The sequence below is a fragment of the Bacteroidota bacterium genome (genome assembly GCA_020161395.1).
Taxonomy (GTDB): Bacteria; Bacteroidota; Ignavibacteria; order Ignavibacteriales; family Ignavibacteriaceae; genus UTCHB3.
In genome coordinates, this window is record JAIUOE010000002.1 from 173,014 (window position 1) to 288,356 (window position 115,343).

The window sequence follows — 115,343 nt, forward strand, 5'->3', positions numbered from 1 at the left end:
GGGAAATGCGGCTGTATCACTGTTTGCGAATCTGAACAATGCAATCTGCTCGAGCAATGCATCTGTGGTTGGACCACCGGCAAATGCAAGCAGGTCGAGCACTGTTGTTCCTTCAGGTACAAGATATTTACCCGGAAACTTTACATATCCGAGGGCAGAGACTGTAATATTTATTCTATCGGGATCTGAATAATCATAGAACGCACCACCTGTTTGCCTTATGGTTGCATCCCTTCCAACTTTCACATCCTGTGCTTTAATAATAAATGTTGTGCTAAAAACCAGAAGAAAGAACAGTAATTTGGTAAACCTCATGTCTCTACTTTTTATTTATGATGTGCAAATATATTGATTATTTCAAACTTTTTAAAGCGTATTTAGTTTCTTAACTCAATTTTAATTGAAAACGCGGCAAGAAAAGTACCTAAAAAGGCTATTAAAGGTGCAGATACCCACGAGAGCAACACTCCCATGGTATCGGTCGAATTTGAAATGTTTATTTCTAAAAATTCCAAACCTGAATTTACAACAATTTCATGGAATAAATATGTGATAAATGCACACACTATCCCGAGTGAGAAGGTTGAAATGTAGGCAGGAAGCTTTATTTTCATCAGACTCCCTCCAACCAGTCTCATTGTATTAAAATCCTCACTTCTCGCTGCGAACGCTGAGCGAATTGAAGTATAGGCAAGATAAAGGGCAATAAAAAGGAAAACAGCCGAAACCGTTACAGTTATCAATCTGATTCTTTTGGTAAAAACCATCACTTCTTCGAGCAGCCCGGCACGAAATTCAAATCCCGTAATTCCCTTTTTTTGTGCAATCGTTTCAGAAATTTTGCCCAGCCCTGAAATCTCATTCGTTTGGGAGTCAAAAGCAACAATCAGTGATGCCGGTAATGGATTGACACTCAGAATTTTACTAAAATCCTCACCCGTCTGTCTGATAAACTCTTTACGGGCTTCATCCTTGCTTAGAAACTCTACTTTTTTTACCGCGGGTGCTTTTCCAATTTCTGCAACCAAGACATTAATTGCAGACTCTGAAAGTGAATCTTCAAGATAAAACGAAGCTGTAACATTCTTTTTCAGATTTTCCTGCAGTGCCGAGGAAAAATTGGTAAACAGATATGATGCCACAATAAAGTTTGATGCCAGCAGCAGGGAAATAAATGTAATTACCGATGTAATTCCGGCATATTTTAAGTTTCGATAGGCTTCTTTAATGTAAAATGTCATATTCTATAGATTTGATTCGTCGATCCAGCGGGCAATCTGCCACTTGTTTGTAATCGCATTTTTTTCCAGATTAAGATTAACTCTGCCATTTATTCTGACAATATCGTTAGGGTTAAAAGTGATTGTAAGATTAAAACTCCGAACGATATTCAGTTTTAGTGAATCCCCGCTCGACAAAATTATGTTGTTCCAAACGAGATCGAGCCTTTCAGAATTTGAGAAAAGTCCCGAAGTGGTTCTTAGTTCCTCTTCCCTTCCCCATGTAACATCTGCACCAAGGTCGTAATCACGAAATGTAAAAATGAAATCATCCTTTATCAGAGCAGAGTAAATACTCGTGTCTTTAAAAGTATAAGCATAACGAAGGTTAACAAAGATGCCATCAGATGTGGAAAGATCACTCAGCACTCCTCCACCCGAGTCAGGATCAGTGTAGTGTCCGGGTGAAAATGGATTTTCACATCCCGGAATAAAAAGAACTAAAATGAGTATCATTCCTTTCAGGAATTTTCTCAATTGAAGTACCCTTTCAATTCACTCCATGTGGCAACTTCTCCCGATTTTATATCCTGCCACTGATAAATTGTCCACAATTGTTGTTTGTCCCTCAAAAGTTTGAATTGCAACTTTCCGCTGTAGACATTCGCCAGTCCTTGAATGTTGTGAGGCACAGTCATATTATAATTTGCAGAAAGATAGGCACTGTCGCCAAACGATACAAGTTGCTGCTGATCAAGCGTCAAACTGATCGCAGACTCCTTTGGGATTTTATTAATTATATTGTTCAGATATTGTTCTTCATCTTTTACCGACCAGCCCGAAACAAGAACGGCGTACTTCGAAACCGCTTCGGCGTTTGCAATATACTGGAAGGACTTCCCGTTTTTTGTCGAATCGCTGAAAGATTTGAGATAATACTGGGTACTCTTGGTCGTTATGGAATTTATCATGTTCGTAATGACACTGTTCACATCTACAGGTTGAAGATAGTTGAACCTTGGTACATCAGGTGACTCAGGCGGTCTCGTACTAAAAATGTCGCATCCGGCAAAAACGACAGGCAAAAATACAAGAACTAAGAGGCGATGCATATAAATCTAGGCGATTCTTTTACGTTAAAACTGTTTCCATCATAATCACCGTACAATGACAGATTTTCTGCACCAAATTCATCCAATATCGATAAAATTTCTTCTGCATCAAATAATCTTACTGATTCCCGAAAACTGTAGCTGTTCTCCCCTTCCTCAATTTCGATGTCTTTGATAACCCTGTTGTTCTCGATTCTCCGATTCTCCATGTACCGCGTACCTTCTATGACTGAATCGGAATACGGAACGAGATTATCCTTCAGGAATTGTGCATTCAGAAAATCGAATAAAAATCTACCCGACTTTTTTTTGAGTAAAAATGCATTCTTCAGAGCGAGACGGTTTTCTGAATCAGATTCGAAATATCCCCAGCTTGTAAAAATATTCATCACAAGATCGAATTCAGCCTTAAACGGGATCGATCTGATATCACCCCTCACCAAATTCATATCCACCCCGGCTCCTCTAGCCTCAGCTTGAGCAACACTCAATAGCCTGTTACTTAAATCATAACCGGTGACATTGTATCCCCTCCTTGCAAATTCGATGGAATGCCTGCCAGAACCACACCCTACATCCAAAACCTTTCCCTTGCAATGCCCGGGTATCCGATGCTTTACAAGTTCAATCAACTTTAACGCATCATTCCTGTCACGGTGTCTGTAGAGCGAAAGGTAATGTTCAGATTCAAACCAGTTTTTGAACCAGGTTTTACCCGGCTCAACTGTCTTTTCAATAGTCAAAAGCTGCTCCTGCCGGTAACTGCCCGACCGATAGTGGCATCATCTGCAAATTCGATATTACCGCCAATGGGTACCCCTCTGGCAATCCTGCTCACTGAAACCCCGAAAGGCGAAATCAGCCTGTTAAGGTATAATGAAGTTGCCTCCCCTTCGGTATCGGGATTAAGGGCGAGAATCACTTCCTTTACTCCATCATCAAGTCGAATGAGAAGTTCCTTTATCTTGAGATTCTCGGGACCTACACCGTTCAGGGGAGAAAGCACTCCCCCCAGAACATGATAAGTACCATTAAACTCATGAGACCTTTCGACAGCAATAACATCGTTAATATCCTCGACGACACAGATTATCGATTTATCCCTTTTCTCCGAACTGCAAATATCACAAACTTCCTCTTCACCAATGTTGAAGCAAATCCTGCAAAATTTGAGTTTTGTCTTTAGTCCGGTTAGTGATTCTATCAATTTATCTATCTCTTCCGGTTGTTGCCGCAGAAGGAACAAAGCAAGTCTCCTCGCACTCTTGGCTCCAACTCCCGGGAATTTTGAGAATTCTTCCACCACGGCTTGAAGTGGTGCAGCAAGATTCATCGCTTAGAAACCCGGGATGTTCATTCCGGGAGGAATCACACCTTTAGTGAGTTTGCCCATCTCTTCCTCATGCATCTTTTTCGAAGCCGCAATTGCTTTATTCACTGCTGCCACTATCAGATCTTCAAGCACTTCCTTGTCATCCGGCACTATAACTGCAGGATCGAGAACGATCGAAACCAGTTCATTATTTCCGTTCACAGTTGCTTTAATCATTCCACCACCGGCTTCCTCGGTTACAGTTTTCGCACCAAGCTCCTGCTGAAGTTTAGCCATGTCTTCCTGAAGTTTTTGAACCTGACGCATCATCTGTTGCATATTGGGTTTACCACCGAACATTAATCCTCCGGATATTTGAGTATTTTTTTAGAAAATGTTTATTTATGTAACTTGTTAACTTTATATTTGCCATTTATATATTTTTATTGTTGAATTGTAATAAAAAATGCAGATAGAATTAGAGAGTAAGTTCAGTTCAATCTTAAACAGCAAAAAACGCAATGCTAATTTACGAGGAAATTCGTTAATTATTTCCCCACAACTTTCTGACTATCTTAAAGAGTTCAATTTACCTCTCTATTTTTCGGAGAAGGATCCGGGAGTTGAACCGGCTGAAAGTTATGGAGCCGGTTATTCTATAAGTGTATTCAATTTCGCGAATAGTTATATTGCAAAAGCTGCCGGTGTTGAAGTGCTCTGTCCACTCAAATTACCTGCATATCTGGTTTATATTGATGAAAATAGTGATCTCCCGGCGGGTGAATCATTGCTCTTTTCACTCGGGATCACAGTTCCCGAAGATTTTCGTGCAGCACTCAAGTTGTCATTTAAGTTTAATGCAGTCTTAAGATCCTTTTTTGAAAGACGGGGATCGGATTTGGTCTCGATTAAAGTAAAATTTGTGATAAGTAATGACAAGGTACTGATCAATGGTGATTTGACATACTCGGATTTACTTCTTTTACCACCTGAGAGTAACAGAGATTTATTAAAATATGTGACAGCACCGGATGAAAAAAACACTAAAAAACACATAAAATTCATTAACAAAGTTTTGGAATAAATGTTTACTAAATACGGCTATTTTACCATTGGAATTGTTCTCGTTTTATCTTTTTTACTGATTGCCGCCGGCATCTGGTTTATTGAAAAACCGCTGATAAAATATATACTTTTCATCGTAGCTGCTTTCCTGACAATATTTACCCTGAATTTCTTCAGAGATCCCGAACGCACCCCGCCTGCAGGCGATGATATCATTGTCTCCCCTGCTGACGGCAAAGTGCTGTTTATAAAAGAAGTTTATGATGAGGAATACCTTAAGGGCAAAGCACTCCAGGTCTCAATTTTTATGTCCCCCCTCAATGTTCATGTAAACAGAATCCCGATTGATGGAAAAGTGGAGTATCTGAAGTATCATGAGGGGAAATATCTTGTTGCGTGGGATGACAAAGCCTCTTCTGAAAATGAAAGATTTCTTACCGGAATCGATTATGGAAAAGGGAAACTCCTCTTTTCGCAGATTGCAGGATATGTAGCCCGTCGAATCGTTAACGATCTGAAGACGGGTGAATCGGTGAAAAAAGGTGAAAGATTTGGAATGATAAAATTTGGCAGTCGTGTCGATGTTCTTGTCCCCCCCGGATCTGTTCCACAGGTGAAGGAAGGCGATATGGTTACTGCCGGAGAAACCATTTTATTCAAATTACAGCAGGATTCAAAAAAATGATAAATAACAAACGGGCTATCGTGCCCGGATTGCTTACACTGGGCAATCTTACCTGTGGATATCTGTCCATAGTGTTCGCCGCTCAGGGGGAGTTTGTAACCGCGGGATACCTGATTATTGCATCGGCGTTTTTTGACCTCATTGACGGTCTTGCCGCGAGACTCCTGAACGCAGCTTCCAATTTTGGTGTGCAGCTCGATTCCCTCGCCGATATCGTTGGTTTTGGGGCTCCAACAGCGTTTCTGGTCTATAAATTCAAACTTGAGGAATTTGGAACCTGGGGACTGGTAATCAGCCTTCTTTTTCTGGTCAGTGGTGCACTCAGACTTGCAAGATTCAACACTCAGGTAAGTTCCGACCTGAAGAAAAAAGACTATACCGGAATCCCTATCCCTGTTGGTGCATTGATCGTTACACTTCTGATTCTGGCACAAATTGATAAAGATATTATTCCCTGGTCGTGGAAATGGCTCTTCCCCTTTGTTACAATTCTGACAGCAGCCGGGATGGTTTCAAAAATAAAGTTTGCGGCATTTCCCAAATTCAATAAATCACTTATAGAAAAGTCACCCGTGGAGATATTACTGGTGCTGATTCTCCCCTTTGCGATCTATTTTTATGGAATCACAGGTCTCTTTTTCTTATTCATTTTTGGTATTTTATTTAACATAGCCAAAAGCTATGTTACTAGTCAGAAAAAAACAATTAAGCATCGGGCATAATGTGTTCAAAGCCAAAGTTATAGTCAAAAGAAGAAAATCAATTCTCGACCCGCAAGGTAAAGCTGCCGAACAGGGAGCAAAACTTCTTGGATTCAATAATATCCAAAGCGTCAGAATGAATAAAGAAGTCGAGTTTTTCGTGAATCTTGCCTCCAAAGAAGAGGCATTTAGGGAAGTTAGTGAGTTCTCGGAAAAACTGCTGGCAAATCCGATTATGGAAGATTATGAAATACAACTCGAAGAAGTAGATGAAGCCTAAATTTGGTGTGGTTGTTTTTCCCGGTTCAAACTGCGATCACGACGCGTACTATGCTCTAAAGCATGAACTTGGCTATGAAGTCGAGTTTTTGTGGCATAAAGAGCACTCCCTGAAGGATTGTAATGTCATAATTCTCCCCGGAGGCTTTTCCTACGGCGACTACATAAGATGCGGCGCAGTGGCAAAACTCTCCCCCATTATGCGCGAAGTAATCCGTTTTGCCAATGATGGCGGAATTGTGATTGGAATCTGCAACGGTTTTCAAATACTTTGTGAAACGGGACTTCTCCCCGGCGTATTGATCAAAAACCGTGATTTGAAATTTATTTGTGAAGATGTGTATCTAAAAGTAACCGGGAAGTCGAAACTCTTTGCTGATGGAAATCACAACTCTGTATTCAAAATACCGATAGCCCATGGTGAAGGTAATTATTTTATTGAAGAAGAAAAACTTGCAGAACTTGAAAGCAACAATCAGGTTCTTTTCCGTTACTGCACGGCAGTTGGTGAGGTCTCCGATAGTGCAAATCCGAATGGCTCACTAAACAATATCGCAGGAATTACCAATGTTTCAGGTAATGTCCTTGGTATGATGCCACACCCCGAGAGAGCCTGTAGCAAGACCCTGGGGAATGATTCGGGCAAGTTCATTTTTCTTTCAATTGCAGAATTTTTAAAAACTAAAGAGGTAGAAAATGTTTTCTAATCTAGGACCACTCGAGATATTTCTCATAGTTCTTGTTGTACTCCTCCTGTTCGGCGCGAAAAAAATCCCTGAGCTGGCACAAGGTGTTGGTAAAGGAATGAGAGAATTCAAAAGAGCAATAAAAGATGTTGAGCAGGACATCAAAGTTGATGACAACAAGGATCAGCCTAAAAATCCCTGACACCGGTCAATAGTTGCTTACCTACAATACCATTTCTGAAAAACGGGATCTTCTGCTGTCAGGAGAACTCGATCTCATTGCAAATGTCAATTATTTTCTTCAGAAGATTAAGTCCTCTGAAGATATCAATGCATTTCTGCATGTAAACCATACGCTACCCCTTGATGCCGAAAGACTCTTGGAAAAACTGAGGTCCGGGGGCGCTCCGGGTAAACTTTTCGGTGCGGTAATAGCAGTCAAGGATGTCATTTCTGTCGAAGGGATGCCAATGACCTGCGGTTCCCGTATTCTGGAAGATTTTCAGCCTGTTTTCACGGCCACGGCTGTTCAAAAACTAATCGATGAGGATGCCCTTATTATTGGGAAACTCAATTGTGATGAGTTTGCAATGGGTTCGTCAAACGAGAATTCCGCCTTTGGCGCTGTTCTTAATCCTGTTGACAAAACAAGAGTCCCCGGTGGTTCTTCAGGTGGTTCCGCTGCTGCAGTAGCTGCAGGACTTTGCGATGTAGCCCTCGGAAGCGATACTGGAGGTTCCATTAGACAACCGGCTGCCTTTTGTGGAGTGTATGGAATCAAACCATCTTACTCCCGGGTTTCCCGGTATGGTTTGACTGCATTCGCTTCCTCATTCGACTCGATAGGTCCAATCGCACACAATCCTGAAGACTGTGCGCTTGTTTTGCACATCATGGCCGATTATGATCAACTTGACTCCACTTCCACGAAAAACACCTCGACAATCTCTTACCCTGTTCAGAGAGTAACCAAAAAACTCAGGATTGGGATTCCCGTTGAATATATGGGCGAAGGTCTTGATGACGAAATCAAGGAAGCTGTGTTTGGTATAAAGTCAGAACTTGAAAAACTGGGTCATACTGTCGAATCCGTTTCATTACCCTCGACCAAATATACTATCGCTGCCTATTATGTCCTGACAACCGCCGAGGCTGCTTCAAATCTATCGAGGTATGATGGAGTAAGATTCGGGAAGAGGTCGGGCAAAGGTGGGGGTCTGAAAGAGATGTATACTGCAACGAGATCTGAAGGATTTGGTACAGAAGTAAAACGCAGAATAATGCTTGGAAATTATGTACTCTCGGGTGGATATTACGATGCATACTTCAATAAAGCTCAAAAGGTGAGAAGGCTTATCAAGAATGATTTCAGGAAGGTTTTCGAAAACTTTGATCTTATTCTGACGCCCGTGACTCCCGAACTTCCCTTTAAGTTCGGTGAGCGATCAAAAGACCCTCTTGCAATGTATTTAGGTGATATTTATACCACTTCTGTAAACCTTGCCGGTATACCCGGAATCTCGATTCCTGTCGGGACATCCAAAGATGGTCTCCCGCTTGCAGTTCAGTTCATTGCCGCTGAATTCGCAGAGGATACTCTCCTCAGTATCGCAAAAATCCTACAAAAGCTCTGAAATAGAACTCATAATCATGTGTCCCATCTTGTCTCTCTTTGTCTTGAGATACTTGATGTTATTGGGATTCGGTGCAATCTCTAAAGGGACTCTGCTTTCAACAGAAATTCCATACTCGAGCAGATCATCAATCTTCTTTGGATTATTTGTTATAAGTTTCACACTCTTCAGTCCAAGTTCTTTAATTATTTGAGCACCAAGACCGTAATCCCTTGGATCGGCATCAAAACCAAGTTTTTCGTTGGCCTCCACCGTATCGAAACCCATATCCTGAAGTTTGTACGCTTTAAGTTTGTTACTCAATCCTATTCCTCTCCCCTCCTGACGCAAATAAATCACGACTCCCTTGCCGTAACCGTTTATTAAATCAAGCGAGTGGTTTAGCTGGTCGTGGCAGTCACATCTGAGAGAATGAAAAATATCACCTGTCAGACATTCCGAGTGAATCCTCACCATAACATTTTCCTCACCCGACACATCACCTTTAACTACAGCGATATGATCTTTTGAGTCGATATGCGATTTATAAAGATGAAGTTTGAAATCACCATGAGATGTCGGGAAATTAATAGTGGTAATCTTTGATATAAATTTCTCGTTGATCATCCGGTGCTTCAGAATCTGCCTGACTGAGATCATTTTTAGATCGAACCTTGCCGCAATTTCCTGAAGCTCTTTCATCCTTGCCATCTCACCGTCCTCTTTGAGTATTTCACAAAGTGTGCCGGCAGGATTCAAGCCTGAAATACGGCAGAGATCGACAACTGCTTCGGTATGTCCCGCTCTTTTAACTACTCCACCTTCGGTGTATCTGAGAGGGAAAATGTGTCCCGGGATGGCAAAATCTTCTGTTTTTGCTTCGTCCGAAGCAAGGGCAAGGATGGTTTTTGCACGGTCAGAAGCAGAAATACCGGTGGTCGTACCTTCAACTGCATCTACAGAAACGGTAAAATTTGTTCCATGAAGAGCATTATTTGAGCCACTCATTAATGGGATACCCAGGTGATCCAGTTTGCTCCCGTCCATTGCAACACATAACAGACCTCTGCCCTGCGTTATCATGAAGTTAACAATTTCGGGTGTTACAAATTCTGAAGCACAAACAAAGTCACCTTCGTTCTCACGGTTTTCATCATCAGTAATGATGATTACTTTTCCGTTCCGTAATTCAGAAACCGCTTCTTCTACCGTGCAAAACATCACTAATTCCGTTATTTTTTGTCTAAACTTGTGGTTGTACCGTCTGAATTCAATATTGCTGCTATAGCATTTTTATCGAATTTTATTTTTGTTGTGTCACCAACTTTAATCCAGACAACTTTATCTTCAACTGTGGTGACTTCACCATACATGCCACCTGAAGTGACCACTTTGTCCCCTTTTTGAACTTCGGAAAGGAGTTTTTCTCTCTCTTTCTGTCTTTTCTGCTGGGGTCTAATAATCATAAAATAAAAAATGAGGAAAATGGCACCGAACATTATCAGTGTACCCATCATTCCGCCGCCGCCTTCGCCTCCTGCAGGAGCCATTGCAAGCAAAGTTTCCATTTAATTCTCCGTTTCTTTTTTGTCTTGTTCTGTTATCTTATATAAAACTTGTTCTTTCCACTGCTTAAAATCCCCCACTGAGATGTGCTCCCTGGCAGCTCTTGCCAGTTCGAGATAGAAGTGTACATTGTGAACCGAGACGAGTTCAAATCCCAAAAATTCGTTTGCAACCAGAAGATGCCTCAAATAAGCTCTCGTGTGATTCCTGCATGTGTAACAGTTGCAATTTTCGTCCAAAGGTGTAAAATCATTTTTATAGATCGAGTTTTTTATCCTTACCGGACCATTCCATGTAAAAATAAAACCTCTTCTGGCGTTTCTGGTCGGCATTACACAATCAAACATGTCCACACCCCGCTCGATAGCTTCAAGGATGTTTTCTGGTTTGCCTACACCCATGAGGTATCTTGGTCTGTCAACTCGCATAAAATCAGTTGTAAAATCGACAATATCATACATCGATTCTGCAGGCTCACCTACTGCCAGTCCACCTATCGCATAGCCTTCAAAATCGATATCCAACAGCGATTTCACCGATTCTTCCCTTAAATCTTTGTAAGTACTTCCCTGAATTATCCCAAACTGATTTTGTTCAAAACCGTAGAGTCCCGAAGTCTTGAGAAATGCTTCCCTGTTCAGAATTGCCCAGGCTGAAGTCATTTTGGTCGAATGTTTCGCGTATTCATAGGTGCATGGGTATGGAGTACATTCATCCAATACCATCATGATATCAGATCCGATGGACCTTTGGATATTTACAACTTTTTCAGGGGTAAAGAAGTGCTTCGAACCATCAAGATGTGACTTAAACTCAACTCCGTCATGCTTTATTTTACGCAAATCAGAGAGGGAAAAAACCTGAAACCCGCCGCTGTCGGTAAGGATTGGTCTGTCCCAGTTGATGAATTTATGCAACCCTCCGGCTGCCTCAAGTGTCTCAGTCCCCGGTCTCAAGTAGAGATGATAAGTATTTCCAAGTATGATATCTGCATTGATATCATCTTTCAGATAAGAAAAATTTACTGCCTTTACTGTCCCCTGAGTACCTACAGGCATAAAAATTGGCGTTTTAACCACCCCGTGTGCAGTAGTAAATTCGCCTGCTCTCGCCTTGGAATCCTTATTGGTGGTTAGTAACTTAAAATTCAGACTCAATAAATCTCAAAAATTGTGATTTAAAATTTACTTCTTTTAAAACTCTCTAACAAATTAATAAAGCAGTGGTATTATTTATAAAGAAAATCCCGGCAACAAAAAGTCACCGGGATTCTGAAGAATCTGCTTTCTCATCACTCAGTTTCTACGAAATTCCGGGTTCAGAAGTACTGAAGTTCAGAAGTTCCGAAGCTCTATGGTTCCTACTTTACTAGGGTCATCTTTCGGCTGATCTTTACATTCTCGCCTGAAAGTTCGTAGAAATAGACTCCACTCGCAAATCCGGTCGCATTGAAATCAACAGTATAGACACCTGATTGTTTTTGCTCATTAAAAAGCGTAACAACCTCTTTGCCTGTAATGTCATATATCTTCAACGAATAAACTCCCGCCTTTGCGATTGAATAATTGATCACGGTGGATGGATTAAACGGATTTGGATAGTTTTGCTGCAATGAGAATTCTGCCGGAAGGTTATCTCTCTCCCCGGTCGAGCTTGGGAGTGGTATAGTAATTGAACCAAACCCGGCGACAGAATATTCTTTTGCCAGGAGTCGTTCCAGCCATGAACTCTCTCTCGTTTTGTTTACATCAAATGCTCCAAAATAAGCTCCAATTTTTCCGTTCACAGGCAATTTTAGTGCTGAACTTAACAGATCAATCGCTACTTCAAATTGCACTGCACCCGCGGTGGTTTTTGCCGCAGCTTCAAGTCCGGAGGGATTGAGGAATCCCTGGGTAAAACCAACGCCTGCACTGTAAGGGAAATACGCAAGTTCGAGACCCGTTCCGTCCCTTCTTACTCTGAAATAACCCTCCACGGAGTCCTGATAACTGAAATCCCTGTTTTTGTCGAAGGCAAATGTTACGAAATCATCAGTCGAAAGTGTGGAGTCGCCAAAAAGATCGAAACCAAGATACAGTTTCGTTCCGGCAACTTTGGTGTACACACTTCCCCAGTGACCATTTCTGGTAAGAATTATTCTTGTTGCATCACCATATTCGGTATCTGACACCTCTCCGTCGATAACCGGAGCTGACAATGATGCAGGATTTAGAATAATTGAGTCATTTTGTTGATAGGCGATCCCGAAATTTACCGGAGTAATTGATGTTTCATAACTTGAATCATAAACCGCCGAAACTCCGTAATAATAATTTACGAGTGGAGGTACATTCATCGAACTGAATGTAGTTACAAGCTGATCCATTATCAGATTGTTCTGGTTTTGTAAACTGAAAGGAGACTCTGACCTGTACAATCTGAAACTTCTGACAGCCCTTCCTGTTGCAGTTAGTCCGGGTTGTCCTGACATCTTTACATCATCGAGGTAGATGATAATATCCTCTGCTTTTGCCTGAAAAGCAAAATAAACATCCCTGTTTATGTATGAGGAAAGGTCAATTGATACAGGTCTCCAAACGAGATTAGAGTCAGCAAGATACTGCGGATCAAGTGCTCTTATTACAGTTGTAAAAGCAGCCGTATCTGAAGTGGTAGTGGAAAGCTTTACAAAACTCGTATACGGATTACCAAAAGCGTATGCCGTTCTGATATAGAAAGTCAGATTTGGTTTTTCGGGTGAAATGTGTACTTTTTCAGTAATCAGCCAGTCTGTCTTTGGGGCTCCGGGTGAATAGACATCAAATTTAATACATTTGTTTCCACCATGAGGAAGAAAACCGGATTCAACCCAGTAAGTTCCTTCTCCTGTAGGAGGAGTAACTCTCCATCCCTCGGGAATACCGTCTTCAAAATTCTGATCAAACTCACCCGGCATTACCCAGGAGGCATCGATTCTGTCGGCGTATTTCCCTTTTGTAACAGTCAGACCTGTCGGAGGGAGTTTCAAAATAATATTCGTGTCTGCTATTGTGATCGAGGCAAGAGCGGAATCAGAACCATTCGCACTTTTTACGATTATGTTACCACTTCCTGCAGAGTTTGCTCTGAAGGTTGCCGAGTCACCCGTGGTTTCGAAAACACCAAGATTTGCCGGACTCACACTCCATTGATATGGTTTCACACCATAACCGGCTTTGAATTTAATCAAAGAACCCATGGTTGTGTTTACAAATGTGGGAGAGATTGTAACCGGCAAAACAACTGCAGCATCAAGAACTGTATCTATTCCTGAACTGTAGTGACCAATCCATTTTTTATTGTCTGCACTTACCGCAACTGCTGTCATATCAGTACTTAACAGGGGTGAATTTGAAGGAGTGTAGGAAGTTACATTTCCGTTATATATAACTTTAACCCCAAAACTTCCTGTTGTACTCGATGAGGCAATCCAGATTTTCCCGTTTAAATCCTTTGCCATGCTTTTTGAATAGCCATTGAATCCCATCGGAGTAAAAGTATTGTTTTCATATTTGAACACATCGATGTCAGAGGAGGCGTAAACAATATCATTGTTATCAACCGCCACACTGTAAAACAATCCTTTTTTCAAGCCTTGTTTTGTTACGCCATTGTAGACGAAAAGACTGTCGAAAGTTGTGTAGTAAATATGCCCGAGAGAGTTCTCAGCAATGGAACGGCACCATCCGCCCCCTATTCGGGTCCAGTTGTTGTCGGCTATCCGTTTGAAGAGTCCCGTTCCCGAGCCACCGTAGATTACACCATTGCTTGCTTTGTAAAATACATTTATGTCACTGCTGCCCACAATTTCAAAAGTACCAATCCAGGTAATCGTATTTGAAGCAAATTCGTACACATAAAGTCCGCCAAGCAAAGCCGATGATTTTACTGTTATATAAAGTTTTGCATCGATATAAGAAATGGCTGTTATTTCGTAAAAGTTACCGCCTGTTGTCGGTAAACTTGAGTTCTTTGGGAAGGCAATTACTGAAGTGCCGTCGATTCCAAAAACTCCTCTTGTTCTGGTACCTACCCAGACTTTACCGTCAGGTGCAGAAGTTATACACCTTATCTGGTTGTCCGGAATACCGTTTCCTGTTGTTATACTTCCCCAGGTCTGAGCAAAATTAATTTCAAAAAGACCTGAAAATATAACCAATAGTAGAACTAATTGTTTTGTAATGAATTGGTAATTATGTGATAAAATAAATTGTTGAATTAATTGGGAATTACTTCAGCCCTGAAATTTTTATGTTAGAATTGTGTCAGGATTTTATACCTGTAAAACGGTTTGTGCTCTAATTAAAATCCTAATTTGACAGAAAATGTGTGACCCATTCCCAAATTCTGCCCGAACGGTGAAATGGCGTAGTCGAAGACGAATTTATTCCAGTAAATACCAAGCCCTGAGGTGAATCCTTTCGATTCATACAAAGTCTGATAACCCAGCCGCAGAGCAATAAGATTATCATACAACACTTCGGCACCAAGATTTATATGAATGTCATCTGTGGCAAGGTATTTTTGAACTTCAAGTCCGGTGTTGAAGGTGAGCTTGTTCGAGGGCATCTCAAAAATATATCCGCCACCAATTCTCAAATCGGCAGGCAGTTTTGTGGCGGTTGTTTTCAGCTCATTCATTGCGCCGAGATTTCTGAGAGCAACTACGGCAAAAATTTTGTCAGATAAGGAATATTTTGCGCCCAAATCCACTGCAAAACCTGTTGCATCCTCATAAAACATCCCTTCATAGAGGTATTTTACGGCTAATCCGGCATCAATCCTGTCTGATATTTTAAATCCGGTCCCAAGTGAAACCGCATAGAAATCAGCAGTGAATGTTGAAAGCGCTGCTCCCGGTCTTTCTCTCACCTCGATATCACCAATCCTTGTTGAGTTTATACCAAGTCCCATTTTCAGTCCAAACAAGGAAAAGCGGGCTGCCAGCATTTCTGTTTTCACTCCCTGTATCCATTCATTGTGCGTAAAGGATACTTCAGGACCGGAACTGCTGCCAATATTTGCGGGATTATAGAATATGGCAGAGGCATCATTCGCGAAAACTGCTCCATTATCCCCAAGGGAAATATTTCGGGCACCCGAACCGATCTTTAAAAAAGAGAGCCCGGAGTTACCGGCAGTTTGTGAATGAATGTCAAGGATACCAAATAAAATAAAGAGAATTAAAAAAAGTTTTTTCATTGTTGCAGTCTTAAAAAATGAAATTAAGGCCAATTATATGTCTGTCTGAAGACGAGTATTGTTCCACCTGAAAAGCGTAATCAAATCCAACCCTGAAATTTCCAACTTGTCTAGAATAGGAGAAGCCCAATGAGGGCTTGACGGGATCATCTCCATTGCTCAGATACCAGTTATCGATACCCCCTCGCAGAAAGAGCCCTTCATAAATATTGTATTCAGCTCCGAATCTGATTAAATTTGTACCAAAATTGTCTGATGCAAATTCCGCTGCGAGTTGCAAATTATACGGTTTGTAAAGATAACTCACACCAAGCTTCTTGAAAAGAGGAAACTTGTCGTTAGTTGCACCGCCATCGGTACCATAAATCGGGGCAGAGTCCCATTTGTACTGCGAGTTAATGTCGCTCAGGACGAATGAAACCGCAAGTTCAGGTGTAATCGTATATATAAGACCCACATCGAATCCAAGACTTGTGGTTGTCACCTCTTCATACAATTTGTAATAATAAAATCTTGCTGTGACACCGGCTGCAAATTTTTCCGAAAACTTGTTCGCGAGCGAAAGATAAAAAAGATTCTCTGAAGTCGACAGAGTTCCTTTTTTGAAGCCCTGGTTATCCCTCTGATCGATATTGGATACACCGGCGTTAATCAAACCCGCTGAAACACCCGCAGTCGATCTTGGAACCCTCTCCCCCGGTATGGTATCATTCTTTCCGTAGAAATCGAACCTTCTGGTAAAACTGATAAAATTTAATGCACGGTCGAGACCCAGAAATGTATATTGTGCATTAAATGAATTGTCGTTTTGAAATACCGCAAGTGCAGGATTGTAATAGGTAAAGATATTCCCGGTTTTTACCGTACTTAATGCATTACCCATACCGATGCCTCTGGCACCAAAACCAATTCGGCTGAAAGCACCGGGCGCTGAGGAAATGTCGCTCATTTTTCTCTGAGCATCAACTGATGTTACCAAAATGAGAAGTGCAACTAAAAATACTAATTTTCTGATCTTCATATTATTGCAACACCATTATCTTTCCAAACAAAGGTTTTTCACTTCCGGCATCAATACGGTAGAAATAAACTCCATTAGGCACTGTTTTGCCATTATCATCCTTGCCGTCCCAAAAATCGATAACTCCGGGTGTGCCTGAATTGTTTACCGAATGAACCGGATTTCCTCTCGGCGCGTTTTGAATAACTGTTCTCACATAATTCATACCGAAATCAAAAATCCTGATTGTAACATTCAGTTCTTTTCCTCCCGTGGAATATTTGATTTTTACCTGCTCTGTTTTTGGAGAAAACGGATTGGGGAATGCATATGAATCTTCTTTTGATTCAAGTTGCTGTGACGCAAAGTAAAGTTTCCATTTATCTGGCCACACACCTGTAAAACCACTGTTTCTTACCAGTCCGTCAGCAGTACCAATGTATAGCACTATTCCCGATTCCGCCCACGCAGCCGAATAAAAAGTTTTTGATTTGAGCGAGAGTTTCGAGTCACTGTCTACAATGATACCGGGTGAATACCAGTTTTTGCCGTAATCATTTGATTTGTAAAGTCCACCACTCGCTGCTGCAACAACTTTGTCGGTAAATACCGCAAAATTATTCACTCGTTCACCGTCCAGACTCGTAATCCAGTTGGCACCGCCGTCAGGAGAAAAACTTACACCATATGATTCCGATAGGTCTTCAGCTTTCCATGTGGCTGCCCATATTTCGTCGGTTCCGGGCTTGAATGCGAGGCCCACAACGAAGTTCCCGGACATTGCATTGACCTGATTCTGATGATTAAACTTGACCCAGCTAATTCCACCATCGGTTGATTTGTTTATCCCGTTCGCGGTTCCGGCATATATAACAGTATCATTCACAGCCATCACACTGAAAGCACGATAGTTCAGATAACCTTCACTGCAAAATTTCCCGGGAACCGGGGAAACACAAAAGTTTAAATTATCCGAAGGCTTTATTGAATTTAGAAAATCAGGAGGTAAAACAACTCTCTCCCAGGTTACTCCGAGATCGGTTGACTTTCTTAACCCGCCTGCAAAAGATGATATCCAGACAGTACCGGGTGTGATTGCAATGTCGTATGTAATATTCTGAATTGCGACAGTAACAGGAAGTGCTCTCAACCTGTTGTTACCGTAAACTATCACGGTATCGGCATCTTTATCCAGAGGTTGCGATACTGATTGCCATGTCTCTCCTCCATCGGAAGTATATCGCAGTCCGCTTCCCTCAGGGAGTGTCTGTCCGGTTCTTACGACCGAGTGTGCTGTCGCTACCCAAAGTATTCCTCTGTACTTGTCCCACGCAATTGCCGAAACATTTTCTGTTCCAAAAGCTGGATCACCATAATAGTTTCTCCAGGTCGTTCCTTTGTCGGTCGATCTGCTAAGTCCCCTTGAAGTACCAAGCCAGATTGTGTCTCCCTGTACCAGCATGGCACTTATGCTGTTGGAAGCAGGATTTTCGGAGGAAGAATATGCTGTCGCAGATGGCGAATCCTCAAATTTGAAGGAAAATGGACTCTCCTGTGTAAATACTGCATATGTAAAACAAACAAAAATCAGAACAAGAGTTTTCATCAATCTTGTCATCTATTTTATCACAATCTTTTTAATTATGGGTAAACTTTTCTTTTTTCCGCGATCTTCTGCGTTGAAGGTGAAGGTATATTCCCCTTTTTGATTCGTGGAGAATACACTGACGATTATCGAGTAAATGTCGTCATTCGCTACATCATCACCGTGATCCCTGAAATTTCCGTCATCATACATAAGGAGTGCAGCATTGTTCGAAGTGCCGTCAGGACGCGTAACAACAAAATACACGCGGGAAAGATCCTGCTTTCCGTTGGGATCGATCGCTTTCATTGTAAGTCTGAAAACCGTGGTATCCAGAACAACAAGTGTGTCTGGTGCAACAAGATCACTTATAAGCGGCTCCTGATTGGCAGCACCGTTGTCGAAAACGAACTTGTTGACTGATAACCGGTAACCCGTTCCCTCAAGATCTGATGCAAAATACTCGGTACGATACTCACCGGAAAGAAGTTTCGAGCTCATCGGTACCTTGATTGAGAATATCTTGTCTCCTGCTGTTTCATCACCGGCTTCTTTGTTGCCGTTATCAACGAGGTAATAGGGTGTGGAATTCACTTTTATATCACCGGGGCTGTAAAGATTCATATAAACACTTCCCGGTGCTGTATTATAACCAAGATGGATGTAAAACTTCACGAGTGAATCTGTCGAATTATAAATCAATGTGTCGTATCTGGCGACACTCTGAACGGAATATTGAGCGGGAACGGGATCGACCAGGTTATTGAACGATTTCTCGCATCCACTCAACAATAATATCAGCGCAATGGCTGCTATGCTTTTTTTCATCTTGTTTCTGAATTTTTCAGCAAATATCTTAAAAATACTCCTCTAAAAATATGTAATTAGAGTTGCAGGAATTTATAATACACCCGGTCCTATTATAAACGGCATCGGTATAAACGAAAGGATAAATATCAATATTCCAAAATAACCGACTAACAGTCGTCCAATACTGACCGGTGTATTATCATAAACGGGTGGATGCTTAACTTTAATTACGAAATAGAGAAGCAAAGCCCAAAGAAACCAGCCGGTCCAGCCAATCGTAATGCCTGTATCATAAAACTGATTTATCACTCCCATCCCACCTGCCATAAGGAGGAAAAACATCGCCACCCAGGCAATTTTCTCCTGTGCTTTTTCGCCAAACATTGCATAAATTATATGTCCGCCATCAAGCTGACCAACCGGTAGCAGGTTTAGAGCTGTTACAAACAATCCAAACCAGCCGGCACAAAGATAGGGATAATGATAAATCTCGCTCATCGGCGGGATAAATCCATCCGGTGAACTGGCAAAAAGCTCTCTGAATAGTATAAAAAGCAGATTCTCACCAAACGCGAGGGACAAACCACCGTCTCCGTAACTTGGAAGGTCAAAATCGGGATGGATATTCAATAGAAATTCCTTCCCCGGCAGGTTCTGAAATCCATAAATCAATACTATTACCGAAATAACAAAACCGGCGATCGGACCCGCAATTCCTATGTCAAAAAGGGCTTTTTTGCTGTATATCGGACTTTTTGTTTTTATCACGGCACCCATCGTCCCGAAATTGAGCATACCCGCAATGGTGGGGAAAGGAATAAAGTAAGGAAAAGTAGCCTTCACATTGTGATACTTTGACGCAAAGAAATGACCAAATTCATGGAATCCCAAAATTGCGAGGATCGACAGTGAGTAGGGCAACCCCTCGGCTATTTGCGACACTTCCAACCCTGTACTGGGTGATACGACCCAAAATGCCCCGGCTATCGTGGTGGTAACAAAAGTTGCTACAAAAAGGAGCAAGGGTACAACATAAACCCGGAAGGCACTCTCTTCCATGTTGTTAATATTTCCGTTGTCTGTTTCGCTCATTATTAAAAATCTATTGTAACGCCCGTTGAAAAATATTCGTCATTTAAATCATAGTACTCACCGTGTACATTTTTTCCGGAGTAAAGTGTAAAGACGAGACGGAGACCACTCCCCTCGGGCTTACCAAACTTGATTCCAAACTGTGCGGTGTGATTTGAATTGTAAGCAGTTGTAGACGCAAGTTTGTAGTCGTATGAAACGAACGGGTAAAAATTGCCAAATGAAAGAGATTGTATGTAGGAATCGAATCCGGCTTGCAATATCCAAGGTTTTATTTCCGTTGGATCAACATGGAAAAGATATGTAGCTCCTGCATATACACGGAGATCACCAAAACGGTAGTAGCTCATCAACTCAAAAAATTCACGACTATAAACGATGGGGAATCTCTGATCACGCCACTGCCTGGTTGATCCATCGAAATGACCATCAACAAAGTGAGCACTTATGTGGCTCAATCTGAGTCGTACACCTGCCTCATTTCCTGACGGGAATTCCTTTTTCAAACCGATGTTTAAGCCGAAAAGATAATCAACCGCATCGACGGGAAAGTGAAAGTCAGCTTCACCTCTTAGTCTGGTGTAAGTGAAAAAATCGGCTCCTGTCGAAAGCGTAAAGCCTTTGGAAATCTCTTTGTGAAAAATATCTTTTGAAGCACCGATGTCGAGTCTTAAATCATTCTGTCCCGACTGAAAGAAGACACCCATCCTTGGTTCCAGGAAATTGGAAGTAAATGGTTGTATGTTCAGGTCACCGGGAAAAATTTTGTACGATTGTGCAGTTACCAGAGTGGAAAAGAGGGCAACCGCCAGAATTATCCTGTACGATTTCAATATTTGTTACATTTCTTATTTTATAAAATACCAACATCAAATATAAGAAATCATATCTATTAATTTCGGTTAGAACTGACGCCCCTTCCACTCAACCGACTTTGAAAAAAGGAGTATAAAAGGAAATGTAATCACATACACAAAATAGTAAAGCTCAAAAAACGGAAAGTACCTAATCGTGGATAGAAGTTTAAGTCTGTAAACCACTGAGGTGAGGAAAATGAGGTCAACTGATATGATTGAGGCAATTAATGTTAAACCTGTCGAAGTAAAGAACGGTAGAATGGCAACTGCAAGCAGATGGGCCAGAAAAGCAGTAACCAAAACTGCAATTCCATGAAGTGGTACATTCAGCCCGCCAATCGACCACCTCTTTTTTTGTTTGTAAAGTTGCAGGATGCCCTCTACCGGCAAAGATTCAATGAGAGCATCCTTATCGAGAGGGTAAATAATCTTGTATTTTTTTAATGCTGAAATGGCTGCAAGTAACTGCGAATCTTCGGTAACACTAAAAGGCATGCTCTCGTATCCGCCTGTTTCGTCGTATGCAGCGCGGGAATAAGCCATGTTGTTACCTATTACACTAAGGGGAATCCCGGCATTTACAGTACCGGAGCCTGCCCCAAGAAGATACATAAAATCAAGATGTTGCATCCCCTTGAAAGGGTTACCTGTCTCCTGACATGTCATTCCACCACACAAACCTGTATCTTTTGTAAAGTAGGATGCCATTGTTTTAGCCCACAACGGGTTTACTTTACAGTCGGCATCTGTGGTAAGAATTACTTCACCCTTTGCTACCCTTAAGCCCTGTACCAGCGCATTCGATTTTCCACGGAGATGAGCAACCGGCTCCTGTCCCTCCACAAGTTTAAATCTTGGTCTGTTCTTTATAAATTCTTTGACCAGATGTCCCGTGTTGTCAGTGGAATGATCATCAATTATTATAATTTCGAGCTTTCCCTCGGGGTATTCAAGCTTATCGAGTGCATCCAGGCAGCGAACAATCACCCCTTGTTCATCTCTTACGGCAACCACCACGGATGCCGACGGAAGTTCTTCTTCTGACAACCGGGGAAATTTCCTGTATGTAGCGACCACATACAGAAGTGTCTGCAAAACATACAAAGCCACCACAACAAGTGCGATCAGTTCAAACATTCCCGGGGGGCTCCTGTACAATATTTTTTAAGCGCGATAATATCTGTCGTTTCTTTTAATAAATTCAGTAAAAAATTGTGAGTTTTCTCGTTGTCATGAAAAACCACAATAGAGTCCTGCTTCAAATATTTGTTAATTATTTCACCGGAAAAATCCGGATCGCCTTCATAGTCCCCGCTCAGAAGGTCCCACATGACACACTTTTGACCGGAATTATTTATGTATCTCAGCACACGGGGATCGAATGCTCCATACGGGGGTCTGAAATATTCAATTTCAACTCCTGAAAGGTCTTCCAAAATTTTTTTCGATTCAACCACTTCCCTGTTCAATACGGAAAATGGAGCAAAACGCAACTTCCGGTGTGTAAGCGTATGGTTGCCGATCAAATGCCCTCTTCTTACTGTCTCCCGGACAACCGATTCATTTTTCACAGCCTCATCAACGCGCAGGAAAAACAGGGCTTTTATTGACAGGGCATCGAGTTTATCCAGCAATGAATGCGTAAAGTCCGTGGGTCCGTCATCAAAACTTATCAAGACCCCGTTACCGGTCGTTTTCCAAATAATTTCAGGGAAAATTCTCCTTAATCCTGTCGGAGGAACATACCAAAACTTTGGGCGTTTCATCTTTTATACTCCCTGCCCTTCCATTTGAATCCCCCAAATGCACCTGAAATTGCAGCAAAAAGGATATACGGAATTTGCACAAGCTCAGCCTTTATCAAAAAACCGGGGCTAACTTTCGGAAACAATATCCCCTCCCCCTCTTTTAATATTCTGTATTCTGCTACTGATTTCAAGAGCAGTGAGCCCAGAAAATAGACCGCAAAAGGCGCTCCAAAAGGAACCATTAAAGGCAATGCGACCATAAGCGAAAGATAGAAGAAGAAAATTATCATCAGTTGAGCGACAAGCGCAAAATCTTCGTAAAAAAGACTTTTACTCGCCCATCTGCTCCTCTGATCCGCAAAACTTTTTATATCATTCCCCGGTTTGGTCTCAACTGCTGATTCTTTTTCAAGAACAAACCTGACACCATAACCGAGTCTGTGGATTGCACGCATCAAAAATTCATCATCCCCCGATGCGAACCGGATGTTATCGCGGAAACCATCCACTTTGAAAAACAAATTTTTCCTGAAAGCCATACTGGCAGCGCTGCAAATAACAGGGTTCCCAGCACCTGCAAGTCCCGCACCTGCGAGCCATAAACCACCAAACTCCAGCGCCTGAAATCTATCAAAAAAACTGCTCCCTGTCCTGTATCTCACGGTGCCCGCAACAAACCCCGTTTTTTCATCGAATCCTGATACCAATGATCTGACCCAGCCACGATTCAAATGACAATCAGCATCAGTAATTAAAATCAGTTCACCATTCGCCCGGGATACCCCCAGTTCAATCGCCTTCTTCTTCCCTTCAACTCCCGCTTTTTGATCAATAAATTTTATTCGGGAATATTCGGCTGCGATTTCTTTTACCTGAATCCAGTCATCATCGGAGTGGTCGTTCACTAAAATTACTTCAAATTCAATATCTTCAATATCCAACGCCAGAATATCTTTCATCAACCCGGGTAAATTTTCTGTCTCATTTCGAAAAGGAATTATCACTGTTACAGATTTACTGCCGGATGAAAATCCGGTTGGTCTTTTAATCTTCGATATTCCCCTCTTGATTCTTCCCAGGAAAAAAAGATAAAATAAAAGTGTAAAAATGAAAAAGGCGAGCAGGGGTTCCAAGCCCGGTTATTTCTTTTTTCTGAAGATGAAGATGGCTCCCGGTATCGACGGAATCAAAACATTTATCGTGTAAAGCATGAGTGCAGCGTTAAAACAGGCACCCGCTGATACCCCAAACTGTCCGATAAAAAAGACCGCAGCACTCTCTCTTATCCCAATTTCCCCGAAAGTCACCCCAGGTATTATGCTCTTGGTGAAAAAAACCAGTGCAATACCCATTACGGCTCCCGAAACTTCCTCGATGGATGAATAGGAAAGCAAGAGGAGAAAAAACTGAGTCGAGAACACAAAATAATTACCAACAGAGAATGCAAAATTCTTTGCAAATGTCCCCCTGTGAAACAGACCTATCGATCTGAAATTCAGGAAATATTTCTCCACAAGTTTGAATTTACTGATTTGATCTCCAACGAATCCCCGCCAAAATTCGGGCGACAGCATCAAATAGAGAAGCATTAAATAGACCCCTGTTAGCAGAAACAGGAGAGAAACGGTGAGATTGATATCGACGGAATAAACCCGGTTCAAAAAGATGATAGCAGCAAATGACCCCCCTATCAGAATAACAAGCAGCGAGTTTAGTTTGTCAATCGCTGCGCCTGCAGTCACTTCGGAAAGTCTTACTTCCTTTAAAGGAAATGCCCTCCCCGGATATTCACCTAGTCTGCCGGGAGTCAGCAATCCCGTACTGATACCTGTAAGAATCGAGATAAAAACATCACTCTTCTTTTGCGGTTTGTATGAGAAGTCGCAGATTAATTGCCATTTCTTAAATTGCAGATAAAAGTTGAGCGGGACCAAAGAAACAGCAATTATAAACGGCAGAGATGATTCTATACTCAGAAAAGTGGCAAGTGAGATGTCGCTGAAGCGGGCATTCAGGTAGTAAATCAAGCACGCAGTAATAAGAAGTTTCACACCGAGGAGAAGTCTGAATTTCCAGGCATCCATATTTTTAAAGGAGACTGACCTTATCAAACAGCGGATTCCTTATTAAACTTCTATTGTAAATTTACCCTGCTTCATAATCAGTTCTCCATCAAGGTAAACATCAGGATCTTTTACTACGCCGTCGAGGTGGAGTGGTACCTTTACTTTACCGCCAAAACCCATATTGTCACCAACAGCTATGTGGATCGTCCCCATCACCTTCTCATCTTCAAGAATAAGACCCGAAAGCTGTGCTGAATCATTGGTGCCTATACCAAATTCTGCAATATTATAGGCGTCTCCGCCGACCTTCGCAAGTATCCCGGAGAGCTGTTTTGCATTCTCCCCACCTTCAACCGAGGTAACAAATCCACCTTTAACGGTCAGCTTTATATCCATTTCCTGCATGAGTCCGACTCCCGCAAACGAACCATCGACTATGAATACTCCCTCGGCAGTCCCCTCAACGGGGGCAAGGAATGTCTCCCCGGTTGGCAGATTGCCGCTTTCTCCTCTTGCATGAAAGAGACCCTTCGATGCGTAAGCATCCCGTCCATCAATCGAGAATGAGATATCAGTTCCCTTTGCAGAAGTAACTCTGACATGCTTTCCTATATCGAGAACAGCTTTAAGATTCAACGATCTTTCAGCAATTCTGCTATAATCAGCATTCAATCCCCTGATCATCACATCTTTTGTAATTCCGGGAAATGTCGCCACTCTGGCACCGGTTGCGGATGCATCGCGTCTGGCTTGAGTATGTGTAAGTGATCTGAGAGTGGGACATAAAACAACATCGAACTGTTTCATTAAATTAGCAATGGCTGGAGGTGGCTCCTGTCCATTTACTTCGAGGGGTTGCATTTCGGAATAGACAGCCTTGTGTCCAAGTCGAATGGCTGAAAGATAAAGTTCGTACCCGATCTCATGTTTTTCTGTATCGGAAACAACGAGCACGGTCTCCCCCGCCTTTGCACCCATGCAGTCTCTTATTGCAATATCACAAGCTTTTTGTAATTCGGTCATAATCATAGAGGTATTGATAAATTAAATTGGACTCCGTAAAAAAGCCCTCCTTTTTGTATTGGACTTTCCATCACCTCACTGCTGTTTTCACTTAATGTGAGTTTGTTTCCGGATTCGTCTGTCATGGTTCCTATGGAGTATTCGGCATATCCCATCTTCCCCTCCAGACTTATATTCTGTCCGATGAGGTAAAAAATGAATCCCGAAGCAAAATTGAAGCCAAACCTGTACTGGTCCGAAGTGTATTTTATTCTTGAAACGGGATCATTAATGTCCTCCGTTTTTTTAAACAGGACTGCATTTCCATATGTGGCTTCAAGTTCAAGGATTTTCCAGCTTATGAGTTTCGATATTGGGGTTCCGAGTTCAAGACCTGCACCAAAAACTGTCTGTTTTAGTTCAAGACTGTTTTTATAAAGACTGTACTTCCCTTTTATCTGGGCTTCCTTCAGTTCAGTCATAGCCTCATAAAACACTTTCACGGTATATTCAAGCCCCGAAACCCTGTTTCTGACGAGATTCATGCCGAGGCGATATCCTTTCAGCATTCCAAAATCACCCATCGCAGAAAGGAGCGAGTCCTTCCTAGATGCATTGAATGCATTCACATATCCGTTCAACCCGGGAGACTCAAAATATTTTACTTCATAACCGGCAAAACCACCGACAAGCCCAAGGCATCCGAATCCAAATTTATTGGTTTGCCCGAACATCATCACAGGCATAAAAAATGCAACGGCAACGAAAAACCTAATGACTGTCATCCAAACTCATAATTCATAACTAATAACTCATACCTTCTTCTTGTGCATCATCCCAAACTCAAGCCCGTGCCCGGTCGATCTACCTTCAGCCCATTTGAGCATGAAGGCGAAGAAAAGTCCGAAGAATCCGAGAGTTGAGAAGAAATACATACCAAGTTCGTACCCGCCGCTGGAATCATTAGCCCAGCCGATGAGGAAATTGAATCCCGCAAGACCGATATTCTGAATCATCGTCATCAGTCCATATGCAGTTCCGAGTTTTTGTTCCGGAACAATCAGTGCGACCGAGGGCCACATTACAGCAGGAATCAGTGAGAATGCCAGACCCATCATCGCCATTGGAATCCAGGGTGGCAGAGAGGTCTGCAAAAGCATCATATAAACGGGAATAAGTATTACAGAGCCCAGCATCATCAAAAGCGATCGCTTTCCGATGAAATCTGACAGCAGTCCAAAAAGCGGGGTAAGAACCATGGAAGCAAGTATCAGGATGCTGTTATACATTCCGCCGACTTCCCTCTCGAGACCGTGGTACTCCTGGAAGAATTTGATCGCAAATGTTCTGAACGGGAAGATCCCCGAGTAAAAAGTAACGCACAGAAGCACGATAAACCAGTATGATTTGCTGAATGACAACACTTCCCTTAAAACCACCTTGTCCTGTTTAGCTTCAGGCTTCATATGATAGTTGTTTTTAGCAAAGCTGTCAAGATACCAGTAGGCTAATGCCGTAACCACGGAGATAAATGCCATTATCACAGCGATGTAAAGTGGCAGTTCCCATGAACTGAAGTATGACTTAAAGAAAGTCGGTGAATTGTCGGCTGCAAATGAACCCAGCCTCGCGATTGTAAGATTTATTCCGAACGCAAAAGATAACTCCTTGCCAATAAACCACTTCCCGAGTGCCGTTGTAACCGCGACAATAAGGGATTCGGCACCAAGTCCAAATATCAGTCTGCCGAGCGACATTACCACCAGTTCGTTGCTTATATCTGAATTGAAGACGGAACGGAATGCATCACCCACAAAATAGAGTGAGTCCGTCATTACCGTAACAACTGCTCCGGTAAAGCAAAGAATTGAGAAAAGGGTTATCGATTTTACCGTCCCTATTCTGTCAATTATCAAACCACCCAGCAGTACCATCAGAATATTCGGAACGCTGTAAATTCCCTGCAGCAATCCTATATCTGAATCTGTAAATTTGAGTTGTTTGGCTAACAGATCGGCAACGGGCGCTATGGAATCATAGACATAATAGTTGCCAAACATCGAGAGGGATACAAGAACGAGTACCCCCCACCTGACGGCGAAGGGTACCGGATTTGAATTGTTATCTATTGCGTGTCCTGACATTCTTATCTTTCGGGAACAGTTTCTAATACTTTAACAAGGTGAAACCAGAATTTCTCAACGGATGAAATATTTACCTGTTCATCCGGTGAATGTGCTCCGGTGATTGTAGGACCAAAAGAGACCATATCCATGTTTGGATACTTTTCCTTAATGATGCCACATTCGAGGCCTGCATGAATCGCCTTCACTTCAGGAACCTTTCCATACAATGAATGATACGCATTTTTGGTAACCTGAAGAATTTCAGAGTTCACATCAGGCTTCCAGCCGGGATATCCGTCACCTGTTTCAACTTCGGCACCACCAAGTTCGAAAACTGATGAAACCATTGTAACTGCATCCTCGATTTCTGATTCAACAGAACTTCTCTGGCTTGTACCGATTTCAATTTTGCCTTCATGCATTGTGACAGTTGCAAGATTTGTTGAAGTTTCAACGAGACCCGGGATGTCGGCAGACATTTTGAGAACACCGTGAGGAAGTGCATAGAGCATCAGTATCAACTGATCTTCACTTACTTCATCGAGTACTTTTTTCTTCTCTTCAATTTTTCTGATGACAACGCGAAGGTTTGGTTCAACGGAGGCGAGCTCAGCTTTGACGGTCTTTTCGAATTCGATAACTTCCTCAAGAACCACTGTTTCATCTTCAGGATCCACTGCCAAAACTGCCGAAGCCTCTCTTGGAATGGCATTTCTCTTGCTGCCGCCCTGAACCTCAGCCACACTAACGAGATAATATTGCTGAAGTGTATTCAGTATTCTCGCAAGTATCTTGATTGCATTGCCTCTGCCTGTGTTGATATCAAGACCGGAGTGACCCCCTTTTAGCCCGGAAACCAGCACTTCATAAAATGCATAGTTTTCAGGAGCATCTTCCTGTTCAAAATAAATCGTGCCTTTTGTATCTCTTCCGCCGGAGCAGCCGATGTAGAGTTCTCCGATTTCCTCGGAATCAAGATTCAAAAGTATTTCACCTTCAAGAAGGTCAGTACCGAGATTTGTTGCTCCAGTAAGACCTGTCTCTTCATCAAGAGTAAGTAAAATTTCGAGCGGTCCATGTTCAATTGTTGTATCCACGGCAACTGCCAAAGCTGCTGCGGCACCAATTCCGTTGTCAGCACCGAGAGTGGTTCCCTCAGCTTTTACCCAGTCACCATCAACGAATGGTCTGATGCCTTCCGTTTCAAAGTCGAAAACGACATCGCTGTTCTTTTCGCAGACCATATCGAGATGACCCTGCAAAATAACGGTCTTTTTGTCTTCAAAACCCGGTGTTGCTGGCACTCTGATTATGATGTTGCCGGCATCATCTCTCACATAATCGAGAGAGTTTTCTTCACAAAATTCGAGCACATACTCAACTACAGCTTCCTCTTTTTTCGAAGGACGGGGTCTTGCACACATCTCTTCAAAAATGTCCCAAAGCAGTTGCGGCTTAAGTGTTCCTAATCTGTCTCCCATATCCATACCTCAATTTTCAAGTTCTTTAAAAGTAATGATTTTATTGTAATACATCATGGAGAAGAATTTCACCAGTCTTGCGTCAGGTTCCATTTTTTCTCCAAGTTTTTGTTTAAGCTCTTCGCCGATCTCTTTAACTTTTTTCCTTCCGTCAATCGACTTCCAGACTTCACTCCCGGTCTCATCAAGATCGAGCCTGAAGTCAGGATCCCGTCCGTTTTTCACCATGAGATCATGCATCGGCTTCCATTTGAATCTGGGAATAAGAACAGTAATTATACCGTTCTCCCCGGTCTCAAAATTCTGTAACCTTACAGGGGTAAGCTCAAGGGCGTCTATTCCCTTGAGCTTTTTCCTGTCAGAATATTCCTTAAATATGCTCTTCAAACCGTTTATTTCTGCTTTGAAGTTGCTACTTTATACAATCCGAATCCGAGGAGGACGAATACACCAAGAGAAATTAAATCTCCGGCACCACCAAGTCCTTCCACGAGACCGACATGTAAAACATCTATCACATTTTTGCCGGCTTCAACTTCGGTAGCAATCAAAATTGCAAGTAAAATACCTGTGAGTGAACCACCCGCGATAAGTCCTGAACTGAAAAGTGCTCCCGGTCCAATCTCGCCATCATCAGCATTTGCACCATTCTTTTTCTCGACAAACCACTTAACCAGACCGCCAAGAAATATCGGGGCTGTTGTGGAGAGTGGAAGATAGGCACCTACGGCAAAAGGAAGTGACCTCACACCTGCAAGCTCAAGAACTGCTGAAATTCCCATACCGGTCACAACGAGACCCCATGGAAGATCCTGTGAGAGAAGTCCTTTAATTACTGTCGCCATAAGTGTTGCCTGCGGGGCAGGAAGCGGATTCGATGAAACTTTTGAATCGGCACCAATTCCTATTGCATTATTGAGGATCAACATTGTTGCACCGATAACAACCGATGAAGCCACGACGCCTATGATAAGTCCGTACTGCTGTTTAATTGGTGTTGCACCGACAATATAACCCGTTTTCAAATCCTGTGAAGTGGCACCCGCATTCGCAGCGGCTATACACACAATCGATCCGACAACAAGTGCTATCGGCTGATGTGCACTCCCCGTCCAGCCAAGTCCGACAAAAATAAGACTTGTAGCCATCAGAGTTGCAATCGTCATACCTGAAATCGGATTCGATGATGAGCCGATGATTCCCACTATTCGGGAGGATACGGTAACAAAAAAGAAACCAAAAATCACAATCATTACAGCAGAAAGGAAGTTGGTTGGAATTGAAGGGATGATCGCCATGAAAGCAACCAAAACAACCGCACCGATAAGAACGAATACGAGCGGAAGGTCTTTTTCGGTCCTCAAGGTGCTCTTTCCGGCAGAACCGGCTTTAAAATCACCAATGGAATCTTTGAAGGCACTGACTATCGTTGGAAGTGTTTTTATCAGTGTCATGATACCGCCAAAAGTAACAGCTCCGGCACCAATATACCTGATGTAGTTACCCCAGATTTCACGGGCACTCATGTCTCTTATCAATTTTTCCTTTACGGGAGGGAAAGCTGTCTCAAGTCCGCTTCCGATTAGTGTAATCAACGGAATAAGAACGAGCCACGAAAGTACACCACCCGCAACCATTATACCGGCAATCCTTGGCCCTATGATATACCCGACACCGAGCAATTCGGGAGATATTTCCCCCATTATTGTTCCGTTCGGAAGGGCTGATTTCTTGTCAAAGGTATATGCAGGTGCCTCTTTCCAGAGACCAAAAACTGACATCAGCACTTTATAACCAAATGAAATTCCCAAGCCATAATAAACTTTTTGTGCAAGGTTTCCCCCTTTTTCACCCGCAACAAGCACATCCGCACAGGCTGTACCTTCAGGGTAAGGAAGAACTCCATGCTCCTTCACAATCAAAGACCGGCGAAGAGGTACCATGAACAACACTCCCAGAATACCGCCTGCAAGCGCAAGTACAAATATCTGGAAATATTCGAAGTATTCTACTCCTCCATCAAGGAACAGAAGTGCAGGAATTGTAAACACAACGCCCGCTGCAACCGACTCGCCTGCCGAGCCAATGGTCTGTACTATATTGTTCTCGAGGATGGTTGATTTACCAATCTTTTTGAATACTGCTATTGCCAATACTGCGATCGGTATTGATGCACTGACCGTTAATCCGACTTTCAGTCCAAGATATACAGTAGCAGCACCAAAAATAATTCCGAAGATAGCACCAAGTATTATCGCCTTTGGTGTAAATTCGGGCACAAAATCAGCCGCAGAGATATACGGCTTAAATGTTTTCTCATTTTGTTCGCTTTTAGCCATGTTTTTCCAATGTTATGATTACCAAAAAACAGAAACCACAATTTACCTATAATTGACGAAATATCAAGAGGGTTTTTAGGGTTTAAGTCTTGTTGGTGGAAACAATAACCGGGTAAGGAATGAGATACTGAGGATGTATGAAATTTGTGAGGTTTGTGATTTCCCCAATGCAGTCCAAATTGGAATTAAATTAGAAATGCAGATTCTCTTAATTGGATAATGACCAGTTGATCAGATAATTTCACGCTCCATAAACAACTCTGAAATTTGATAGAACTGAGTTTCTTCTTACAGCATTTCTGCTGTTGATTACAGCGCGCTTGGAAACAAGATCCACTTTTCTGTTGAAAAAACGCTCAAAATCCAGTCTTATTCTTTCAAATTTTGAAAGAGTAACTATTGCTTCAGGTTGAAATTCAATCAAAATATCGATGTCACTGCTGGAATTGAAATCGTTTCTGATCACGGAACCAAAAAAAGAAAGCTGTTTGACTTTCCATTTCTGACACAGCAAATCGAGTTCATTCTGATCATATTCAATATTGTGAAACATAATATCTCCAAAATTCATTTGTCAAACTTACAAAAAAATAAAATTAATTGTAATTTACGCATTCTTCAAGGTTCCGAATCTCCGAAACTCCGAAACTCCAAGGTTCCGAATCTCCGAAGTTCCGAATCTCCGAATCTCCGAAACTCTCCCTTATACTTTGAGATATTTCACAGCCTCGACGGGGTCGAGTTCGTTCATACCGAGCATGTTACCGAGATTTGCACCATCGGAGATGGCGAGGACGGTTGCGGTAATCTTTTCCGCTTCCTCTCTGGTTTTGCAGAACGGGAGAATTGCTTCGGTGATAGTTTGCTTCATCTGCTGATAAATTTTGAGAATTTTAAACCCGAGCTTTTTGTTGCCTTGAAGAATTTCCAGATAGATGAAGTGGAGAATCTTGGCATTTTTCCTCTCCACCGTAAGGGCATTTATAGCGATGGAGAGGATATCTTTTCCTTTTTTGGGTGCAATTTTCTCGAGGTCTTCTTTTATTCTGAAGGCAGTTTCCTCGAAGTTTTTGCGGGCAATCTCCTCGATCAGACTGTCTTTCGACCTGAAGTGGTAGTAGAGTGTCCCCTTGCTGATCTTTATGCTCTTCGCCACCTCTGCCAGACTGGTATTCTGTATCCCCTTTTGGAGAATTTGTGCCGAAGCAGTCGCCAGAATCCTGTCCCTTGTCGGTTCCTGTGGTGCAGCGGGTTTCTTTACTGAAATCAATATTTTACCCCGAGTTCATCCAACAACCAGGGAGCTCCACCCACTTTTTGAACATTCCAAAGGACATACCGGATATCGACACCAATCGAACGGCTGTAGTCCTGATTCCAGGCATAATCATTTATGGTGGCACCAAACGCTCTGTCGAAATTAAGTCCGATCAGTCTTCCCCATGCATCAAGTACGGGGCTTCCGGAATTGCCGCCTGTCGTATCCAGATTATAGAGCATTGCAACCGGAAGATCATCAAGGTCGACATCCTTGAATCTGCCGTAATCTCTTTTCTGCCACAAATCTTTGAGTTTTGGAAGGAGTTTATAATCAGGATTTCCCGAAAGACCTTTTTCGATTACTCCACCCAAAGTGGTGAAAGGTTTGTAATATGTAGCATCTGCCGGTGTGTAACCTTTGATGTATCCATAGGTCAGACGGAGTGTTGAGTTGGCATCTGGAATGAAAGATCTGTTCATGTAAAGTTTTTTTACTTCAATGTAATCCGCAAGAAGAGAGTTCAGATTTCCATCCGCATTTTTAGCAATTTCACCGGATCTTGTAAACTCAGCGTCGAACTCTGCGTACATATCCACGAGCGGGTCTTTAAGTTCAGCGAATTCCGCCGGCGTCATCTCCAGCATTTTGGTAAAATTCTCTTTATCCAAAAGGCGTGTTTTCGAGGTTACAGCCCTGTAATATTCCTCTGCCTCCGTTGCTGCGGGTCTGTTTGTAATGAATCTTGCGAGTACGGGATTGTCTTTCAACTCACCTCTCTTGGCAGCATCGGCGATGACAATTTTGAAGTGGTTCAGATCAGCTTCGGGGATGTAATTCGTAAAAAGCTCATTGATTGTAGCATCCAGTTGAGCTTTGTTTTTGGCTTTGAAAATGTTTGGTCTTTTCTCATCAGGGAGCAATTTTGCGGACATGTACTCAGCCATCAATTCACCAAGCTGGTATGCAGTCGAGAATCTCGAAAGAACTGTTCCAAAAAGATTGAGTGAAGTCACTTTGAATAACGGTTCATACTCCTTTTTTATTTTTGCCATCAGACCGCTGTATTTTGCTTTGAGCTGAGGATCGGAAGCTATAAATTTCTCGAGTTCCACTTCCTCCCGTTCCTTCTGACCGATGATATCAACCTTGTTGAATCCGATCAGCTTGCCTCTGAAATTTTTCTCGGTGTTTGCCATTGTTTTAATCTGGGGATCGAGCTTGAGTTTCCAGTCGGGATTCTGTGCACTCAATTCTTCAAATTTGGCAATTACAGATGCGAAAACCTGCTGCATGTAAGGAAGCCGCACATCCCTGTGAAGCTTCAGGAATTCCGATGGCCTGTTTCTGTAAGTAATGCCGGGATAGCCGAGTACAAAAACGAAGTCGTTTTCCTTCACACCGTCAGGATTTACTTTGATGAATTTCTTTGGTTTGTAAGGGATATTTTCCTTCGAGTAAGGCTTTGCGGAACCATCAGGAGCCACATAAGCTCTAAGGAATGAAAAGTCTCCTGTGTGACGGGGCCATACCCAGTTATCAGTTTCACCTCCAAACTCACCGATTGCACGGGCAGGAACATAAACAAGCCGCACATCCTTTAACTCTTTGTAGAGAAACAGGATATAGGTTTTACCTATGAACATTTCGGAAACTTCAGCCTTTATTCCGGGTTCTTTTTGAGCCTCTTCAACCAGTTTGCGGCGGGCTTTATTTATTGCATCAACTCTCTCGGCAGACTCTTTTCCCTCTGCAGCCTGCAAAATAAACTCCGACACATCCTTGTACCCTACTGTGATCTGGCATGTCAAACCCTTTGCGGGTATCTCAAGCTCTTTTTTCCCCGCAATAAATCCGTTCTCAAGGTAATTGTTCTCGACTGTGCTGGCTTCTGCAACATAATCGAAGGAGCAGTGATGGTTTGTAAGAATCAATCCGTCGTCCGACACAAATGATCCTGTACATCCCCCTACCTTCACCAATGCATCAATCAGACTCACACCGTTCGGGTTGTAAATTTCCTCAATTCCAATCTTAAGTCCTGCGTCTTTTAGATTAAGACCGGGTATCTCGCTCAGAGGAAACATCCCTTCATCAGGAATTCTCGATCCTGCAAAAATGAAAAGAAGTGCGACAAGAGTGATTTTAAGTCTGTATTTTTTTAAGAATGTGTGCATTTGTGATCGCCTTGTTTTTGTTGAGTGACTCGAGAGACTTGAGAGACCTGAGAAACTCGAGAGACCTGAGAAACTGTCCTGAAGTTCCGAGGTTCCGAAGTTCCGAAGTTCTTATAAAAAAAGCTGCCCTGTTTTAACGCAAGGCAGCTATATCTCTATTCATTTTAAGTTATGCAGTAACCGAAACGGGTTCCACTTTTGTTGTCCAGCCGAAACGGTCGGGCAATATGCCTTTCTGGATACCGGTCAGTTCTTTGAAAAGGCGTTCGGCAAGTTTTCCGACCTGACGATCGCAGAAAACGAGACTTTTATCCTTATACTTCAATTCACAAACCGATGATATAATGGCCGCAGTACCGGTTCCAAATACTTCGAGTACTTCACCTTTTTCATATCTTGTCAGCAGTTCATCCAAAGAAACCTGTCTCTCACTTACCTTGTATCCCCAGTCTCTCAGAATTTGAATTGCTGATTTTCTGGTGATGCCGGGGAGTATTCCACCGGTAAGCTGAGGTGTAGCCACTTCATCTTTGAACTGCACAAATATGTTCATTGTACCGACTTCTTCAATATACTTCAATTCCACAGCATCAAGCCAAAGAGTCTGGGTGCAACCCTCTTTTTTGGCGATTTCCTGGCCAATGAGGCTTGCGGCATAATTGCCGGCAGTCTTGCACTCGCCAAGACCTTTTCTCACGGTACGAACATATTCGTCCTGAATGAGGATCTTGACCGGTTTAAAACCTTCGGGGTAATACGCTCCGACAGGTGAAAGCAACAGAATAAATTTATATGTATCTGATGGTTTGACCCCTAGAACAGGATCGTCACCATACATGAATGGTCTGACATACAAGGAATCGCTCTCCCCGCGGGGAACCCAATTCCGTTCAATCCATACGAGCTCCTTAAGCGCATCCACACAATAGTCGACATCCACTTCGGGCATGCAAAGCCTTCTTGCAGAATTGTTCATTCTCATGAAGTTCTCCTCCGGTCTGAATAACTGGTACTCACCATCTGGAGTGTAATAAGCTTTTAAGCCTTCGAATATCGTCTGTCCATAGTGCAACACAGAAGTTGCAGGATGCATCTGAAGCGAAGCAAGTGATGTTATTTGTGGATTATGCCACCCTTTTGCAGGTGTGTAATCCATGACGAATACATTGTCAGTAAAGTACTTTCCAAATCCAAGCTGTTCCGGCAGAACTACCGGCTCTGTTCTTTCGAACAGGTTATACTTGATATTTTCCAAATCTCCCGTCCTTTCATTTTTAGGGTGAAAGTTATACGGAAATGTACGAAAATCAGTCAATTATAAAAAGTCAAATCGGACTACAATCTCATCATCATAGCAACTTCCTGAGCTGCCTTCATGTTGAAATCATTGGTAAGGGTCTTGTTGTTCACGAGATCCATAATAGTACCGATAAGACAAAGACCACCGGTGAAAAGATAGAGAATACCCATACCTATCTGACCGAGGTAAAATCTCTGAATACCGCCCGCTACAAAAAAACCGAGAACTGTTAAGATCATAACTGTCTGGGCATCTTTTCTTTTCTGCGAATAGACCATCGCAAATTCTTTAGCCTGATCGTCTGACATTTTTGAAAAATACGACTCGAGAAAGCTCATTTCTTCGAATGATGCTTGTGGTAAAAAGTCTTGAACTCTTGCCATAGGGGACCTCTGTTATTAAATGAATTGGGTTAATTGATTAGTTGAATATTTATCGTAATTGTCTTAAATAAAACCATGGCATTACGTCTATTGCTTTTGCCATAGTGTTTTCCGGTCTTTTTTGAAATTATATTGAGTGTATGATATTTGCACAATCCTGTAAAGAAGCATGGGAAGTGCGAGCAACCCGAGTTTGTGAGTTTCCCAACTCAGTCCGGGCTCTCCGTGCAAAAGATAAGAAACCGACCTGCCCAATCCGCATCCGGGGCAATATTCGAATCCAAGATTGCTATATATGCAAAATGTAAAATCACTCTCTTTGAACGGGTCATAAAAAAAGAGGTAAAAAATGGCTGCCACCCAAATGGTTACTTCAAACCACGGCGATTTCACAAACTTAAAAATAGCTTTTAAGATATGCAGGAAATTCTCTCTTTTTTTAATCTCAAGTTAATAAAGTTTTTCAAATAACTGAAAATAAAACGATGTTTACACACCATTTCATTGCTTTTTCCGCATTAATACAGAAAAAACAAGCCTGCATTCCGTCGCATGATCCTTATCTCCCCCATCGCATGAATAAATTCAGGTTAAATGCTTATTTTTAAATTCATAAAACAACCTGTTTATAGGTATTCAAACCGCAAAGCCAACAAGTAACTGCAAATGGAAACGACCGGATGAAAAAAACAGCTTTGATAATCCTTGTATTGATCTCACTGACAATCGATGCATTTCCGTCTGATCCGTCAAACCCGGTTTTATTATATTCCGGGCATAAAGTCTCTCCACTCGAGAAGGGTTTTGGAGTTGTACTTTTATCAGGTCCCAATCTGGAAGATGCAAAAGCACAGGCGAAGAAATTTGCCGACATGGGTATGACCGTCCGGGTTGTCAAAAATGAAGCTGCTAAAAAGAACCGTTACAGGGTTGTTGCAGGACTCTTTTCCAAAAGAACTGACGCCGAATTCTATAAAAAAGAATTACAGGCTGAACTCAAAATAAAAAAACTCTGGGTTCTGGAGTTTACACCTGAAAACAAAGTGGTTCTCACCCTCAAAGGACAAAATACTCCAAAGAACAACGATAAGAAGGAACCCCAAAAAGAGAAAGACAAACCCGCCGATAAAAATCCGTTACCAAAAAAGGATGGAGAAACCACCGACAAAATGACTGATAAGGAGAAAAAAAATGAACAAAAGGTAAGTGAAGAGATATCCTCTCTCTTGAATACTTACAACACTGTCCTTATTATTTATAATATTGGTGAACTGAAAACATTAAACGACTTTATCCATCCGACTGTCGGATTTACTGTGTTGCAGAATTCAGGGGCTTATATAAAACTCGAATGGTTCAATAAAATCGATTCAATTCTCGACCACCCTTTGATGAAGGTAGTACCAAAATCGTGTCAGCCAAAATTCGAAGAGATTCCTCAATACAGATGTGAATTGGAGAGCTGGTCGAAAACAGGATGTTTTATGGGTAAAATCGATCCTGCAGCAAAAGAGTTTTTGCGTTTCGAGAAAAAATCGGAGAACCAGGAACTGCCTTCTGCAACTCTTGATAAAATCAAAAACAGTGAAAAATACACCCTTTGGACTTTAATTCAGACCGACAATGCCCCCTACTACCATAAATTCCGTCTCTATTTCGGCTTCATCGACGGCAGATGGTATATCACCGGCATTGACCTGACGATACCATGCTCGCTTTAGCTATTAGGTATTAGGTATTAAATTTACAGAAATTAACTATGAATTCCCAATTTCTCTTTGGAAGTGGTTTGATTCGGGTAGAAACTTTTGTCCCCGGCACAAAAGTCTGTATATCGAATTAATACCTAATACCTAATACCTAATAATTATTGTTCATACCTCAGCGCTTCAATCGGGTCAAGATTTGCGGCTTTGTATGCCGGGTAGGTTCCAAAAAGTACACCAACCATTATGCAGAGGCCGATGCCAATAAGAATCCAGTCGTAGGGTACGGCTGCTTTAGCGTTGAGGAATGATCCGGCAAGATTTCCGATACCCACTCCGAGGAAAATGCCCACAAGTCCGCCAAGGAAACAGAGAAGTATCGCTTCAATCATGAACTGGAGCAAGATCTGATAACTCTTCGCCCCGATTGCTTTTCTGATACCAACTTCTCTTGTTCGCTCTGTCACAGAGACCAGCATAATATTCATGATACCAATTCCGGCTGCAAGCAATGCGATGAAGGAAACCACTCCGGCACCGATCTTGGCATAGATAGTCACATCGTTAATTTGACTCAACACAGATTCATTGCTGAAAATCTCGAAATCACTCTCTTCACCGGGTGCGTTTTTCCTGATGGAACGCATCATCCCGATCGCAGTTTCAATAACCTTATCGTAGTCTTCCTTGGAATGTGAAGTGACAGTTATATTCACACTGTTTTTATATTTTCCGTAGTATCCCTGAAAAGTCGTAATAGGAATCGTAACAAAGTTGTCACGGCTCTGACCAAACATCTGTCCCTGACCTTCATACACGCCAATCACTTTCAGAGGTTTGCCGTCCACTCTGATTTCCTTACCTATCGGATCAACATTATCAAAAATTTTCGTGGCAACATCTTTTCCCAGGATGACAACATTATTACTGTTCTGAACATCGAGATCGCGAATTTCCCTCCCAAACTCCACTTTCCAGTCGTTGGTTTTTATGGCAAGAGCTGTAATTCCTGAAATCGACACATTAGGGTTGGTCTCTTTGTTACGGTATTTTATTACTTTACCAAACTGCCACTGCTCGGCACCAACAAACTTTGCAACAGTCAGTCCGTCTTTAAGCCGGTAATACTCCTCAAGGGTGATGTCCCTTCTGTTTCTGTATTTCGCCATCGCCCCAGGACCACCTGAACGGATTGCAGGGAATTTTTGTATCTGGAAGGTATTCTTGGCAAGTGATGCGACACCTTCCTCGATGCTTGTCTGGAGCATCGTGATCACTGTCATAATCACTATGATTGAAAAAATACCGACTACAATTCCAAGAATTGTAAGAGCAGCTCTAAGTTTGTTTGCTCTGAGCGCCCCCAGAGCTAGTATTAATGATTCAAAAAAACTTGTCATTCGTACCTCAATGCCTCCACAGGATCAAGTTTGGATGCCTGCCATGCCGGGGCAAATCCCGCCAGAACTCCGACTATCAGAGAAATAACAATAGCTATTACAACCGCATCATACTGAACTGATGTCGGCAGCCACTGATTGACCAGCATACTAAGCAAAACGGCATTTATGAGACCGACCAATCCTCCCAGCAGACATATTGCCGACGATTCCATCAGAAACTGTAATAAAATGGTCCTTCTTTTCGCTCCGATAGCCTTTCTTACACCAATCTCTCTGGTTCTTTCTTTCACAGACACAAACATGATATTCATGATGCCAATTGCACCCACAAACAGGGAGAGACCTGTGATGAAAAGACCGCCGACTGAGATAACCCCTACAGTGGAGTTGTAGTTTTCCATCAACCCTTCCTGCTGGTTTACAGAGAAATTGTTGTCGTCACCAAGACGCAAGCCTCTTACTTTTCTCATCACCCCGATTGCCTCATCCTTTACCTCATTCACCATGGCATTACTTGGAGCTTTTACATCAATAGTAACACTTCTGAAATTTGAATTCACAAAATGTTTGAACAGAACTCCGATCGGGACAAAAACCTGCTTGTCAGGGTTAAAATTGCCAAGGATGAAGCTCCCCTGTTCATTTAACACACCCACAACCCGGAAGTCGAAACCTCCAATTTTGACTATGTTACCGAGGCTGTTACCCGCAGGGAAGAGATTTTTCTCCACCTCCGAACCGAGTACCGCGACATATCTTGAAGACTTGCTCTCGATGTCGGAATAGAATCTTCCCGACTTAAAAGTAAAATTCGTGGTTTCAAGATACTCGGCAGTGGAACCGGAGACGAAAATATTCTCCATCGCAAGTTCACCGTTCTTAACAGTTTCATTCGACCAGATGGTTGGAGCCACAGCCACGGGAAGTTTTGCGAGTCTTTTATATTTCTCGTAATCTTCCATAGTTATATTGGGTCTTTTTCTGATTTTCCACCAGTCGACATTACTGAACCATTCCCACTTGTCGATATGAAGCACATCTGAACCGAGGGAACTGATCCCCCGCTGGAATGCACCATCAATACCCTTAATGGCAGTCGACATCAATACAACTGAAGTAACACCGATTACTATGCCGAGAGTCGTCAGAAAAGTTCGAATCTTGTTCGCCTTGATAGCTGTGAAAGCTATCAGAAGTCCTTCTTTGATCTCATACAAAAAGGTACTCAAATTGTTTGAACTCCATCTTTATGTTCGCTGACAATCAATCCGGGAATGATCCGGTTAACAACTGATTTATCACTCTCGATCAGTCCGTCTTTTAGTCTGATTATTCTCTGTGCATGACGCGCAACCTCATCCTCGTGTGTGACAAGAATAATGGTGTTCCCTTTTTGATGAATCTCATGGAACAGAGCCATAATCTCTTCACCTGTCTTGGAATCAAGGTTACCTGTCGGTTCATCAGCGAGAATAATTGCAGGATTTGTAGCCAGTGCTCTCGCAATAGCCACTCTCTGTCTCTGGCCGCCGGAAAGTTCGTTTGGTTTGTGATGGATTCTGTCGCCCAGTCCCACACTCTTCAGTGCATTCTCAGCCCTTTCTCTTCTTTCGTGTTTTGGCATACCTGAATAAATCAGGGGCAACTCAACATTATGGAGAGAATTGCTTCGCGACAGGAGGTTGAATGTCTGGAAAACAAAACCAATCTCACGGTTACGGATCTCGGCGAGCTGATTATCCGACATTTGACTCACATTGTTTCCTTTGAACTCGTACCTTCCGCTTGTCGGGGTATCGAGACAACCAAGCATGTTCATCAATGTTGATTTGCCGGAACCCGATGGTCCCATGATGGCGACATACTCATTTGCATCAATTTTCAACGAAACATCCGCAAGCGCACGAACTTCCTGAGTACCGATCTTATAGATCTTCTTTATGTTCTCAATGGTTATTATGTTCATTTAACACTCAATTTCTATTTCTTTTCCTGCTTTGGTCCGCCACCGCCATTGTCGACTTTTACGAGCATATCGTTTTTCAGTTCGCGGGAGATAGCCCTGTAAGGTCCGCTTACGACTTCCTGTCCCTGTTTCAGACCGGACTTAATCTCGATGTAATTATCGTCGCTGATACCACTTTTTACCGGTACTTCCTTGACTTTGCCACCGTCGATCACGAACACTATCTCATCAGGTTTGTCTTTTTTAGCAGGGTTTTTCTTCTTTACGGCAGCATTTTGCTCATCCGGATTGTCTGCCGGTTTCATGTCCTCTATTTTGGCAGTTACAGACTGTATTGGAACTGTAACCACATTCACCATGGTCTCGGTCTCGATGATTGCATTGCACGACATTCCGGGACGAAGCACTGATTCAGCATCCTGAATCTTAATTTTAACTTCGAAATTCACCACCTGTTCCTGTGTGCCCTGACCGGTGGTTTTAGCACTGTTTGATATCTCGGATACAATTCCAAGGAACTGTTTATCACCGTAGGCGTCAACTTTTATTTTAGCCGTATCACCAAGTTTTACATTTACAATATCATTTTCATCAACATCGACGATTGCTTCCATGTTCTTCAGGTCGGAAATCGTCATCACATTGGTACCCTGACTAAATCCGCTTCCCAGCACTCTTTCACCCTTCTCAACATTGAGCTTTGTGACAGTTCCCGTAAGAGGAGAGTTTATCGTGGTTTTTGCAAGTTGCTCGCGTGCCTCACGAACAGCAGCCATGTTTTGAGAAATATTTGCATTTGCGGCGTCAAGACCCGCTTTTGCTGAAAGCCATTGAGCCTTAATCAGATCGAATTCCGCCTGACTTGCCATGCCTTTTTTGAACAGCTCCTCCATCCTGTTGAGATCGAGTTGCAGTCTCATCAGCTCAGCTTCTCTCTGCGCCTTCGATGCCTTGGTGGATTCGAGGCTGGCTTCAGCTCTTTCAAGCTGTGACGCATAGATATCGGATTTTATTTTGAAAAGAAGGTCACCCTGCTTTACATTATCTCCATCCTTTACCGCAAGCTGGGTTATTTCACCTGTAACTTCAGGTGTAATAAGCACTTTAAACTCTGCTTCCACTTTTCCTGTAGCAGTTACGGTCTGGGTAACTGTACGCATTACAGCTTTCTCTGTCTGAACCACAGGAATCTCTTCCTTGGAACCTTTCGCTATGATCAGTCCAATTATTACTGCCAAAAGGACGAAAAGTATACCGAAAACCAATATCTTTTTTGAGCGCTTTTTCTCAGCCATCTCTATCTCCAAAAATAAAATGTCTTATTCAAAATTCTCTGTATTAATCGATCCAAGATCGTACTTTAATTGTTCTTCAAGTTTTAACAGGTCAAAAAGTGAGTTCAAATAGTCAACCTGTACTCTGACGAGGTCGGTATTTGCAAGCTGCAGATTAATTAAAGTGCTTGAACCTACTTTATATCTTGCCTCTTCAAGGTCTCTGTTGGCTTCTGCGGAAATAATGCTTTTGCGTGCAACATCTATCTTCTTTTCAGTAGTCTTGAGTTCAAGATATGACTGCAGCAAATCTCTTTTTATCGCCTTCTGAAGATCTGTCAATTCGATTTGTTTGTTCTTGACCTGAATTTGAGCGAGTTGCTCATTTGCGGTGATTGAGTATCCGCTGAAGATTGGAATGCTCAGATTGAATCCAAAACTGATTGTCCGGTTATCGAGTATGTTCCATGGGGTTGTTCCACCAAGTGAATATGATATTGAATTTGTTATTCTTGGCATATTCGCACTCTGAGCAAGTTCCACACCTGACGCAGCATTTTGAAGATCGACTTCAACCTTTCTAACATCAGATCTCTTTTTCATGGCTTCAGCCACGAGTTCATCCAAAGATCTGTCATACCAGTTATCGCCACTTACGGTGTCCTTTTTCAGTGGGGTGAGCAGCTTTGTTCCATCAACAAACTGGAAATCCTCAGTAACATCAAGTCCGAGATAATAATAAAGCCTCTGCTTGGCATCGTTCAGGCTCTGTTCTGCCTGAAGAAGGTCAAGTTCTGCCTGTCCTACCTTTACTTCCTGTTGCCTGACATCAGTAAGAATGCCTGACCCGACTTTCACTTTTGCCTCGATAATCTTCAGGTTTTCTTTGTTCCAGTCAAGATTTTCCTTTCTCACTTTTACCAGTTCGGTGAAGTTGAGAATATTGTAATATTGAGTAATGGTCTGATAAACTATCTCCTGCTGCAGACGCACAAGATTCAGTTTGGCAGCCTGAATATCTCTGGTTTTCATACCAATTGAGGTGTATTTGGCAAAACCGTCAAAAACTGTATAGCTGGAGCTCACACCCAGCCCCCAGCTTCTTCTTTCATCTTTCAGCGAAAAATCGCCGACCTTAAAGTCGGTTCTCGACCAGTCCCAGGATGCATTACCTGTAACTGTCGGATACAAATCGCTTCTCGATGAAAGCAGATTGCTTTTCGAACTTTCAATCTGGTTTTTTGACTTCAGAACATTTGGATTGTTCCTGAAACCAAGCCGGATCGCTTCGTCGATGGTTAAAATTTTCTTCTCTTGTGCCGCGGCATTGAATAAGAGAATAATAGCAAAAAATGCTGCAAACAATTTATTCATTAGTCACTCCAAAGTGATTTTTGTCTATTTTCTGTAATCACCGTCACAAATTATGTAATCAGCAGTTAACACAGGAAATTAGTTTATAAACGGTTACATTTATTTATGAATGGCGGAACATTTTTGATATCAGGCGGTCTTATTGCCCGGATTCAAAAGATTTGCCGCCTCATCCAGCATATATTTATAAGCTGCATCATATTCGTTGGGAATAATCCCCTCGAGAATTGCCTCCTCGATTGCCTTTTTTACGATTCCCACTTCCCGCCCGGGTTTCAGTTTCAACACTTCCATTATCTCCTCGCCACGAACTGGCGACTGGAATGCACGAAGGGCATCCTTCTCCCTGACCTCGAGTACCCTTTGCATCACCCTGTCGTAATTTGCCAGTATTGTTTTTACTTTATACTCGTTTTTACTTGTAATATCAGCCCGGCAGAGTGTTATCAGGTCGTCAAGATCATCTCCTGCCTCCACAATAAGTCTCCTGATTGCCGAATCGGTCACTGAATCATTTGAAAGAGCTACAGGTCTCAGGTGAAGTCTTACCAGTTTTTTTATATAATTTATCTTCACAAACGGAAATTTCATTCTCTGAAAGATACCCCTCATCATCCGGGCACCCAGTTCTTCATGTCCGTGAAATGTCCATCCCGTTCCTTCAACAAATCTCTTGGTCTGAGGTTTTGCGATATCATGAACGAGTGCTGCGAACCTCAGCCACACATCCCCCGTGGCTTTTGAGATATTGTCCACCACCAGACATGTATGATAAAACACATCTTTGTGGTGATACTCGTTTATCTGATCAACTCCGCCAAGCTTGTCAACCTCGGGAAACACAATCTTCATGACTCCCGATTCGTACATCAATCTCAAGCCGTCTCCCGGTCTCTCGCCACCGAGTATTTTTAAAAATTCATCCGTTACTCTCTCCTGACTTACAATCTCGAGCCTCGATGCCTTTCTTTTCATGGCTTCAAAAACTTCCGGATCAACAGTAAATCCAAACCTTGCTGCGAAACGAATGGCTCGCATAATCCTCAAAGGATCGTCATCGAAAGTTGTGTCAGGCTCAAGGGGTGTTTTCAGAACACCGGCGAAAATGTCCCCAATACCGTTGTAGAGGTCGGAAATCTCACCGAAAGAATCTCTGTTTATTGATACTGCAATGGAATTTATTGTAAAATCCCTTCTGGAAATGTCATCCTCGAAAGTGGAGGGTACTACTTCCGGATTTCGACTTTCTGGCTTGTAACTTTCCTTCCTTGCTCCCACAAATTCCAGATCATAATCTCCATATTTGAAGTTTGCAGTCCCGAAATTACCATAGACTATGATATCCTTTACCCCAAGTTTCCTGCCGAGATCTTCAGCGAATGCAGTCCCGTCTCCCACCACCAGAATATCGATATCCTGTTTTCCTGCTCCAAGAATCAGATCTCTAATATATCCACCAACCACGAATGCCTTCTCGCTCCTCTGTCCGGCAATTTCTGCCGCTGCCTCAATAAAAGGCAGTTTTTGCAGATTTCCAACTACTAAATCTTTAATTTCCAAATCACTCTTGATCAAACGGCTTTCACTTCTCCACTATTTTGCAAACACAGCCTTAAATATACGATATTTTGAAATTTCCTGTTGCGACAACAATTTTTTTTCATCAATTTCCGACAGTACAACTGTAACATTTTCTGGTTTATCCGATCTAACCAAAACAGTACACAGTTTCAACTTTCCGCTGTCTGAAATGTTGCCAAGGCAATCCTTTAGATTGATCCCACCGGGGAAAGGTAACACTCCGTTGTACAAAATATCAACTATTGCCTCGTATATTACACTGTTTTTCTTCTTTATTGAACTGAGAGTTTGCAGTCTCTCTCCGGAACCGAGTGAACTGTAGAGAAACGGGTCCACACCGTTCTCCAACAGCTGTTCCCGAAGCTTAAAAGCGCTCAACATAAAATCAGGGACATCGTGATCATAAAACAATTTTCTGATGTTTCGGACTGCCACGGTGTCTCCCGTGAGATACACAATCGAATACCTGAGCAGTTGAGAATTCAGTCTGTCAGAGTATGACAGGTTGTTTTTTTGATATTCTTCGATCACTGCGAGGGCTTTTGAATTCTCCTTAAGGAGCATCAGACAGTTGATTTTCCCCGCAACTGTTGAGAAACTTCCTGCCGATTCTGAAAGCCGTTGATATATTTCCAAAGCGCCGGTCCAGTCTTTGTTTCTGAAATAATCAGAAGCCTCAGCCATCTGCTCTGCGAAATATCTCGGACAGGTTTTCTGCAGAAGGGGTTTTCTGTCGAAATAAAAATCGAGTGTCCCCTGACTTATATCACTCCGAACCAGAGACATCTTCTTTTTAAATTCACCCGAATACTCCTCCAGCGGTTTCGTGTAAACAGCCTCAAAATCTCCTGTTTCGTAGTACTCTCTGAATTTTTGAATACCTGAGGTCTCAATCAAAAACCTGCTGAACGCTCCGCTGACGAGATAAGCAAGAGTCGGATTTACATTAAAAAAACCAAAACCGGGAAAAACCTGCTCAACCTCCACTCTGTATTTCGAGTTCAGAGCTGCTGCGGCAAATTCATCAATTGCATAACCTCCAACAACACCATCCGCAGTGGTGGCTGCTCCTTCTATCAGACCCGGCTTAAAATTGTGAGCAACCTTAAAAATGCTCCAGCCAAATTCAGCAGTAAAAAGGTGAGCCAGTTCGTGTTTCAAAGATTTCTCCAGATTGGCTCTGGTTGTATATGCCTGCCTCAACCATGGTTTGGCTACATCGGCATTTTCAACTCCGAGATACATCTTTTTGCTTTTTGAGTCCTTGAATATTACCGACTGAAGGTGTTCCGGAGGTTTTATTTTATAGTATTTCACAAGTTCATGGTAATATACTTCGTGGAGATTTGCCACATATTCCAGCTCTGAAGGTGTCAGTTTTTCCTCGGATAAAATCAGGAAGTGAGGTGTAACCACCCCGTCTTTGAAATTTTCGGTGAAATTTTCGCGCAGTGAAATCAAGCCGGCTTCACGGGAAGCGAAATATGAAATCGCCGGAAGCAGGATGATAATTACTACCCCAAAAATCAGCCGTTCCCTGATTTCCTTCGTTCTGAATGCGATTTCCACAATGATAATGACAAGTGAAATAATTGAAATTACACCCCTGTATAGCACCATTTTTTCGGTAACCGGAATGAATTCATCATAAATCACCCCCGGGTAGAAAGTGAAAATGGCATTGTAAAGGTAGAATTGCGGGTACAGGTAGAAGTCAACAATCCAGTTGAAAAGGACGAGCATAAACAGAATAGTGAAAACCGTTTTCCTAAACTTTATTCCGGTAAGGAGAACAACAGCCGATATCGCCCCACCAACAAGAGGAGCTGTCAGACAAAAGACCGTATAATATTTAATCCCGTTCAGGAAACTGCAGTCGCCAAGGAAAAGGTGACCAAAGAAATAAACCACAGGAGGGATCAGAAGATAAATAACCGCTTTAGTAATAAAAGTTTTTAACCCGCCCCCGGGTTTAGATACCTCAAGGGTTGATTTAAAATAAGACAGTCCCGATAAGAATGTTATCAGGACTGCATTTAAAACAGATGCCTCGTAGCTAAAAAACTTCAGTACAGGCAGAAAAAGGAACAGGATATTGACCGCGAGCAGAAATCCGGACGCAATCAGAAAATTTTTGTCTTCCGGGAATTTAATATTCAGTACCCGGAACGCGTTCAATATCAGCCCCCAAATTACGAAGTTTTTCTTCAAGTCGTTGGTAGCCTCTGTCAAGATGGTAAATCCGGAGTACTTCAGTCGTTCCATGCGCTGCAAGACCACCGAGAACAAGACTGGCACTGGCTCGTAAATCAGTCGACATGACCTTTGCACCGCTTAATTTCCGGCTCCCTTTCACAACGGCAGAATTGTCTTTTACCTCAATTTGTGCACCAAGTCTTGCAAGTTCAGGCACATGAGTAAATCTGTCTCTGTAAATTGTGTCGGTGACTGTGGAAACTCCTTTGGCAGTCGCCATGTAGGCAATCCATTGTGCCTGCATATCTGTGGGATAGCCTGGGAAGGGACCTGTAGTGACATTAATCGCTTCGGGTCTCACTCCTTTTGCATCAACAGTTATTGAAGAATCATCGTATGTGAACGAAACACCGCTTTCCTCCATTTTTGCGATCACTGAGTAGATGTGAAGCGGATTCGAAGATTTTACAGTAACTTTTCCACCGGTGATAGCTCCTGCGAGAAGAAGCGTACCTGCTTCAATTCTGTCGGGAATTGTCTCAATATCTGCCGCTTGAAGTGTGTCAACTCCCTGAATGTGGAGAATTGGGGTACCAATTCCACCGATTTTTGCGCCCATCTTCGAGAGGAATTCGGCAAGGTTTGTGATTTCGGGCTCCATGGCAGCATTATTCAGAATGGTCTCCCCTTTTGCCAGCACCGCCGCCATCAAAAGGTTGCCTGTGGCTCCAACTGAAGGGACATCAAAATTGATTCGGTTCCCCTTCAATCTTTTGCTCTTCGCAATTATATAACCATCCACGAGATCGATGTGCGCACCGAGTTTCTTCAATCCTTCAAGATGAAGATTGATCGGACGGGGTCCCCATGCGCATCCGCCGGGAAGTGAAACTTTGGCATATCCGTGTCTCGCGAGCAAGGGTCCCAAAACATAAACAGAAGCACGCATCTTTTTTACATGTTCATACGGTGCCTCGAGAACTGAAACACCGGAAGTGTCAAGTGTTATCAATTCATCTTTAAAGGATGTTTCCACACCAAGATGTCTCACCAATTTCAACATGGTGAAAACATCATTTAATTCCGGAGTATTTGAGAGCAGCATCCTGCCTGAAGCAAGCAAAGCCGCGGGAATCAGGGCAAGAGAGGCATTTTTTGCACCGCCGGCTCTCACTTCGCCTGAAAGAACCCTGCCACCTTTAATTATAAATTTATCCACTAAAAATCCTTAAAAATTCAAATACAAAATCGCACCACCGGAAGCAGCCATGTAAAGCCTCGCTTTTCCGGAGGTTACCGAGTTGAGAAGACTTCCGGCAACAGCCTGCTGATATTTCCAGGTTTCTCCGGCATCTTCACTTCTAAATATATCACCAGTGTTGGATATGATCACTCCGTTTGTTGGTGAGTTGAACCGGACTGCAATAAGAGGTGAAGTGACATTCACATCAATCTTTCTCCAGTCCCTTCCACCGTCAGCGGATCGGAATATCTGACCACCGCCACCGACCAGCATAAACACTCCGTTTCCGATGAACCGGATATCTTTCAGGTATGTGGTTGTTACCGATGGTCCCAGGTTCCAGGTTTTGCCGCCGTCCTCAGTCCTGATCAAGGTTCCGTTGTCACCGACGGCTATTCCGATGCTTCCATCCATGAAATCAGCAGAGTAGAGATCGTTGGTAATGCCGGTCGTTCCTTTGTTCCAGGTAACTCCCTGGTCGTCAGAATAAAGTATCATTCCGCCGGCTCCAAGTAAAACCACTTTCCCGGATGCCATCGTCTCAATCTTCAGGATATCACCGGTGCCGGGAATCGTCATTTTCTTCAACAGCGAATCCTTTGGCACAAAAGCATACAGGGTGCCTTTGGCTCCACCAATCATGAAACCAAGACTTGGGATGTGAGACACAGTGTAGAGTTCGACTCTATCGGGAGACGGAATCGTCCTCCAGTTTGTACCATTATCTGAAGTAAGGATGATCGTGCTGCTGTCTCCCACTGCAACTCCCGTTCCTGACCCGTCAAAAACAGCACTCCGCAGATTGACCGACAATCCCGTATTCATTCTTTCGAACGGATTCGCCCCCTGATACTGGGGGCTGCTCGTGGATGAAAACGAGGTGTCGAGAGAGGTTTGCTTCTTAGCCTTGAGACTGTCACCAAAACCAGAAATCAGTGTATAAAACAGGTAAACCGCCCCGATCAAACCGGCAAATGCCAGAATCGTGAAGATTGTAAATTTTATCGACCGTTTTACTTTTGCAGATTGCTGTTGCTCCATCGGAGAGCGGTCTTTCGAGGGTGCGGGACCCTGTCTGATTACATTCAGGGCATATCCGATTTCCTGAAGAAACTCATCACAACTTGAGAAGCGTTTAGCCTGATCTTTCTCGAGAGCTTTCGCAATTATTTTGTCGATCATCGGCGGTAAACCGGGAATTGTAGCCGAAAGTTTTGGAGCGGGTTTTTTAAGATGCCCCTGCATAATCTCATACTCGGTTCCCGACTCGAACGGCGTCAAACCGGAGAGCATCTCGTAGAAAGTGATACCTATCGAGTAAATATCGCTCTGTCTCGTAGGCTCCTCGGCATTTATTTGCTCCGGACTCATATAGAGAAGTGTGCCGATCTTTGTTCCAGTTTTGGTAATTCCTTTTTCATAAATCGATTTGGAAATCCCAAAATCCATTATTTTGGCTACACCATCGGCATCCATCATCACATTTGAAGGCTTAATATCTCTGTGAATAAAGCCTTTCTGATGAGCATAGCCGACTCCCCTTAAAATCTGTTGCAGAATGTCGAGAGCCTCGCCAAGTTCAAGAGAACCTTTCCTGTCAATTATTTGCTCCAGCGTTTCACCGTCAACACACTCCATCGCAATACCAAGGTAACCCTGTTCATCTATAAAACCGTAAACCGGAATTATATTCGGATGATTAAGTTTAGCCTGATTCCGGGCTTCTCTCTTAAATCTCTCGATAAATTGAGCACTTTGTGCTGTCTGGGCACTCAAAATTTTCAAGGCAACAAATCTCTCAAGTTTCAAGTCAAGAGCTTTGTAAACGGCACCCATGCCGCCCTCTCCCAACTTTGAAATTATCTTATAACTGCCAATTATAGCGCCTACCATAGGAGTACTTCTATTTGTTACTAATTATTATAAATGTGTAATTGTCAGTTGCACCGTTTGCTTCAACAAGATTCGATATTCTCACATCCATCTCAGAAAGATCCTCCATCGATAAAATGTCGATAATATCATTTTTGGAAATCATGCCGCTGACTCCGTCTGTGCAAAGGAGAAATTTGAGTTCGTCGGATGAGTCAAGGTCCATCTTACAGGTCTCAATTTCGATTTCATCCTTCTCACCCACAGCGCGGGTGATAATATTTTTAAAAGGATGTTTTTCAGCGGTCTGTGATGTAATGATACCTTTATCAACCATATTCTGCACCAGCGAATGGTCTTTTGTCAGTTGCTGCAATTCTCCGTTAAAGAAGAAATATATCCTCGAATCGCCTGCGTGTGCCCAATATGCACCGTTTTTGTCGAGATAAAGAACAACGACAGTAGTCGCCATTCCTTTTAGTTCAACATCAAGGGAGGCTGCCTCCGTAATCCTGTAGTTTGCATGCCTTATCCCTGCACTCAAACGATCCAATGGATGCATCCCGGTTGTATCTTTGAATGCTTCAATTATTGAATCAACTGCGATCCGCGATGCCGTCTCGCCACCATTATTTCCACCCACTCCATCACAAACGACGGCAAGAAATCCGTCTTCTGTTTGAAGTGTATCGGCGTGGTCCTGGTTGGTCTCGCGAACAAGTCCACACTTTGACTCACAAATGTAATTTATATTCATAAAGGAAACTTCCGGGTACCTGTATTCAATTTCTAAAAATTGCTAAACTGTAAAATTCCACAAACAAATTAATTAAAATTCAGGGTATTAATCAAATTTGAAGTACTAATATCTTGCCATTATCACATCCGATGAAAAGTAATCCATCAGAATGGAGAATTTCTGTCCTGATTCTCCCCCCGGTCTGTATCTCCTGCAGCGGTTTCATCTTTTCTTTATCGAGAAGTATTATCCTGCCATCTGCTGCAGCGATGATAATTCTTGATTTAGTTGCAAATGCTTTCAGGTCAATCATCCCCCCCGAATCGAATGATCCCCTGATTTCTCCTGTCTTCAGGCTTATCCTGTAAATTCCCCCGGCAAGGTCACCTACTATAACCTCTCCCCCTGAAATCAGGGGAACAGCCTCAATCTTCGCTGTTTTCACACTCCAAAACTCATAACCTTCCCTGCCGGCAAGTTTAATACCACCGCTCTCAAATCCGACAATGTAATTGTCACCCACGGGATAAAATGAAGTCACCACATCTTTGGTACCGCAGTCAAAATAATTAATCTCCTTCGAAGTGGTGCTGATTTCGCATATTTCACCTGTTGTGAGGCCGGCAACAATATTTCCGGGAAACTGTAAAACGGCAGTGGAAATATTCCCCTTTATCTCAAGTTGCTTTATTAAAGTTGCGCTGCTGTCAAGAAAGAAAACACCATTGTCAGCTACTACAACCATCAATCCATCAGCATCAAAAAGTGCCCCGTTTCCAATTGCGGGCAATTTTTTGTCAAATTCCTCTTTCCCTTTCAGCAGATCGTATTTGACAAACTGAAAAGCGGGATTTTGTTTTTTCTTGTACAAATAATACATCTGATTCCCGCGAAAAACAGGTGCCGAAACAATTGTTGTATTTCTTGTCGAGGCGTAACCATTCTCTTCGAAGGTATCTTGTTCGAATGCATAGATTCGCCCGCTGAATTCGGCTGCAAACAGATAACCCTTGTGAAAGTCTAACGAATTCCGGAAAAAATTGCCGTTCGTTTCGAGAATTGTAATCACTCTTAAAGAATCGGGCTCGACGATTGTTCCGGAATTCTCTTCCGGCGAAGTGATTTCCCTCTTCAAAGTAATGGAAGAGTAGCACCCCGTAGTAAGGAATAAAGAACTTACAGCGAAAAAGAGTGACAGTAACTTTTTCAAAAATCCCACCCAAAGAAAAACTGATAAAAAAGACCATCCTGGAAACGGCTGAAATTATTTTCAATCTTCTTGCCGATGTCGTACCGGAACAGAATCAGGTTGAACAGATTGAAACGAAATCCGACGCCTACACTTCCGAGAGTTTCGGTGTAGGTCTTGTCCCAGAGGGAACCCGCATCAAAAAAAAGTGCTCCTCGAATTCCGGAGAAACTCAATCCGACGAACGGGAGTTGCAGGGCAATTCTGTCGATCAAAGGGAATCTGAGTTCGACCGATGTCATCCAAAACTTCTGTCCCCGCAAACCGAATCTCGGATATCCCCGCAAATCCCAACTCCCTCCGGCTATGTACCTGCGTGTGGTTGTCCCTTCGTTCCAGTAAACAGATGCCCGAAAAGCTAGACTTGTGGTGTATAACAGTCGCTGGTAATGCCTGTAATCCACTATCAGACTGTAAAAATTCTCATTTTTATATCTGATATCGTGGGTCATTCCGAGTTGAAATCTGAATCTCATTCCATCGAGCGGACCGGAGGGTCCCCACAATGCATTGTCGAATACATAAGCAACACTGTTGCTAAGGAGAAGTGATTTTGTGTCATTCCCAAAACCGATGATATCCTTGTTTACATTTGCGAGTGATATTGAGGTCTCCAACCGGTCGAAAGAGGAAAGTGGATATTGCAACACAAAGTAAGACCCGAAACTCTTTTCATAATAGTACTCGTCGCTCTCACGAAGGTCATAACGCCTCCCGCGATAATTAAATATCCCGTAACCCCAGTTCGTCCTGTTTTTGGAATTTAACCTGAAGATATCCACATTAAAATTTTCAAGGAAATCGGATTGTGTCTCGGCAGTATTGAAAAGAAGCATGAAGAAACGGTCGTCACCCAAAAGATCACTCAATGAGAAAAGCGCTCCACCCCTTGTACCAAAAACCGGATCAGTCGAAATCTGACTTTGAGCGTAATCGAGAGTGTAATCCTCGGAATAATTTACAACTCCTTTTTTCGATTCTGCCGGAAGGATATCAAAATTACCTAAATTTGCCACATTACGGGAGCTCAAGGAGACTGACGGCAGTTTGAGAGTATCTTTTGTGTCAAGACTGAATTTGTAGATATCAAAACTCAATCTTTCGATTGATGTAAAGAAAATTGAATTCCCGTGGATTGAAAAAGGAGATTCGAGTCCCGTGTACAAGGAAGTGACAGGTTTCAGCGAATCGGTAAACCTGCCCGATATGATATTCAGCGAGTAGAGATTGTAAACTCCGTCAGCATCGTTTGCGGTAAACAGTTTTGCTTTGTCCGAAGTGAGTTTCGGATACGCAAAGTTTGAATTTGACGATGTGAGGCGGGTCAGGTTTTCGCCCGTGTTTTTAATACTGAAAATGTTGGAGAAAACCCTCCCCCCGTCATTTGTTCTGTCGGATACAAATATTATTTCGTCCTCAGCAACCCCTTCTGTTGGATAACGATCATTAAAATGGTCAGCGGTAAGCCGCACCAGATTTCCGTTCGAAGGCAGCCGGTAAATGTCGGTGAAGCCTTTTTTGTCGATACCCCTGAAAAGCAAATCCCCCGAGGTTGTAAAAGTAGGATCGGATATGGAGATGATGGAATCCAGACGGAGTGTCCTGATTTTCTCATTTCCTTTCAGATCAATAAAGTGTATCACATCACTTTCTTTTGATCTTGTAATGAAGGCTGCTGTACCATTTACTGAAACCGCAAGTGACGGCTCGAACAGATGAACAGATTCGAAATCTGCACCTCTTTCGGCAGTCAACAGCCTCTCTCTTTTGATCTCTTTGGAAAAGGAAGAATCCATCTCAGAGATGTATAACGATGAATAGCCGTCTTTGTTCGCGCTATAAACCAGATTATACTTTTGCCTTACTGTATCGATCCAGACAATGGGATCAAAATTGTATCCACCGGAAATTATTTTTTTGGTTACCAGAGAGTTTGAAGAATGGGTATTTACCAGCGGGAAATATTTCTTCCTTTCGGCTTCTGTCCATTCGGCATCAATCTCATCAATCGACTTCCCCAGCGTGATCGACATTACCTCGTCAAAATCTTCGGAGAGATGGAGGTTTTCGAGCATCCTTATGATGTACCATTTGCCATACTTCTCATTTATAAATTCCATGAATGCCTGACCAAACTTGTACATTATAAATGAGCCGTAAACTGCATCAATATTCTTCAGACCTGTGAAGTAGTTGTTTAGGAGTGCGTCCCGCATTGTCATGTTTGCCTGGGCATCAGGTCTGGTGGAGTAAAACTCTGCAAGCCCCTCGACGAACCAGAGCGGAGGCAGGTTCGCCGATGTCCATTTCCGGTCTTTATATAACCTTGTGACTTTCGATGTCATGAATACATGAGTGAGTTCATGATTTATAACATGACGAAACTGTTCCATCGATCCAAGGAACGGAATTACCACCCTTCCTTTCAGAAATTCAAAAAATCCACCCACTCCTTCAGGAATAAACCCAGGCGAAACATTGGTTTGTTGAAACTGAATATGTGTATTGTAAAAAATTAAAGGGATGGGATGAGTAATCGTATGCGAAAATTCAACTTTAAGCCGGGACCATGCATCTTCAGCGATCCTGGCACCAATCTCTGCAACAGGCGCCATTTCGGCATTGTAATAAATATCGAAATGCTCTGTCTTCATTATTCGCCAATCGAAATTTTCGTACTGAACCTTGTTGCGTCCAAAGAAATAGGATTGAGCGGGAATTATCGGAGCTAAAACCCAGAGAAGGAAAAAAACGGAGATGATAACTTTTTTGCTCAGGGAATCTCTCGAGTTCATTATCAAAAAAATGGAGAGTCAATCCATCCGCCTGAATAATCAGTCAGTGAACTGTATTTAAATTAAATGCCGCGTCCTTTGAATATTAAACTCATCAAAGAATACCTGGATTTTTTCAAGAACATCCTCTTCACAAGGACATTTGATACATTCTTCAGCCAGTTCCTTTGCTCTTGCATAGTTGAATGACCGGATTGTTCTCTTGATTGAAGGTGCTGCTGCCGGAGATACCGAGAGTGATTTGATGCCGAGCCCGACAAGAAGTGGCACTGCGAGTGTGTCCGCCGCCATTTCACCACAGATACTGATACTGATATTAAACTCCTTGCAGTCTTCCATTATGTAACCGAGAGTTCTTATGACCGCAGGATGGAACTCCTGATACAGATCAACGACCAGATCATTCCCTCTGTCCACTGCCATCATGTATTGAATAAGATCATTAGTGCCTATGCTGAAAAAGTCGCTCTCAGGCGCAAGTTGTGAGGCAAGAACGGCCGCCGAAGGTACCTCAATCATGATACCGAGCTGAAATGCATCTGAATATCTTTTACCAGCTGCTGTCAGTTCGATCTTGCATTCCTCAATCAACTTTTTGGTCTCTCTTATTTCCTTAATGGTGGAGACCATGGGAAGCATAAACCGGATATTTTTGTTTATTGCTGATCGCAAAATTGCTTTTATCTGCTGTTTGAACAGATCTTTATTATCAAGGAGAAATCGAATGCCTCTAAGTCCCAGGAACGGATTCCTTTCAGAAGGATGGAAAAGTCTGGTCTTGTCCCCGCCCAGGTCGAATGCCCTGATGGTCACCGGTTCGGGATAAATCCTTGCGGAGAGATCCGTATAAATGCGGGTCTGGGTTTCTTCATCAGGAAATTCACCAAGCTCTTCTATCAGTTGTTCTGTACGGTAGAGACCAATACCCTTAGTACCACTCGAAGCCAGCTTCTCTATTTCACCCGACACATCAACATTCGCCTGAAGTTCTATCTCGACTCCATCCAAAGTGACGGAAGGGAGATCGACAAGTTCCTTCATCCCCTCATTAACAGCATTCAAATGGTCGATTTTTGACCGGAAGAAATCTATCTGCTCCTGAGTTGGGTTAATAAAGACATAGCCGTAAAAACCGTCAACAATAAGATCAGTATCTCCCTCGACTATCTCCAACACTTTCGGGACACCGAGTACTGCAGGAATGCTTAAAGATCTGGCGATGATTGCTGCGTGGGATGTCAATCCTCCGTGCTCAGTAATATAGCCTTTCACATCATTTCTCGAAAAGAGAATCGTATCAGCCGGGGTGAGTGATTCGCTGACCACTATCGTTCCGGGTACTATCTGCGACGACCATCTCTCCTTTTTCAGATTCCGGATTATTCTGTCTCTGATATCCTCGATATCATTTGCCCGCTCCTTCATGTAAACATCCTCTGTGTCATACATGATGGCAGTCAGTTTGTTAAACTCTTCTTTTACAATACTCTCAGGCTCCCTTTTTTCTGCCACTATTCGATCCTGAATAACTCCAACAAGATCGGGGTCTTCCAGAATCAGTAACTGAGCCTCAAATATTGCAGCCCTTTGCTCCCCCATCTTTTCTTTTGCCACATTGAAAATTTTGTCGAGCTCTTTTCTCGATCTCTCGAGTGCCTCATTGAAAGCGGCAACAGCTTCATCAATATCCTCAATCTGACCATCCTTGATTACAATCGCCTCTTTTGAGTAGACATACGATTTGCCGATATAGAGCCCGGGTGCAGCCGGAATTCCCTTCAACCAGTTGAACGAGCTGCTCAGCAGCAAATCATATCCTTTCATAGCTCTTCGAATCCTCTCTCGAAAAATGTACAGACTTCTTCCGACATGTTGGTTTCATCCACACCCTCAAAATCAAGATCAAGTTCACTCCCCTGAGCTGCTGCCAGAGTCATTACACCAATGATGCTCTTCCCGTTAATTTTATATCCGTCTTTCGAGATATAAAACTGCGATTTGTATTTTGATGCAATCTTAACAATCATTGCTGCCGGTCTTGTGTGCAAACCGGCTCTGTTAACAATTTTCACTCTTTTTTTTATCATCAGAACAGCCTATTTCGTTCTATTTAGCAATGAATTTGCAAGTGATGTAAACAATTCGATATACTCCTGATTCTTTAAAACCGACAGTTGCCCGAGTGCTTCAAAAGTGAGTTTCTCGACTTCGTTCCGTGCATCATCAAGTACTCCAAGTCTTTCAAAAAGATCGCGATAAAATCCGATTTCATCAGGCTTGGCACCTTTGTTTATTGCTATCTTTTCGAGGGCCATACGATCTTCACCACTGCTTTTCTCGAGCGCTTTCAAAAATAGAAATGTCTTTTTCCCTTCCAGAAGATCGCCACCAACAGGTTTTCCAAGGGCAGATGTGTCGGCTGTAATATCGAGAAGATCATCCTGAATCTGGAATGCGAGTCCAACAAGAAAGCCGTAGTTTGCAAGTGCATCCACTTCAGCATCAGTGCCCCCGCCAAGTATTGCCCCCACAGCACAACACATTCTGGAGAGTGCAGCAGTTTTTTTGCCAATCATCTCAAGGTACTCTTCGAGCGATACAAACTCCCGGACCTCGAAATCCTTGTCGAGACTTTGTCCTTCACAAACCTCTATAAGCCCCCTCGTAAAATGCTCTACCGCTTTCGCATTCCCCTTGAGGTCTTTCTGAAGATATTCGTATGCGGCTGCAAGAAGTACATCTCCTGTCAGAATTGCAGTGCTGAGGTCATACTTGATGTGAAGTGTTGGCATCCCTCTTCTTTTATCGGAGTTATCCATGATATCATCGTGGACCAGAGTGAAATTGTGCAACATCTCAACAGCAAGTGAAGCGTGTAACACTTCATCGAACGAACCGCCGACCGCCCGCGCCGAAAACACCACGAGAACGGGACGAATCCTTTTCCCGGGGCTGTCCATAATATAATCTGCCGGAGCATAGAGAGACAATGGTTCCCTGTTTTTCATCACCAGAGAAAGTTCTTTGTCAATTCTCTCTTTAACTTCTCCATAAAGTTTCTTAAAATCATCCATTTATCAGATCAATTCCTGTTTCTTCTTAATTTTTGACATTCGTAATTCTTCCAGTGTCGGAGAACCTGTAAGGAACATTACCTTTGTAACTGTGTCAAACCAGTCCCTGACCAGATTTACCACACCATACTCTCCGTTCTCCAATAATTCCTTCAGGATTCTTCTCGCCGATGCGGTAAAATCGGCACCGAGAGCAAGAGCTTTTGCCACTTCCATACCGGAGTTAATGCCTCCCGAAGCCGCCAATTTAAAATTATACTGCCATCTTAGTTCGTTAATAACTCTTACACAATAGCTGGTCGGCAACCCCCAGTCCCAAAAATCATGACTGTTGTCGCCGCCGTTTCTCAAAATCTCAACCCCGCTCCATGATGTACCTCCGGCACCCGCAACATCAACCATGTCCACCCCTACCCAAAACAAATCGTCGGCAGCCCGGTCGTCAATCCCCGAACCAACTTCCTTTACAATCAGAGGAATTTCCATCTCTTTTTTGATTGCGGAAAGCGCCGTCAAAAGTCCTTTAAAGTTCGTCTCACCTCCCCTTTGGAACAACTCCTGAGCAGGATTCAGATGCACAGTAAGTGCGTTGATATGAGATATTTTTACAAGTCTCTGAAGTTTTTTGATCATTCCGGGTTCAACAATCTGTGCAGCCCCAATATTTCCAAGCAACGGAATCTCACCTGCAGCTTCCCTTATCCTGTCAAAATGCTCATTGAAGTTGTTGCTCTCAAGTGCATATCTTTGACTGCCAAGCCCGAGAGGAATGTTTAATTTCCCGGCAGCTTTGGCAAGTTTTAAATTTATGTTAACGGTTTCGTCTGTCCCGCCGGTCATGCAGGAGATGTAGAATGGATAATTGGTCTGATATCCAAAGAAGTCACTGTTCAATCGAATCTCATCTGGATCGACCTCGGTAAGAGCATTATGAAGGAAACCGTAATGCTCGAAACCCGCAGTTACATTTCTAAATGTCACTGCATCAGAAGCACACAGTTCAAGATGCTCTTTTTTTCTCTTTAACAGTTCGTTATTGTCAGACATACAATATTAAATTTCATTTGCCAAAATATTAAAATAATCATTTTTCCTTAAAAAATTTAAGGTTTTCTCAGTCGTGGAACCAAAATGATGCACAAAAAGTAAAAAAGACAGAGGGATTGGTAACCGTCATCAACCGGGTACCGGTTCTTCTGTCTAAATAACCTTTTTCAGGTTAGACTCAGGCGTCTTCTAAGGCTGTCTCCCGCAACAGACAGCCTTTTTTTGTGCTGAAAAATTAGACTTAATCCCTTATCTTTGTAGTATAATTAACGATTTAGTCTGATGTTCAAAAAAATTACTCCAAAAGAATCTGAAAATTTTATTTTTTGTACCGAGTGCGGAAGTTCCCTTTCCGACTTTTATCTTTCAAAAGATGTAAAAGACACAATAAAATTGGAAGAACATTACAAAAACTGTAAACAAACCGGAAAGTTTAAGGGCGAGATGTGTGCAAAACTCTTCATTGCCCTCGATTTCGATCTCGATTCCAACGACGACCTTCCTGACTTCCGGTAACCCCGTCTCAAAAAAAAACTGCCTCCCATCTCTGAAAGGCAGTCAAAACTTCTACACACATAAAATCATAACTAATAACTAATAAGTCATAACTACTTCGTTTTATAATTCTCCATAATGTATTTCGCAACAGCCTTCACTTCCTTTGGCTTCAAACCCTGAGCTGGCATTGGCGGGTAAGCAGGATTTACTTTCACAGGATTGCCAATAAACTTGTAAAGCTCATCAAGTTTTCCTTCATATTTGGGGAGAGTTTCCTTGTACGGAGGTCCTACCAGCTTGACATCCCATTTGTGACATGCCTGACATTTCTGTTGGAAAATTGCTTCACCACTGACTTCTGCTGCACCTGTTGCCGCAAGCATCTGCTTCATGGTTGAATCATACTGGGCAGAAAGCGCTATTGAGTTCATTTTTGTGCTCTGTTTGAACGCACTCTGATCACCAAGAATGAGAGCCACTGCAGAGAATACCACGAACAACAATGCCCAGCTTGTTGCATTCATGTTCTTCTTCTTCACAATCTCGTAAATGGAATGGAATAGGCCAAATAGAAGCAAAGCGGCAATCGCAGAATACATCAATGTTGTCTTGCTCAATGATGAGGCAGGAATCTGAACCGTATGAATCAAAATGAGGAGTGGCAATACAAAAGCTGAAAGCATTGCAACTTTCGAGAATTTCTCTCGTGCAAATTCCTTATACTCAGCCGACTCATCCTGTAAACCACCGTCCCAGTAGAAAAATCTGAATAGCAGAACTATCGAAGTGACGGCGAAACCAAATGCAAAAAGATACAACCACTTAATGAAGAAACTTCCTGATGCGAAGATATGAAGCAGATTTTTCGAAGCTTCCCATTCGTTGGAGTAGATACCCAGCGAGATGCCTGCTATCACGAAATATGTTGATGAAATCATCATGAACATACCCCAGGGACCTGCGAAACGGTTCAAATCACTCGCACTCTCGAAATAGGAGTCAACCTCCTTATTCCCTTCCATCGATTTGAACAACCCCTTGAATTCCAGCGAATAACGGTATATGTAAACCAGTATTACCGCAGGAACGCCAAGAAGTGCGCCAAAAAACAGATAGCCGGTTGCGGCTATTTTCAACTGATGAAGTATCTGCGCCCCGATAAATGTCAGAACAAAAGGTGGAAGCATCGCCAGAATAACACCTGCAGTCTTTTTAACTGTTACGGTTCGTATAACTTCCGATGAAAGACGAAGATAAAAAGGATTACCCGTCGATTTTGCCTTCCTCTTAAAAAAGAGAGATAGCGACAGACCGCCCATCAGCATCCCCGTAAACGGGATGTAGAGGAACAGCACCAGCATCATCATATAGTGCAGTAACTGAATGTGCTCCAGCGACTGGGGTAAAACTAATTTGTCGAGAAAATCCATACTAAAATAATCCTTTCGGAATCAATTTATCGATTGAGACAACTAAAACCAGGTACAATACAAAGTAATTTATTCCCATAAATGCCTTCCTGAATGCGGGCCTTCCCGTATCATGTTTCAGAAGTTGAATGGAATAAATTACGAGTGCTCCGGCAGAAAAGACGATCATCAGCAATGCAACCCAACCGCTTACAAGATTGAACAACGGGAAGAGCAGAGCTGAGAGTGCAGTTGCAAATATCCATGCAAAAGTAATCCTTGCAAGTTGTTCCTCACTGAATCTGCTCATAATTGTCGGGAGACCCGAGGAGACATAATCTTTGTTAAGGAACAACAGGAGCAACCAAAAATGGGGTATCTGCCAGATAAAGAAGAAAAACGCCAGAAATACACTCTCGGGAGATGTAAGATCGCCACCTCCGGCAACCCACCCGGCAACAGGTGGAATCGAACCGATAATGGATCCCGGCACAACCGCGAACGGATTCTTCCTCTTCATGGGAGTATAAATTACATTATACCACACAACTGCAAGAAGACCAAGCAACATTTCGACATAACTTGTCATGAACAACAGCAGGAGTGATCCTGAAACAATGAATGCAGATGCGATCAATATTACCTGCAGGCTTGAAAGCGACCCTGCCGGCAGCGGTCTGTTCCGGGTTCTGTTCATTTTTAAGTCTATATCAATCTCCTGAAGATGATTGATGGCAGCAGAACCGCAGGCTGTAAGAAAAATCCCGATTACGGGGTAAATAACACCAAAATCAATCTCTCCTTTGGACAAAAGATATCCAAAACCGGTGGTTATTGACACCAGAACGGTAATTCTTATCTTTACGAGATCGAGCAGTGTTTTCATTTATTTTTTCTTCTCAACTTTTGCCGGAGCCGCTTTTGCGGTATCAACGGGTGCGGCTACAGTATCAGGGGCTCCTGATGTAATCCCGGCAGCCTTTGCCTTCCCTGCAAGCCATGCATCAAAAACATCCTGCTTCACGATATGCACTTTTGTGTACATATTCCAGTGGTTCAGCCCACAGTATTCGGCACAGGCAATATCATACACTCCGGTTTCATCAGACTGAAACCAGACCATGTTGTTCTTGTTGGGAAGTGCATCTTTTTTGAACCGGAAGTGCGGCATGTAAAAACTGTGACTCACATCGGAGGAAGTAACATCCAGTTGAATCGGTTTCCCTGCAGGCACATACAAAGTATCAGTTTTTACACCGTTTACATATTCAAAATTCCACTTCCACATCTGTCCGATAACCTTTATTTTATAGGCATCAGCCGGAGGTGTGGCAAGTGCTTCATATCCGAGGTAACCATACCAGAACATTCCTGCCACGAGGAAAAGCGGGATAATGGTCCATGCAACTTCAAGAGCCATGTTCCCTTCAATATTCACCGCTTTTTTGTTTCTCTTTGCGTTATACTTGTAAACGAAGTATAACATCACAATTGTGATTACAACAAGGAGTACCGCAGAAATGACCACAATAAATGTGAAAGCATGATTTACACTGTCAATGTAATTTGTTTCGTTAAACATTTATAACTATCCTTGCAAAAAACTGTAGTCAGAAAATAAAAGAATTAGTGATATCGCCAGGAAAAAGATGGATGTGTAAACAAAGAGAGTAAACATCCTGTTCTCAACTTCCAGATGCATAAATACTTTCATCACTAAAAATGATTTAACAGCAGCTACTGTGAGCGCCGTTATTATCGTCAGGTTACCAAAATTGATACCTGCAACCGCTACAGTCAATCCGGTAAGTACCAAAAGGGCAAACCATATGATAATATAGTGACCGTAACCGTGTGCGTGATCTTTATGTTCGTGTGAATTATGTTCGCTCATTTAAGACCTCACGATATAAGATAAAATAATGGGAAAAGGAAAATCCAGATCACATCCACCAGATGCCAGTAGAGACCGGCAGACTCGAGGCGAACAAATTGACTCTGATTTATTTTGTCTTTCCAGGTCCACCAGGTCATTACACCGATGAGTACCATTCCGATAATTACATGAAGACCATGAAGTCCCGTCATAACATAATACAAACCAAAAAACAGAATTTCACCACTCTCCTTTTCGAGAAGTTTTTCACTCCCCGGATAAATACCATGTGATATCTTTGCAGACCATTCAAAGTATTTATTGACAAGAAATCCACCCGCCATGGCAAGCGTCATCAGTTGGAAAAAGAGTGATAAATATTTCTGCCCTCTGGAAATTGCTACAATTGCAAGCACAATGGTAAGACTGCTCGTAAGCAGAATTATCGTATTAAGAGCACCAAAAAGGGTATTTAACTCTTTGGCTGCAATATGAAACTGCTCCGTATGGGTAAACTTGTATACGGCATAGACAAGAAACATTCCGCCGAACAAAAGAAGTTCGGTAAACAGGAAAAGCCACATTCCAAGGCGGGAGCCCTCATCATCACGATGAATGTGTTCTACCGTTCCCTGTGCTGAAGTTGTATCGCTCAAACTTTTTCCTCCTCTAATTCAGGTTCAGAAATCTCGTTTCTTTTGTATTCGTATGGACCTCCGTGAACTTCCGGAGTTTTATCAAAATTAAAAACGAATGGTGGAGTTGGAGTATGCCACTCGAGGGTCTCACCACCCCATACATTCTCTTCTGTAACTTTCTTCCCTTTTTTGATGGCGTTGAACAGGTTGATAAACATTATCAAAAGACCTGTTATCAGTACCCAAGATCCAACTGTCGAAAGCATGTGATAAATCTGGAATTCAGGAAGATAATCATAATATCTCCTCGGCATTCCGAGCCATCCCATCACAAACATGGGGAAGTAGAGAAGGTTGAAACCGACAAATAATGTCCAGAATCCGGCTTTTGCTACAACTTTGTTGTACATTCTGCCAAACATCTTGGGCCACCAGTAATGCATGGCTGCAAAAATTCCGAATCCGGTACCGCCAAACATCACATAATGGAAGTGTGCCACAATGAATGAAGTGTCGTGAATATGAAGGTTTACAGAAAGGGCTCCCTGAATCAGTCCTGTGAAACCGCCAATCGAAAAAAGGAATATAAAACCGAGAGCAAACAGAAGTGGCGGTTCGGTTTTTATGGACCCCTTGTAGAGGGTTGAAACCCAGTTGAATACCTTTATTGCCGATGGAATCGAGACAAGGAAAGTAAGAACAGAGAACGCAATCATTGCCACTCCGCTCATTCCGGAAGTAAACATATGGTGTGCCCAAACGAGCGAACCGAGAAATGCGATCGCCACACTCGAAAATGCTATGAATTTATAGCCGAAAATCGTCCTCTGTGCGAAAACAGGGATTATCTCCGAGACCACACCCATTGCAGGTAAAATCATGATGTACACTGCCGGATGAGAATAAATCCAAAACAGGTGCTGATAGAGAACCGGATCTCCACCCAAAGCAGGATCGAAAATTCCAACTCCAAGAGTCCTCTCAAAAACCACCAAAAGAAGTGTTATACCAATAATTGGAGTTGCCAGAACTTGAATCCAGGCAGTGGAATAAAGCGACCAGATAAAAAGAGGCATTCTGAAAAATGTCATTCCCTTGGCTCTTAATCTGTGAACAGTGACTACAAAGTTTATACCCGTAAGAATCGAGGAAAAACCCAAAACAAAAGCAGCCATAAGAGCCGGTATCACATTCGTCGAGGTTCTTACAGAATATGGGATGTAAAAAGTCCAACCGGTATCAGGTGCTCCTCCGGGGAGAAATACAGATGTAACGGCAAGAATTCCACCAATGAGGAACAACCACCATGACATAAGATTAAGCCTCGGAAATGCCACATCCGCTGCTCCCAGCATTATTGGTAAAAAGAAGTTACCGAATACAGCAGGCAGTCCCGGTATAATGAACAGGAAGATCATTATGATACCGTGAAGCGTAAAAAATGAGTTGTAGGTCTGGGGATCCATAATGGTTCTTCCCGGTGCTATCAGTTCGAGCCTCATCAGGAAGCCGAATGTGACACCAACAGCAAAGAACGCCAGCATCGTAACGAGATATAAAATCCCGATCCTCTTGTGATCCACAGAAAGTATCCAACCCAATAAACCGGAATGCTTACCTTTATAATCCAGATAACTTACATTCACATCGTTTGTTGTTGAAGACATATTATGCACCTTCTTTAATATCTTTTGTTTTTGATTTCCTTACTAAAACTACAATTGAGACAACAGCCACAAAAATGATTATTATCCCAAAAATCCTGGTAACATTCAGTACATAGGTCTGACTTTCACCGTCATAATTGAAGCAAAATTTCAATACTTTCGCAACTGTCGGAGCAGTTGTGCCATCCATCGCTTCTATTACTGCCATCTTGATATCGAACGGAAGATACTTCGGTCCAATGATATACCGTGTAATCTTTCCATCCTTTGCCAGAGCCATTACAACTCCGGGATGGATAATCTGATCGCCTGTTCTTTTAAAGGTTATTCCGGCAAGTTCTGTCAGCTTCTTAATTGAAACCGAATCGCCTGTAAGGAAATACCACGAATTTTCGGGTAATCCAACAGCACCTGAACTTAGAACTCCTTTTTTCTTCTCGGCAGCATCCTTCCAGGTCTCGTTGTGATCAATTGAAATGCTTATCAACTGGTACTCTTTGCCCGGTGCAAGATCGACCCTTCTTACCTGCGACGCGATGTCAGCAATCATCGGTGAGCAGAGAGACGGGCACTTATAGTAAACAAACATCAAAATAGTCGGTTTATCTATAAGACTGCTTAGCGCAACCTTCTCCCCTTTTTCATTGGTAAAAACCATGTTGAGAGGAAGTGTTGTGCCCAGCTTGCTGTCGTCGAGACCGGCGGTTTCGTTTCCCTGCCCGGAGAAGGCAGAAACCTGAACCGCAAAAAAGAGTACTAAAATGAAATATCGTTTGATTTTGCTTATCACAATGAACTTTTTAAGAAACTGAATAAATTATCGAGTTCGTCTTCACTGAGAGAGAACAGTTTATATTTGAATCCGTTGAACTCTATGTTTTTCTTCACGAATTTCAAAAGAGCATCCGAGCCATCCTTCCATTCCTGATTTTTACTCAAAGCCGAAAGAGCAAGCTTTTTGTCATGCACCACACTAAGGAACAATGCTGCACCCGGGTCTTTTTTCCCTTTTGCATCGATTGTTTTAATCAGCTCATCAAGTTTTTTTATGGATGCCGAATTATCTTTCGTAATAATGGCGACGGCTCCTTTGACAGGGATTGTTCCCGGCTTGAAAGTGCCTTTCGTCAACTGATATTTATCTTCCATCTGTTTGATATTTGCATCGGTAACAGCCGGAGGATTTGTCATGAAATTGTTGCGGATATAATGTATCAATCCGAGTCTCTGGTCTGCAGGTAACACATCATAAGCAGCCATTCCATTTGCAGTGATACCTTCCTGAAGTGTCTTCCACATGTTGAAGATGTCGTTGCCGTTCGTCCATCCTTTTTCCTGGTGGAAATTTCTCGGTTTCGGATTCAAGGCAGCGCCCGCCACTCCATCACCTTTTCCATCAGCGCCATGACAGGAGGCACAATTCGTTGAATAAATCTCCTTGCCTTTTGCAATCAATTCATCAGACGGTTTTTTTATCATTTCTGCATCGACTGCCTTTAAGATCGCTGCATCTGCCACCGGAAGTTCAGCTACTATGGTTGTGGAATCAAACATACGGGCAGGAAGAGAATTCTCGTTTACCTGACCAAGATTCCTTACATAGTAGATTCCTATTCCGAGGAGCACTATCAGCATATACGGATATGAAGCCGCAAGAAAAGCAAGTGGATTATCAAAAATCGATTTTTTCTGATCACTCATTTTTTATTTTACCTCCTACAGCCTGAAATTCAGTCCTCTGTCGAGCTTTGGATCTCCGACAGGAACTGCATTATACTTTTTGAAATTGAAGTAAAAAACGATGATAAGAATTCCGACTGAGGCAATCGGGAAACCAAACTCGCTTAATACATATATGAAACCACTCTTCTCACCGTGATACTGGGGCATAATCAACCAGTAAAGATCGATCAGGTGAGCAATCAGTATCCAGATAGCAGCAAACTTCAATCTCTTCGGGTCTTTCTTTGCGGGAGCGGGCAGAAGAAGTGCGTATGGTACGAGAAAATGAACCACTATCAGAGTCAGACTGATTGATGCCCACATTCCTTCCCATCTGCGGATGAACCAGAAGGTCTCCTCAGGAAGGTTGGCGTACCAGATGAGCATGAATTGTGAAAACGCAATGTAAGCCCAGAAGTTTATGAATCCGAAGAGCAGTCCTCCAAGACTCGCCAGCGAATCATTTGTCAGTCTCGGGTGCATGTAACCGTTCTCCTTCAAAAGGATTACAGCCAGCGTTGTGGCGGCAAGGCCTGCCAGCATCGTTCCGGAGAAGACATAAACACCATAAATGGTGGAAAACCAGTGCGGTTCGAGACTCATCATCCAGTCAATTGCAGAAAATGTAATTGTAATGGCAAACAGCGGAATAAAAATTGCTGATGCCACAATATTTTTCTTTGTAAGTTTCTGGTCTTTGGTTTCGTCCTGTTTTCTGGAATTTCTCACTACAAAGAAGTAGTAAACCGACCATATTGCGAAAGTAACCACCACTCTGATTATGAAGAACTGAATGTTCAGGTAGGGTTCCTTTCCCTTCAACAGTTTATCACTCTCTACCGCTTCTGTATGTGACCAGTGAAAGAGGTCATGCATAAAGAAGAAAAGCGGTACGGCAATTAGTAAAAACAATGGTACTGTTGACGCAAAAAATTCCGGCACTCTTCTCATCGGTGTGCTCCAGTCTGCGTTAACCACATACTCGAGAGCGATGAGGAACAGCGATCCCATCCCTATTGTAAGAATAAAAAAGAAACCAAGCAGATAGGAGAATTTCGCTCTCACAGGATCGAGCAAAAGCCCGAAAGCACCAACTATCAGTCCAACAGCAAGGATAGCCATGCCGATGTTGAGTACTTTGCTGGGCAAAACTTTTTTCACATATTGCAAATCATTATTTGCCATTTGAAGCGTTCTCCTTTCTGTACTGCTGAATATCAGCTTCTGAAGCATTCTTGGCTTTTTGCAAAGCTCTTATATAAGATACCACAGCCCATTTTTCCTTTACAGTAAGCTGGTGTGAGTAAGAAGGCATCACATTCTGCCCGTTGGAGATTACATGATAAATGTTTCCGTCTTTCCACTGCTGCAATTTAACTGTATGCAGACTCGGTGGATTCGGGAATTGCTGGTTCAATCTGCTGTCACCATCTCCATAATTTCCATGGCAGGGAGAACAGAAAGTCAGATATTTTTTCTGTCCGAGTTTCAAAACTTCCTCGCTGCTAACAAGAGGATTTTCAAGTGGCACTGCAGGTTGAGTGGTCGAGTCCTTATATTCATACGGCATGTGACCTCTCGCTACAGTCCCTGCAACCGGCTCTCTCATCGTTTTTCCATCTGCAAAGAAATCACTTTTCGCCTGAGGCATGGCTCTAAACTGGTATTGCATCCAGTTGAACGGTGTGATATACAGCAGTTTGTTGAGGGCGAAGTAAGTACCTCCTGAAACCAGAACAGCCACGGTGACAAGAATCCCGATGAATTTCGGATTAAATGCATCCTGCCAGGTTTTTTCGATTTCATAGACTTCGTCAACTGTCTTGCTGCCAAGTGAGGCAAACAAGGCTCTAACTTCTGTCTCATTAAACTTCGGATCTGCAGCTCCGATGAAAACACCATATTTGTCCCTTGAGACAGCCTGCATATATGGAGTGTCATGCAAAGGGTGTTTGTTGTCAGGGAACCGGAAAAAGAAGGTTATCATCCCGATTACAGTAGCAAGAGTTGCAAATAAAACGGTCAACTCAAATGTGACCGGAATAAATGCCGGGAGCGAGAAAAACGGTTTTCCACCGATGTTCATCGGGTAATCCACTACCATCGTCCACCACATCAGAAGCAATGCGAATGCAGCTCCTGAAAGTCCGAAGACGAGAGTTACATATCCGAGTTTCGAAGGCTTCAACTTCATTGCATCGTCCATGCCATGAACGGGATATGGAGTGTGGACATCGAAATCTTTATAACCTGAATGAGAAACTTTCTCTGCAGCGTGGATTATTTGATCGGGCGTATCAAACAGGGCTGTAATGCCGTGTAATTTAGTTGTGCGTTCCATTAGTGGTCACCCCCGTGATGTGTTGGTTGTGCACCGTCTGCAACGGCTTTAATTTCAGAAATTGCCACAACAGGCATTGCTTTTACAAACAGGAGGACAAGTGTAAAGAAAAGTCCAAAACTGCCGAGCAACAGACCGAAGTCATAAAGTGTCGGGGTATAATATCCCCAGCTTGATGGAAGAAAATCTCTGTGAAGTGATGTCACTGTGATTACAAATCTTTCGAACCACATTCCCACATTCACGAAAATTACGATAACCATCATAACAGGGATCGATCTTCTGAATTTTTTCACCCAGAAAAACTGAGGGAAAATAACATTACAGCTTACCATAATCCAGTATGCCCAGGCATACGGACCGAAAGCTCTGTTTATGAAAACAAACTGTTCAAACTGAACTCCGCTGTACCATGCAACGAAGAATTCCATGGCATAGGCATAACCAACCATCATTCCTGTCGCAAGAATAACCTTGTTCATCTTTTCGAGGTGATCTATCGTGATAATATTTTCCAGATCAAAAACCTTTCTGACAAACACAAGCACAGTTACCACCATCGCAAAACCGGAGAAAATTGCACCGGCAACGAAGTATGGTGGAAATATCGTTGTGTGCCAGCCGGGCATTATCGATACTGCAAAGTCAAACGATACGATTGTGTGTACCGAGAGAACCAGTGGTGTGGCAAATCCGGCGAGGATAACATACGATTTCTCGTAATGTTGCCAGTTTCTGTGTGAATGTCTCCATCCCAGACTGAAAAGGGAATAGATGAATTTCTTCACTTTTCCGGTTGTCCTGTCTCTCATTACCGCAAAATCGGGAATTAGACCGATGTACCAGAAAACCAGCGAAACTGTAAAATAGGTTGAAACTGCAAACACATCCCAGAGGAGTGGTGATGTGAAGTTTACCCACAACGAGTGCTGATTTGGATGCGGAAGCAACCAGCCATCGAGCCACGGACGACCCGTGTGGACTGCCGGAAAGATACCTGCGCACATTACCGCAAATATCGTCATCGCTTCTGCAAACCGGGCGATAGCCGTTCTCCACTTCTGCCTAAGCAGGAAAAGAATTGCGGAGATAAGTGTACCGGCGTGACCAATACCAACCCAGAAAACGAAATTTACTATATCGAACGCCCAACCAACAGGTTGATTGTTACCCCACAGTCCAATTCCGTAGTAAAAAGTTAATCCAAGCGAAACCGCACCAATCATCAGGAGGGAAAGCGTGATACTAAGAGCGAAAAAATACTTCTTAGTCGGCTTCTCCGACATTGGTTTGGCGATCAGGTCTTCTATCTCACCGAGAGATAGCCTCCCCTGAATTAACGGAAGTTCTTTACTGTAATCTATATTCACTTACGCTTCCTCCGTATTAGTGTTCCACAATCTTGCTATATAAGATACATTTGGCTTGACATTAAGTTCTTCGAGCAAATGGTACGCAAGATTATGGTCGTGAAACTTCTTGAAATCAGTATCTTTTTCTACAAGATCACCAAAAGAAATTGCTTCAGCAGGACATGCTTCCTGACAGGCGGTTTTTACATCGCTGCCTTTAAGCTTCCTTCCATCCACAAGTGCCTTACTTCTTGCATCTTCAATTCTGTGAACACAGAATGTGCATTTTTCCATGACACCTCTTGGACGAACCGATACTTCAGGGTTATTCCCGAGATTCACCGGTTCCTCGTAATAGTAACCATTGGCAAAGTGATCTCTGAAGTCGAAGAAGTTAAATCTTCTTACTTTATAAGGACAGTTGTTCGAGCAATATCTTGTACCGACGCATCTGTTGTAAACCATCTGGTTCAAACCGTCAGGGCTGTGTGTGGTTGCGACAACCGGACAAACATTTTCGCACGGTGCGTTGTCACAGTGCTGACACATCATTGGCTGATAAGCTGCAACAGGCTCTTCAGGTGTTCCTGAATAGTACCTGTCGATTCTCATCCACTGCATTTCTCTGCCGGTGAGTACCTGATCTTTTCCTACAACAGGGATATTGTTCTCGATGCTGCACGCGACAGAGCAGTTTCCACAGCCCGTACATTTGTTCAAATCGATAGTCATGCCCCACTTTACATCAGGGTAGTCGTATGGTTTGTAAAGTGAAATCAGTTCATGCTTCCCTTTATGAAGGAAATCGGGTTCTTTTTCATACTGTTTCACAGTCCCTTCCTGAATGATTTTTCTCTTCAGGTGGGCATCTTTAATAAGCGTTTCATCATATGTATGATGATCCTGAGTTGATGCAAGTTTATACATTCCATCAACTTTGGCGAGCGTGGCTGTTGTAAATACCTTTTCACCAAGCGATTTGAGGAAAACTGAAGCATCCTTGCCAACCTCGAGTGCTACAACGGGACATTTTGTTCTTCCGTATCCCAATTCCACAACCACCGTGTTGTCAGCGAGACCTGGTTGAAGCAGAACAGGAAGTGTGACTTTCTTTCCGTTTACCGAAACTTCAACGAGACTGTTGGTCTTGAGGCCAAGTTCTTTACCGGTCTTCTCGGAAATGGCAGCGTAGTTGTCCCATGTAATTTTTGATACAGGGTGCGGGAGTTCCTGAAGCCAGCCGTTATTCGAATGTCTTCCATCTCCGAGAGCATAGCTTTCAGCGAGGATAACAGAAATCTTTCCTGCCGGGAGCGGATTCGCAGCCGGAACATCTTTTAAGGTCCACTTTGGAGTCTCTGCCTTTACATCGGAATTGATCCAAACACCATCATGGATGACACCCGACCAGAATTTGTCGAATGAGCCTGTACCTTTCCAGGAGGATTTCCAGGACGATTTCAGGTAATCGAGATAAGCAGTCTCTTTGTAACCGTCTGCACTGCCTGAAAGCCACTGCAGCAGGATTGCCTCTTTTTGACGGGTATTATAGAGCGGTGCGATAACAGGCTGCATGGTACTTGTGACATTACTTCTGACCTGTGCGTCACCCCAGCTCTCGAAATTGTGATTAACCGGGAGAACATAGGTCGAAGAGAATGTAGTCTCGTTTTGAAGTGTGGCAAGTGTCACTACTGTACTGACATTTTTGAGTGCCTCTTCAAAACCGAGATCTTTCGGGAAATGGTAAACAGGATTTGATTCCAGGTTTACAACAAGTTTCACTTTACGCGATTTCATTTTCTTGACAAGTTCAGCAATGTCACCTGACGATGAGTAATCGTGAAGATAAACATCCTCTGTCTTCATGCTGTAAAGAGAAGTTCCGCCTGTCATTTCATTAAGGAGATTAACCAGCACATGAACATCCGCAGGAACTGTCTCACCCGCAAAGACTATTGCTTTACCTTTTGATGAAACGAGATCACCGATCAGTGAGTTGAGTGATTTCGCACTCTTTGCCGCAAGACCGGCTTTTTTAACAAATGATTCAGCGGTAAACTCACCAAGTTTGCCGGCGAGCTCCTTCGGAACCAGATCTTTCCCTTTTCCACGCTTGCTCACTTCATTCATCAATGTAAGAACAAAATCGTAGTAGTTTTCCGGTTTTATCCTTAAACGGTAATCAGCACTGGCACCTGTTGTACTGTAATTCGCTTCGGCGGCATACAGTCGGTTAAATTTCTTCGTGTTGTTTACATCGCGGCGTGATCTGATGAGTCTCTGCTGTTCAAGATTGTTACCGTCAGTTCCAAAGAGACTTGCCTCGAGTGCAAGAATTACATCAGCCTCTTCCCAACTGATCACAGCAGGTACAGATTCCTCGCCATAGCATTTCTTCCATGCCGAGATTCTGTTTTCACCGGAGAAAAGGTCGTAGTAGTAATATTTAATCCCTTTATACTTCTCCTGCAATTCCTGCATAAGCTTCATTGCAGTCGGTGAGGTTACTCTGTTTGAAATAAACGCAGCCTCATCTCCTCCGAGAGAGTTGAGTGCATCAATCACTTTTTTATCAACTTCCTGCCAGCTTACTGAATTGTAACTGCCTTGTCTCGAACTCTGTGGTTCTGTAATCCTCTGTGGATCATACAAATCCATTACGGATGCATGTCCCTTGGCACAAATCTTTCCTGCGTTTACAGGATGATCAGGGTTGCCTTCAACTTTTATTGGTCTGCCTTCACGGGTTTTGATCAGAATACCACACGAATGAACACAGCCTGCACAGGTGGAGGCATAGAAATTTGGCTCACCGATTGTTATCTCACCCGGTTTTTTGTTATAGGGCATCAACTCCCCTTTTTCCTTGTAATCCGAGCAACCGGCTGCTGTGAATGCGGCAGATGCACTCAGAAGTGCAAGAAACTTCCTTCTCGAAATTCCGGTCATGCTCTTGTGGGGATCAAATTCCTCTTTTACACCCGGCATGAATTCATTATAATGGCTTTCGTCAAGTTTTCCACCGGCTTTGTACTCTTCAATACTGCGCCACAATGAATCGTTCATCTGATCATTTGATTCTTTATTATGCTCGCTCATTTACACCACCTGTGGTTTTTCTTTTAACTGAATAAGGATTCTCACGAACGGTGATATTCTTCTTAGGCTCTTCCTTTTTACCAAATCCCAAAAAAGAGAAAATATTTCTGAAAGCGAAAAAGCCTGCTCCAAGCAATGCAAGGGAGCCTAAAAATTTCTTTCTGTCCATTTTAAGAGTTTCTTTGTTTTCTGACATATTCTGTTCGCTCCTATCTGTGGCAAGCCCAGCAGTGCTCGGGCCCCTTGTTTACTTGTTTCAGATAAGGAAGTTTTTTCTCAGGATTTCTGTGACAATCGAGGCATGCACCCATATTAAATGGATTAACCTGCGAAACTTTATCCATGTTTGCAACATCTCCGTGGCACGATTTGCAATCGATGCCTTTTGATACATGCACGCTGTGGTTGAAATAGGCATATTCAGCGGTACGGTGAATTCGTTTCCAGGGGATTGGCTTGCCTGCTTTGTAATATTCGGTGAGTTTGATGATCTCGGGTCGGTCCGTCCTTGCCTGCGTATGACAATTCATACAGACAGCAGCCGACGGAATACTTGCAAATCTTGTTTTTTCCACTCCTGTATGGCAATATTGGCAGTCTATCTTCATCGTCCCTGCGTGAAGTTTATGAGAGAAATTGATCGGCTGATCAGGTGCATACCCGACTCCGTCTCTTTCGGCTCGTGAGACATAATAAGTGGTTACAAAAGACGCAAGCGCCACGAATATCACTATCGGTAACCGTATTCGTAATAGATAGTCGATAAAACTGCTCATCGCTTACCTTTGCTTAAATTACTGAAAAAATTACGAGTTAAAATAAAATTTGAGGAAGGTGTGGCAGACCTGATATTCTTCGCTGCATTACCTGAAGAATGAAATTGATATAAGGAAATGATGTAATTGTGTATCAATTTGTCGTTATAAACGCGAATTTCTGAATAAATAATTAGCTAATTGAAAGTTTTTTTTGCGGATTTGTATTAAAGTAACTCCAAAAATTAACAAATTTCCCTTAAAAAAAGAAAAATTTTTCTGATTTTGGAACTAATTTTTGTGCCTTTTGTAAGACCTGTTTAGAAATGTAGCCAAATGAAGCACTTCCACGGCTTGTTCGTGCTTTTTTACACCGTGTTTTATCTGCCCCATACAACCCGGATTTGCCATCACGACCACTTCCGAATCGTTGTTTTTGATATTTTCCATCTTCCTTTCCAGAAAATGGAGTGCATCGTCATATCTCGCCACATTGTATATGCCCGCACTTCCACAACACCAGGATGCTTCCTCGAGTTCTGAAAATTTTATTAATTTTACCGACTTCAAAATCTCGCGGGGTTGTTTTGTAACTTTCTGAGTATGAGCAAGATGACAGGCATCATGATAGGTGACGGTTCCTTCAAATTCATAATTTTCAGATCTGAATCCGGTTTCGTGAAGAAACTCGGAGATATCTTTAACCTTCGACGAAAATTCCGCAGCTTTCCGGGAAATGTCGTCTGAAACTGTGTCGTTTTCTCCTCCGGAAAAAATATGACCATACTCTTTCATATAAGCGCCACAGCCGGCGGAATTGGAGATGAGGAAGTCATATTTGTACCGTCCAAAGAGTTCCATCGTCTTTTGAGCCAGTTCCATCCCCTTTCTTTGTTCACCGTTATGTGCATGGAGAGACCCACAACATCCCTGACCCCTGGGAATGACCACTTCGCAACCATGCTGCAACAGCACCTCGAGTGTATCGGAATTTATGTCAGCGAAAGCAACATCCATCAGGCAGCCAAGCGGAAGCAACACCCGGTATCTTACAGGCTCTGCAGGTGTGTATATCTCATGCATCATGTCGCTGCTGAATCTCTTTGACATTTTTGGGGAGAGACTGTCCACCTGCCCAAGGTTACCGCCCAGTATTTTAAAAAAGCCAATATTGTGGAGAAAATCCTGAATCCCGGTGTTCTGGTAAAAATAGAGAATTTTTGCAACGAACTTTAGCAGGCTTTGATTTGCAACAATAAAGTTAAGTCCGGCCCGTCTGATGAGCCTGACCATGAACGGTTCAAGATTCTGTATCGAGACTTCTTCCCGGGCTGCCTCTACTATTGACCCGTATTTGACTCCTGCCGGACAGGCAGTTTCACATGCCTGACAGTCGAGACAGAAATTGATTTCATTGATGAATGTTTTATTTATCTCCAGTTTCCCCTCTGCAACACTCTTTATAAGGCGTATTCTGCCACGGGGCGATGATGATTCAAGTCTGGTGATGGAATAAGTTGGACATGTAGGAAGACACATGCCACAGTGCATGCACTGAGCAAGAATATCATCGGAGATAATCGCTTTGGAAAGGGTTTGTTGAAGTGGCGATTCGCTCATTTTAGTGATTATGGGAGTGAGTAAAAGAGTCGATATCCTCCCGCCTTACAGGCATTGCCCCTTCACATTTTGGAGACATGGTAAGAATTTTACCCGGATTGAGTACATTGTTCTCATCCAGCGTGCCTTTAATCTTCTTCATAAATTCCACTCCCGTCGAACCTGCGACAGCTTCGAGGAATTGCTTTTTGGCAATGCCAGTACCGTGTTCACCGGTAATCGTTCCGCCAAGTTTGATAGCTTCATTAAATATGTAGTCGAAAGCCCTGTGAGCATTGGAAATTCCCTTTTGGTCCCGTTCGTCTGTCAAACAGGTTGGATGAAGGTTGCCATCTCCGGCATGTCCAAAATTTCCGATAACCACATCAAAACTCTTTGCTGCATCTCTGACCTTTTCAATCATAACGGGCAGTTCACTTCTTGGGACGGTTGCATCCTCAAGAATTGTTGTCGGTTTCACTCTTGCGAGAGAGCTGAAAGCACTTCTGCGTGCTGATTTAAGCACCAGTGCCTCATTTTCATTTGATGCAACTTTAACGAACGACGAATTATTCTTTTTTAATGCTGCCAGAACCAGTGATGCATCTTCGTCAACTTCGGCACCCTTCCCGTCGAGTTCGATAATAAGTATCGCTTCACTGTTTCTTGGGAGACCGATACCTGTATAATCTTCAACGCAGTTTATCGTGGTGTGATCGAGAAATTCCATCATTGCAGGAACAACATGAGCTGCGATGATATCGGACACAGCTTTCCCGCTGTCCAGTAAAGTATCAAAATATGCAGTCATAGTGATCGATTTCTGAGGTTTCGGGATAAGCTTAAGCAACACCTTGGTAAATATTCCGAGTGTCCCCTCGCTCCCGATCATCACATCTTTAAGATTGTAACCCGCAACATCCTTTACATTTTTCCCGCCAACGACAAGTAATTCGCCATTTGGCATGATCGCCTCAAAACCAAGTACGAAGTTTTTTGTAACGCCATACTTCAAACCCCTCAAACCGCCGGCATTTTCAGCAACATTTCCACCAATTGTGCAAATTTTCATGCTCCCGGGGTCTGGTGGATAAAAGAGTCCCATCTTTTCCACTTTATTCTGCAGGGTTTCAGTTATTACCCCTGGTTCAACCCAGGCAGTGAGATTTTCATTGTCGATTTCCATAATTTTATCCCATCGTGTCATAACAAGTACGACGGAATTTTCCACAGGTACAGAGCCTCCGCTCAATCCGGTACCGGATCCACGGGGAACAACTGCAAATTTTTCCTCATTGGCGAGTTTCATGATTGCAGCGATTTGTCCGGCATTTTCCGGAAAAACCACTGCTTCGGGTAATTGTCTTAAAATCGGTGTGCCGTCGTAAGAATAGGCTTCTTTGTGAACAGGATCGAGCAGGAGGTTTTTTTTGGTTACTATCTCTCCCAGTTTGGAGAGAGTTGAATCTTTCATTTGACGAATCTCTGTATTACGAATTTAACCGCATAGCCGGTTGCAAGTGCTATTGCGAGATATGTGACTATTAGTTTTACCCCATCCATTGTTATAACGAATGTCGATTTATATCCCCTCCAGCCACAATTTGTACATCTGTAAATCTTGAACCAGGTCAGATTTTTAATTGCCCCTTCCAACAGACTTCGGGTTTTTGACCTTCTTAATGTATTATACTGCTTGCATGAGGGACATTTTGAAAAGGACGCATCCCTGTGAAAAACTACTTTCTTCGATTTTAATCTTCGTTTTTGAGCCATTTATTTGATTGCCAGTATTTTTCGATAAAGTGGTTTGTTGTTGATTATATCAAGTGCGGTCTTGAATTGCAGGTCATTTATTAGTTTGTATCTGATTCTGAAACCGCTGTTGTGGTATCTGCCCGAAAGTTCGGTGAGAAGCTCTGTCGCAATTTCGTCCTTCTGAAAACGAAGAATATCTTTGGATATGCTGCCAATCTCTTTTGATAATTCATCAAATTTGACTTGCAAATGTACATAATTTTTATCTTGTCCGAAAGTTTTAACAAGCTCTTCGAGCTGGCTGCTCTTCGGATGTCTAAATTTATATTTCTTTAAATCCAAAAACTCCCTGAATTCTGCAAAAAGCTTCTCACTCTTCATTTCGCTAAAATTACTGTTTTTGTGCTTCTCGTAGTATGAATTCACAAATTCAAAAATGAGTCCCTTTGCCAAAAGATCTTTTAACAGATCCGATTTCTCCGGGGAAACAACTATGGAATCAGGTACAATTCCCCCTCCACTGTAGACAAGGCGGTTGTTTTTTGTTCGAAATAGTGCCGTAAGCACGGAATCATGCTTTCCGATAACCTTGTTTTGTGAAGCATAATCAATTTTTTGAATACTTCTGCCCGAGGGTGTGTAGTACCTTGAGGTGGTTATCTTTAATGAAGTGTTAAAACTTAGCGAAGTGATGGTCTGGACAAGCCCCTTGCCGAAAGATTTTTCACCAATCAACACAGCCCGGTCATAGTCCTGTAATGCTCCTGCCACAATTTCAGAGGCAGACGCAGAACCGTCATCTATCAAAACTGCCATTTCCACTTTTCCGAGTAACGGCTCCTGCTCAGCAAAAAATTTCCTGATAGAGACAGAATCGCGCCCTTTTGTGGTGACAATCAGACTGCCTTTCTCAAGGAATTTGTTCGAAACATCGATAGCCATATCAAGCAGTCCACCCGGATTTCCCCGCAAATCAAGAATAACTGATTCAATTTTTCTTACCGAAGCGAGTTTTGCAATTTCACTTCTCAACTCTTCTCCGGCTGTTCGTGTAAATCCTGATAATTTGATATACACATTCGAAGAGTTTTCGGGCACAAATCCGGCGTATGTTACATTCTTTACGACGATTTCTTCCCTCATCAGAGTGAAACTTAGTGTGTCGGCAGGTTCGCCTCTCCTCACTTTCAAATCGACAAAAGTGCCGGGAGTACCTTTCACGAGCTTTGAAATTTCGTCATAGTTGGCGGGTGAAACCCTCGTGCCTGCCACTTCATGAAGCGCATCCCCGGGAAGCAATCCCTGTTTTTGAGCCGAATAGCCATCAAGAATTTCAATTATGAGGACATTCTCTCCCCTTATGCCAACCGTAATCCCGATACCGCCGTACTTCCCTTTTGTCATCAGTTCAATATCGTCCTGCCGCTTCTCGTCGATAAATGTGGTATAAGGATCAAGTTCCTTCAACATTCCCCTGATACCGGCACGAATAAACTCTTCAGCATTGATTTCGTCCACATAATTCAGCGTAATTTCTTTGTAAACCCGGCTGAAAATGTCAATATTTTTGCCAATCTCATAGTAGATGTCACCAAAAGTTGAGTACGCTCCGAGTGACAGGCTGACAGCAAAAAATATTACGAGCCACTCGGCTCTTTTTTTAAAAAAGTTTTTATTCAAAGCAACTCCCGGTTTTTCTTTTCAACACTGAAATTCATCGTCTCATTTAAAATCTTTACAATATCCAGATGTATCTCCGTGGCATCTCTCTCACCGTTCACCGGTTTTATCCTGTCGGGAAATTCCATGGAGATTCTTTCGTAACCGTCAATAACTTTTTTATAAAAATGGTCGTTCGATTTCTCTATTCTGTCAAGTTCGGCAGCGCAGGCATGTTTTCTGCGCGATGATTCTTCAATTGATATTTTCAGGTAAAAGGTAATATCCGGAACAGTTCCACCGGTAGCAATCTCGTTTATCTTTTTAACAGCATCGCCGTTCAGTCCCCTTCCAAATCCCTGATATGCAGTCGTTGAGTCATGAAAACGGTCCGCAATTACAACCGCACCTTCGTTTAACAGGGGCCTGATTACTTCTCTCACAACCTGGGCTCTTGCACCCGAAAAAAGAAATATTTCGGTTTCGTCACACATTTCAAAGTGTTTCTTGTTCAGCAATATTTCTCTGATTTTTTCGGAAATTTGCGTTCCACCCGGTTCACGAACTATATGGACTTTCCTGCCAAGACGCTCGAGATAATCTCTTAAGAGGTTTATTTGTGTGGTCTTGCCACAAAAATCGATTCCTTCAAAACTTATAAACATGCTGCTACTGCTTTACTAAATATTTAATTCTGGGTGGTTTTACATCGATAAAAGTAATGTTGTCCGGAAGCACTATATTTGGCAATGCGGTTCCTGTGGAATCATTCACCAGTTCTCTGTAATTTAACAGAGCTTTTACTTCTTCCGGTTTTAACGCCCCGATTCTGTCGATACCACCTCTTACAACAACCGTAACTTCCTCCGGCACGAGTACCACTTCCTTACCCTGAGGATTCTCTATAACCACAAGCCTGACTCCCTCGATCTCTTTGTCTGCAATTTTTTGTACATCAATTTCTGCAGTAACTTTGCCGGGAAAGATTTCAAGTCCATCAACCAGATCAAGATTAATCTCGACTGTGGTCTTCTCTTTCAAACCGGTTAATTCAAATCTTTGAGATTTTATCGATCTGATTTTATCCGTCAGTTGTTTGCTCCCTTTTATCCTGACCCGGTCAGGAGTTATTTTTACTTTGCTCGCCAATCCGAATCCTTCTTCATACTGCAACACCAGATCGAGTGTTACGGGTTTTTCGGCATACTCCACTTCCTCCGTTTTTATTTTGAGAAACGAAGGTGAAATATCAACAATTGTAAAGTCGGATGAAAGCCACCCGTTTTCGGCAATCAGGGTTCGAAGATTTATCTCCGAATTGACATTCTCTTTCGATATGGGAATTACGAATTTATTTTCCGGATTGAAATAGAGGGATATAAATTTCCAGCCGGAACCTCTTAACTTCACATTAACATATCTGGGAATGGTGTAGTCGACAGCCAGATTAGGGGGCAGGTTTGTGTAGGCTATCGGAATGGATGAATTTAAATAAAAATCACCGGACAAGGTTATGAATATCCATGCCCCGGCAGCTAAAAGCAGGGAGACAATTATTGATGGCAGATTTTGCTTCATTACTGAGTGCCGTGGATCCCGGGTCTTTTATCCGTTCAGGATCCTTTGCCTAAAGCAGCGAAAAGCCTGAGCAATTCTTCTTTATTGGCAACCGAAATCTCCCTCCCTTTTATCGGGAAACCGGCGGTCGATCTGGCAAGAGTTCTTAAATCGGTTACCTTCATGTCCTCCAATCCGGCAGGCAATGAAACTTTTGTCACTTCCGGTCGCTGTTTCGGTTCCGGTTTCGCTTTTGGAGGAGTCACCGGTTTTGCACTTTCAGTCACAGCCGTTTTAGTAACTACAACTTTCGGTTGAAGCGGTGGTGAAGGTACATCTTTCGAAACAGGTCGGGGTGGTTCTCCTGATGACTTTGGGGTCACAACAGTAGTTTCCCGTGATTTCTCAATTTTTACACTCTCAACAGGCTCCGCTTTTTCAATCACACCCGGAACAATAAAATCCAGTTGCAGATCAGGGCGGGGTATAACATGGGTGGATACAAGTTCACCAACCCGCGAAGCAGCGGCTGCACCGGCTTCCACCGCCGTTTTCACAGCCGCTGTTTCACCAATTATTTTAATTGTTATGAGTGCCGGATTGGTTTTTTCTCTCCCGATCAGTTTCACATTGGCTGCCTTGCACATCGCATCGGCAGCTTCAATGGCTCCTACCAATCCTTTCGTTTCTACCAATCCCAGTGCGGGTTGCTGTTTCAATTTTGTCCTGCTTATTTTGGTCTGTTAGGAATGATCAGTTCTACATCGCTGTGTGGTCTTGGAATTACATGAACAGATACAAGTTCACCAACTCTCTGAGCTGCAGCAGCACCGGCATCCGTGGCTGCCTTCACAGCACCGACATCTCCGCGTACCATTACAGTTACATAACCACCACCGATGGTCTCTTTTCCAATCAATTCAACATTGGCGGCTTTAACCATTGCGTCTGCAGCCTCGATTGCGCCAACCAATCCTTTTGTTTCGATCATTCCTAAAGCATCTAATGCCATTATCTTCTCCGAAATTTATGTTATTTTGAACTATAAAATAGTCAGTAGAACAATAATAGTCAATTTAATTCTTACTATTGTGGCAATTCTACCGTAAAAAACATTGAAGTACCCTTGCCCGGGGCACTTTTACACCAAATTCTGCCGTTCAATTTTGTAATGAACTCGTAACACAGCGTCAAACCAATGCCGGTGCCGGCTTCATTTGCCGTTCCATGGCGGGAGCGAATTCCCGGTTTAAAGAGCTCTTTTTGAATCTCCTCGTCCATCCCGATCCCCTGATCGCTGATTCTAAAGACCGCATGATTTTTTTCCTCTCTTATCTCTATCTCAATCTGGCTTCCGGCTGGACTGAATTTAATCGCATTGGAAAGAAGATTGCGGATAACAGTTTTTATCATCTCCTCATCAGTATAAACAACTACAAGAGCATTCCCCGAGAAATCCACTTTGAGATTCTTCCCGATCAGTTGCCCTGCAAGTTCACCAACCACCAGGGTGGCGAGGTCATTTAAGAGTACCACATCTTTGCAGACTGAAAGTTTTCCGGTCTGACTTCTCGCCCAGTTTAATAAATTCGATAACAGGCCATAGGTTGATCTCGACACATTTTCAATCTGACTCAGGAAATAAAACCGCTGCTTCTCCTCGAGTGAGTTCATATCCTTCAATAACAGTTCGGAGAAAGAGATAAGAACATTGAACTGGTTCTTTAAATCGTGCGCAATAATCGAAAAGAATTTATCCTTTGTCGAGTTGAGTTCACCGAGCCGTTTGTTCATTTCCATAATTTTATCTTCAGCCTCGAGCCTCTCTTTGATGCTTCTGAGTACTGTAAGAATAGCGTTTTTCCCCCGAAAACTCACCATTGTCAGAGACATTTCAACCGGAACCGGATCCCCTGTTTTTCTCCTTAACAGCCGGGATGACACCACAGAATCGTGGGTCATAATCTTTTCAAGCTCTTCCGCATTCTCTATCTGCTCATCACAAAAAACAGTCGAGAAGTGTTTCCCGGTAATTTCTGATTTCTTAAAGCCGGTCGTCGACTCCCAAATATTGTTGACCTCGAGAATTTCTCCTGTCTGTCCGTCAATCAGCATGAGATAATCGAGCATCTCATTAAAAATCTCCCTGTAGCCGTCGGCTTCCTTTTCACCGGATTTTACCGGAGCGAATGAATCCATTATCAAACCAGAGCTTTATTTATATCGTCCTCACTCCACGAGTGGGAGTTATCAATGGCATCATAAATTCTTTCGGAATTTTCCACCACGGTGTACATCTTCAAATGATCCCTCCCCAGAAAATCCTCACTCACTGTGTGCTCCATAAATTCGAGCCATTTATCGTAAAAACTGTTTACATTTACAATCACCACAGGATTTGTGTAATGACCGAGTCGCTTCATCGTAAGAACCTGATAAAGTTCTTCCATGGTACCACTTCCTCCCGGCAGCACGACTATTGCGACGCTTCCTTCAATCATTTTTAATTTCCGGCTCTCCATATCACCTGTCAGTTCAAGTGAGGAAATGTCGTCTCTTCCCCATTCCAAATCCATCATAAACTCAGGAATTATTCCCGCCACTCTTCCACCTGCCGACAGGGCACCGTCAGATACAGCTCCCATCAGTCCGTGCCGCCCTCCTCCGTACACAAGAATATCATTGTGTGAAGCAATGGTCTCTCCCAGACGAAATGCATCCGAAAGGTAAACTGCCTTCGATTTGGTGCTTGAAGCACAGAAAACGGCTATTCTTCTATCCATCGATTTTATTAAATTCAAAATTGAAATATAGGTATTTCAAAAATTCCCGTAAACATAAAAATAAATTATTGTCGTCACATCTGAAGAATGGTAAAATGTCTATATTTGCAGGAACTTATATGCATTTATTTAAGTAAAACCGACATGAAAACATCAAAATTAGTAACAATTATAGCATTGTTCGTGGTTTTTGCCCTTTTTCCACAATCGCTGGTGAAGACAAAAGCCGGGATCCTCGTTTCATCAGGAAATGACCTGGTTAAACTGAAATCAAACTCCACACTAAAAATTGGAGATAAATACAGAATACTTCTTCAACCTGATTCCGGTGGATACGGTTACTATGTTCTCGTAAGCGGGAAAAGTGCCAAATCACTTTTTCTTGGAAGGGCGTATAAAAATCAGATACTTGCCTACCCCGGCAAGGGCGATTTTGTCAAATTCCCCTCAAAAGGCGATCACCAGCTCTTTCTGATCTATTCACTCAAGAAAATATCCGATATTGAATCGTTGTTTAAATCGAAGGATGAAGCGAAGGCGGATGATTTCCTGAAACTTGCGGGGAAAATTAAAAAGCAGACCAAGCAGAATGTTACAGATGATTCACAGGTCGATATCATCATCGCAGGAAATGCCAGAGGCAATCAGGATGTGCTCGACAAGGATTTCCTGCAAAAAGTAAAACCCTTTGCAACAAAGGATATCCTTTTGCTGGAATACAAAATAAAAGTTAAATAAGTCTAAATCAGAGCAGGGATTTTGACAAAAAATTTGGAGCCGTTCCCCTCTTTGCTTTCAAAGTAGAGGTCGCCTCCATTCTTGAGCATGAATTCTTTTGACAGAATCAGACCAAGGCCTGTGCCCGATTCCCCGTCTGTACCCTCACGCGAGACACGATATCCCAATCTAAACATCTTCCTCTGTGAGTCTTCGGAGATACCAATACCGCTGTCAGCCACAAACACAGTGACGAAACCTTCTTCGACTGTATGACCGACATGTACAACCCCGCCTTTTGGTGTAAACTTCAGTGCATTGGTAATCACATTCCTGATCACAGTGTCCACCATGTTTGCATCTGCACACACGGAGAGCCTCTCATTCACAGAATTAATCATATTTATCTCTTTTTTGAGAATTTGTGACTCACACAATTTCAATATTCGTTCAATGGTCTCCTGAAGATCAAATGGGACAGGTTCAAAATCCATGTTGCCTGTGCGGAGTCTGCTCCATGCAAGAAGATTTTCGATGAGATTGTAAACAAGTTGAGCCGATTCATACATCCTCACAGAAAAATCACCCAGGTCTTCCTTGCTTATCTCTTCATAATATTTAGCGATATACTCGGAAAAACCGAGGAACCCGGTGAAGGGATTTTTAAGATCGTGGGCAATTAAGGCAAAGAACTTGTCCTTTGCCACATTCTGCTCTTCAAGTTCGAGGATAGTCCTCTCAAGGTCGTTTTCCGCCCCGTTTTTATGATCCGAAAGAGATGGTGGCGGGTTTTGAGCGAGGATTCTTTTATAGAGATTTAATCTTTTTTCAACCAGAAGATTATCTGCCGGAAAGACAAGATGATCAGACATCAATTCCCTCGAATGAGCGCTTAGCAGCCGCACTTCTGTCGATCCTGATACAAGCACAAGTAATTTCCCTGAGCCGGCTTTCCCGCTGAAGAAATTGAGCGCATCTTCAACCAGCCATGTGTCCTTGGTGAAAAAGATGAAAATCACCGATACACCGGCAAAACTCTGCGATTTATAGTTCGAATAAGTAAATGATTTTGCGGAAAACCCGCCCGGAGAAAGCAACTTTCCGAAAAGACTCATATCTATCAAGTCTTCGCCGATTATAACGGCAGAATATTTTATCGTCTCTTCCATAAGTATCTTTTGAGCGGCATTCCGGATTCTATGAAAATTTTGTGATTAATGGAAACGAAAATATAAAAAACAATCACATAATTGTGTAATTTAAGACCGGGAGAGTAATTATTTCAATATGTTTTTTGCGACATCTCAAATTTTAAAAGTGAATGCAGAATTATTTGTAGATTTAAGCCATGGTTTTCTATTTAGTTTTGTATTGAATCAGTGAATAGAAATTATTTTAATTTACACTTGCTGTTAACTAAATTTATTATATATTTCAGATGGAAATTTTATTTAGTTCGACCAAACTACAAAAATTGGCTAATGATCACAAAAAATGCCAAAAAGAATTGGGAGCTGTCGGTGCAAAAAGATTCAACATGCGCATGTTGGATTTAAGAGATGCAATTTCTCTCGAGGACCTCAGAAATGCTCCAGGGCGGTTCCATGAATTGAAGGGAAATCGAAAAGGGCAATGGAGTTGCGACTTGGATCATCCATATCGATTAATTTTTGAACCGGTTGAAAAGCCAATCCCAACTGTTGAGTCAGGTGCTTACATCTGGGCTCAAATAAAGAAAATTAAAATAATTGAAATTGTTGACTATCATGACTAAAGAACTTAAAAATCAGTATTTCCCACAGATTGCTTTCCATCCGGGTGAGACTTTAGCTGAAAAGCTGGAAGAACTTAAGATGAGTAACAAAGAATTTGCCATTCGAACCGGTAAACCTGAAAAAACTATTACAGCTATTATCAATGGTGAGAGTTCGGTTACTCCGGATATGGCAGTCATTTTCGAAAATGTACTTAAGATACCCGCTCATTTTTGGATGGCCAAACAACGGCATTTTGATGAATTCAAAGCCCGTGAAAAAAGAAATGAGCTTCTAAAAGACAGTTTTTCGTGGATGAGAAAATTTCCCGTAAACGAGATGATAAAAAAAGGATGGTTCCCCGAGGTCAAAACTACAGAGGGTAAAACAGCCGCCCTGCTTAATTTTTTTGCGGTTTCATCGAAATCTGCGTGGGAAAACTACTATCTGAATCAAGAACTCAAAATTGCATTTAGAATTTCGCTTTCTCATTCGAAGGAACCATACGCTATTTCAGCCTGGTTACGAAAAGGAGAGATAGAAGCAGAAAAGTTGCCATCATTCGAGTTTTCATCAGGAAAATTGAAATCAACACTCCCGGAATTAAAAAAACTAATGGCAGATCACCCCGACGACTTTTTCGATAAATTAAGAGAGTTGTTACTCTCCTCAGGTGTTAAACTGGTCTGCACTCCTTGTTTGCCAAAAGCTCCGATAAATGGTGCGACCCGATGGTTGGCTGGAGATACTCCATTAATTCAAATATCGGGCAGGTATAAAAGAAATGATATTTTTTGGTTTACGATTTTCCATGAAATTGGACATATTCTGCTCCATGGGAAAAAGGATATTTTCCTGGAGAATACCGATTTTCAGGATAAAGAGAAAGAGGAAGAAGCAGACAATTTTGCTATAAAATGGACGCTGACAAAAGAGCAGGAGAAAGAAGTCCTCGCCGATTTACCTCTAACAACTGGGAAAATTTGTGAATATGCCGTAAAATTTGGCACTCATCCTGCAATCATTGTTGGTCGCCTGCAACACGAAGGATTTATCAACCATAATGTTGGTGCAAATTTAATTGTACCGATACATATTGGACAAATATAAAACCTGACAAAATCAAGAGAAAGAAAAAATGCCGGCTCCGGAAATTAAATTTTGGGATGAAATCAAAAAGAACGAAAAATTGACGGGCATTCGTTGTCTGAAGATAGATAGAGATGAAGTTTAAGCTTTAAAGAATAAGGATTCAGTTTTTTGCTTTTGACATTTGATTTTTGAATACGGTGTCGACTTCATTAAGAGTTGGAAGTTTGGATGAAAAGCCATCCAATTGTATCTGTCTGCAGAGCAATTTCCTGCCCGTCGTTTATCTAAATTTTTACAGTGTGATTGTAAGTATCCAGCTCATCCTGCAGGTCATTGATTTGCCCTGTAAGCGAATCAATTTCCTTCTGGACAAAAATACTGTCCATTTGGGCTGATCTGATCTCTTCCTGGCTTGTTCCGTCAAACCGGTTCTTGACAAAAGATCTTCCCTCGAATGTGTCCACTTCTTTCAAAAATGACACTATTGCCTTCAACTCGCTCAGTCTAAAAATTTTATTAGCCACAGAGCTGTTCAACCGGGCTATATCTGTTTTAATTTCTATAAGTTTATTGGTCAGCTCCAACAGATCAGCATACTGTTTGCGTACATCCCATTTGCTCACATTATTATTTTGAACAATGTTTTCGGATTCTATCCTCCTTTTCACATCATTTATTTTTGTGATGATGGTGTTTTTTTCTTTCAGCAATTTTGCAAGTGTTTTCATCTTGGTTCCTGTAATATTTTGTTTTTACCAACTGCGTTCCCGCTTAAAACTTATTCCTTTGAAGTATGTGGCAGGTTCCGGACTGCCCGGCTACCGTCATCTGAATTAGTAGAGTAAAATTAAATTGAGTTTTCCGGAAATCCTCCAATAAATCACTTTATTTTAATAAATATATGTAAGGTTTTTGATACAGCGAAGAGGGTATGCTTGATAGATTCTTTTTGAACGGAGATTGGATACCCTTAAATGCTGTCGAGATAGCTGAAGCAGGCGAAGGTTTTGTTGTTGTAAAGGTAAACGAAGGCACCGAATATCTGAACCTGCTGGCTCCCGAAAAGGGAGAGCAAATTATTAAGTCCGGCAAGTAATCACCCGATTTAAAAACAAAAAACCCTGCAACAATTTATATAATAAAGAGTTACAGGGTTTTTTCGGGTGGAGATAAGGGGAGTCGAACCCCTGACCTCTTGAATGCCATTCAAGCGAATAACCCATACAGCTTAACAACTTAACTGTTACTGTGCTATTTTTGTGCTAATATTTTGATGTAACATAAGGTACATCATAATGAAACTTTCAAAGCGTGCATCAAATGGAATGTATTATATAACCTACATTCAGGATGGTAAGCAAGTAAGATTTTCAACAAAAACATCTAATCAAAAAATTGCCAATGAAATATTTAAAAAATTTCAGACTGGTAATTATATACCAACCGTTGAATTAAAAAAGGAATCCGTAACTACTAAAAAAAATACAGTTCATTATTTGGTGTTTCAGTATCTGAAATATGCTGAAAAACATTTCACCAGTGAAACAATGGTATCTGTAAAATCTCATATGAAAACCTTATTAAATAAGACTCCCCAAAATATGGATATAACTGATTTAACCTTTCAAAAACTGAATGAGATTGTAAATAATCAGTGTTCACCATATCAATCCCTTTTATGCAGGAATTATCTGAACATGCTTTTTAACTGGTTAATCGACAATGGATATTTTACTGGTGTTAATCCAGTTGCTAAAATTAAAAAACCAAAGATAGTTCAAAAGTTACCTTGTTATATTGGTGTGCCTGAACTTGAATTAATCTTGAATGAAACTAAAAATCTAAATTTTGATATTAGATCATTAACATTTGATATCACTCTTTTTGCATTTTACACAGGAATGCGACTTAATGAAATTACATCATTGCAGTGGAATCAAGTTAATTTTGATACTGGAACAATTAAACTCGATAACCAGACTTCAAAAACAAAGAGTGGTAAGGTTAGAGTAATACCGATTTCATCTAAAATTTTACCAATGTTACTACATCGGTATGAAAATAGATCACTGGATACCATGGTATTTAATCATTCATTTAGCACTAAAAATTTTAATGACCTTATATCTAAAAATTTTAAAAAGTGCATCAAAAGACTTCCCCAACTGAATCAAAAAATACATTTTCATACCCTTAGACATAGCTTTGCATCCCAACTAATATTACATAATGTAAATCTGCTGGTAGTAAGTAAGTTGATGGGTCACAGTAAACTTTCAACAACTTTAGTATATGCACATGTACAAGATAATTTGTTAACCGATGCAATAAACACACTATAAACTCTGAAAGGATATAATTATATGTAAAAAAGGAATTTCATATGAATAACAATAAAATTGCCATGATAATAATGGCTGTGTTAACCGTACTAATTGTTTGTTATTTTATATTCAAACCAGTTGATAAACCTGAAACAGTTTACATTAAGGGAAAAGATTCAGTAGTAACCAAATCAGATACTGTAATCCAGTTCGTACCTAAATTTATCGTAACGGAAAAAATCATTAGTGACACCGTACATATTACCCACTTCCAAACTGATTCCAGCATTGTCCGTGATACTGTGATACAAAATATGGATACAGTAATTGCCACTATTACCACCTATCCAAAGGTAGATAGTTTGAAATATAATTTGGATTTACGATTATCTGAAAGATTAACTACTATCCATGATAGTATCTGGATCACTAGAGTGGATACTGTAAAAACTTATAAAAACACACAGGATTGGTGGGATACATATATTGTTGGAACATTAACCACAGTAATTATTGCTGTAATTGCATTTTTTGGATTAAAATAGTAATTTTGTTATTTTAGTCAAAAAAAATGACTTCGTAGGAAGCCCTACAACGAACGATCTTTTTTTAGACATAGTAAACCATGCCTAAAATATGTGTGTCTTTTAGGATTGTTCCTATGCAATCTGGGTGGATTTTAAGATAAAAATATTAAAAGTACAACTATAAATTATCTATGTTTTATGTAAATATATAAAAGGTTAAAAATAAGATAATAATCTTATAAAAAATAAAAAGCACACCTTAAAATTAATTAAAATGTGCCTTTTGAGGGATTTAAAATATTTGAACTAAATCTAAAGTTGTTTGATTTTTTTCCACATCAATTTTTAACATCCTGCAACGATATGTGTAAGTATCCAGTTCTCTTGCAATTGTATAATAATCCATATAGTCCCAGTCTATACCATTAACTGTAATTACTGTATTCCGTCGGTTCGTTAGTACATTAGATGCAATTGGCTCTGTTAGGACATCCGCAAGATTACCAAATGCACTTCCACCATCCACACTAAATTCCGTAATTATGTAATTGGCATTATATCTTATGTCTCCGGGATAACCACCAACATAATTACCACCTGCATAGATATTGTGGACATTAAGTGTTTCCACCTGTGAACTGTTTGCAATAGTTCCATCTGCATTATAAGTAACAATGCCCTCTGTGTAGGTGTTATCTAAAAGCCATGTTGTACCGTTCCAACTCCATACTTTTACCACCAATCCATCTTTTCCTAAAATAGTTCTCGTATAATGATCTATTGTCTGTTCTCTTGTAATTGAAGTTGTAGTTTTCCCAGATATTTTCCAACGAGACTGTAAATAATATTTATTTTCCAGTCCAACTGTAAATATTAATCCTAATTCCTTTGCAAGATTTTTTAGTGTATCACCTAACTGTGCAGGAGCATTATTTGCATATCCTGTGCTAAACCAATAAGGATTTACGGTTGTTAAGTAACTCGTAAATGTTGTATTATTATATCCATCAACTGTGCTATAAAAAAATCCACCTAAACCATCATCATATCGACCTATAATATTTTCATCAACAATTAGTGTGTTATAATGCGGACTAAGATTTTGATACTCAAAAAATTTATCGTAATAATACCATATAAAGTAATTGTTTGTCATCGGAGCAGTTGAACTTATATTAAAACCAAGTGGATTAGTTTTTGAATCCGTTGATTTTGTTATAAATGATGCAAAAGACACATTTATTTTAATACTATAATTATATGGATTAATTTCCGTCTGCACTGGGTCTACATATCCTTTAAAATATGTTGAACCATCCTTTGTTATAGTTACTTCGGTGGTATAGATCGTAAAAAGGTTAAAAAACAAATTTAAATTTTGTTCAGTTAATGGTCTGATTGCAATCTCCAAATCCACATTTGGTGGTAAATTAAAACTTTCATCTAAGTCACTCTGTGAACCAATAGAGAACTCACCTAATTTTAGTAACACACAATCTGAATAAGTTGCAGATGTTGGGGAATTAGATACTAAACTAATAGACCAGTCCCCTGTTGCAAGATGTCTGGGTGTAATATTTACTGTTACTGCCATATTTTTATATTCCTAACCTTCCCTGTAATTGTGTATTCCTTTCCACAGCCACAATTAAATCATTTCCTTTAATTTTCAAATGTCCAATTAAACCACCCTGATTTGCATTATAATTTGTGACTTGATTAATTAATTGCTTTGAATAGCTCATAAAATCTCTCTGTGGAGCAATTATTTCCGCACCAGCCTCACCCACGAGTCCTAAAGTAGGTTTAGATACTAATCCACCTTTTGCATATGCAGGAACTTCCACAGATGCAATTGTTGCAACATTTGCCAATCCAGATGCAATTACCGCAGCAGCTTGTATTTCTCCCCACGGTGGAAGTAATAACAGTGCTTTTGTAGCAGCAGTATAAGTATCCATTATTACCTGTGCTATAGCAAATGCTTTATATGCCAGTGTATGCTTTGCGAATAATTGCCCTATACTACTTAGTGCATTAGATATAATTCCAATTTTTGCATCCTGTGTTTGCTGTTCTATGTCTTTACTGGCATTTGCATAATTTTCATCGTACAATAATTTAGTTTCCAGATAAGACTTGTAACTATCTGCCTTTAATTTATCTATACTTAATATTGCACTATTATCTGGACTTAATCCACTATCCAACAATCTTTGTTTTTCAGCATTTAGTTCACCTTCCAATTTTAACCAATCTGTGCCTAAACTTTCCATCGCTTTTGTATATTTTGAAAAATTGGATTTTTGTTGATTTGCTAATGCATCAAAAATTGACAATTCGTATTTTGGATTTTCATCTCTCTGCATTTGTGCAGATTTAATAAAATTATCTGCTTTATTTTTTAATTGGATTTCATGAACCTTGTTAATAACATCCGCTGGAATTCCAAATATTTTTGACAAATCATCCTGTGAACCAAATCCACCTAATAATGTCCTACCAAAAATGTTATCATTATATTTTTTGAATTCATTTGTTAAATTTTTTAACTCTTCATTATTTTTTAGTATTTCATTGTAAGTTGAATTTTGTTGACTTGAATCTAATTGACCAAATTGTTCGGAATTTGAATATTGTGACATATAAGTTCTTTTGCGTTCCAAATAGTCTCTATACTGTTGTAATCGCTGTAACAATGTAGCATTTTCATTTTCAACTTGCCACTTAGACCAGTCTTTTTCAATCTGTTCCAGTGCATCTTTTTTAGCTTCCTCAAATAATTTTAGTTCATCGATTGCCTCTTTTTTAGCCCCTGCATTTGGAGTGGGAGTGGTTGTTGTTTTTTCATTTTCAGTAGCAGTCCCACCAGTAGTCCAAGTAAATGAGTCCATACCATAAGATGTTGTACCTAGTGCAGTATTTACAAGTTGATTTTTAAACTGTCTTAACTCTTCATCGAGTTTACTGAACATACTTTTTATTTTATTAAATGGGTCATCAAATACTTTTGAAGTTTCTAATGCTGCTTTTTCAAATTGACCAGTTATAGCATAAAATAATGCTTTACCCATAGTACCAATAGCAGATATCAAATCCCAGACAATTGCTATCATAAACCCAAAATGATATCCCATTAATTTTACTGCTTCAACCACTAACATAAAACCAACTGCAATTCCTCTTGCTATAGCCTGTAAAGGAGTTAGTTTATCTTTTAGACTGGTGGATTTCCCACTGGCAGTTTCCATACCGCCACTTAAATCATCTATGGCTGGCATAAGTGCTAAAACTAATTCCTGTGTAAAACCCTTTGCAGCATTAGTTAAAGTTGTAAGTGAATCGTTAAATCTTTCAGCTTTTTTAGCACTTACTGAATCAAAAGTTATCCCCAAATTTTCCGCTTCAATCATCTGTGCTCTTATTGCTTCACTTCCACCATTAAGTAAAGGTATCATGTCTGCACCTGCTTTACCGAATATCTCTGTTGCTAAAGCAGTCTTAGTTGCTCCATCTTCCATTCCTGCAAATGCATCTGCAACATCCATTAATATAGTCTCGTTACTTTTTAATGTACCGTTACTGTCTTTTAGATTTATGTTGAGTTTTTGAAATGCAGGTGAATTACCGTCTACTGATTTTGAAAGTTTGATGAAAGACTTTTCGAGTGTCTCTAATGAAACATCTGATAATTCAGCGGCATATTTTAGTGCAGATAACGATTCAGTTGAAAATCCAGTTTTAGATGACATCTTAGATATTTTATCCATTGTGTCTAAAGTGTCTTTCATTTGTGTACCAAGATATGCAAATGCTGTACCAAGTGCAGCTACACCGAGTGAACCATCTTTAGCCATCTTTTTAATTTCAGACCCGACATTGCCAGCAACTTTTTTAAATTGACTGTCCTCTGCTGTAAATTTATATCTTACTTCATTTTGTGCCATATTAATTTATCCTCTTAATACTATCCCTGTGGGAATACATTTCATTAATAATTTTTTGTTTTTTCAAAATAATCCAGTCATACACTGTTTTATAACAGGTATCTAAAATAAAAGGGATGGCTTTAATGTCACCATCCCCTAAAAAATAGAGTAAACTATTGATATCATCAAATAGAGTTACTTCAAAATTTTCAACTTTATTTGATTTTGTTATTGACTGTATATCAGATGCGACATATTCCATCTCATCATTTAATCTTTTATTTTCTCTTGAAAAGATTTCATCATTTTGTTTTTTTTTGAAATATATTGTGCGAATATGTCTAATAATTCCTCTTCGTCACATTCCATTATGTCTTTAATATCACTTCCATCATCTTCACAGGCGATTGCATTTATGATAAAAGGCATATTTTCTTCCAGTCCGTCTGCATACCAATTTGCAATTTTTTGGCTGGTTTTTAAAGTAATTTTATCTCGTAATTTCATTTTTGTTTCCCTCAAAAATTTAATTTAAAAAAATAGTTGGGTGGGTTTAATCCCACCCTAAATTAATTATAATGTATAGGTATAAGTGTTTGCAACATCTGCATAGCTTATTTGATCCAATGGTATTTTCCCTTTGAAAGTTAATTTCAAAAACCTGTCATCTTCACCAAATGTTGCCATATTTTTTAGTGATAGAACACCAACCTGAAATTCATGTACTTCATGTGCACCAGTTGAATTCCTTTCCTGTATTTTCACCCCAGGAGCAAAATTTGTCTTAACAAGATCATTAAGTGCTTTGTATTTTGTTGGAGATGCATTTAGTATAGTATACTCTGCTGTGGCTTCCAAATAGTCTACCACAGATTTGTTGTATACATTTTTACGACCAACAGTTTTAAGTGTAAATGATCTTTCCTTTATTTCCTCACTTTCAAATGCAACGGTGTAAGCACTTCCTGATGTGGCTTTATATCCGACCATACCAAATGCTGGTGAAAAATATTGTGCAGTTTCAAACTGATAACTTTCAGACAGCCCCAAAGATGAACTGGCAATTAGTGTATTTGTTACCATTGCATCTGTTATTACCGAACCAGATGTAAAATCAAATTTACCCTCTAAAGTAATTTTGGCAACTCTTTCCTGCCCAGTAAAAGTATATTCATAATCAAGTCCTAAATAATTTGAACCTGTTATTTGTAATACACCAGATGTTGACGGAGTTAGAACAGCTTCAACTCTTGTTTCACCTGTTTTAGCATGATTAAGCAAATAGTATCCTAATGGTCTACCGATATTATGTGCAGATGCTTCAATTTTAAATGACTTATACAGTGGAAGTTGACGACCTTTTACATCGTCTACTGTTTCATCATCTATAATTGCACTTCCTGCTGTACGGATGTTCAAATCTATTATATTTGCAGCATTAAGATCACCTTCTGTTACTGCAGCATTCCATATTACAAGTCTTTTTATACCTGCTCTACTGTTATTTATACTCATTTTTATTCCTCTTTTTTAATTTTTATAATAATAAATATTGTTTTTTTAGTTTAACAATGTGTGTCCGGGTCAAATGATTTTTGACGGAAATATGCAGTTAAATTAATGTTCCCAGTTCCAATTATTTTTTCCTCTCGTTCAATTGTAATTTCATTTCCAGATATGAAAAATCTGATAGATGGATATAGTGTTCTTAATGTTTCATAGTTATTGCCTATCATTTTTTCCACATCTAATACAGCATTTCTTAAATATCTCAATGTGTCTGTACCTTTCCGTATCTGTATGATAATATCAAATGATACACTGCCATCTACTGGATATACTAAACTAAAATTTCCTGTGTCTTCAAAATTTTGAAACTTGTCTAAAATATAAACTTGTATTTCACTTTCATTTGCAACATCTGATTGATATTCATTGATGTAATTTCCAATGTTAGTTGCATATCCTGAACCAGTTGTAATTGATTTTAGACTACCTGATATACTGTTGTAAAGTTCCTCTCTAAAATACATTATACACCCCTCAACATGTGTGTGTAAATTCCGTGGTCTTCAACTATAAAATGAACTGTATAATTAGTTCCTCTTACTGTACAGGATGTTCCAACTGCATATTTAGTTTTTGCCATAAAACCTATCTTACTTACAGATGTATCCAATCCAACAAAATTAACAATGTCACTTTCAGTTAATACAATTCCTTTTACAGTTGCTGTATTAATTATAATATCCTCTTCAAATCCTGAATTAAAAAACACATCTATTATATTATTATCAAAATACATTTTAATCTCTCTTACATCTTAATATGAACTGTGGATTCAATCAATTTATTTGCATACTTTTGGTTCAGTTTAGACTGTTCGTACTCATACCGTTTTTTGAAATTTGTTAAATATGAATCTCTTACTTTGTTTTCATCAACTGATTCCACAAATGCAGTAATAGGTGGAGTTTTAGCAACTATTTCAATAGGATATGATGTTTTACCAGTTCGTCTAAATGCCATTTGTCCATCATTTTCATTTTCACTTAAAGTTTTTGGAATAAATGCAGATGGATATATTTTATTAATTTTATAATCTCCGTGACTATATGGTTTCCTGAATTGAACACCTTTTGTATTTTGCTTTGCTCCAAAAAATTTATGACTTAATTTTGTTTTAGTTGATATCCATAATGATGCATTTAATGTGTTTGGATTGCTTTTGCGTATCTTAATATACTTGATGGGAAATGTAAATTGTTGTTCTCTCTTTATTTCCTTAGTTATAAAAGTACGAGTGGAAGTAACTGCTCTGTTAATAGCACTATTTACAGCCTTAGCATGTGCTTTACTCATTTCCTCTACACCTTTTACATGTTCAAAAAGTGTCATTTAATTCCTTTTGCTTCAATCAATCTATCCAATTTTTTGTTAATATCGGACACTTTAATTTCCAATCTTTCCAGTATTACATTATTTTGTGCCGTCTGGATTTCCACCAGTTTTAGTCTCGTTTCATGGTTGCTTAAAACTTCCTTATTTGATTCCAACTTTGCATTTGTTGTAAAATAAAAACCAACTATAATAACCGTTACCGTAATAATCTGAACTGTATATCGCTCCCAAAATGTTTTTACTTTTTCCATCAAAAAATCCTCAATTTAAAATTATTGGGAGCACCGTTGGATGCTCCCATTTATTATTTATTTTACCCTGACTAAGATACAGTTGTACTTTTTGCAAATGCATTGGTATCCAATGTTGCAACATCCATTAAGACCTGTGTAGTAAGAACTACTAAACCTGATCTTGCTTGTGTGTACTCATCAATCACCATTTCAACTCCACCAAACTGTCCAACGAGAACTTTACTAAAGTCTCCAAAAATTACAGTTGATGAACCTATTTGGTTAGATTCAAACACCTTGTAACCAGCCATCATGCCATCTTCGCTTAAAACATAAGTTGGATATCCAGTTTCCTTTGCTCTTGCTTTCAAAGTTGCAGCAGTAGTTGGATTAGCAACAAAATACAAGTTTCCACCAAGTCTGTTTGCAACAGCCACTGTTGATGGGAAACTTAAAGCAGTTGCATAGCTGAAACTTGAACCAGATATACTTGTAATTCCTGCATTAAGCACACCAGTAGGTTGATTGCTGTTTCCTGAGCCATTAAATATTGCATTATCCATACCAACAGCTACTGCACTATTTATGTTTTCCATTAACCATTGGTTTAATGTAGGTGTGGATTGTTTTAACAGTTGAAGTGAATATGATGTAGATGATCCACCTCTTTTTGGTGACAATGTTACCTGTGAACCAGATACATTAGACAGTGCAATTTCACCAGTTTCCCCTACCCAACTGAAAGCAGCAGCAGATGTAACTTTAGGAACGGTAAGGTTAGATGTTAACCCAGGCAGGTATCTTACACCAATCTGTGCACCTAAAGTCTGATTAAATGCATATCCTAAATACTCGTTTGCGTTTACAGTTGCAACAAAATCTGCACCAACATGTCCACCGCCAACAGTCATATTACGATTAGCGAGAACTTGTGCAGGAATGAAGATACCGCTAGTTGTTCTACCAGTTAATTTTTCAATCTCTCTGGACACTTCCAATTCAAATCCTGCATCCACTAATTGACCTTTTACTTTACTCAAAATTGCTTTTGAGATGTCATAAGTTCTTATTTCCTTTGCACTCAATTCAGGTTCAAAATTTTTAGTGTTTACTGGTTTACTCTGTAATCTTTCAATTACTAGATTTTGAAACTGTTCAGTTGAAAGATTCGATCTCTCAGCAAAATTTATATCTGACTCATTCAAACCATATTGTTTTCCTAAGTCTCTATAGTTTATATTTTCCATTTTTAATTCCTCTTTGATTATTTCAATTTTTGTTATTTTTTGTTCTTTTTTTTCAACTTCCATGCTCCGACCTATTCCCACTGTAATATCAGCAGGGATTGATACGATAGATACTTCATAGGGTGTCCAAGATTTTGCATATAATATGCCGTCTCTATCTTCATACTTATGCACAATGTATCCTAAAGACACAGATGTTAATGTTCCGTCTGCAATCATAGGGAAATACTCACTATTTTGTGAAAATTTTGCTTTCACTCTCAGTTTTCCATCCTCTATATATGCATCCAGTATTTTTCCAACTACTTCATCTGCATCGTGATTGAACACTATATTACCAGCAGTTCTTAATCTTTCCAATTGAACACTTACGGTGTCCATAGTTAAAACTTCCACACCAAACGACATTGATATGGGAGCATCGGATGCAACTGAAAAATCCAGTATGTAATCTTCATCCATTTTAGATTCAATTTGTAGTTCTCTTTTTATTAATTTCATTTAATTATCCCATTTATAATTTAATAATAAATATTATTTATTTAGTTCAGTTTAAATTTTTTTGGTCTATATTTTGTATTAGACCATATTTTTCCATCAATTTTTTTTCATTTGCAACTTTTTGAAAATGATCTTCAAGATCAATCCCTTTTTTTGCTAATACATCTGTGAGTGTAGTCATATTATTATTCAGTGCATTTATATCTGCATTTATATCATCTATTGGGTTGACATACTCAAAGCTCTTTGGAATCCATTCATAATTTTTAAATTTATCCAATTTTTGAAATGGAAGTGGACTTAATGAATTTGATGCAAGTGCACTAACTAACCATCTTTCAAAGACTGGATTATAAAACTTTTCAGTTAGCAATGTCTGTAATTTCCTGTATGAATCTCTTTCCAAATCCACACCGATACGACCTGAACTGTAACTAAAATCACTCAAATCCATTGTTAAACTACCGTAACTAACACCTAATGCAGTTGCAATGCTCCGTAACATATGTTTTATAAATGCATCTATACTTGCATCTGGAAATGCTGGATTAAATTGTTCAAAGCTATAACCCTCTGGGAGCACTTCAATTTCACCCGGCTCAACCGATTTAACAAAATTACCGTTAAAGTCCGTTTGTGCTCCTGTATATTCAGCCACAGATGCTCCTGCTTTTGTTATGAATCCCATCTTAGATGCTGCCACTCTAATATTGGTTAGACTTGCTTCGTCAATTGAGTTCAACATCCTTAGTCTATGTATAGCAGATGCCATCCAACTATATCCCCTGCCTTGTGATACTCTATTTTTTTTAAAAATATGGAGCATGTTTGCCATAGGAATACGAACATATTCAGTGGGACAATTTAAATGTTCTCTGTTTGCATCTGGTGGAAAAATTGAAACATATACTGCAACTGGAGCATGATATCTATTATATTCAATTCCGTGACGGATATAACTTCCATTAATTAATGTTTCATTTTTTTGATAATCCACATAATCAGCTTCAATTATTTGTAGCATCATTCCATATGGATTATCATTGCTGGTTACCATGTGAATAAATATTTCACCATCTCGGAGCATTGATCTTAATATAATATTTTGCAGTTCCACCCAACTTGTTTGACCATCCACTGTACAATTTTTTGACCATTTAAAAAAACTATTTTCAATCAGACTGTTTGCATATGTATCTGGTGTACTATCAGCATTTTGAATCCGTAGTTGCAAATTAAAACCTGATTTTCCTATTACATTTTTTTCCATGTTCTCAAAAAATGCAGATGCGTATGCGTTATTAATTTCAAGGTCTCTCGCTTTTGCTCTAAGAGTTGGAACATCGTATTTAAAGTTTCCATCTCCTGTGGAATCCACAATTACTTGCCAATCGCTGTTCAGTTGCTGGTTTTTTAAAAACTCAAAAAAGTTACGCTGGAACATATCTGGTTTTTGTTCAGGCTCTTTAATGAACATTTTCCTAAAATTTTGTATTAATCCCATTATGATCTCCCCCACCTTGTTATAATTTTTTGACCTGTTTTTTGGTATAGACCATTTTCAATTTTTTCCTGTTGTACCAATCTTTTGTATTCCGATCTGAACCTTAACAACTCTCCCAATGGAATATACTGTACCTGTCTACCAGCAATTGCTATACTTGCTTGCTCTTTAGTTGCTCTACTCTCTATTACCGCTTCAATCGCAGATAGTACCTTTTCAGCATGGCTCTGTGTAGTAGTAGTTAATTCCACAATAGTTGCCTCTCCAACTGGATTTGGTATATTGTCTACCACTGCAAATACCTGTACACTTCCTGTTGGGAATGTAGTTGTTGTTGCAGATGGTATGTAAACATTTACACCATTTGCCACCGAACTAAAACTACCTGTGATACTAAAACTACCTGTGATAGGTACTACAAATTGTATGGATGTTGGAATACTATCCAGATTTACTACAAAATTTGTGTCATATCCTCTGTATATTTTAAATGTCATATTATTTTACCTCTTCAATAAATATCTTTTTCACACCATATTCCATGTTCCTATTACTCAATTCCTTTGCTAAAATCGCAAATAAAATTGTAATATCTGTACATGAATAAATTTCATTTGTTGCACATCCATTGTTATCAATGTAAGTGACTTCATACATCTTTTTCATTATGGTTCAGGCTCTGGAATAGGTTCAATTATTACAGGTTTGGGGATATGATTTTCCTCAACTTTTGCAAATACTTCAACATCATAAAATGATGGTAAATTTGTGATAGTTATTCCACCGTTCACCAATTCAAATTCACTTCCATCAACTCGAACTATGTCACCTGTACTATTTGTAATTATCACGCTCTTATTTCCACTATCTATTGTTATCATTATGATACCTTTTTCCTATTGCTAATGTCTATGTTAACTGCTGTTACAGTTTGTGATTTAGGTGAATAATCTCTGAGACAATTCAATATTGATGTGCCATCCTGAAATGTCAATCGCAATATCTCTTCAGTTCCCCCACCTACTGGATATTGAACACCCACTATGGAATTATTGAAAGTGCTTTGTGATATGTTTTCAAATCTGATTATCTGTAATAATGAAATTTGACCAGTAAATTTTTCACCAGCAGATGTATTTGCCGCAATCCTAAATGGTGTTAATTCAGTAACATTATCAATGAATTTACCAACCGATGTAACACTAACACCAGTAGGTACTACACCATTTTTAATGATGTACATTTTATCAGTGGAATTTACCAATGAACATATATTAGTCCATTCATTTGCTGAGTATGATACCTGTGTATTTTCAAATGCTGTGTTTACACCATCCCCTATGTTAAGTCTTACTTTACCTTCAACTCTCGTTTCAACATAATTTTGTCCATCTTGTATTATAATAGTTGAAGTTGCAAGTGAAGTTGCTTTGAACTTTTTAATTATTACTCTATCATATCTTTGTGTAAGTGAAAGTTTGTCAACATAAGCTGATCCAGCCCCACTCAAATACAATTTCAAATCTTGTGATACCTCTGCACTTGTTGCTTCAAAGTTTAATACAAACTTTGTAAATGTTCCAGCCACGATTGACAATGCTGAACTTGTTACACTTTTAGTTCCTAACTGTGCAGTTAGATTAACCATATCTGCTTGTTGAAGTGTTAAAGTAAAATCATCAAGTGTCGTTGTTCCAGCCACAGCAGACCTAACATTAAAAGTAGTTGCAGTAGCAACAAAATAAAATGTCTCTGAAAAATTAGTTGGATATGTTTTTAATATATTTCCACCTTCCATTAATTTTATTGAACCTGATACTGTACCAGATGTTACAACCTTGTAGATTTTTCCAACTGTTAAATATGCTCTATATACACCATTATTACTTGTGGTAATACTAAGACTATTTGCATCTACTTTTGTTACACTTACATCGGTTCCAACCCAACTCGCTGAAGTGAAATCAACTCCACCAACTAAATCACTTGCATATGTTAATGTTGTTGCATCGAGTCTAGCAAATCCTTCCAATGTATATTTTTTACCTGATACACATGATTCAATGTTTGCACTTGTTAATTTTACATGATTTGTTATTGAACTACCAGATATCGAACCACTAATCAATAATGATCCTGAACCTTCATATTTGTCAACAGTTGATAATGATGCTGAGTATGCACCTGAACCTGTCCAGTTTGTTGTACTACCGTTAAAATTCCAGTTATTTGAATGCAGGATTTGTTCCTGATCACGATTAAGATCAAATCCCTGATCAAACTTTACTGATATGTAATCTATAATACAAGCACCAGATGCTGGAGCATCAAACACAATTAATGTTGACTCTGCTGTAAATATTTTTGAAACTGTATTCCATTCACCAAGTGTATCTGGAAGTACAAAATAAGTACCGAGACCTGAACCAAAAGTTAATCCGTCTTCACCAGCCTGATACCTAATTTTGAATTTGTATTTTTGACCTACTATCAAGCCTGAAATAGTTTTAGATGTCCCTTTGTCTGCTGAAATGATAATGGTATTAGTATAGGTTTTTCCAGTAGTTGTACCAGCCCAATTTATACCATCATCTGTCCATCCAGCAATTGCTGAACCTACACTATATAGATCATTTGCAGATGCATTTAATATATTAAGTGGTAAAGCAATTTGTAAATATTCGTCTGATCCATTAAATTCCATAGCATATCCTAAATTACGGTCTATGCTTGTGGCATCATTTCCCTTACGGACATCAACATTCCTACCTGTTAATCCTTGTCTAGGTGTCATTGTCGACTCCTAGTTATACAGTTTCATACGCTAAAACTGCTGATCCAGTGTGAACCTGAATAGTAGTATATCGACCATAAATTATTGTACCACTAGCCCATTGCACTGCACTTCCACTATCTGTACTAGCAAATGCAATTGAACCTGTGATATTGGTGTGACTATATCCATCTGCTCTGGTAAGTGTGTGAAATTTTGTATCATTTACTATCTGAATCGATGTGAATGTTTTCCCTACACTTGCTGTAACAGCCGAATTTGCACTAATAAATTTTGTACCGTTCATAGTTATTTTTCCTCTTCAATTTTTATATTTAAATTTTTTAACATTGCTATCATTTCAGGCTGTGGATGGATGTCGGATTTGTCAAGTCTGTATGAATTATGTGTATAAATCCCAGCAACTTTACGGTGTGCATTTTCACTCAATTCCCACATATCTTTTTCACGATAATCCAACGGAATACCATATATCTTATTCCAATATCGTAGTAATTTTTCCACACTATCAATTTGTGCCTGAGTGTATTTTTGGAAATATTTTTGTCCTCTGAATCCTCTGGGATACTCAACTACCTGATCTTTTGGGACTTCCTGATTAGTCCATGAATAAAACTTTTCCCCTTTTTTAGTTAGGAATCCCCAGTTGCAAATCTCTACACCAATAGTATTTTGACTGTAATCGTAAAATGGCAATCCCCACTTTGCTAATCCGTGTGCCTGTCCGATATGTGCACCCCAAAATTTGGAACTAAATCCCTGCCATATCTTTCCGTCTCCAGCTACAACTACACAAGTTGCAACTCTCTCTGCTGTGCTATTCCAATAATCATATACATTTTTTGCTTGTGCATTTCCTGCTGTGCCATGTAATACAACTGCATTTTTTGCAGTTTCAACTTGCATATATTGGTTCAAAGGCATTGGATATTGTATTATATCTTTTGTTAGGTCTAATGTCATTAATTAATTATCCTCTTTATTATATTAAATAAATATATTATTTTTAGTTTAGATTGTATTTTTTTTTAGTTATACCTTATTTTTTTGTGCAACATTTCCTGCAAAGTATGCACCTGTAATCATTGTTAATCCAGTTGCTACACTTACTAATATTGTACCTGTATCTGGCACTGCATTTAGTAGACAATATATTGTCACACCGATATAAAAAATCAATGAGATTATTAGGATTAAGAACTTCCTTCCATATTTTGCGATCATGTTACCACCTTTTTGCATAAGATTGTCTGTGTAATTTTTGTACTACCTGTTGTTGCTGTGGCTGTGGAACTGCTGTGACCTTTTCAATCATCTTTTCATTTTCAGACTGTTCCAATTCCACATTGCGTTCTCTTTTTTCAGTATTTTCCAAAAGTAGTTTCCAGTTCACATTCAAAGTTTTCAACCCATGCAAGGCATATACCATACAGTCTAAGACTTCATTGTTTGCTTTTTCACTAATCTTTTCATAATACGCCTTTCCCTGTTTGGATTTTACCATACGCTCTGAAAAAAACTGATTAAAAAATCTTTCATCGCATATGTCTTTATGCCAATGTATTACACCGCCACCAGACTTTTTCAATATCTTTGCTCTCTGATACAGCATAGTTTTTGCACTAATTGTGCCTACAAAATACAATGGTACTCTGTAACGGTTTTTAAAACTGGGTCTGTAATCGCATACACTCCGTATGTTATCGCCTGAACCTTTAATTGGGTATACTTTATTGTGAATGTTGTTTTTGCAAAATTGATATACTGCATCCGTATTATGTCCACCAGAGTCTATGTTTGTTATCGTAATATTGCGTTCAATAATATATTTTTCCACATCTGTCCAAAATTCAGGTAGGCTGGGATTCCCAGGAAATATAGGTCTATCAAGTATCCAACTCTCTTCATTATTATCCCAACCAACTAATACACCTTCCACTCGTGAATCTTGTGTGTCCAAACCTAATGTTGTAATTACATAGTCTTTTGTATCCCTACTGAACTCTTCAACTCTTGTTAATATCTCTGGTATATCAACATCTGAACTGTAATCCTCTTCCCAAGGCAATGCAAGAGTAGTATTACGGAATACTTGTATCTTAGAGTAGTCACCTGCCTTTGCTAATTCATTAGCCTCAACAAATCTTTTTACTATGTCATCCCAACTTGAAAATGGTGAATACAACTCATTTATATGGAATCCAACAGATTTTTTTGTATTAGATGCAACCCATTTTCCCTTTTCCACCATTTCATTTTTATGTTTTTCATAGATTTTAGTGGAGCAATTAGGACATATATAATGTATATCGTCTGTGTTTCCATCTGTTTCAGTCCATCGCATTTGCTTAAAATCTAAAGGCTGGAAGTGTCCACAATTAACACATGGTACATGGAAATATTGTTGATTTGTATTTTGGAATTCATGCCAGATTTTTGAAGTTTCAATGTTCGCTGGTGAACTTGCCATTATAATTTTACGATTCCTTGCATATGTCTTAGTTCTCTGGGATGCAATTTGAACTGGATCACCTTCCACATTATCGGAATACCTATCCACTTCATCGAGTATGAGATACCTAATTGCAGCAGATGCGAGACCCCCAGGTGAATTACTACCAACATGAGTAATTGAACCACCAGCATACTCGACATAGTCGAGCGTATTACCAGCTTTCCTTGAATCCATATCCACTGTACCAGCAAGAACTGGCATATCTCGTAGCATACTACGAAATCTTGTTTTCACATATTTTGTTGCCATTTTCAAACTATAATGAACATACAATGTTGGGGATGGGTCTTCCACTATTTGATAAATTAAAAAGTTTGACAGGATTTGTGATTTTCCAATTTGACTACTGGCTACTATTACAACTTGTCGATTCAATGGGTCACTTATGGAATCTAATATATCTCTCTGAAAACTAATGCATTGAAATTGACCTGTTTCAGCAGCATACGCAGATGAAAGAACAATGTTTTCCTCACTCCATTTTGAAAGTGGAATGGTTTTTTTAGTCTGGATATCCTTTATTTTATTAAAAAAATATTGGTCAAATTTTTCATTTCCCCTGAACATTATCAATATCCCGTAATAGTTTTTCAATTTCAACAGCAATAATGTCTTTTGCAATTACCTCAATTTCCATCTCTGATCTGTTATCAGTTTTTTTTGAAATTTTGCGTGGCAATTGCTCTAAGGTTTGCTTAATTTTTTGTGTGATTTTTTGAATTGTATCTTTTATGTGATCAATTTCAACCAGTTCATTTTCCTGTTCTCTTATACTAAGTTCCAATTTTTTAGATTGTAATTCCAACAGTCTTAATTTTGCATCTGTGGTTGTATTAGCTTTAGTCGTTCCGTTTTTTTGAAAAAAATGAATGCACTCTAACAGGTTGTATTTTTTAGTAGGCTGTATTTTTGGAAAGTCTGAATTTGTCTGGATTAATTTTTCAATAGTCTGCAATGAGATTTTGAAAATTACTTTCATATCCTGTTTAGTTATTTCAATTTCATTGTATTTCATATCATTTACACTTTCACTATTTTTCAATCTCATCTAATTTTAGTTTTGGCGAACAGCCTACAGCGTATATGTGCCAACTGTAGGAGTACCTTGCTCTAATTGCCCCATATAACGCATAGGAAAGGCACTGTAACGATTAAATCTTTTAGGCATATCATATATCCTCTTTGAGTCTGTTCGTGCTCTGGTGACGCTCTAATGCGTTCATTAATATGTATGCTTTGATTTATTTTTTATTTGCACTATTTGCCTTTCCTACTATTTTCATATAAATATAAAATTTATAGTTCAGTCTCATTTATTTTTCCTGCATATATCTTTGCCACTATATCTGTCTTATGTTTGCATTTATATATCTTCAAATGTTGTAATGTAATTTTCCTGTATATCCTGTTGTACTCTTCAATCGTCTTATCTATTGTTAATCCATTTGCCCAAATCTTTTCATTGTTATCTTGTTTCATTATCTATCTCCGCTTTAATTTGTTGAATCATTGCATTCATTTTAATTTGCTTTGCTATGTTGTACTCTGCTGTATTATTGTGGTGGCATACTACTACACCATCTAATGCATTAAGTATATCCCAATCCACACACATAAAGTTGGCATTGCTATCTGGGTTATCATGGATAGTATATTTGAATCGATCATTATATAATGCCTCTTTTAACTTTGATACATTTACTAATCCTACATTCCATATCTTATCATATGCCACTCTACAATGCAGATAATAATCTGCTTCAATATCCTTAATCTCTCCCCATTCATTAGTGAATCTATTATTCATATATTCAATAGTGAAGTGATTATAATCCATATCTTGTATGGTTTTTATCTGGAATGTCTTTGATAGATTTATAGATTTATGTTGGTATGTTATAGTTGCATCAATATGTTTTTCAATATCAGTTGGGTTGTTACTGTGAAGTGTGCAGATTACATTATCGTATTTGTACATTATATTATCTTGTATCCATTGCAATGCGACTGGCATATATCTATTAGATATGTCCATTTGGGTATTGTGCATTAATTTGCGTTGGTTGCCTGTATTATGTATTATTTGCATTTTTGTTCTCCCAATCTTTTCAGCATCTCTTTTATCTCTATTATTGCTAATCTTATTTGTATATCTTTTAAGTTTTTTTCCAATTCCAATATCTTTTCCATATTATATCTCCAATGATTATATGATTTATTAATTACTTATAAATATAAATTTATTTTAAAAATTGACTGGAATTTGTAATATTTTTAACATTTATTTTTAAAATGAAAAAGGCTGGATTAACCAGCCTTAAACAACATGATAAACTATATATGGTACAACATAATAAACTATTTCCTGTGCTTTGTTATAGTATGTCTTTTTATCCCTTTAAATGGATTTTGTTTGGATAACATTTCATAATTTGCAACTGGATCACCTTTCATCCTACCAGCTTGTGCCATTATATCAGTTAGGTAATCAAAGTACTCTGGTGTGGCTTTTGTAACCGTGATTGTGTCTGGTCTTTTTTCATTGTCTTTCCATCCAGATGCAATTTGTTTTTTGTTCCTTTTGCGTGGTATACCAGCTTCATCGAGAGCATCTGTTATTTGCTGTACACCAACTTTATATCTAGCACTTAATTTACCTAAGCTCATTTTTGCTTTATACAATTTTACGATTTCAATTTTATCATTTTCACTTAATTCATTTTTATGATATGGCATATTATTTATTCCTTATTTAATTTAAAAAAAATAAAGCCCAGTTTTTTAGGCTGGGCTTGGATAACAACATGGAAAAATTACATCCAAATAATACGATAGTCTTTTAATATTTCCTGTACTTGTTCATCTGTCATTTCCCAAGTATCATCTTCATCTTCACATTCACATTCACATTCCCACTCTCCATCATCATTCCATATTCCTTCACAATCACATTCATGTTCTTTTGGATTTCCATCATATATGGTATATATATCTGGATATTCATGTGGATATTCATCGTTTTCATATATCTCCACTGAAATACGATAATTCATGTCTGAAAATTTCATGTAAGTACCATCATATATCACATTTCCATCATTTTCAGCTAATACTATTGCCTTTGCAATTTCCTCTTCACTTGTTCCACTGTGTGCACTCTTAACATATAACCTATCCTGTTCAATGCAATGATCTCTTTTAAAATTGCTCCAACAAAAATCTGCTGGATTTTTTAAATTTGGATAAAGAGTATTTCCACCATTTCCATTCAGTTCCCAACATCCATTAATAAAGAACTCTCGAACATCCTCTTCAGGTGCATCTGGATCAATTTTATATTCCATGTATATATTTACCAGTTGTTCATCAATCCACTCACTAAATTCCTCTGAATCAACTAACTCTTGCTGTGTTTCAAATTGTACCATTTTATTCAGTTTGTTGCTCCAAACTTCAATTTTCATATTTTCCATGTTATTACTCCAATCGTTTATGATTAATTATTTTTATTTGCTCCTCTAATATACAAAAAAAATCTGAATTGGGCAAATATTTTTACCTTGTTTTTCATATTAATTTTACTATGTATATTTTTACTAATTATATATCTAATGTTGGATCAAATGATGTATCGTTTATAAAAGACTGATTCAAATACTTGTCAGCATTTGCTTTTAATGTAGCTGTATCTATTTTTCCAACTGGTTTCCAATCCGTATCATCTGGCTCTGTATTTGTTATTATTTTTTTCCTTGCATCTGCACCAAAGGCATCATCTACCATTGCATCTAAATTATCAATCTTTGTATACAATCCATCCCCAAATAAACTAAATGCCTTATCATATAAATTATCATTTAATTTTTGTTGTTCAGTCTTTTCAATAATAGGTGTTATAACATCTATTGCGGAATGAACACTATCATTATTACTATTTATGTTTTCCTGAGCGGAATCATTAATGGCTGTGGATACATTAATACTATCTAATTTATTATTTTCATCTTCAATTTTTAAATTAGCTGTAATATCAGGAAACATTTCATTGTCATCAATTATTTCATTATCGTTTAATTTAATTTTCATATTTTTTTCACTTTCATTATTAGTTAAATTTTCAATTTTAATAGCTGTGGTATCAATTGGTAAATCTCTCATTATTATTTTACTCTCAGCTTTAATTTTTTCAAAAATTACATTGTCAGACTGTGGAACATTTTGCAGAGCTTGCGAAGCAAAATTTTCACTATAAAAAATCGAGCCTTTAGGCGAAGATTTTTTATCAAGTATCCCAGTGGAATTACTATTAAAATTATCACTATTTAAGTTTTCATTATTAGAGTTTTCATTATTTAAGTTATCATTATTAAGTAGCCCAGTTTTTGACCCCTCAATATTTGACCCCTCAATATTTGACCCCTCAATATTTGACCCCTCAATATTTGACCCCTGATTTTTAGCCTGTTTTTCAGGGGTCAATTTTTGACCCCTAACTTTAGTATTTGTAGGGTCAATTTTTGACCCCTGAATTTTATTATTTGTAGGGTCGGTTTTTGACCCCTGAAATGAGATAGCTGAAATTGTATAGTGGTATCTATTATGTCCAGTCTGATCAATTTTCAAATATCCATTTTCAATTAAATTTTGTATTCCATCTTTAACCGTATTTTTTGACATACTTAATTTGCGTGCAATTACTTTTTGATTAGGTGAAAACGATTCATTGTTTGAAAGTAAATACATTAAGATACGGAATGCAGCAGATGTAACATTTGGATTTGTAATTGCTTCATTGTCAGTAGTTGAATAAAATCTTTTTCCAGATTCATATAATTTTGAACTTGAATGTAATTTTATCATTGATGCAGTATTAATAGGATTGTAATTTTTTGCAGTTTCCATGTGGAATCTCCTTTTGTTAAATTGTTAAAATTTCCATCCTGATTTAAATGTGGGAGCTGTTACACTCCCACTTAACAATTTAACCAAGGATGGTATATTAGCCGTCGCTAATACCTTTATAAATAGTATTTTATTTTTCCAAACACTCATTTTAGCACGATTTATTTTTCAATATTTTTAAATTAATTTATAGATGCCATAAATTCAGTATTCAATAATTCAATTCCATTGGATATATAATATTGGATAGTCTTTATTTCCATTTGTATCGCTTGTTGTTTAGTTTCAATCCCTTCAATAATTGGTTCAATTTTAAATATTTCATAAAATGAATTTTTATCAGATACACTTCGAACAAACTCAAAAAACTTTGATTTACGATCTGAACTGAATATAGATGCATAATGACTACTTAATCTACCAGTTAGTCTATAACCAGTTGAACCGATATATACAAAGTCATTAATCGAGTTGGTTATTTTATAAACTGTATAAGTTGCAGATTTCCTTAACATTAAATGTCTATCCCTTGTTGCTGGATCATTATGATATTTTGCTTTAACTCGATTTAGATTAGTCTCTCTAAAATTATTATCATATTTTCGTCTCCATCGTAGGTAATCTATTTTATATTGCCTCTTATCTTCATAGTCTTTATAACATGGTATTTCAGGTATTTCATTTGTATTACTCATTTGAACCACCTGATTTTTGATTGTTCAAAAATGTTTCCACTAATTTTTGAATCAGTGCAGACATAGGAATTAAACTTTCCTGACTGTATAATTTTAATTCATTGATAGTATCCAGTCTCATAGTGATAGTGATATTTTTGGATTTTGATGTGTTTGTTTTCATTTGAGATTCCTCATAATATTTAACATTGATTAATTATGAGTATAAATACAGTTGAGATTTCCCAAACATCAATTTTTTTTCAAAAAACTTCAACTTTTTTTAAAAAAAGCGTCGGTCGAACGACCGAGTACTATATAGACATAAAAAAAGCCACCCTAAAAAGAGTGGCTAACATAATTGGAGATTATTATGCCTTATAACTACAATAAATATAATTTTTTTAGTTTAACCTACAATAAATTTACAAGCGTAAAACTGTATTTAAAATTTTACCTGTGCTATTTTTTCAGCTAAATATATATAAAATCATATTTTATGCATAGGAACTGTGCTATTTTTGTGCTATATTTCCCCTTCAAATCACTGTTTTTTAACAAAATCGGAGTATTAGCACAAATTGGTTTAAAATGAAAAACCCTTAAAATGAGCTAAAAACGCAACATTTTAAGGGTTAAAGGGTGGAGATAAGGGGAGTCGAACCCCTGACCTCTTGAATGCCATTCAAGCGCTCTCCCAACTGAGCTATATCCCCGGAATTCAGACTGCAAATATAAAAAAAATTTATTTTCTGTGCAAAAGTTACCTGGATTCGGGTGCCAGTTTTGGATCTTCCGTCCTCATTCTCCACATAAGAGCCACACCCAGTATTGACATAACAAAGCAGGCAATCCACATCCACTTCGACCCCAGTCCTTCCATCATGAAAGCACCTGTTGCGGGACCAATAAACAGTGAGATATTAAATACAAGCTGCAGAAATCCCATGTACATTCCCTTCGAATTGACTGGGGCTATTTCTGCAAGATAGTTTGCTGAAGCCGGAGAAAATATCATCTCGCCAAAAGTCAATATGACCATGCATATTACAAGTGCGGGTACTGTGGTGGAGAAAGCAAACATTCCGAAACCTATCCCTGTGAGGATACCTCCGAGACTGAGCAGTTTTCGGTCTTCCCAGTCGGTCATTGCATTATTGATCGGCACTTCAAGGAAAATAATCATTATTGTATTCACCAAAAAGAGGACGCCGATGAATGGTTCGGGAAACTTAAGTTCGTTGACAACATAGAGCGAAACGGTACTGATTTGCGAGAAAAAAACGATGTAAACTGGTGACAGTGCTATCACATAGTAGATCAGTCGGGGGTCTTTGAACGGATTCAACTTTGTTTCACCAGCCTGCCGTCCTCTTTCCGCCACCTCCCTCCGTTCCTTCTCTTCCCGTGAAAGCGAAGTGAAATAGAGAAAAGCCAAAGCAGACAGTGAGGTGAGACCGTCGAAAATGAACATCCAGTGGTAATCAAAAATTATTAAAAATCCACCGAGAAGCGGACCTATACTGAATCCAAGATTAACTGCCAGACGGTTCAACGCAAAGGCTATTTTACGGTCTTCGGGCTTTACAATTTCCGAAATCAAAGCAAGGTTTGCAGGTCTGAATCCCTCGCTCACCCAGGAAAGAAGTGTCGTCAGAACAATTATCATCCAGAATTCGTGAAAAAACGGGAAGATGAAGAGAACTACAGCACTTAGAAAAAGGGAGAGTTTCATTATCGGCATATTGCCAAACTTGTCCGCAAGTTTTCCTACAACAGGACCCGCTGCAAGCGATCCGATTCCATACGCGGCAAGTACATACCCGGCATAATCTATCGAGTATCCCTGATATTTTGTCAGATAGATTGCAAGAAAAGTCAGGAACATCGACCCGGCACGGTTGATGAAAGTTGCGAATGAGATAGCCCACATGCTCTTCGGCATCCGTGCGAGCGAACTCCAGGGATTTATTTTCCGTAATACCGGTTTTATTTTTTTAGAAACCAAACTCTGAAATCAAAATTGTTAATATTGTTATAGCAACTGAACCGAGTTCAAGTTCCCGATGATTAACTGCTTCAAAAACATCATTATCTGAATGGTGAAAATCGAAGTAGCGCTGGCTGTCAGGGACATAACCAATCAGCGCCCTGGCATTTTTTATTCGTGAAATGTCGGCACCACTTCCCCCTTTTCGGAACCATTCGATGCCTGTTCTTCTAAAGTAAGGTAGCCATGATTCCATTTTGCTGATAATTTCCGGAGTCGAATCGACACTGAAACCCCTGGGAGTGAAACCTCCCCTGTCTGACTCTATAGCTGCATAATGGGTATTTTTTTCAGCAGCAGCAAATTCGCCGTAACCTTTTCCACCAACAAGCCCGTTTTCCTCGTTTGCAAAAAGCACAGCCCTGATGGTTCTTTTCGGTCTGAATCCCGTTTTTTTAATCAATTGAAGGACTTCCACAGCCTGTACACAACCGGCTCCGTCATCGTGAGCCCCGTCCCCTTTATCCCATGAATCGAGGTGAGCCCCAGTGACTATTATTTCGTTCGGTCTTTCGCTCCCCCAAATTTCTGCGATAATATTTCGAACAGTCGTGTTCCCCTTTGTTTGACAGTCGAGTTCCAGTTCAAAAATGTATTTTTCCGGATTCGGAGATTGAGCGATGCCGGCAAGAATTTTATTTAACCTGATTGCACTCTGAACTCCGAGAGCAGCAGCAGGAATTTTGGGAATCGTATCGAAGTATCTTAAAGTACCTGTGTGAGGAGTGTCGTCAAAATTTGATGCCACTGACCGGATA

Annotated in this window: 118 protein-coding genes, 2 tRNA genes and 1 pseudogene (2 of these 121 only partly in view); 15 read left to right on the plus strand and 106 right to left on the minus strand. The window is 40.4% G+C overall.

What is annotated here, in order from left to right; all coding sequences use genetic code 11:
* The 7 genes from LCH52_03305 to LCH52_03335 all read right to left on the minus strand — a co-directional run.
* On the minus strand, nt 1-315 hold the 5' portion of the coding sequence (locus LCH52_03305; GenBank protein ID MCA0387501.1) for an SLBB domain-containing protein. It extends 255 nt beyond the left edge of the window; only the first 315 of its 570 coding nucleotides appear in the window; the start codon lies at nt 313-315; its stop codon lies beyond the left edge, outside the window.
* Nucleotides 316-377: 62 nt separating this feature from the next.
* Nucleotides 378-1,241, minus strand: a complete 864-nt coding sequence (locus LCH52_03310) for a permease-like cell division protein FtsX (protein ID MCA0387502.1) — start codon at nt 1,239-1,241, stop codon at nt 378-380.
* A 3-nt stretch (nt 1,242-1,244) separates the two neighbouring features.
* Nucleotides 1,245-1,736, minus strand: coding sequence for a hypothetical protein (locus LCH52_03315; GenBank protein MCA0387503.1), 492 nt, complete (start codon nt 1,734-1,736; stop codon nt 1,245-1,247).
* A 17-nt stretch (nt 1,737-1,753) separates the two neighbouring features.
* Entirely contained in the window at nt 1,754-2,332 is a 579-nt protein-coding gene (locus LCH52_03320) for a hypothetical protein (GenBank protein MCA0387504.1), read from the minus strand.
* Entirely contained in the window at nt 2,317-3,075 is a 759-nt protein-coding gene (locus LCH52_03325; protein MCA0387505.1) for a class I SAM-dependent methyltransferase, read from the minus strand. The genes LCH52_03320 and LCH52_03325 overlap by 16 nt, the downstream gene beginning before the upstream one ends.
* Nucleotides 3,072-3,665 carry a recombination mediator RecR gene (gene recR, locus LCH52_03330; GenBank protein MCA0387506.1) on the minus strand — a complete coding sequence of 198 codons (594 nt, stop codon included), beginning with the start codon at nt 3,663-3,665 and terminating at the stop codon, nt 3,072-3,074. Before recR ends, LCH52_03325 begins: the two co-directional genes overlap by 4 nt.
* Nucleotides 3,666-3,668: 3 nt before the next feature.
* Complete coding sequence (locus LCH52_03335; GenBank protein ID MCA0387507.1) at nt 3,669-4,004, minus strand: YbaB/EbfC family nucleoid-associated protein; 336 nt, start codon at nt 4,002-4,004, stop codon at nt 3,669-3,671.
* A 106-nt stretch (nt 4,005-4,110) separates the two neighbouring features.
* On the opposite strand from LCH52_03335, the gene LCH52_03340 reads away from it, so the two are divergent.
* Genes LCH52_03340 through gatA form a run of 7 tightly spaced genes read left to right on the plus strand, consistent with a single transcriptional unit; the run spans nt 4,111 to nt 8,694 of the window.
* Nucleotides 4,111-4,728 (plus strand): hypothetical protein, encoded by a 618-nt coding sequence (locus LCH52_03340; GenBank protein ID MCA0387508.1) that lies wholly within the window; start codon nt 4,111-4,113, stop codon nt 4,726-4,728.
* A complete protein-coding gene (locus LCH52_03345) occupies nt 4,729-5,394 on the plus strand; it encodes a phosphatidylserine decarboxylase family protein (protein MCA0387509.1) in 666 nt (221 codons plus the stop codon). It begins immediately after the preceding gene.
* A complete protein-coding gene (gene pssA, locus LCH52_03350) occupies nt 5,391-6,116 on the plus strand; it encodes a CDP-diacylglycerol--serine O-phosphatidyltransferase (GenBank protein MCA0387510.1) in 726 nt (241 codons plus the stop codon). The genes LCH52_03345 and pssA overlap by 4 nt, the downstream gene beginning before the upstream one ends.
* A 1-nt stretch (nt 6,117) precedes the next feature.
* The gene (gene purS, locus LCH52_03355; GenBank protein ID MCA0387511.1) at nt 6,118-6,375 is read left to right on the plus strand and encodes a phosphoribosylformylglycinamidine synthase subunit PurS; all 258 of its coding nucleotides are present in this window, start codon (nt 6,118-6,120) and stop codon (nt 6,373-6,375) included.
* The gene (gene purQ / locus LCH52_03360; GenBank protein ID MCA0387512.1) at nt 6,365-7,081 is read left to right on the plus strand and encodes a phosphoribosylformylglycinamidine synthase subunit PurQ; all 717 of its coding nucleotides are present in this window, start codon (nt 6,365-6,367) and stop codon (nt 7,079-7,081) included. The genes purS and purQ overlap by 11 nt, the downstream gene beginning before the upstream one ends.
* Nucleotides 7,071-7,262: a twin-arginine translocase TatA/TatE family subunit gene (locus tag LCH52_03365; protein MCA0387513.1), complete on the plus strand. Its 192-nt coding sequence runs from the start codon at nt 7,071-7,073 to the stop codon at nt 7,260-7,262. Before purQ ends, LCH52_03365 begins: the two co-directional genes overlap by 11 nt.
* 13 nt (nt 7,263-7,275) lie before the next feature.
* Nucleotides 7,276-8,694: an Asp-tRNA(Asn)/Glu-tRNA(Gln) amidotransferase subunit GatA gene (gene gatA / locus LCH52_03370; protein MCA0387514.1), complete on the plus strand. Its 1,419-nt coding sequence runs from the start codon at nt 7,276-7,278 to the stop codon at nt 8,692-8,694.
* On the opposite strand, the gene LCH52_03375 is transcribed toward gatA, so the two are convergent.
* The 26 genes from LCH52_03375 to LCH52_03500 all read right to left on the minus strand — a co-directional run bounded on the left by LCH52_03375 (nt 8,680) and on the right by LCH52_03500 (nt 37,046).
* Nucleotides 8,680-9,894 (minus strand): bifunctional 3,4-dihydroxy-2-butanone-4-phosphate synthase/GTP cyclohydrolase II, encoded by a 1,215-nt coding sequence (locus LCH52_03375; GenBank protein MCA0387515.1) that lies wholly within the window; start codon nt 9,892-9,894, stop codon nt 8,680-8,682. The two genes, gatA and LCH52_03375, sit on opposite strands and share 15 nt — an antisense overlap.
* A gap of 11 nt (nt 9,895-9,905) precedes the next feature.
* On the minus strand, nt 9,906-10,241 hold the full coding sequence (gene yajC, locus LCH52_03380; protein ID MCA0387516.1) for a preprotein translocase subunit YajC: 336 nt from the start codon (nt 10,239-10,241) through the stop codon (nt 9,906-9,908).
* Nucleotides 10,242-11,390 (minus strand): tRNA guanosine(34) transglycosylase Tgt, encoded by a 1,149-nt coding sequence (gene tgt, locus LCH52_03385; GenBank protein ID MCA0387517.1) that lies wholly within the window; start codon nt 11,388-11,390, stop codon nt 10,242-10,244.
* Nucleotides 11,391-11,599: 209 nt separating this feature from the next.
* Nucleotides 11,600-14,419 carry a T9SS type A sorting domain-containing protein gene (locus LCH52_03390; protein ID MCA0387518.1) on the minus strand — a complete coding sequence of 940 codons (2,820 nt, stop codon included), beginning with the start codon at nt 14,417-14,419 and terminating at the stop codon, nt 11,600-11,602.
* Between the two features lie 143 nt (nt 14,420-14,562).
* Entirely contained in the window at nt 14,563-15,462 is a 900-nt protein-coding gene (locus LCH52_03395; GenBank protein MCA0387519.1) for a PorV/PorQ family protein, read from the minus strand.
* A gap of 10 nt (nt 15,463-15,472) precedes the next feature.
* Nucleotides 15,473-16,483: a hypothetical protein gene (locus LCH52_03400; protein ID MCA0387520.1), complete on the minus strand. Its 1,011-nt coding sequence runs from the start codon at nt 16,481-16,483 to the stop codon at nt 15,473-15,475.
* Between the two features lies 1 nt (nt 16,484).
* On the minus strand, nt 16,485-18,068 hold the full coding sequence (locus LCH52_03405; protein ID MCA0387521.1) for a hypothetical protein: 1,584 nt from the start codon (nt 18,066-18,068) through the stop codon (nt 16,485-16,487).
* A 12-nt stretch (nt 18,069-18,080) separates the two neighbouring features.
* Entirely contained in the window at nt 18,081-18,875 is a 795-nt protein-coding gene (locus LCH52_03410) for a hypothetical protein (protein ID MCA0387522.1), read from the minus strand.
* Between the two features lie 72 nt (nt 18,876-18,947).
* On the minus strand, nt 18,948-19,949 hold the full coding sequence (locus tag LCH52_03415; GenBank protein MCA0387523.1) for a site-2 protease family protein: 1,002 nt from the start codon (nt 19,947-19,949) through the stop codon (nt 18,948-18,950).
* Between the two features lie 2 nt (nt 19,950-19,951).
* Nucleotides 19,952-20,782 carry a DUF1207 domain-containing protein gene (locus LCH52_03420; GenBank protein ID MCA0387524.1) on the minus strand — a complete coding sequence of 277 codons (831 nt, stop codon included), beginning with the start codon at nt 20,780-20,782 and terminating at the stop codon, nt 19,952-19,954.
* Nucleotides 20,783-20,851: 69 nt separating this feature from the next.
* Nucleotides 20,852-21,943, minus strand: a complete 1,092-nt coding sequence (locus LCH52_03425) for a glycosyltransferase (GenBank protein ID MCA0387525.1) — start codon at nt 21,941-21,943, stop codon at nt 20,852-20,854.
* Nucleotides 21,931-22,572 carry a polysaccharide deacetylase family protein gene (locus tag LCH52_03430; protein MCA0387526.1) on the minus strand — a complete coding sequence of 214 codons (642 nt, stop codon included), beginning with the start codon at nt 22,570-22,572 and terminating at the stop codon, nt 21,931-21,933. The genes LCH52_03425 and LCH52_03430 overlap by 13 nt, the downstream gene beginning before the upstream one ends.
* Nucleotides 22,569-23,558, minus strand: a complete 990-nt coding sequence (locus LCH52_03435) for a glycosyltransferase (protein MCA0387527.1) — start codon at nt 23,556-23,558, stop codon at nt 22,569-22,571. The genes LCH52_03430 and LCH52_03435 overlap by 4 nt, the downstream gene beginning before the upstream one ends.
* Nucleotides 23,559-23,693: 135 nt before the next feature.
* The gene (locus tag LCH52_03440) at nt 23,694-24,665 is read right to left on the minus strand and encodes a flippase-like domain-containing protein (GenBank protein MCA0387528.1); all 972 of its coding nucleotides are present in this window, start codon (nt 24,663-24,665) and stop codon (nt 23,694-23,696) included.
* A gap of 15 nt (nt 24,666-24,680) precedes the next feature.
* Entirely contained in the window at nt 24,681-25,643 is a 963-nt protein-coding gene (locus LCH52_03445) for an aminopeptidase (GenBank protein MCA0387529.1), read from the minus strand.
* Between the two features lie 2 nt (nt 25,644-25,645).
* On the minus strand, nt 25,646-26,407 hold the full coding sequence (locus tag LCH52_03450; GenBank protein MCA0387530.1) for a hypothetical protein: 762 nt from the start codon (nt 26,405-26,407) through the stop codon (nt 25,646-25,648).
* A 27-nt stretch (nt 26,408-26,434) separates the two neighbouring features.
* The gene (locus LCH52_03455) at nt 26,435-27,766 is read right to left on the minus strand and encodes an MFS transporter (GenBank protein MCA0387531.1); all 1,332 of its coding nucleotides are present in this window, start codon (nt 27,764-27,766) and stop codon (nt 26,435-26,437) included.
* A gap of 2 nt (nt 27,767-27,768) precedes the next feature.
* Nucleotides 27,769-29,229 carry an aminoacyl-histidine dipeptidase gene (locus LCH52_03460; GenBank protein MCA0387532.1) on the minus strand — a complete coding sequence of 487 codons (1,461 nt, stop codon included), beginning with the start codon at nt 29,227-29,229 and terminating at the stop codon, nt 27,769-27,771.
* 9 nt (nt 29,230-29,238) lie between these two features.
* On the minus strand, nt 29,239-29,616 hold the full coding sequence (locus LCH52_03465) for a PqqD family protein (GenBank protein ID MCA0387533.1): 378 nt from the start codon (nt 29,614-29,616) through the stop codon (nt 29,239-29,241).
* Nucleotides 29,617-29,621: 5 nt separating this feature from the next.
* Nucleotides 29,622-31,568 carry an oligopeptide transporter, OPT family gene (locus tag LCH52_03470; GenBank protein ID MCA0387534.1) on the minus strand — a complete coding sequence of 649 codons (1,947 nt, stop codon included), beginning with the start codon at nt 31,566-31,568 and terminating at the stop codon, nt 29,622-29,624.
* A 241-nt stretch (nt 31,569-31,809) separates the two neighbouring features.
* Nucleotides 31,810-32,121, minus strand: a complete 312-nt coding sequence (locus LCH52_03475; GenBank protein ID MCA0387535.1) for a nucleotidyltransferase domain-containing protein — start codon at nt 32,119-32,121, stop codon at nt 31,810-31,812.
* A gap of 150 nt (nt 32,122-32,271) precedes the next feature.
* Nucleotides 32,272-32,838, minus strand: coding sequence for a TetR/AcrR family transcriptional regulator (locus LCH52_03480; GenBank protein MCA0387536.1), 567 nt, complete (start codon nt 32,836-32,838; stop codon nt 32,272-32,274).
* Complete coding sequence (locus LCH52_03485) at nt 32,835-35,003, minus strand: S46 family peptidase (protein MCA0387537.1); 2,169 nt, start codon at nt 35,001-35,003, stop codon at nt 32,835-32,837. The genes LCH52_03480 and LCH52_03485 overlap by 4 nt, the downstream gene beginning before the upstream one ends.
* A gap of 169 nt (nt 35,004-35,172) precedes the next feature.
* A complete protein-coding gene (locus LCH52_03490; GenBank protein ID MCA0387538.1) occupies nt 35,173-36,258 on the minus strand; it encodes a branched-chain amino acid aminotransferase in 1,086 nt (361 codons plus the stop codon).
* 80 nt (nt 36,259-36,338) lie between these two features.
* The gene (locus LCH52_03495) at nt 36,339-36,686 is read right to left on the minus strand and encodes a TM2 domain-containing protein (protein MCA0387539.1); all 348 of its coding nucleotides are present in this window, start codon (nt 36,684-36,686) and stop codon (nt 36,339-36,341) included.
* An 87-nt stretch (nt 36,687-36,773) separates the two neighbouring features.
* The gene (locus LCH52_03500) at nt 36,774-37,046 is read right to left on the minus strand and encodes a DUF2752 domain-containing protein (GenBank protein ID MCA0387540.1); all 273 of its coding nucleotides are present in this window, start codon (nt 37,044-37,046) and stop codon (nt 36,774-36,776) included.
* Between the two features lie 320 nt (nt 37,047-37,366).
* Between LCH52_03500 and LCH52_03505 the strand changes: the two genes are divergently transcribed.
* Complete coding sequence (locus LCH52_03505; protein MCA0387541.1) at nt 37,367-38,407, plus strand: SPOR domain-containing protein; 1,041 nt, start codon at nt 37,367-37,369, stop codon at nt 38,405-38,407.
* Between the two features lie 146 nt (nt 38,408-38,553).
* On the opposite strand, the gene LCH52_03510 is transcribed toward LCH52_03505, so the two are convergent.
* The 16 genes from LCH52_03510 to fni all read right to left on the minus strand — a co-directional run bounded on the left by LCH52_03510 (nt 38,554) and on the right by fni (nt 60,205).
* The gene (locus tag LCH52_03510; protein ID MCA0387542.1) at nt 38,554-39,792 is read right to left on the minus strand and encodes an ABC transporter permease; all 1,239 of its coding nucleotides are present in this window, start codon (nt 39,790-39,792) and stop codon (nt 38,554-38,556) included.
* Complete coding sequence (locus LCH52_03515; GenBank protein MCA0387543.1) at nt 39,789-41,024, minus strand: ABC transporter permease; 1,236 nt, start codon at nt 41,022-41,024, stop codon at nt 39,789-39,791. The genes LCH52_03510 and LCH52_03515 overlap by 4 nt, the downstream gene beginning before the upstream one ends.
* A complete protein-coding gene (locus LCH52_03520) occupies nt 41,021-41,755 on the minus strand; it encodes an ABC transporter ATP-binding protein (protein ID MCA0387544.1) in 735 nt (244 codons plus the stop codon). The genes LCH52_03515 and LCH52_03520 overlap by 4 nt, the downstream gene beginning before the upstream one ends.
* Nucleotides 41,756-41,775: 20 nt before the next feature.
* Nucleotides 41,776-43,056, minus strand: coding sequence for an efflux RND transporter periplasmic adaptor subunit (locus tag LCH52_03525; GenBank protein ID MCA0387545.1), 1,281 nt, complete (start codon nt 43,054-43,056; stop codon nt 41,776-41,778).
* Between the two features lie 24 nt (nt 43,057-43,080).
* Nucleotides 43,081-44,409 (minus strand): TolC family protein, encoded by a 1,329-nt coding sequence (locus LCH52_03530; protein ID MCA0387546.1) that lies wholly within the window; start codon nt 44,407-44,409, stop codon nt 43,081-43,083.
* Nucleotides 44,410-44,538: 129 nt separating this feature from the next.
* A complete protein-coding gene (locus LCH52_03535; protein ID MCA0387547.1) occupies nt 44,539-45,969 on the minus strand; it encodes a CCA tRNA nucleotidyltransferase in 1,431 nt (476 codons plus the stop codon).
* A 33-nt stretch (nt 45,970-46,002) separates the two neighbouring features.
* The gene (locus LCH52_03540; protein MCA0387548.1) at nt 46,003-48,255 is read right to left on the minus strand and encodes a hypothetical protein; all 2,253 of its coding nucleotides are present in this window, start codon (nt 48,253-48,255) and stop codon (nt 46,003-46,005) included.
* Nucleotides 48,140-49,405 (minus strand): UDP-N-acetylglucosamine 1-carboxyvinyltransferase, encoded by a 1,266-nt coding sequence (murA, locus tag LCH52_03545; protein MCA0387549.1) that lies wholly within the window; start codon nt 49,403-49,405, stop codon nt 48,140-48,142. Before murA ends, LCH52_03540 begins: the two co-directional genes overlap by 116 nt.
* Before the next feature lie 9 nt (nt 49,406-49,414).
* Nucleotides 49,415-51,322, minus strand: a complete 1,908-nt coding sequence (locus tag LCH52_03550) for a protein kinase (GenBank protein MCA0387550.1) — start codon at nt 51,320-51,322, stop codon at nt 49,415-49,417.
* A gap of 10 nt (nt 51,323-51,332) precedes the next feature.
* Nucleotides 51,333-52,058, minus strand: a complete 726-nt coding sequence (locus tag LCH52_03555; protein MCA0387551.1) for a protein phosphatase 2C domain-containing protein — start codon at nt 52,056-52,058, stop codon at nt 51,333-51,335.
* Between the two features lie 91 nt (nt 52,059-52,149).
* Nucleotides 52,150-53,250 carry a hypothetical protein gene (locus LCH52_03560; GenBank protein ID MCA0387552.1) on the minus strand — a complete coding sequence of 367 codons (1,101 nt, stop codon included), beginning with the start codon at nt 53,248-53,250 and terminating at the stop codon, nt 52,150-52,152.
* Nucleotides 53,247-55,943, minus strand: coding sequence for a BamA/TamA family outer membrane protein (locus LCH52_03565; protein ID MCA0387553.1), 2,697 nt, complete (start codon nt 55,941-55,943; stop codon nt 53,247-53,249). Before LCH52_03565 ends, LCH52_03560 begins: the two co-directional genes overlap by 4 nt.
* A 198-nt stretch (nt 55,944-56,141) precedes the next feature.
* A complete protein-coding gene (ptsP, locus tag LCH52_03570) occupies nt 56,142-57,908 on the minus strand; it encodes a phosphoenolpyruvate--protein phosphotransferase (protein MCA0387554.1) in 1,767 nt (588 codons plus the stop codon).
* A complete protein-coding gene (locus tag LCH52_03575; protein ID MCA0387555.1) occupies nt 57,905-58,171 on the minus strand; it encodes an HPr family phosphocarrier protein in 267 nt (88 codons plus the stop codon). The genes ptsP and LCH52_03575 overlap by 4 nt, the downstream gene beginning before the upstream one ends.
* 9 nt (nt 58,172-58,180) lie before the next feature.
* On the minus strand, nt 58,181-59,158 hold the full coding sequence (locus LCH52_03580; protein MCA0387556.1) for a polyprenyl synthetase family protein: 978 nt from the start codon (nt 59,156-59,158) through the stop codon (nt 58,181-58,183).
* Between the two features lie 3 nt (nt 59,159-59,161).
* Nucleotides 59,162-60,205, minus strand: a complete 1,044-nt coding sequence (fni, locus tag LCH52_03585; GenBank protein ID MCA0387557.1) for a type 2 isopentenyl-diphosphate Delta-isomerase — start codon at nt 60,203-60,205, stop codon at nt 59,162-59,164.
* Between the two features lie 282 nt (nt 60,206-60,487).
* Between fni and LCH52_03590 the strand changes: the two genes are divergently transcribed.
* Nucleotides 60,488-60,721: a hypothetical protein gene (locus LCH52_03590; protein MCA0387558.1), complete on the plus strand. Its 234-nt coding sequence runs from the start codon at nt 60,488-60,490 to the stop codon at nt 60,719-60,721.
* A gap of 92 nt (nt 60,722-60,813) precedes the next feature.
* On the opposite strand, the gene LCH52_03595 is transcribed toward LCH52_03590, so the two are convergent.
* The 24 genes and pseudogenes from LCH52_03595 to LCH52_03710 form a co-directional block, all read right to left on the minus strand.
* Nucleotides 60,814-62,133 (minus strand): c-type cytochrome, encoded by a 1,320-nt coding sequence (locus tag LCH52_03595; protein MCA0387559.1) that lies wholly within the window; start codon nt 62,131-62,133, stop codon nt 60,814-60,816.
* 1 nt (nt 62,134) lies between these two features.
* Nucleotides 62,135-62,998: a protoheme IX farnesyltransferase gene (locus LCH52_03600; protein ID MCA0387560.1), complete on the minus strand. Its 864-nt coding sequence runs from the start codon at nt 62,996-62,998 to the stop codon at nt 62,135-62,137.
* Entirely contained in the window at nt 62,999-63,694 is a 696-nt protein-coding gene (coxB, locus tag LCH52_03605) for a cytochrome c oxidase subunit II (protein MCA0387561.1), read from the minus strand.
* 6 nt (nt 63,695-63,700) lie between these two features.
* Nucleotides 63,701-64,006, minus strand: coding sequence for a cytochrome C oxidase subunit IV family protein (locus LCH52_03610; protein ID MCA0387562.1), 306 nt, complete (start codon nt 64,004-64,006; stop codon nt 63,701-63,703).
* 8 nt (nt 64,007-64,014) lie between these two features.
* On the minus strand, nt 64,015-64,644 hold the full coding sequence (locus LCH52_03615) for a cytochrome c oxidase subunit 3 (GenBank protein MCA0387563.1): 630 nt from the start codon (nt 64,642-64,644) through the stop codon (nt 64,015-64,017).
* The gene (gene ctaD / locus LCH52_03620) at nt 64,641-66,293 is read right to left on the minus strand and encodes a cytochrome c oxidase subunit I (protein ID MCA0387564.1); all 1,653 of its coding nucleotides are present in this window, start codon (nt 66,291-66,293) and stop codon (nt 64,641-64,643) included. The genes LCH52_03615 and ctaD overlap by 4 nt, the downstream gene beginning before the upstream one ends.
* A 1-nt stretch (nt 66,294) precedes the next feature.
* The gene (locus tag LCH52_03625) at nt 66,295-67,083 is read right to left on the minus strand and encodes an SCO family protein (GenBank protein ID MCA0387565.1); all 789 of its coding nucleotides are present in this window, start codon (nt 67,081-67,083) and stop codon (nt 66,295-66,297) included.
* Nucleotides 67,080-67,994 (minus strand): cytochrome c, encoded by a 915-nt coding sequence (locus LCH52_03630; protein ID MCA0387566.1) that lies wholly within the window; start codon nt 67,992-67,994, stop codon nt 67,080-67,082. The genes LCH52_03625 and LCH52_03630 overlap by 4 nt, the downstream gene beginning before the upstream one ends.
* 15 nt (nt 67,995-68,009) lie before the next feature.
* On the minus strand, nt 68,010-69,200 hold the full coding sequence (locus LCH52_03635; protein MCA0387567.1) for a quinol:cytochrome C oxidoreductase: 1,191 nt from the start codon (nt 69,198-69,200) through the stop codon (nt 68,010-68,012).
* On the minus strand, nt 69,190-70,356 hold the full coding sequence (locus tag LCH52_03640) for a DUF3341 domain-containing protein (GenBank protein MCA0387568.1): 1,167 nt from the start codon (nt 70,354-70,356) through the stop codon (nt 69,190-69,192). Before LCH52_03640 ends, LCH52_03635 begins: the two co-directional genes overlap by 11 nt.
* A complete protein-coding gene (gene nrfD, locus LCH52_03645) occupies nt 70,356-71,726 on the minus strand; it encodes a polysulfide reductase NrfD (GenBank protein MCA0387569.1) in 1,371 nt (456 codons plus the stop codon). Before nrfD ends, LCH52_03640 begins: the two co-directional genes overlap by 1 nt.
* Nucleotides 71,727-74,810, minus strand: a complete 3,084-nt coding sequence (locus LCH52_03650; GenBank protein MCA0387570.1) for a 4Fe-4S dicluster domain-containing protein — start codon at nt 74,808-74,810, stop codon at nt 71,727-71,729.
* Complete coding sequence (locus LCH52_03655) at nt 74,797-75,006, minus strand: hypothetical protein (GenBank protein ID MCA0387571.1); 210 nt, start codon at nt 75,004-75,006, stop codon at nt 74,797-74,799. The genes LCH52_03650 and LCH52_03655 overlap by 14 nt, the downstream gene beginning before the upstream one ends.
* 13 nt (nt 75,007-75,019) lie before the next feature.
* A complete protein-coding gene (locus LCH52_03660) occupies nt 75,020-75,586 on the minus strand; it encodes a cytochrome c family protein (GenBank protein ID MCA0387572.1) in 567 nt (188 codons plus the stop codon).
* 270 nt (nt 75,587-75,856) lie between these two features.
* Nucleotides 75,857-77,185 carry a (Fe-S)-binding protein gene (locus LCH52_03665; GenBank protein MCA0387573.1) on the minus strand — a complete coding sequence of 443 codons (1,329 nt, stop codon included), beginning with the start codon at nt 77,183-77,185 and terminating at the stop codon, nt 75,857-75,859.
* A gap of 1 nt (nt 77,186) precedes the next feature.
* The gene (locus LCH52_03670) at nt 77,187-78,638 is read right to left on the minus strand and encodes an FAD-binding protein (GenBank protein ID MCA0387574.1); all 1,452 of its coding nucleotides are present in this window, start codon (nt 78,636-78,638) and stop codon (nt 77,187-77,189) included.
* Nucleotides 78,635-78,940, minus strand: a complete 306-nt coding sequence (locus tag LCH52_03675) for a hypothetical protein (GenBank protein MCA0387575.1) — start codon at nt 78,938-78,940, stop codon at nt 78,635-78,637. The genes LCH52_03670 and LCH52_03675 overlap by 4 nt, the downstream gene beginning before the upstream one ends.
* Nucleotides 78,941-80,602, minus strand: a complete 1,662-nt coding sequence (locus LCH52_03680) for a S41 family peptidase (protein MCA0387576.1) — start codon at nt 80,600-80,602, stop codon at nt 78,941-78,943.
* Complete coding sequence (gene tmk, locus LCH52_03685) at nt 80,599-81,246, minus strand: dTMP kinase (protein MCA0387577.1); 648 nt, start codon at nt 81,244-81,246, stop codon at nt 80,599-80,601. The genes LCH52_03680 and tmk overlap by 4 nt, the downstream gene beginning before the upstream one ends.
* Nucleotides 81,247-81,250: 4 nt before the next feature.
* The gene (locus LCH52_03690) at nt 81,251-82,159 is read right to left on the minus strand and encodes a hypothetical protein (GenBank protein MCA0387578.1); all 909 of its coding nucleotides are present in this window, start codon (nt 82,157-82,159) and stop codon (nt 81,251-81,253) included.
* A 428-nt stretch (nt 82,160-82,587) separates the two neighbouring features.
* Nucleotides 82,588-82,857: pseudogene (locus LCH52_03695) on the minus strand (BMC domain-containing protein).
* Between the two features lie 11 nt (nt 82,858-82,868).
* Nucleotides 82,869-83,150: an ethanolamine utilization microcompartment protein EutM gene (gene eutM, locus LCH52_03700; protein ID MCA0387579.1), complete on the minus strand. Its 282-nt coding sequence runs from the start codon at nt 83,148-83,150 to the stop codon at nt 82,869-82,871.
* Nucleotides 83,151-83,224: 74 nt separating this feature from the next.
* The gene (locus LCH52_03705; protein MCA0387580.1) at nt 83,225-84,337 is read right to left on the minus strand and encodes a PAS domain-containing sensor histidine kinase; all 1,113 of its coding nucleotides are present in this window, start codon (nt 84,335-84,337) and stop codon (nt 83,225-83,227) included.
* A gap of 2 nt (nt 84,338-84,339) precedes the next feature.
* A complete protein-coding gene (locus LCH52_03710; protein ID MCA0387581.1) occupies nt 84,340-84,921 on the minus strand; it encodes a TIGR00730 family Rossman fold protein in 582 nt (193 codons plus the stop codon).
* A 144-nt stretch (nt 84,922-85,065) separates the two neighbouring features.
* Here LCH52_03710 and LCH52_03715 point away from each other — a divergent pair, with 144 nt between their 5' ends.
* Nucleotides 85,066-85,659: a hypothetical protein gene (locus tag LCH52_03715; GenBank protein MCA0387582.1), complete on the plus strand. Its 594-nt coding sequence runs from the start codon at nt 85,066-85,068 to the stop codon at nt 85,657-85,659.
* Nucleotides 85,660-85,661: 2 nt separating this feature from the next.
* On the opposite strand, the gene LCH52_03720 is transcribed toward LCH52_03715, so the two are convergent.
* Nucleotides 85,662-86,807: a HAMP domain-containing histidine kinase gene (locus tag LCH52_03720; protein MCA0387583.1), complete on the minus strand. Its 1,146-nt coding sequence runs from the start codon at nt 86,805-86,807 to the stop codon at nt 85,662-85,664.
* A 269-nt stretch (nt 86,808-87,076) separates the two neighbouring features.
* Between LCH52_03720 and LCH52_03725 the strand changes: the two genes are divergently transcribed.
* Both LCH52_03725 and LCH52_03730 read left to right on the plus strand, forming a co-directional pair.
* Nucleotides 87,077-87,412, plus strand: a complete 336-nt coding sequence (locus LCH52_03725; protein MCA0387584.1) for a type II toxin-antitoxin system RelE/ParE family toxin — start codon at nt 87,077-87,079, stop codon at nt 87,410-87,412.
* Complete coding sequence (locus LCH52_03730; GenBank protein ID MCA0387585.1) at nt 87,405-88,502, plus strand: HigA family addiction module antidote protein; 1,098 nt, start codon at nt 87,405-87,407, stop codon at nt 88,500-88,502. Before LCH52_03725 ends, LCH52_03730 begins: the two co-directional genes overlap by 8 nt.
* Before the next feature lie 266 nt (nt 88,503-88,768).
* On the opposite strand, the gene LCH52_03735 is transcribed toward LCH52_03730, so the two are convergent.
* Entirely contained in the window at nt 88,769-89,212 is a 444-nt protein-coding gene (locus LCH52_03735; GenBank protein ID MCA0387586.1) for a DIP1984 family protein, read from the minus strand.
* Between the two features lie 203 nt (nt 89,213-89,415).
* On the opposite strand from LCH52_03735, the gene LCH52_03740 reads away from it, so the two are divergent.
* On the plus strand, nt 89,416-89,580 hold the full coding sequence (locus LCH52_03740) for a hypothetical protein (protein ID MCA0387587.1): 165 nt from the start codon (nt 89,416-89,418) through the stop codon (nt 89,578-89,580).
* A gap of 68 nt (nt 89,581-89,648) precedes the next feature.
* Here the strand turns inward: LCH52_03740 and LCH52_03745 are convergent.
* Nucleotides 89,649-89,720, minus strand: a tRNA-Ala gene (locus tag LCH52_03745).
* Nucleotides 89,721-89,779: 59 nt separating this feature from the next.
* Between LCH52_03745 and LCH52_03750 the strand changes: the two genes are divergently transcribed.
* Together LCH52_03750 and LCH52_03755 are read left to right on the plus strand one after the other, a co-directional pair.
* The gene (locus LCH52_03750; GenBank protein MCA0387588.1) at nt 89,780-90,826 is read left to right on the plus strand and encodes a site-specific integrase; all 1,047 of its coding nucleotides are present in this window, start codon (nt 89,780-89,782) and stop codon (nt 90,824-90,826) included.
* Between the two features lie 41 nt (nt 90,827-90,867).
* Complete coding sequence (locus LCH52_03755) at nt 90,868-91,353, plus strand: hypothetical protein (GenBank protein ID MCA0387589.1); 486 nt, start codon at nt 90,868-90,870, stop codon at nt 91,351-91,353.
* 274 nt (nt 91,354-91,627) lie between these two features.
* On the opposite strand, the gene LCH52_03760 is transcribed toward LCH52_03755, so the two are convergent.
* The 30 genes from LCH52_03760 to LCH52_03905 form a co-directional block, all read right to left on the minus strand.
* Complete coding sequence (locus LCH52_03760; GenBank protein ID MCA0387590.1) at nt 91,628-92,929, minus strand: YdhH/YoaO family protein; 1,302 nt, start codon at nt 92,927-92,929, stop codon at nt 91,628-91,630.
* A gap of 4 nt (nt 92,930-92,933) precedes the next feature.
* Nucleotides 92,934-95,282 carry a hypothetical protein gene (locus tag LCH52_03765; protein ID MCA0387591.1) on the minus strand — a complete coding sequence of 783 codons (2,349 nt, stop codon included), beginning with the start codon at nt 95,280-95,282 and terminating at the stop codon, nt 92,934-92,936.
* A gap of 1 nt (nt 95,283) precedes the next feature.
* Complete coding sequence (locus LCH52_03770; GenBank protein MCA0387592.1) at nt 95,284-95,526, minus strand: hypothetical protein; 243 nt, start codon at nt 95,524-95,526, stop codon at nt 95,284-95,286.
* Nucleotides 95,527-95,534: 8 nt separating this feature from the next.
* Nucleotides 95,535-95,771, minus strand: coding sequence for a hypothetical protein (locus LCH52_03775; protein MCA0387593.1), 237 nt, complete (start codon nt 95,769-95,771; stop codon nt 95,535-95,537).
* 66 nt (nt 95,772-95,837) lie between these two features.
* On the minus strand, nt 95,838-96,779 hold the full coding sequence (locus tag LCH52_03780) for a hypothetical protein (GenBank protein MCA0387594.1): 942 nt from the start codon (nt 96,777-96,779) through the stop codon (nt 95,838-95,840).
* A 50-nt stretch (nt 96,780-96,829) separates the two neighbouring features.
* On the minus strand, nt 96,830-97,297 hold the full coding sequence (locus LCH52_03785) for a hypothetical protein (protein MCA0387595.1): 468 nt from the start codon (nt 97,295-97,297) through the stop codon (nt 96,830-96,832).
* Entirely contained in the window at nt 97,297-97,569 is a 273-nt protein-coding gene (locus LCH52_03790; protein ID MCA0387596.1) for a hypothetical protein, read from the minus strand. Before LCH52_03790 ends, LCH52_03785 begins: the two co-directional genes overlap by 1 nt.
* Nucleotides 97,570-97,580: 11 nt before the next feature.
* A complete protein-coding gene (locus tag LCH52_03795) occupies nt 97,581-98,162 on the minus strand; it encodes a hypothetical protein (GenBank protein MCA0387597.1) in 582 nt (193 codons plus the stop codon).
* Nucleotides 98,159-98,416 carry a hypothetical protein gene (locus LCH52_03800; protein MCA0387598.1) on the minus strand — a complete coding sequence of 86 codons (258 nt, stop codon included), beginning with the start codon at nt 98,414-98,416 and terminating at the stop codon, nt 98,159-98,161. The genes LCH52_03795 and LCH52_03800 overlap by 4 nt, the downstream gene beginning before the upstream one ends.
* A gap of 71 nt (nt 98,417-98,487) precedes the next feature.
* Nucleotides 98,488-100,146 carry a phage major capsid protein gene (locus tag LCH52_03805; GenBank protein MCA0387599.1) on the minus strand — a complete coding sequence of 553 codons (1,659 nt, stop codon included), beginning with the start codon at nt 100,144-100,146 and terminating at the stop codon, nt 98,488-98,490.
* Between the two features lie 46 nt (nt 100,147-100,192).
* A complete protein-coding gene (locus LCH52_03810; protein ID MCA0387600.1) occupies nt 100,193-101,650 on the minus strand; it encodes a phage portal protein in 1,458 nt (485 codons plus the stop codon).
* Nucleotides 101,650-102,147 carry a hypothetical protein gene (locus LCH52_03815; GenBank protein MCA0387601.1) on the minus strand — a complete coding sequence of 166 codons (498 nt, stop codon included), beginning with the start codon at nt 102,145-102,147 and terminating at the stop codon, nt 101,650-101,652. Before LCH52_03815 ends, LCH52_03810 begins: the two co-directional genes overlap by 1 nt.
* Nucleotide 102,148: 1 nt before the next feature.
* Nucleotides 102,149-102,316: a hypothetical protein gene (locus LCH52_03820; protein ID MCA0387602.1), complete on the minus strand. Its 168-nt coding sequence runs from the start codon at nt 102,314-102,316 to the stop codon at nt 102,149-102,151.
* The gene (locus LCH52_03825; protein MCA0387603.1) at nt 102,316-102,531 is read right to left on the minus strand and encodes a hypothetical protein; all 216 of its coding nucleotides are present in this window, start codon (nt 102,529-102,531) and stop codon (nt 102,316-102,318) included. Before LCH52_03825 ends, LCH52_03820 begins: the two co-directional genes overlap by 1 nt.
* Nucleotides 102,531-104,444, minus strand: a complete 1,914-nt coding sequence (locus LCH52_03830; GenBank protein MCA0387604.1) for a hypothetical protein — start codon at nt 104,442-104,444, stop codon at nt 102,531-102,533. Before LCH52_03830 ends, LCH52_03825 begins: the two co-directional genes overlap by 1 nt.
* A gap of 13 nt (nt 104,445-104,457) precedes the next feature.
* The gene (locus LCH52_03835; protein ID MCA0387605.1) at nt 104,458-104,730 is read right to left on the minus strand and encodes a hypothetical protein; all 273 of its coding nucleotides are present in this window, start codon (nt 104,728-104,730) and stop codon (nt 104,458-104,460) included.
* Nucleotides 104,731-104,732: 2 nt separating this feature from the next.
* Complete coding sequence (locus LCH52_03840; protein ID MCA0387606.1) at nt 104,733-105,407, minus strand: N-acetylmuramoyl-L-alanine amidase; 675 nt, start codon at nt 105,405-105,407, stop codon at nt 104,733-104,735.
* Between the two features lie 69 nt (nt 105,408-105,476).
* On the minus strand, nt 105,477-105,668 hold the full coding sequence (locus LCH52_03845) for a hypothetical protein (GenBank protein MCA0387607.1): 192 nt from the start codon (nt 105,666-105,668) through the stop codon (nt 105,477-105,479).
* Nucleotide 105,669: 1 nt separating this feature from the next.
* The gene (locus tag LCH52_03850) at nt 105,670-107,553 is read right to left on the minus strand and encodes a phage terminase large subunit family protein (GenBank protein MCA0387608.1); all 1,884 of its coding nucleotides are present in this window, start codon (nt 107,551-107,553) and stop codon (nt 105,670-105,672) included.
* Nucleotides 107,510-107,974 carry a hypothetical protein gene (locus LCH52_03855; GenBank protein ID MCA0387609.1) on the minus strand — a complete coding sequence of 155 codons (465 nt, stop codon included), beginning with the start codon at nt 107,972-107,974 and terminating at the stop codon, nt 107,510-107,512. The genes LCH52_03850 and LCH52_03855 overlap by 44 nt, the downstream gene beginning before the upstream one ends.
* 281 nt (nt 107,975-108,255) lie before the next feature.
* Entirely contained in the window at nt 108,256-108,438 is a 183-nt protein-coding gene (locus tag LCH52_03860) for a hypothetical protein (GenBank protein MCA0387610.1), read from the minus strand.
* On the minus strand, nt 108,425-108,937 hold the full coding sequence (locus LCH52_03865; GenBank protein ID MCA0387611.1) for a hypothetical protein: 513 nt from the start codon (nt 108,935-108,937) through the stop codon (nt 108,425-108,427). The genes LCH52_03860 and LCH52_03865 overlap by 14 nt, the downstream gene beginning before the upstream one ends.
* 380 nt (nt 108,938-109,317) lie before the next feature.
* On the minus strand, nt 109,318-109,695 hold the full coding sequence (locus LCH52_03870) for a hypothetical protein (GenBank protein ID MCA0387612.1): 378 nt from the start codon (nt 109,693-109,695) through the stop codon (nt 109,318-109,320).
* A 77-nt stretch (nt 109,696-109,772) separates the two neighbouring features.
* The gene (locus LCH52_03875) at nt 109,773-110,423 is read right to left on the minus strand and encodes a hypothetical protein (protein MCA0387613.1); all 651 of its coding nucleotides are present in this window, start codon (nt 110,421-110,423) and stop codon (nt 109,773-109,775) included.
* Between the two features lie 136 nt (nt 110,424-110,559).
* The gene (locus tag LCH52_03880) at nt 110,560-111,861 is read right to left on the minus strand and encodes a helix-turn-helix domain-containing protein (GenBank protein ID MCA0387614.1); all 1,302 of its coding nucleotides are present in this window, start codon (nt 111,859-111,861) and stop codon (nt 110,560-110,562) included.
* A gap of 182 nt (nt 111,862-112,043) precedes the next feature.
* Nucleotides 112,044-112,556, minus strand: coding sequence for a GIY-YIG nuclease family protein (locus LCH52_03885; GenBank protein ID MCA0387615.1), 513 nt, complete (start codon nt 112,554-112,556; stop codon nt 112,044-112,046).
* Nucleotides 112,549-112,719: a hypothetical protein gene (locus LCH52_03890; protein MCA0387616.1), complete on the minus strand. Its 171-nt coding sequence runs from the start codon at nt 112,717-112,719 to the stop codon at nt 112,549-112,551. The genes LCH52_03885 and LCH52_03890 overlap by 8 nt, the downstream gene beginning before the upstream one ends.
* Before the next feature lie 459 nt (nt 112,720-113,178).
* Nucleotides 113,179-113,251, minus strand: a tRNA-Ala gene (locus LCH52_03895).
* Between the two features lie 47 nt (nt 113,252-113,298).
* Nucleotides 113,299-114,480: an MFS transporter gene (locus LCH52_03900; GenBank protein MCA0387617.1), complete on the minus strand. Its 1,182-nt coding sequence runs from the start codon at nt 114,478-114,480 to the stop codon at nt 113,299-113,301.
* Nucleotides 114,481-114,532: 52 nt separating this feature from the next.
* Nucleotides 114,533-115,343, minus strand: the 3' portion of a protein-coding gene (locus LCH52_03905; protein ID MCA0387618.1) for a M20/M25/M40 family metallo-hydrolase. 485 nt of this gene lie beyond the right edge of the window; 811 of the gene's 1,296 nt are visible here — the last part of the coding sequence; its start codon lies off the right edge, out of view; it ends in the stop codon at nt 114,533-114,535.

What these genes read in the sequence shown, in the direction of transcription:
- LCH52_03310 (MCA0387502.1), bottom strand. Translation starts at nt 1,241, where the DNA reads ATGACATTTTACATTAAAGAAGCCTATCGAAACTTAAAATATGCCGGA.
- LCH52_03315 (MCA0387503.1), bottom strand. Translation starts at nt 1,736, where the DNA reads ATGATACTCATTTTAGTTCTTTTTATTCCGGGATGTGAAAATCCATTT.
- LCH52_03320 (MCA0387504.1), bottom strand. Translation starts at nt 2,332, where the DNA reads ATGCATCGCCTCTTAGTTCTTGTATTTTTGCCTGTCGTTTTTGCCGGA.
- recR (MCA0387506.1), bottom strand. Translation starts at nt 3,665, where the DNA reads ATGAATCTTGCTGCACCACTTCAAGCCGTGGTGGAAGAATTCTCAAAA.
- LCH52_03335 (MCA0387507.1), bottom strand. Translation starts at nt 4,004, where the DNA reads ATGTTCGGTGGTAAACCCAATATGCAACAGATGATGCGTCAGGTTCAA.
- LCH52_03340 (MCA0387508.1), top strand. Translation starts at nt 4,111, where the DNA reads ATGCAGATAGAATTAGAGAGTAAGTTCAGTTCAATCTTAAACAGCAAA.
- LCH52_03345 (MCA0387509.1), top strand. Translation starts at nt 4,729, where the DNA reads ATGTTTACTAAATACGGCTATTTTACCATTGGAATTGTTCTCGTTTTA.
- pssA (MCA0387510.1), top strand. Translation starts at nt 5,391, where the DNA reads ATGATAAATAACAAACGGGCTATCGTGCCCGGATTGCTTACACTGGGC.
- purQ (MCA0387512.1), top strand. Translation starts at nt 6,365, where the DNA reads ATGAAGCCTAAATTTGGTGTGGTTGTTTTTCCCGGTTCAAACTGCGAT.
- LCH52_03365 (MCA0387513.1), top strand. Translation starts at nt 7,071, where the DNA reads ATGTTTTCTAATCTAGGACCACTCGAGATATTTCTCATAGTTCTTGTT.
- LCH52_03375 (MCA0387515.1), bottom strand. Translation starts at nt 9,894, where the DNA reads ATGTTTTGCACGGTAGAAGAAGCGGTTTCTGAATTACGGAACGGAAAA.
- yajC (MCA0387516.1), bottom strand. Translation starts at nt 10,241, where the DNA reads ATGGAAACTTTGCTTGCAATGGCTCCTGCAGGAGGCGAAGGCGGCGGC.
- LCH52_03395 (MCA0387519.1), bottom strand. Translation starts at nt 15,462, where the DNA reads ATGAAAAAACTTTTTTTAATTCTCTTTATTTTATTTGGTATCCTTGAC.
- LCH52_03400 (MCA0387520.1), bottom strand. Translation starts at nt 16,483, where the DNA reads ATGAAGATCAGAAAATTAGTATTTTTAGTTGCACTTCTCATTTTGGTA.
- LCH52_03405 (MCA0387521.1), bottom strand. Translation starts at nt 18,068, where the DNA reads ATGAAAACTCTTGTTCTGATTTTTGTTTGTTTTACATATGCAGTATTT.
- LCH52_03410 (MCA0387522.1), bottom strand. Translation starts at nt 18,875, where the DNA reads ATGAAAAAAAGCATAGCAGCCATTGCGCTGATATTATTGTTGAGTGGA.
- LCH52_03415 (MCA0387523.1), bottom strand. Translation starts at nt 19,949, where the DNA reads ATGAGCGAAACAGACAACGGAAATATTAACAACATGGAAGAGAGTGCC.
- LCH52_03425 (MCA0387525.1), bottom strand. Translation starts at nt 21,943, where the DNA reads ATGTTTGAACTGATCGCACTTGTTGTGGTGGCTTTGTATGTTTTGCAG.
- LCH52_03430 (MCA0387526.1), bottom strand. Translation starts at nt 22,572, where the DNA reads ATGAAACGCCCAAAGTTTTGGTATGTTCCTCCGACAGGATTAAGGAGA.
- LCH52_03445 (MCA0387529.1), bottom strand. Translation starts at nt 25,643, where the DNA reads ATGACCGAATTACAAAAAGCTTGTGATATTGCAATAAGAGACTGCATG.
- LCH52_03450 (MCA0387530.1), bottom strand. Translation starts at nt 26,407, where the DNA reads ATGACAGTCATTAGGTTTTTCGTTGCCGTTGCATTTTTTATGCCTGTG.
- LCH52_03455 (MCA0387531.1), bottom strand. Translation starts at nt 27,766, where the DNA reads ATGTCAGGACACGCAATAGATAACAATTCAAATCCGGTACCCTTCGCC.
- LCH52_03460 (MCA0387532.1), bottom strand. Translation starts at nt 29,229, where the DNA reads ATGGGAGACAGATTAGGAACACTTAAGCCGCAACTGCTTTGGGACATT.
- LCH52_03470 (MCA0387534.1), bottom strand. Translation starts at nt 31,568, where the DNA reads ATGGCTAAAAGCGAACAAAATGAGAAAACATTTAAGCCGTATATCTCT.
- LCH52_03475 (MCA0387535.1), bottom strand. Translation starts at nt 32,121, where the DNA reads ATGTTTCACAATATTGAATATGATCAGAATGAACTCGATTTGCTGTGT.
- LCH52_03485 (MCA0387537.1), bottom strand. Translation starts at nt 35,003, where the DNA reads ATGCACACATTCTTAAAAAAATACAGACTTAAAATCACTCTTGTCGCA.
- LCH52_03495 (MCA0387539.1), bottom strand. Translation starts at nt 36,686, where the DNA reads ATGGCAAGAGTTCAAGACTTTTTACCACAAGCATCATTCGAAGAAATG.
- LCH52_03505 (MCA0387541.1), top strand. Translation starts at nt 37,367, where the DNA reads ATGAAAAAAACAGCTTTGATAATCCTTGTATTGATCTCACTGACAATC.
- LCH52_03510 (MCA0387542.1), bottom strand. Translation starts at nt 39,792, where the DNA reads ATGACAAGTTTTTTTGAATCATTAATACTAGCTCTGGGGGCGCTCAGA.
- LCH52_03525 (MCA0387545.1), bottom strand. Translation starts at nt 43,056, where the DNA reads ATGGCTGAGAAAAAGCGCTCAAAAAAGATATTGGTTTTCGGTATACTT.
- LCH52_03530 (MCA0387546.1), bottom strand. Translation starts at nt 44,409, where the DNA reads ATGAATAAATTGTTTGCAGCATTTTTTGCTATTATTCTCTTATTCAAT.
- LCH52_03540 (MCA0387548.1), bottom strand. Translation starts at nt 48,255, where the DNA reads ATGGAACGACTGAAGTACTCCGGATTTACCATCTTGACAGAGGCTACC.
- LCH52_03550 (MCA0387550.1), bottom strand. Translation starts at nt 51,322, where the DNA reads ATGGTAGGCGCTATAATTGGCAGTTATAAGATAATTTCAAAGTTGGGA.
- LCH52_03555 (MCA0387551.1), bottom strand. Translation starts at nt 52,058, where the DNA reads ATGAATATAAATTACATTTGTGAGTCAAAGTGTGGACTTGTTCGCGAG.
- LCH52_03565 (MCA0387553.1), bottom strand. Translation starts at nt 55,943, where the DNA reads ATGAAGACAGAGCATTTCGATATTTATTACAATGCCGAAATGGCGCCT.
- ptsP (MCA0387554.1), bottom strand. Translation starts at nt 57,908, where the DNA reads ATGAAAGGATATGATTTGCTGCTGAGCAGCTCGTTCAACTGGTTGAAG.
- LCH52_03575 (MCA0387555.1), bottom strand. Translation starts at nt 58,171, where the DNA reads ATGATAAAAAAAAGAGTGAAAATTGTTAACAGAGCCGGTTTGCACACA.
- LCH52_03580 (MCA0387556.1), bottom strand. Translation starts at nt 59,158, where the DNA reads ATGGATGATTTTAAGAAACTTTATGGAGAAGTTAAAGAGAGAATTGAC.
- fni (MCA0387557.1), bottom strand. Translation starts at nt 60,205, where the DNA reads ATGTCTGACAATAACGAACTGTTAAAGAGAAAAAAAGAGCATCTTGAA.
- LCH52_03590 (MCA0387558.1), top strand. Translation starts at nt 60,488, where the DNA reads ATGTTCAAAAAAATTACTCCAAAAGAATCTGAAAATTTTATTTTTTGT.
- LCH52_03595 (MCA0387559.1), bottom strand. Translation starts at nt 62,133, where the DNA reads ATGGATTTTCTCGACAAATTAGTTTTACCCCAGTCGCTGGAGCACATT.
- LCH52_03600 (MCA0387560.1), bottom strand. Translation starts at nt 62,998, where the DNA reads ATGAAAACACTGCTCGATCTCGTAAAGATAAGAATTACCGTTCTGGTG.
- coxB (MCA0387561.1), bottom strand. Translation starts at nt 63,694, where the DNA reads ATGTTTAACGAAACAAATTACATTGACAGTGTAAATCATGCTTTCACA.
- LCH52_03610 (MCA0387562.1), bottom strand. Translation starts at nt 64,006, where the DNA reads ATGAGCGAACATAATTCACACGAACATAAAGATCACGCACACGGTTAC.
- ctaD (MCA0387564.1), bottom strand. Translation starts at nt 66,293, where the DNA reads ATGTCTTCAACAACAAACGATGTGAATGTAAGTTATCTGGATTATAAA.
- LCH52_03630 (MCA0387566.1), bottom strand. Translation starts at nt 67,994, where the DNA reads ATGAGTGATCAGAAAAAATCGATTTTTGATAATCCACTTGCTTTTCTT.
- LCH52_03635 (MCA0387567.1), bottom strand. Translation starts at nt 69,200, where the DNA reads ATGGCAAATAATGATTTGCAATATGTGAAAAAAGTTTTGCCCAGCAAA.
- LCH52_03640 (MCA0387568.1), bottom strand. Translation starts at nt 70,356, where the DNA reads ATGGAACGCACAACTAAATTACACGGCATTACAGCCCTGTTTGATACG.
- LCH52_03650 (MCA0387570.1), bottom strand. Translation starts at nt 74,810, where the DNA reads ATGAGCGAGCATAATAAAGAATCAAATGATCAGATGAACGATTCATTG.
- LCH52_03655 (MCA0387571.1), bottom strand. Translation starts at nt 75,006, where the DNA reads ATGTCAGAAAACAAAGAAACTCTTAAAATGGACAGAAAGAAATTTTTA.
- LCH52_03660 (MCA0387572.1), bottom strand. Translation starts at nt 75,586, where the DNA reads ATGAGCAGTTTTATCGACTATCTATTACGAATACGGTTACCGATAGTG.
- LCH52_03665 (MCA0387573.1), bottom strand. Translation starts at nt 77,185, where the DNA reads ATGAGCGAATCGCCACTTCAACAAACCCTTTCCAAAGCGATTATCTCC.
- LCH52_03670 (MCA0387574.1), bottom strand. Translation starts at nt 78,638, where the DNA reads ATGAAAGATTCAACTCTCTCCAAACTGGGAGAGATAGTAACCAAAAAA.
- LCH52_03675 (MCA0387575.1), bottom strand. Translation starts at nt 78,940, where the DNA reads ATGGCTCAAAAACGAAGATTAAAATCGAAGAAAGTAGTTTTTCACAGG.
- tmk (MCA0387577.1), bottom strand. Translation starts at nt 81,246, where the DNA reads ATGTTTATAAGTTTTGAAGGAATCGATTTTTGTGGCAAGACCACACAA.
- LCH52_03690 (MCA0387578.1), bottom strand. Translation starts at nt 82,159, where the DNA reads ATGAAGCAAAATCTGCCATCAATAATTGTCTCCCTGCTTTTAGCTGCC.
- eutM (MCA0387579.1), bottom strand. Translation starts at nt 83,150, where the DNA reads ATGGCATTAGATGCTTTAGGAATGATCGAAACAAAAGGATTGGTTGGC.
- LCH52_03705 (MCA0387580.1), bottom strand. Translation starts at nt 84,337, where the DNA reads ATGGATTCATTCGCTCCGGTAAAATCCGGTGAAAAGGAAGCCGACGGC.
- LCH52_03710 (MCA0387581.1), bottom strand. Translation starts at nt 84,921, where the DNA reads ATGGATAGAAGAATAGCCGTTTTCTGTGCTTCAAGCACCAAATCGAAG.
- LCH52_03715 (MCA0387582.1), top strand. Translation starts at nt 85,066, where the DNA reads ATGAAAACATCAAAATTAGTAACAATTATAGCATTGTTCGTGGTTTTT.
- LCH52_03720 (MCA0387583.1), bottom strand. Translation starts at nt 86,807, where the DNA reads ATGGAAGAGACGATAAAATATTCTGCCGTTATAATCGGCGAAGACTTG.
- LCH52_03725 (MCA0387584.1), top strand. Translation starts at nt 87,077, where the DNA reads ATGGAAATTTTATTTAGTTCGACCAAACTACAAAAATTGGCTAATGAT.
- LCH52_03730 (MCA0387585.1), top strand. Translation starts at nt 87,405, where the DNA reads ATGACTAAAGAACTTAAAAATCAGTATTTCCCACAGATTGCTTTCCAT.
- LCH52_03735 (MCA0387586.1), bottom strand. Translation starts at nt 89,212, where the DNA reads ATGAAAACACTTGCAAAATTGCTGAAAGAAAAAAACACCATCATCACA.
- LCH52_03740 (MCA0387587.1), top strand. Translation starts at nt 89,416, where the DNA reads ATGCTTGATAGATTCTTTTTGAACGGAGATTGGATACCCTTAAATGCT.
- LCH52_03750 (MCA0387588.1), top strand. Translation starts at nt 89,780, where the DNA reads ATGAAACTTTCAAAGCGTGCATCAAATGGAATGTATTATATAACCTAC.
- LCH52_03755 (MCA0387589.1), top strand. Translation starts at nt 90,868, where the DNA reads ATGAATAACAATAAAATTGCCATGATAATAATGGCTGTGTTAACCGTA.
- LCH52_03760 (MCA0387590.1), bottom strand. Translation starts at nt 92,929, where the DNA reads ATGGCAGTAACAGTAAATATTACACCCAGACATCTTGCAACAGGGGAC.
- LCH52_03765 (MCA0387591.1), bottom strand. Translation starts at nt 95,282, where the DNA reads ATGGCACAAAATGAAGTAAGATATAAATTTACAGCAGAGGACAGTCAA.
- LCH52_03770 (MCA0387592.1), bottom strand. Translation starts at nt 95,526, where the DNA reads ATGGAATATGTCGCATCTGATATACAGTCAATAACAAAATCAAATAAA.
- LCH52_03775 (MCA0387593.1), bottom strand. Translation starts at nt 95,771, where the DNA reads ATGAAATTACGAGATAAAATTACTTTAAAAACCAGCCAAAAAATTGCA.
- LCH52_03780 (MCA0387594.1), bottom strand. Translation starts at nt 96,779, where the DNA reads ATGAGTATAAATAACAGTAGAGCAGGTATAAAAAGACTTGTAATATGG.
- LCH52_03785 (MCA0387595.1), bottom strand. Translation starts at nt 97,297, where the DNA reads ATGTATTTTAGAGAGGAACTTTACAACAGTATATCAGGTAGTCTAAAA.
- LCH52_03790 (MCA0387596.1), bottom strand. Translation starts at nt 97,569, where the DNA reads ATGTATTTTGATAATAATATAATAGATGTGTTTTTTAATTCAGGATTT.
- LCH52_03795 (MCA0387597.1), bottom strand. Translation starts at nt 98,162, where the DNA reads ATGACACTTTTTGAACATGTAAAAGGTGTAGAGGAAATGAGTAAAGCA.
- LCH52_03800 (MCA0387598.1), bottom strand. Translation starts at nt 98,416, where the DNA reads ATGGAAAAAGTAAAAACATTTTGGGAGCGATATACAGTTCAGATTATT.
- LCH52_03805 (MCA0387599.1), bottom strand. Translation starts at nt 100,146, where the DNA reads ATGAAATTAATAAAAAGAGAACTACAAATTGAATCTAAAATGGATGAA.
- LCH52_03810 (MCA0387600.1), bottom strand. Translation starts at nt 101,650, where the DNA reads ATGGGATTAATACAAAATTTTAGGAAAATGTTCATTAAAGAGCCTGAA.
- LCH52_03815 (MCA0387601.1), bottom strand. Translation starts at nt 102,147, where the DNA reads ATGACATTTAAAATATACAGAGGATATGACACAAATTTTGTAGTAAAT.
- LCH52_03820 (MCA0387602.1), bottom strand. Translation starts at nt 102,316, where the DNA reads ATGAAAAAGATGTATGAAGTCACTTACATTGATAACAATGGATGTGCA.
- LCH52_03825 (MCA0387603.1), bottom strand. Translation starts at nt 102,531, where the DNA reads ATGATAACAATAGATAGTGGAAATAAGAGCGTGATAATTACAAATAGT.
- LCH52_03830 (MCA0387604.1), bottom strand. Translation starts at nt 104,444, where the DNA reads ATGACACCTAGACAAGGATTAACAGGTAGGAATGTTGATGTCCGTAAG.
- LCH52_03835 (MCA0387605.1), bottom strand. Translation starts at nt 104,730, where the DNA reads ATGAACGGTACAAAATTTATTAGTGCAAATTCGGCTGTTACAGCAAGT.
- LCH52_03840 (MCA0387606.1), bottom strand. Translation starts at nt 105,407, where the DNA reads ATGACATTAGACCTAACAAAAGATATAATACAATATCCAATGCCTTTG.
- LCH52_03845 (MCA0387607.1), bottom strand. Translation starts at nt 105,668, where the DNA reads ATGATCGCAAAATATGGAAGGAAGTTCTTAATCCTAATAATCTCATTG.
- LCH52_03855 (MCA0387609.1), bottom strand. Translation starts at nt 107,974, where the DNA reads ATGAAATACAATGAAATTGAAATAACTAAACAGGATATGAAAGTAATT.
- LCH52_03860 (MCA0387610.1), bottom strand. Translation starts at nt 108,438, where the DNA reads ATGAAACAAGATAACAATGAAAAGATTTGGGCAAATGGATTAACAATA.
- LCH52_03865 (MCA0387611.1), bottom strand. Translation starts at nt 108,937, where the DNA reads ATGTACAAATACGATAATGTAATCTGCACACTTCACAGTAACAACCCA.
- LCH52_03870 (MCA0387612.1), bottom strand. Translation starts at nt 109,695, where the DNA reads ATGCCATATCATAAAAATGAATTAAGTGAAAATGATAAAATTGAAATC.
- LCH52_03875 (MCA0387613.1), bottom strand. Translation starts at nt 110,423, where the DNA reads ATGAAAATTGAAGTTTGGAGCAACAAACTGAATAAAATGGTACAATTT.
- LCH52_03880 (MCA0387614.1), bottom strand. Translation starts at nt 111,861, where the DNA reads ATGGAAACTGCAAAAAATTACAATCCTATTAATACTGCATCAATGATA.
- LCH52_03885 (MCA0387615.1), bottom strand. Translation starts at nt 112,556, where the DNA reads ATGAGTAATACAAATGAAATACCTGAAATACCATGTTATAAAGACTAT.
- LCH52_03890 (MCA0387616.1), bottom strand. Translation starts at nt 112,719, where the DNA reads ATGAAAACAAACACATCAAAATCCAAAAATATCACTATCACTATGAGA.
- LCH52_03900 (MCA0387617.1), bottom strand. Translation starts at nt 114,480, where the DNA reads ATGCCGAAGAGCATGTGGGCTATCTCATTCGCAACTTTCATCAACCGT.